Consider the following 113242-nt stretch of genomic DNA (forward strand, 5'->3'; position numbering starts at 1 on the left):
CCGGTGACAGAGCCCTTGGTGATTTCCAGCGTCGCACCATCGACAGCATGGAAACCGCCGAAGTGCTTGTGCACGTCTTCGACGACGATCATGTGTTCCCCCGGGGCCGCTTTGTGTTTTGCGGCCTTGTTGGTTGTTGCCTCATCCCCCGAAAAGAGGTGCGGCCTTTTGTCATTGAAACAGCCCGGACACAAGGCCCGGGCTGTTCTGTGTCATCTCATCGCAGGGCGATCAACGGAACTTGGCCGTGGTGATCTTGCCGCCTTCGATGGTGATCTGGCGGTAGTTGCCGGCGCTTTCGCCGGGTCCGATCAGCTCGACCGCGGTGGCGCCGACATAGTCGACCTCGCCGCCGTCCTTGATGATCTGCAGCGCCTTGGCCAGTTCGCCGGGATAGATCTTCTCGCCCGGTGCGTTGGCCACATGCATCACGTGATCCTTGTAATCGCCCGAGTCCTTGGAGTTGGCCGCCTGCATGGCCAGCATGATCAGGGCTGCCGCATCATAGGCTTCCGGGGTGAAGGGCGAGGTGGAATCGAACGCGCCGCCCACCATTTCCGAGAACTTGGCAACGCCCGGGCTGTCGGTGCCGGGGTGCTGGCCGCTCGAGCCTTCGATTTCGTCGCCGAAGTTCTCTTCGAGCTTGGCGCCGATCATGCCGTCGGGGAAGTGGAAGGTGTCGAACGCGCCCGAGTCGATGGCCGAGCGCACGATGCCCGAACCGCCCTGGTCGACGTAACCGGCAACCACCAGACGGTCGCCACCGGCAGCCGCCAGCGCGCCCACTTCGGCCGAATAGTCGGCCTTGCCGTCTTCATGTGCGGCCGAGATGGTCACGGTGCCGCCCGCCGCTTCGAATGCGGCCTGGAAGCTGTCGGCCAGACCCTTGCCATAGTCGTTGTTGGTATAGGTCAGCGCGACTTCCTTGATGCCTTCTTCCATCAGCACTTCGGTCATCACGACACCCTGACGGGCATCCGACGGGGCGGTGCGGAAGAACAGGCCGTTGTCGTCGGCGGTCGACAGTGCCGGCGAGGTGGCCGAGGGCGAGATCATCACGACGCCGTTCGGGACGGCGACGTTGGACAGGATCGCACCGGTCACGCCCGAACAGTCGGCGCCCATGATGCCGTCAACCTTGTCCGAGGTCACCAGACGCTCGGCGGCGGCGGTGGCGGCGGCGGCGTCAACGCAGGTCGAGTCCGCGCGGACCGAGGTCACGGTGGCCCCATCCAGCAGCAGGCCCGAGTCGGTGACTTCCTTCATCGCCAGCTCGGCGCCGTCGGCCATCGAGGGGGTCAGCGATTCGATCGGGCCGGTGAAGCCCAGAATCACGCCGATCTTCACCTCTTTGGCATGACCACCGGCAAAGGCCGCGCTTGCCATCAGGGCAGAGGCCGCAGTGGCCGTGAGAAGCTTTTTCATGTGTTACTCCCTTGTTGGAACGTAATCGTTCTGACGAAACCCTAGGCAAGCTGTCGCCAAAAGAAAAGTCCTAACGAAAAAGTGGTTTGGTGCCGTAAATCATGGATGTTCTGCTGGTCGTGGTCTTGAGTTGAGACTGGGTAGGCTGGAGGAAACGGGATGACATTCGCACGGATCAGCTGCGTGATTCTGACGGTGGCGGCGCTGCTGACCTCGGATCGGGCCGGGGCCGAGCTGTCATCGCGCGCCGGGCCGCTCAAGGTCGAAATGATGGCCGAGGGGCTTGATTCGCCCTGGGCGGTGGCGCCGCTGCCGGGGGCCGGGTTTCTTGTCACCGAGCGGGGTGGCGATCTGCTTTATGTAAACGGTGCTCAGCGGGTCCGGGTGTCGGGCACGCCCCGGGTAAGGGTCGCGGGGCAGGGCGGTTTGCTGGATGTCACCCTTGCCCGCGATTTCGCCAGCAGCCGGCGGCTTTACCTCACCTATGCGCAGCCGCAGCCGGGCGTTGGCGCCGGCACGGCGGTGGCGGTTGCGCGGCTGTCCGAGGACAAACGTCGCCTGACCGGGCTCAGCCGCATCTACGAGGTGCCGCCAGGCGGACAGGGTGGCCGCCATTTCGGCAGCCGCGTGGTCGAGGCAGCGGATGGCACACTCTTTGTCACGCTGGGCGACCGGGGCGCCGATGCCAGCGCGCAGGATCCGGGCAACCCGCAAGGCTCGGTGATCCGCATCCATCCGGATGGCCGCATCCCAAGCGACAATCCCTTTGTGGGGCAAAGCGGTATCCGGCCCGAGGTCTGGTCTCTGGGCCACCGCAATCCGCAGGGCGCGGGGCTGGATGCGCAGGGGCGGCTCTGGACCTCGGAACATGGCGCGCGCGGCGGTGATGAGGTGAACCTGATCCGGCCCGGTGCCAATTACGGCTGGCCGGTGATCTCATATGGCCGCCATTATTCGGGCGCCAGGATCGGCGAGGGCACCCACAAAGAAGGGATGGAACAGCCGAAGTTCCATTGGGATCCGTCGATCGCCCCCTCGGGCCTGCTGGTCTATTCCGGCACGCTCTGGCCCGCGTGGAAGGGCGACATATTTGTCGGTTCCCTGAAGTTCGACCATATCGTCCGCCTGACCGGCAGCCCTCTGCGCGAGGCCGAGCGGATCGAAGGCCCCGAAACCGAACGCCTGCGCGACATCGTCGAAGCACCGGACGGCGCGATCTGGTTCATCTCCGAGGGGCGGGGCGCGGTTTACAGGATCAGCCCTGCGTCCTGAGCTGAGTTTGATGAACACAAAGGGGGCGTGCGGGATCTGACCCTGCCCCCGATGTTTTCGATCCTGTCGACAGCAAGCGCCGACATCGATCTTGGGCAGGTTCCAGCGCCGCCTAGACCGACAATCGGGTGCTTTGCGCACCGCGCTCGCGATAGGGGGTGGTGTTGTAATGCGCCCGGTAGCATTTCGAGAAATGGCTGGGCGAGGCAAAGCCGCAGGCCAGCGCCACATTGATGACGCTCATATCGGTCTGCATCAGCAGGTTGCGCGCCTTTTGCAGCCTGAGTTCCATGTAATAGCGTTTCGGGCTGCGGCTCAGATAGCGGCGGAACAGCCGTTCCAGCTGGCGGGTGGACATGCCCACATCCTTGGCCAGCAGCGCGGGCGAGATCGGCTCTTCGATGTTGCGCTCCATCATCTGGATGACCTGGCTCAGCTTGGGGTGGCGCACGCCGATCCGGGTGGGGGTCGACAGGCGCTGGGTGTCCTGATCGGTGCGGATCGAGGAATAGATCAGCTGATCGGCGACCGCGTTGGCCAGCTCCTCGCCATGCGTGTTGGCGATCAGCTTCAGCATCAGGTCGATCGAGGCGGTGCCCCCCGCCGTGGTGATGCGCGCGCCGTCGATGACAAAGACCGATTTGGTCAGCGTCACCTCTTCGAATTCCTCGACGAAACTGTCCTGATTCTCCCAGTGGATCGTGGCTCGCTTGCCATCCAGCAGCCCGGCCTTGGCCAGCGTGTAGCCCGCGGTGCATAGCCCGCCGATGACCGGTCCGCGCCGCGCCTCGCGCCGCAGCCAGCCGACCACCTTCTTGGTGGTGGCCTTCTGCACGTCGATGCCGCCGCAGACCAGGACCACATCCTCGCGCCGCAGCTCTTCCAGATCGCCGTCAAGCTTGAACACGGTGCCATTGGAACAGGTGGCCGAAGCCCCGCCTTCACCCACGACCGACCATTCATACAATTGCTGGCCCGCCATGCGGTTGGCGATGCGCAATGCCTCGACCGCGCAGGCGAAACACAACATGGTGAACTGGTCGAGCAGGACGAAGACAAATCTCTGCGGCTTCTTCTGGCCGCTCTCCACTCTGACAACTTGGCGTTGCTCTTTCATGCGCGCGTTCCTTGGCTATTGTGACGCCGCGTCCGGGGCGTCTGCGCTGGGCTATCCGTCACATTGCTCAGAGCTTGTTTGCGACGTCAAGAGGCGCAAATCTGATATGGTCTCTGCCCGGGTCATTTTGTATAGAGGCCCCCTGTGAATACCATTGCGGAGATGAGAGCGATGAGCGAGTGGCAAAAATCGAACTGGCGCGCGAAACCGCGGGTTCAGATGCCCGACTATACCGATCAGGCCGAACTGGCCCGGGTCGAGGCGCAGCTTTCCCAGTTTCCTCCGCTTGTCTTTGCCGGCGAGGCGCGGCGGCTGAAACGGCATCTGGGTGCAGCCGGGCGCGGCGAGGCCTTTCTGCTGCAGGGCGGCGATTGCGCCGAGAGCTTTGACCAGTTCAGCGCGGATGGCATCCGCGACACGTTCAAGGTGATGCTGCAGATGGCGATGGTGCTGACCTTCGGCGCCAAGGTTCCGGTGATCAAGGTGGGCCGCATGGCCGGCCAGTTCGCCAAGCCGCGCAGCGCGCCGACCGAGGTCCTGGATGGCGTGGAGCTGCCCAGCTATCGCGGTGACATCATCAACGAGCTGGCCTTTACACCCGAAGCCCGGATGCCCAACCCGCAGAAGATGCTGCAGGCCTATACCCAGGCGGCGGCGACGCTGAACCTGTTGCGCGCCTTTTCGACCGGTGGTTTCGCCGACATGAACCGGGTGCATTCCTGGACGCTGGGCTTTACCGACGAACAGGACGTGCAGAAATACTCCGAGATCGCCGACCGCATTCAGGACACGATCGACTTCATGGGCGCGGCCGGGATCACTGCTGACACCACGCATCAGTTCTCGACCGTGGAATTCTACACCAGCCACGAGGGGCTGTTGCTGGAATATGAAGAGGCGCTGACGCGGCTTGATTCGACTTCGGGCAACTGGCTGGCGGGCTCAGGCCACATGATCTGGATCGGCGACCGTACCCGGCAGCCGGACGGCGCGCATGTGGAATACTGCCGCGGTGTGCTGAACCCGATCGGGTTGAAATGCGGCCCCACCACCACCGCCGAAGACCTCAAGGTGCTGATGGCCAAGCTGAACCCCGAGAACGAAGAGGGCCGGCTGACCCTGATCGCGCGCTTTGGCGCGGGCAAGGCGGGTGACCACCTGCCGCGCCTGATCAAGGCGGTGCGCGAGGAGGGTGCCAAGGTGACCTGGGTCTGCGACCCGATGCATGGCAACACCATCAAGTCGGCCTCGGGCTACAAGACCCGGCCCTTCGAATCGGTGCTGCGCGAGGTGCGCGACTTCTTTGCCGTGCACCAGGCCGAAGGCACCGTGCCCGGCGGCGTGCATTTCGAGATGACCGGCCAGGACGTGACCGAATGCACCGGCGGCGTACGCGCGGTGACCGACGAGGATCTGAGCGATCGCTATCACACCGCCTGCGATCCGCGGCTGAATGCCAGCCAGTCACTTGAACTGGCCTTCCTCGTGGCCGAGGAGCTGACCCGGCTGCGCGCCGATCAGCGCCGCCGCGCGGCGGGCTGATCCGCCCGCACAGGTCCGGATGGAAACGACAGGCAGCGGCCCGGGGCGAATGCTCCGGGCCGTTTGCCGTTCACTCCTCGGATGAGACCAGACGCAGCTGCGGCTTGCCCTTGACGAAGTCGGCTTGCGGTGCGGCAAAGCCTGCGGCTTGGGGCGCGGCAGAGGCCGCGTCGGGTTGCGCAACCTCGGGCAGGTCGCGCAACACCGATTCCGAGATCTCGAAGCGGCGCCCGCCGGTGCCCAGCGGCCCGTCCGAGATCATGATACCCAGCGCCCGGCTGACATCGCCGAAATCGCTTTGCAACGGCAGCAGGATCATCCGCGCCTCGACCCGGGGCGCGGTAAAGCGGCGCTCGGCGCGCAGCGACATTTCGCAGATCGCGGGGGTGTCGAACACATGCTCCAGCGTGGCGCCGATCTCGGAGCGGGCGGCGGCGGTGAAAAAGGCCGTCAACGGCATGCCGCGAACCTCCATCCCGGCCATCTCGCTCAGATGGCTGCCGGCCAGACGGAACCGGGCCACACCGGGCGCGATCCGTTCCAGTATAAAGGTGTATTCCAGGATGTTCTCCAACCCGCGAGGGTCGATATCCGAGCGCCGCGGCACCCCGTCACCCACCCGCAGGGCCGACCAATAGGCCTCGGCCTGACGCAGCGGCGACACCGTGCGCCCGCTGCGAAACCGGTCCATCGCGATCACATTCCCCGCGCCGTCCCCGCGATCTGCCCGGGACCTGCCACCAAAAAAAGTCTTCATCACCATTACCCTGTTGCTCGCCGTTCCCCTGCCTTGGCTCGCGCCTTGCAGGACAAGGACGGAGCTTAAGACAGGTTACCTAAACGTTAACCTGCCACGGGTTGACCCAATTTTGGAGCAATTCCTTAACGATTGGTTAACTGCGTAAAACTTGACGAAAATCCGGCCGGGTCTTGCCCAAGGGGCGGGCTTGGCATTAGGTGCGGGGGTATTTCCGGCGGGGTCCGCAACATAGGAGAGTGCAGCCATGATCAGATCCATGACCGGTTTTGCCTCGGCGCGCGGCGAGATGGCGCCATTCAGCTGGAGCTGGGAGCTGCGCAGCGTCAATGCCAAGGGGCTGGACCTGCGCCTGCGCGTGCCCGATTGGCTGGAAGGGTTGGAAACCGCGATCCGCGCCGATCTGGGCAAGGCGCTGGGTCGGGGCAGCGTCACGCTCAGCCTGCGGCTGTCCCGGGGCGAAGAGGGCGCGGCGCTGGCGCTGAACCCCGCCGCGCTGTCGGCGGTGCTGGACGCGCTGTCCGAGGTCGAGGATCAGGCGATGACGCGCGGCATGACGCTGGCGCCCTCGCGCGCGGCGGACCTTCTGGCGCTGCGCGGGGTGCTGGAGGCGGGTGGCGGCAGCGACGACCCGGCACCGCTGGTAAAGCGGCTGAAGGCCGAGCTGGGCCCGCTGATTGCCGCATTCCTGCAGATGCGCGAGACCGAGGGAGCCGCACTGGCCGAAATCCTGCAAGGCAACCTGATCCGTGTCGCGGATCTGACCGCGCAGGCGGCGGCGCTGGCTGAAGCGCGCAAACCGCTGGTGGCCGAGACGCTGCGCGCCAATCTGGCCCGAGTGCTGGACAATACGGACGGCGCCGATCCCGACCGGGTGGCGCAGGAATTGGCCATGCTTGCCGTCAAAGCCGACGTGACCGAGGAACTGGACCGCCTGCAGGCCCATATCAAGGCCGCCCGCGACCTGCTGGCCAAGGGCGGCGCGGTGGGGCGCAAGCTGGATTTCCTGATGCAGGAATTCAACCGGGAAGCGAACACTCTGTGTTCGAAGTCACAAAACGCTGATCTGACCGGGGTAGGGTTGGAGCTGAAAGCGGTGATCGACCAGATGCGCGAACAGGTCCAGAATGTGGAATAAAGACAGGAAGCAAGACAGATGACAGACCGCCGTGGCCTCTTGATCATTCTTTCCTCGCCCTCGGGCGCGGGGAAATCCACGCTCGCCCGCCGGTTGATGAGCTGGGATCCGGGTCTGAAATTCTCGGTCTCGGCCACCACCCGCGCCCCGCGGCCCGGCGAGGAACATGGCCGCGAATACTATTTTCTGAGCGAAGACCAGTTCAAGGGACAGGTGCGGCGCGGCGAGATGCTGGAACATGCCCATGTGTTCGGCAATTTCTATGGCTCGCCCGCAGGCCCCGTGCGCGACACGATCGAGGCCGGGCAGGACGTGCTGTTCGACGTCGACTGGCAGGGCGAGATCCAGATCCGCAACTCGGATCTGGGCAAGCACGCGCTGTCGATCTTCATCCTGCCGCCCTCGATCAAGGAGCTGCGCCGCAGGCTGGAAAGCCGGGGCCAGGACAGCGCCGAGGTGATCTCGCGCCGGATGCTCAAAAGTTGGGACGAGATCAGCCACTGGGGCTATTACGATTATGTCCTGATCAACGACGATCTGGACGCCACCGAGGAACGGCTGAAAACCATTGTCAGCGCCGAGCGGATGCGCCGCATCCAGCAGCCGGCGCTGCAAGAACATGTGCGCAAGCTGCAAAGTGAATTCGAGGACCTGTCATGACCATCTATGCCCTGGGCGAGCACCGCCCCGAAATCCATCCCGACACCTGGGTCGCCCCCGATGCCAACCTGATCGGCAAGGTGGTGCTGGAAGAGGGCGCCTCGGTCTGGTTCGGCTGCACCATCCGCGCCGATCACGAGGAGATCCGGATCGGGCAGGGCAGCAATGTGCAGGAAAACTGCGTCATGCATATCGACGCGGGCTATCCCCTGACCATCGGGGCGAATTGCACCATCGGCCACAAGGTCATGCTGCATGGCTGCACGATCGGGGAAAACTCGCTGATCGGCATGGGGGCGACGGTGCTGAACGGCGCCAGGATCGGCCGCAACTGCCTGATCGGGGCGGGGGCGCTGATCACCGAGAACAAGGAAATCCCCGACAATTCGCTGGTGATGGGGGTGCCGGGCAAGGTGGTGCGCCAGTTGGACGAGGCCGCCGTGGCCCGCATCGCCTGGAGCGCCAAGCACTATCAGGACAACATGCGCCGGTTCCGCGACAGCATGATCGCGGTGGGTTGATCGCCGGATTGCCGCCATGCCCGAGGATCTGAACCACGAATTCCTGGCCGCCATGCCGCTGGCGGCGCTGCTGGTCGATCAGGCCGAACGGATCATCGCCGCCAATACCGAGGCGCAGACGCTGCTGGGACAGCAGATCGTCGGGCGCCATTACGCCACCATCCTGCGCCAGCCGCAGGTGATCGAGGCGATCGAGCGGGCGCTGCGCGACAAGGGGTCCAGCCGCAGCCGCCATCTGGCCAATGACGGGGCGCAGGATACCACCTTCGAGGTGACCTGCCGCTATGTGAACGGGATCGGCGCGGTGGCGGGCGGCGCGGTGCTGGTCAGCTTTATCGACGTCACCCCGATGGAACAGGCCGGGCAGATGCGCCGCGATTTCGTCGCCAATGTCAGCCACGAGCTGCGCACGCCGCTGACCGCAATCATGGGGTTCATCGAAACCCTGCGCGGCCCAGCGCGCAACGATCCCGCCGCCCAGGACCGGTTTCTGGGCATCATGGAGCAGGAGGCCGGGCGGATGAACCGGCTGGTGGGGGACCTGCTGTCGCTCAACCGGGTCGAAAGCGAAGAGCGGGTCCGACCCCGAGGCGCGGTGGATCTGTCCGGTCAGATCGCCTCGACGCTCAATTCACTGCGCCCGCTTGCGGCCGAGGCCGGGGTCGAGCTTTACTTCACCGGTCCCGAGACCCCGGTCATTGTGCCCGGGGACGAGGACCAGATCCGCCAGGTCCTGACCAACCTGATCGAGAACGCGATCAAGTATGGCGGCAGCGGCGGCGAGGTGCGCGTCACCCTCAGCGAGGCTGAGCGTGACCCGGCGGTGCGCGGCCCCGCCGCCCGCATCCAGGTGTCGGACAAGGGGGCAGGCATCGACGCCGTGCATCTGCCGCGCCTGACCGAGCGATTCTATCGCGCCGACAACCACCGCTCGCGCCAGAAGGGCGGCACCGGGCTGGGGCTGGCCATCGTCAAGCATATCGTCACGCGCCATCGCGGCCGGATGCGGGTGGAAAGCACGCTGGGAAGCGGCACCACCTTTACCGTGATTCTGCCCAAGTAACGCCGATCCGGGGCCCGATCCGCGCAAGCGGGGCGGGCAATCGCCGGTGTCGCGCTGCTGTCATGCTGTCTTTACATGGCTGTCATGCAAACTTGCCGTCACAAATCGGGGCTTTGTCATATCCCTGTTACATAGCCGTCACAAAAGCCTCATGCACGACCCCTAGAAGTCGGCCCGAGATCATCATGGGGATGATCGCTAGATTACCGCTGTCAAGGAGACTGCAATGTCCTTTGTGAAACTGTCGGCTTCGGCCCTGGCAATTGCTGCTGTTTCGGCCACCGCTGCCGCCGCGCGCGATCAGGTCCAGGTGGCCGGGTCCTCGACCGTTCTGCCCTACGCCTCGATCGTCGCCGAAGCCTTTGGCGAAAACTTCGACTTCCCGACCCCCGTGGTGGAATCGGGCGGCTCGTCCGCCGGTCTCAAGCGCTTCTGCGAGGGTGTGGGCGAAAACACCATCGACGTCGCCAATGCCTCGCGCAAGATCAAGGACAAGGAAGTCGCCGTCTGTGCCGAAAACGGCGTGACCGACATCATCGAGGTCCGCATCGGTTATGACGGCATCGTGTTTGCCAGCGACATCGCCGGCAATACGTTCGAATTCACCCCGAGCGACTGGTTCCTGGCGCTGTCGGACAAGATCATGGTCGACGGCCAGCTGGTCGACAACCCCAACAGCACCTGGGCCGACGTGAACGCCGCCTTCCCGGCGCAGCCGATCCAGGCCTTCATCCCGGGCACAAAGCACGGCACTCGCGAAGTGTTCGAAGACAAGGTGATCCTGGCCGGCTGTGAAGCCACCGGCGCTTTCGAGGCGCTCAAGGCCGCCAATGGCGACGACAAGAAAGCCGCCGAGAAAGCCTGTATCGCCCTGCGCACCGACGGTGTGTCGGTCGATATCGACGGCGACTATACCGAGACCCTGGCCCGCATCGAAAGCAACAAGGACGGCATCGGCGTCTTTGGCCTGGCCTTCTACGAGAACAACACCGACAAGCTGCAGGTTGCGACCATGTCGGGCATCGTTCCCTCGACCGAGTCGATCGCAACCGGCGAATACCCGGTGTCGCGTCCGCTCTACTTCTACGTCAAGAAGGCGCATATCGGCGTGATCCCCGGCCTGAAGGAATATGCCGAGTTCTTCATCGCTGACGAGATCGCAGGCCCCGATGGCCCGCTGGCCGAATACGGCCTGGTGTCGGACCCGGAACTGGCCAAGACCCAGGAAGCCGTGGCAGACGAAAAGGTCATCGGCGGCAACTCGTAAGGGTCGCCCCCGATCGTGAACTCCGCCGGGGCGTCTGCGCGCGCCCCGGCTTTTGATCCTCAGATGACGGACGCTGTGTGATGCCGACCCTCTGGCTGGTGCTGTTCCTCCTCCTGCTTTCCACCTTTGGATTCTTTGCCGGCCGCGCGCGGGCGCTGAGTTCCGCCGGTGGCGACGCCCGCAAGCTGCATTCGCTGCCGGTCTATTACGGGCTGAACGTGGCCCTGACCGGGCTGGTCCCCGCGCTTGGCGTGCTGGCGGTCTGGCTTCTGGCGCAGCCGATGCTGATTGATAACCGGGTCTCGGGCCTGATCCCCGAAGACAGCATTCCCGCCGAACTGACCCGCGATCTGGTGATGTCGGATGTGCGCCGCGTGGCCGAGGGGCTGGACGTCGCCGTTGCCCAGGGCGCGCTGAGCGAGGCCGAGGTTGGCGCGCTGAAGGCGGGCAGTTCCGGCATCCGCGCCCGTCTGGGCGAGGTCGGGGTGGCGCTGGGATCGGACGTGCGCCCCGAGGTGCTGGCCGCCGCCCGAACCTATCGCGCGCTCAGCCACACCGGCACCCTGGTGATGGGCGCCGTGGTGGCGGGTCTGGCGCTGGCCGGGCTGGCCTGGTCCTATATGCGCACCCATCACGACTACCGCGCCCGCAATGTGGTCGAACGCGGGGTTCTGGCGCTGCTGATCCTCGCCGCCTCGCTGGCCATCCTGACCACCATCGGCATCGTGCTGTCGATGCTGTTCGAAACCGCGAATTTCTTTGGCCTGCACGACTGGCGCGACTTCTTCTTCGGCAGCACCTGGGCCCCCAACTTCCGGGGCGACAGCGAGCTGTCGATCCTGCCGCTGCTCTGGGGCACGCTGTTCATTTCGCTGATCGCGCTGCTGGTCTCGGTGCCGGTCGGCCTGTTCGCGGCGGTCTATCTGTCGGAATATGCCGGCAAGGCGACCCGCAGTTTCGCCAAGCCGCTGCTGGAAATCCTGGCCGGTATCCCGACCATCGTCTATGGCCTGTTCGCGCTGCTGACGGTGGGGCCGATGCTGGCCGATATCTTTGGCAATGGCGGCGCGCTGGGGGTCAACTGGATGGCGGGTGCCACCTCGGTTCTGACGGCGGGCGTGGTGATGGGCATCATGCTGATCCCCTTTGTCAGCTCGCTGAGCGACGACATCATCAACGCGGTGCCCCAATCCATGCGCGACGGCTCGCTGGGGCTGGGCGCGACCCGCTCGGAAACGGTGCGCAGCGTGGTGCTGCCCGCCGCGCTGCCGGGCATCGTGGGCGCCATCCTGCTGGCCGCGTCACGTGCCATCGGTGAGACCATGATCGTGGTGATGGGCGCGGGGGCGATTGCCAAATTCTCGCTCAACCCGCTGGAATCGATGACCACCATCACCACCCGTATCGTCAGCCAGCTGACCGGGGATACCGATTTCGCCAGCCCCGAAACGCTGGTGGCCTTTGCCCTGGGCCTCACCCTGTTTGTCCTGACGCTGGGGCTCAATGTCCTGGCGCTCTATATCGTGCGCAAATACCGGGAGCAGTACGAATGACCGACCTTACCCCCGACGCCGCCCCCGGCCGCCGCCATGCCGCGTCGCTGTTGACGCCGGATGCGCGCACCCGCCGCCGCAATCGCGCCGAGGCCCGGTTTCGCGCCTATGGCATGGGCGCCATCCTGATCGGCCTGATGATGCTGGCGGTGCTGGTCTTCACCATCGTCTCGCGCGGCACCGGCGCCTATACCCAGACCTTTGTGACGCTGGATGTGGAACTGCTGGAAAGCAAGCTCGACAAGAAGGGCACCCGTGATATCGAGGCGATCAAGAAAGTCTCGACCTTCGGCTATGCGCCGCTGATCAACGCGGCCTTTGAAACGGCCATGGACAAGGCCGGGATCGAGACCGCGCTGAAGCCCAAGGATCAGGCCGCCATCCTGTCCAAACGCGCCGCCGCCCAGCTGCGCGACTATGTCATCGCCGATCCCGAGCGGATCGGGCAGACCGTTAGCTTTCGCTTTCTGGCCAATTCGCGGGTCGATGGCTATCTGAAGGGCCGCGTCACCCGCGAGAGCATCGCCAATGACAAGTCGATCAGCACCGAACAGCTGGATTTCGTCGATCAGCTGATCGCGGCAGGCATGATCAGGAAGACCTTCAACCTCGATTTCATCCTCGGCTCTGACGCCTCGGATCAGCGGCCCGAGGCCGCCGGCATGGGCGTGTCCATGGTCGGCTCGCTGTTCATGATGCTGGTGGTGCTGGTGCTGGCGCTGCCCATCGGTGTGGCCGCCTCGATCTATCTCGAGGAATTTGCCCCCAAGAACTGGCTGACCGACGTGATCGAGGTGAACATCTCGAACCTGGCCGCCGTGCCTTCGATCGTGTTCGGTATCCTGGGTCTGGCGGTCTTCATCAACTACATGCACCTGCCGATGTCGGCGCCGCTGGTGGGCGGTCTGGTGCTGACGTTGATGACCCTGCCGACCATCATCATCTCGACCCGCGCCTCGCTGAAATCGGTGCCCCCCTCGATCCGCGATGCGGCGCTGGGGGTCGGGGCCTCGAAGATGCAGGCGGTGTTCCACCACGTGCTGCCGCTGGCCGCGCCCGGCATCCTGACCGGTACCATCATCGGCCTGGCGCAGGCGCTGGGGGAAACCGCGCCCTTGCTGCTGATCGGCATGGTGGGCTTCATCGCCTCGAACCCGCCCGACGGGATCGCCGCTGGCCTGCTGTCGCCGAACTCGGCCATGCCCGCCCAGATCTATGAATGGGCGAAACGGGCCGACCCGGCCTTTTATGAACGCGCCTGGGGGGGCATCATCATCCTCTTGGTGTTCCTCGTAACCATGAATACGCTGGCCGTGATCCTGCGCCGCCGCTTTGAACGCCGCTGGTAGAAGGAGGCAGACAATGAACGATATGTCCCGAGTGGAGAGAGCCGTGGAAAGCAAGCAAACCAAGATGGAGTGCCGGGACTGCCACGTCTATTACGGCGACACCCACGCCATCAAGAACGTGAATGTCGATATCGCGGACAAGACCGTGACCGCCTTTATCGGCCCCTCGGGCTGCGGCAAGTCCACCTTTCTGCGCTGTCTGAACCGGATGAACGACACCATCGCCGGCGCCCGCGTTCAGGGCTCGTTCCAGCTGGACGGCGAGGATATCTATGACAAGCGGGTCGATCCGGTGCAGCTGCGCGCCAAGGTCGGCATGGTGTTCCAGAAACCCAACCCGTTCCCCAAGTCGATCTATGACAACGTGGCCTATGGCCCGCGCATCCACGGGCTGGCCCGCAACCGGGCCGAGATGGACGAGATCGTCGAAAAGGCCCTGCGCCGCGGCGCCATCTGGGACGAGGTCAAGGACCGGCTGGACGCGCCGGGCACCGGACTGTCGGGCGGTCAGCAGCAGCGCCTGTGCATTGCCCGCGCCATCGCCACCGAACCCGAGGTGCTGCTGATGGACGAGCCCTGTTCGGCGCTCGACCCGATCGCCACCGCCCAGGTCGAGGAGTTGATCGACGAGCTGCGCCAGAACTATTCGGTGGTGATCGTCACCCACTCGATGCAGCAGGCGGCGCGGGTCAGTCAGAAAACGGCCTTCTTCCACCTGGGGCAACTGGTGGAATACGGCGAGACCGGCCAGATCTTTACCAATCCCGAAGATCCCCGGACCGAAAGCTATATCACCGGCCGCATCGGCTGAGGACAGGAGCAGGACACATGGCTCAACAACACATCACCTCGGTCTATGACCGGGAGCTGGAGGCGATCCAGGCCCATATCATGAAAATGGGCGGCCTGGTCGAAGCCGCGATCATGGCCGCGGCGCGGTCGCTGGAGACCCGCGACGCGGAACTGGCCAACGAGGTGCGTGCCGGCGACAAGGCGATCGACGCGCTCGAAGAGCTGATCAACCAGGAGACCGCGCGCCTGATCGCCCTGCGTGCGCCCACGGCGAGCGATCTGCGGCTGGTGCTGACGGTGCTGAAAATCGCCGGAAACCTGGAGCGGATCGGCGACTACGCCAAGAACATCGCCAAGCGGACCACGGTGCTGGTGGATCAGCCGCAGGTGGGCGACAGCGCCGCCGCGCTGCGCCGGATGGCGCGCGAGGTCGAGCTGATGCTGAAGGACGCGCTGGACGCCTATATCCAGCGCGACGCCGAGCTGGGCGCCGATGTGATCGAGCGCGACCATGAGGTGGATCAGATGTACAACGCGCTGTTCCGCCAGTTCCTGACCTTCATGGCCGAGGATCCGCGCAACATCACCCCCTGCATGCATCTGCATTTCATCGCCAAGAATGTCGAGCGCATGGGCGACCATGTCACCTCGATCGCCGAACAGGTCGTCTATCTCGTCACCGGCAACCGCCCCGACGAGATGCGCCCCAAGGGCGATGTGACCTCGACGACCGCATAAGGAGGCACGTGACAGATGTCAGCCGATCAACCCAGCGTTCTGGTGGTCGAGGATGAAATGGCGCAGCGCGAGGTGCTGGCCTATAATCTCGAGGCCGAAGGGTTTCGCGTGATCCGCGCCGAGAACGGCGAAGAGGCGATGCTGCTGGTCGACGAGGACACGCCCGATATCATCGTGCTGGACTGGATGATGCCGAACCTGAGTGGTATCGAGGTCTGCCGGCGGCTGAAGACCCGGCCCGAGACCCGCAGCATCCCTGTCATCATGCTGTCGGCGCGCAGCGAAGAGGTCGACAAGGTGCGCGGGCTGGAAACCGGCGCCGACGATTACGTGGTCAAACCCTATTCCGTGGTCGAGCTGATGGCGCGCGTGCGCAGCCAGCTGCGCCGGGTCCGTCCCTCGACTGTCGGCCTCAGGCTGGAATACGAGGATATCGTGCTAGATGCCGAGACCCACAAGGTCAGCCGCTCGGAAAAACCGCTGAAACTGGGCCCGACCGAGTTTCGGCTGCTGTCGACCTTCATGGAGAAACCGGGCCGGGTCTGGAGCCGCGAGCAGCTGCTGGACCGGGTCTGGGGGCGCGACATCTATGTCGATACCCGCACGGTCGACGTGCATATCGGGCGGCTGCGCAAGGCGCTGACCCAGCATGGCGGCGATGATCCGGTGCGCACCGTGCGCGGTGCGGGATACGCGCTGGGCTGAGACGGGCAGGGCGCGCTCTTAGCGCGGCAAGCCCTCCTCGGGCTCGGCCTGTGCCGCCAGCCAGTGGCGAAAGGCGCGCAGCGACGGGTCGTTGCCGCGCGCCCGTGGCCAGACCAGGTAATAGGCGCCGAGCGTTTCGACCGCATCGGGATAGGCGGCGACCAGGCGTCCGGTGGCCAGATCCTGTTCCACCACGTAATTGGGCAGCAAGGCCACCCCCAGCCCATGCAGCGCCGCCTGTCCGATGGTGGCGAACTGATCGTAAAGCGTGCCGGGCAGGGTCTCGGGGCAGGTGACTCCCATCTGCGCGAACCAGTCCTGCCAGGCGCGCGGGCGGGTCTGGATATGCAACAGCGGCAGGCGCAGCAGGTCGGCCGGGGATTTCGGCGCCCCATGCGGCAGCAGGCCCGGCGCGCAGACCGGCAGCACACGTTCCGCCCTGAGCAGAAGCCGGTCGGTTCCGGGCCAGTCCGGTTCACCAAAATGCAACGCCGCATCAAAGGGTTCGCTGGCAAAGTTGAATGGTCGCAACCGGGTGGTCATGTTGATGGTGATATCCGGGTGCAGGCGCGAGAATTCGGGAAGGCGCGGCATCAGCCAGCGCATCCCGAAGGTGGGCAGGATCGCCAGGTTGACGGTGCCCCCCGCCGGCGCCACCTGAAGCCGGAGCGAGGCCTGTGCGATCCGGTTCAACGCCTCGCGGATCTCGGTCACGTAATCCTGCGCCGCCGGTGTAAGCGACAGCCGCTTGCGGTCGCGCCGGATCAGCTCCACGCCCATCTGTCCTTCGAGCGTCTGCAACTGACGACTGACCGCGCTTTGCGTCAGTGCGAGTTCCTCGGCTACCGCCGAGGCAGAGCCGAGCCGGTCCAGCGCTTCGAGCGCACGTAGCGAAGACAGGGAGGGGAAGAACTTGCGTGAGGTCAGCATGTATGCGTTTTACTCATGAAAACCCGCAAAAGTCTCGCTGTATTTTTGCGGTTCGGGAAAGATATGGTCCCGTCAGACCGTATTTCAGGAGTTTTCCCGATGGATATCGCCGCCAAGCCCGCCCTGCGTGACAAGGACAAGCCCGATCTGGGCGGTTTCGACTGGGAGGATCCGTTCCGCCTGGCCGATCAGCTGAGCGAAGACGAACGCATGATTGCCGACGCCGCCCGCGCCTATGCGCAGGAAAAGCTGCAGCCTCGCGTCACGCAAGCCTTCCAGACCGAACATACCGACCCGGACATCTTTCGCGAGATGGGCGAGATGGGCCTGTTGGGCACCACCATCCCAGAACAATATGGCGGCATCGGCGCCGGCTATGTGACCTATGGTCTGGTGGCGCGCGAGGTCGAGCGGGTCGACAGCGGCTATCGCTCGATGATGTCGGTGCAAAGCTCGCTGGTGATGTACCCGATCTATGCCTATGGCAGCGAAGAGCAGCGGATGAAATACCTGCCGAAACTCGCCAGCGGCGAATGGATCGGCTGTTTCGGCCTGACCGAGCCCGATGCCGGGTCGGACCCGGCCAGCATGAAGACCCGCGCGGTCAAGACCGAGGGCGGGTATCGGCTCACCGGCACCAAGATGTGGATCTCGAACGCGCCGATCGCCGATGTCTTTGTCGTTTGGGCCAAGTCTGACGCGCATGATGGCAAGATCCGCGGCTTTGTGCTGGAAAAGGGCATGAAGGGGCTGAGCGCGCCGAAGATCGAGAACAAGATGTCGTTGCGCGCCTCGATCACCGGCGAGATCGTCATGGACGGTGTCGAGGTGGGCGAAGAGGCGCTGTTGCCGCATGTCTCGGGCCTGAAAGGCCCATTCGGCTGTCTGAACCGCGCCCGCTATGGCATCAGCTGGGGCGTTATGGGCGCTGCCGAGGCCTGCTGGCACGGCGCGCGGCAATACGGTCTGGACCGCAAACAGTTCAACCGCCCGCTGGCCCAGACCCAGCTGTTCCAGCTGAAACTGGCCAATATGCAGACGGAAATCGCTTTGGGCCTGCAAGCCAGCCTGCGCGTCGGCCGCCTGATGGACGAGGCCAAGGCCGCGCCCGAGATGATCTCGATCATCAAGCGCAACAACTGCGGCAAGGCGCTGGAAATCGCGCGCCACGCGCGCGACATGCACGGCGGCAACGGCATCAGCCTGGAGTTCCAGGTGATCCGCCACATGGTGAACCTGGAAACGGTGAACACCTACGAGGGCACCCATGACGTGCACGCCCTGATTCTGGGCCGGGCGCAGACCGGGTTGCAGGCGTTCTTCTGACCCTTTCTCGGATTTCGAAGTCAAAAGCGCGGGGCTTGGGCCTCGCGCTTTTTTCATCTGGCCCTCTTCACATTCTCCGCGATTCATTCATATAAGCAATCGCGAATATGTATATCTGGCACGGATCGGGCAGGGGACAGGGATGAACCAACAGTTGCGCGGGTTGGCGCGAACCTATCTGCCGATCCTCGACTGGGGCCGCAGCTATGGCCGGGGTGAGTTGAGCGGCGACCTGATTGCCGCCGTCATCGTCACCGTGATGCTGATCCCGCAATCGCTGGCCTATGCGCTGCTGGCGGGCCTGCCGGCCGAGGTGGGGCTATACGCCTCGATCCTGCCGCTGGTGGCCTATGCGCTGTTTGGCACCAGCCGGGCGCTGGCGGTGGGGCCGGTGGCGGTGATCTCGCTGATGACCGCCTCGGCACTGGCACCTTTGAACCTGTCGAGCGTGTCCGAATACGTCGCGGCGGCGGGGGTGCTGGCGCTGCTGTCGGGCGCGATGCTGCTGCTGATGGGTGCGCTCAGGCTGGGTGTTGTGGCCAATTTTCTCAGCCATCCGGTGATCGCGGGTTTCATTACCGCCTCGGGCCTGCTGATCGCGGCAAGCCAGTTGAAACATATCCTGGGCGTGCCGCTACATGGGCATACGCTGCCGGAAATCCTTCTCGATCTGGCGCGGCATCTGGGACAGATCAATCTGGCAACGCTGGTGACAGGGATTGTGGCGCTTGCATTTTTGTTCTGGGTTCGCAAGGGATTGGCGCAAGTTTTTCATGCCAGACTAGGCCTGACGAAACCGCTGGCTGCAACGCTGGCACGGGTCGGGCCGATCTTTGCGGTGATTGGTACCACACTGGCCGCCTGGGTGCTGAACCTGCCGTCACTGGGCGTGGCGGTGGTGGGCGAAGTCCCCACCGGCCTGCCGCCTTTGGGCCTGTCTGGCGTCGATTGGGGGCTGGTGCCCGCGCTGATCGGCCCGGCGGCGCTGCTCTCGATCATCGGGTATGTCGAAAGCGTTTCCGTCGCGCAAACCCTTGCCACCAAACGCAAACAGCGCATCGACCCCAATCAGGAACTGATCGCGCTGGGGGCCGCCAATATCTCGTCTTCGCTGTCGGGGGGGTATCCGGTCACCGGTGGGTTCGCGCGGTCTGTGGTGAATTTCGATGCCGGTGCTGAAACGCCCGCTGCCGGGGTCTTTACCGCCGTGGGTCTGCTGGTGGCGGCGCTGTTCCTGACGCCGCTTTTGTATTTCCTGCCCAAGGCGACGCTGGCGGCCACCATCATCGTTGCGGTGCTGTCGCTTGTCGATCTGTCGATCCTGTCGCGGGCCTGGCGCTATTCGCGCGCCGATTTCGCTGCGGTCTTTGCCACCATCGCGCTGACCTTGCTGGCCGGGGTCGAGGTCGGCGTCGCCAGCGGCGTGCTGATCTCGCTGCTGCTGTTCGTCTGGAAAACCTCACGCCCGCATGTGGCCGAGGTGGGGCAGGTGCCCGGCAGCCAGCATTTCCGCAACATCCTGCGCCACAAGGTAGAAACCGATCCTGGCGTGGTGACACTGCGTATCGACGAGAGCCTCTATTTCGCCAACGCGCGCCGGATGGAGGACCTGATCCTGAACCGGGTGCTGCGCGACCGTGACAGCCTGCGCCACGTGATCCTGATGTGCTCGGCGGTGAACGAGGTCGATTTCAGCGCATTGGAATCGCTCGAGGCGATCAACCGGCGGCTGGACGATCTGGGCGTCAAACTGCATCTGTCCGAGGTGAAGGGCCCGGTGATGGACCGGCTTGCCCGCAGTCATTTCCTGGAAGACCTGACGGGGCGTGTTTTCCTGTCGCAATACGACGCCTTTGCCGCGCTGCGCATGAATAGGGCGGATCGTATGTGATCCAGAGTATGATATCCGTGATTCTTATAATCGGTATTATGTATTATAAACGTACACCCTGATGCCGGAACGTCACGCAGATGGCGTGGATTGGCACCGCCCCGCGCTTGCGCTAGCGTTGAGGGAAATCTCGGGTAACCAAGCCCGCTCAAACAATGGCGATCTCTGAGAGTGGTCTCGTAACACACTGATCAGACGTCGCTTTGGCCAATGCGCAATATGGGAGACCGCCGTGGAACTGAAAGACAGGATCGTTGTCGTGACCGGTGCGGCCAGCGGCATCGGGCGCGGCCTGGCCGAACGCTTCGCCGCCGAGGGCGCGAAATGCGTTGTTTGTGCTGACCTGAACCTGCAAGGCGCCGAGGACGTCGCGCAAGCGGTTGGCGGTGTCGCCCTGCGCTGTGATGTAAGCCGCGAGGCTGATATCGCCGCCCTGATCGAGCATGTGGAAACCCAGATCGGTCCCATCGACCTGTTCTGTTCCAATGCCGGTATCCTGACCATTGGCGGTATCGAGACTCCGGATGCGGACTGGCAGCGTATCTGGGATATCAACGTGATGTCGCAGGTCTGGGCGGCGCGTCATGTGGTGCCGCGCATGATCGCGCGCGGTGGTGGCTATCTGCTCAACACGGCTTCGGCGGCGGGTCTGCTGAACCAGGTCGGCGCGGCACCCTATGGGGTCACCAAACACGCCTCGGTTGGTCTGGCCGAGTGGCTGGCGATGACCTATGGCGATGACGGGATCGGCGTGTCGGTGCTGTGTCCGCAGGCTGTCCGCTCGGAAATGACGCGCGGGCACGAAGAGTCGGTGGCGGCGCTAGACGGTCTGCTGGAACCCTCGGACGTGGCCGAAGCTTGCGTTCAGGCCATCCGCGATCGCCGTTTCCTGGTGTTGCCACATCCACAGGTTCTGGACTATATTCGAATGAAAACAGCGGATTACGACCGTTGGCTAGGTGGCATGCGCAAGCTGAACCGGCAATTCGGCGGCAAGCTCTAACCTTCGGATTTCAGGCGCCGCATCAGCCCTTCCTGCGCCACGCTGGCCACCAGCGTGCCATCCTCGGCATAGATCTTGCCCCGGTTGAAACTGCGCCCGGCGCCGGTCCAGGGACTGTCCATCGCGTAAAGATGCCAGTTCTCGAACCGGATCGGCGCGTGAAACCACATGGCATGGTCCAGACTGGCGCCGTTGACCTGACGGGTGTACCAGCTGAGCCCGTGCGGGCGCAGCCCCGACCCCAGCAACCCCATGTCCGAGGCATAGGCGAGCAGCAGATGCTGCATCGCCGGCCCTGCCCCGGCTGCCGCCCCCATGCGGAACCACAGGTAATGACGGTCGTCGGTCGGGATCGGCTCGAACATGTCGCGCGGCGCGACCTCGCGGATTTCGATGGGACGCGCGCGAGTGAACTCGGCGCGGTATCTCTGTGGGATACGGTCGATGAAACGCTCTTGCAGCGCCTGACGGGTTGGATGGGTTTCCGGGCCGGAAATCTCGGGCATCGGGTGCTGATGATCCCAGCCGTCATCGCCCGCATGGAACGAGGCCGACAGGTTCAGGATCTGGCGGCCATGTTGAATGGCCACCACCCGACGAGTGGTGAAAGACCCTCCATCCCGTGCCCTATCCACCTGATAGATAACGGGAATCGACGGGTCACCGGGGCGGATGAAATAGGCATGCAGCGAATGGCACAGCCGGTCTTCGACCGTGCGATAGGCCGCGGCCAGCGCTTGGGCAATGACCTGGCCGCCGTAGATGCGGGTGGGTGTTTCGCCCCCCGATCCGGTGCCACGAAACAGGTCCACCTCCAACCGCTCGATATCAAGCAGGTCGAGCAGCTGGCGTTCCGCATCGGTCATGTCGCATCCTCCGGCGTCAGCGTCGCCCGGCCGCGTAAGTCACGAAGAAATCGAAACTTTCCGGGTTCGCCATCGAGTCCCGGTTCACCACCTGCGCCGGGTCGCCCCCCAGTAGCAGTTTCTTGACCGGAACTTCCAGCTTCTTTCCCGACAGGGTGCGCGGCACCTCGGCAATCTGAACGATTTCGTTGGGGATAAAGCGCGGCGACAGTGTTTCGCGGATGGCCGTGTTGATGCGGGCGCGCAGAGCGTCATCCAGCACCTGCCCCGGCGCCGGTACCACGAAGAGTGGCATGAAACTGTCGCGGCCCAGGAATTCGAGATCGACCACCAGGCTGTCCAGCACCTCGGGCAGCGCCTCGACCGCGCGATAAATCTCGGACGAGCCGAGCCGCAGCCCCTTGCGGTTGATGGTGGCGTCCGAGCGGCCATAGATCACCGCGCCGCCCTCGGGCGTGATCTCGATCCAGTCGCCATGGCGCCAGATACCGGGATAGGTGTCGAAATAGCTTTCATGCAGGCGGCTGCCATCACGATCACCCCAGAACCCCAGAGGCATCGAAGGCAGCGGTTCGGTGCAAACCAGCTCTCCCACTTCTGCTGTGATTTCATTGCCTTCCGGGTCATAGCTGCGCACCGCGTTGCCCAGATAGCGGCATTGCATCTCACCCGCGCGCACCGGCAGCATCACGTTGCCGCCGACAAAGGCCCCGCACAGGTCGGTGCCGCCCGAGATCGGCGCCAGCCAGATATCCGGGTCGACCGCGTCATAGACCCAGTCATAGCCCTCGGCCGTCAAGGGCGATCCGGTGGTCCCCAGCGCCTTGAGCGCCGACAGGTCCAGCGCCTCGCGCGGACGGATCCCCGATTTCAGGCATTGGGTGACATAAGCCGCGCCGACGCCGAAACTGCTGACTCGCTCTTCGGCCACCACGCGCCAGACGGCCTGCATGTCGGGGTGGTTGGCGGCCCCGTCGAACAGGACCACGGTGGCACCCTGCCCCATGGCGACAAACTGGGCGTTCCACATGATCCAGCCCGACGAGGTGAGCCAGAGGAAGCGGTCGTCGCCGCCCAGATCCTGATGCAGCGCCTGTTTGGCGCCCTCCAGCAGGATGCCGCCATGACCGTGCACGATGGGTTTCGGATTGCCCGTGGTGCCCGAGGAATAGACGATCCACAGAGGGTGATCGAAGGGCAGATCGGCATATTCGGGTTGGGCCGCGCCTTGGGTCATCTCCTCCCAGGGGATCATGCTCGGCGGAACCTCGCCCATCACCGGCACCAGAACCGTCTGTGCGAGGCTGGGCAGCTGCGCGCGGATCTCCTCCAGCACCGGGCGCCGGTCAATGGTGCGCCCCGCGTGAACATAACCGTCCTGCGCGATCAATACCTTGGGCGCGATCTGGCGGAACCGGTCCAGGATCGCCACATGGCCCATATCCGGGGCGCACAGCGACCAGATCGCACCGATGCTTGCGGCAGCCAGAAACGCGACCACCGCGGTATCGGTATTGGGCAGGATCGCCACCACCCGGTCGCCCTGCCCCACACCCATGGCGCGCAGCTGCGCGGCCACATTGGCAACCTTTTGCGACAGTTGGGCCCAGCTGACCTCCTTGCGGCCGAACCCTTCGGAGCGCAGGATCAGCGCGGGTGCCTCGGGGCGGCTCTCGGCATGGCGCAGCATGTGGCGGGCGAAATTGGTGGTGACACCGGGAAACCAGACCGCACCGGGCATCCGCCGCTCGGCCAGCACCCGACCGTCGCCACCCTCAAACGGCAGGCCCGCGAAATCGCGGATCGCACTCCAGAACCCGTCCAGATCGGCCACGCTCCAGGCCCAGAGCGCATTGTAATCGTCGAATTCCAGCCCGCGCTCCTTTGCCAGCCAGCGCTGAAACGCCGCCATGCGGCTGTTTTCAGCACGCTCGTTGCTGGGGGTCCAGAGAATGGGCCGGGGGTCTGTCATCCGCATAATGCTCCATGGATCAGCGCCTTGAGTTCCGAGCGCGAAGGATAGGCGCTGGAGGGCGACAACTGGGTGAAGAAGACCACCGTCAGGTCATTGACGCGATCCAGCCAGAAAAAGGTCGAGGCCATGCCGCCCCAACTGAAATCGCCGATCGAGCCGGGGGTGCGGGCGCGGGCCGGGTCCAGCACCACGGCGCCGCCCAGGCCAAAGCCCATCCCGTCCATCGGCTGTTCGGCAAAGCTCTGCGGTCCCATCGAGGCGATATCGCCCGGCAGATGGTTGCGCATCATGAAATCGAGCGTCGCCGGGCCGATCAGGCGATGCCCGTCCACGGCGCCACCCCGGCGCAGCATCTCGGCAAAGCGGCGATAGTCGTCGATGCTGCTGACCAGCCCACCGCCGCCGGAATACATGCTGGCAGTCTCGAAAGGCGAGTTGCCCGCCTCGTCGAACAGGCGCAGCGTATCGCCACCGGAATGGGCATCGTTGAGCGCCATCGCATCCCCGGCCAGCGGTGTATAGAGCGAGGCGAACCGGTCGCCCGCGCCCTGGGGCACGCTGAACCCGGTCTCGGTCATGCCCAGCGGGGCGAAAATCTCGTCCTGAAAAAACTGCGCCAGCGTCCGGCCCGAGACCACCTCGACCACACGCCCCAGAATGTCGATAGAAACCGAGTACTCCCAACGACTTCCCGGTTGAAACGCAAGTGGCAGTGCCGCCACCTTGTCGGCCATGTCGGCCAGCGCGCCCTGACCCGGTTTGAACAGCAGATCCTGCTCCTCCATCGCGCGCGCCAGTACGCCCGGGTTGAACGGATAGCTCAGCCCGGCGGTATGGGTCAGCAACTGGTGCAGCGTTGGCGAGGGCGCCGGTTCGGTCTGGTCAATCGCGCTGGCCCCGGGCACCAGCGCCTGCATGTCCGAGAAGGACGGCAGAAAGGTCGACACCGGCGCGTCGAGGTGAAACAGCCCCCGTTCGGCCAGCATCATCACCGCAAGCGAGGTGACCGGCTTGGTCATTGAATAGATCCGCACCAGCGTGTCACGGGTAAAGGGCAACTGGTTCTCGATGCTGCGCTGACCGGCTGTGTGGAAAAACACCTCGTGCCCGCCCTGGCTTACCAACACCGAACTGCCCGCATATCGGCGCCGGTCGACATAGCTCTGCATCCAGCCCGCGATCCGGCCCAACCGGCCCGTGTCGAGTGTCCTGTAACCGGGGTCGGGCATCGCGCTATCCTCCTGCTGTCGCGGCTGGGCCGAGTGTCACCCGGCCCCCGCGCCAAGGAAAGTACGTAGGAATACGGACCCTTGTCGAGAGGGTGCGCCGCCCCCTCATGGCACCATGCCCAGGCTGCGCCCGGCCTCGATCAGCAGCGGGGCAAAAACACGCTCCAGCTCTTCTTGGGTGACGTGGAAACTGGGCCCGCCCAGGTTCAGCCCGTGCAGCCGGGCGCCGCCCAGCGACAGCACCGGCACCGCGATGCCGTTCACATCCGCCCGCCAATCGCCATATCCGGTGCAATAGCCGCGCACCGCGTATTCCTCGACGGCGCGCGCGATCTGGCTGCGCAGCTCTGCCTCGGGCACGCCCAGGTCGCGCATTCCGGCGGCGATAGCCGCCTCGCGCTCCTCCGCCTCCATCCCGACCAGGATCGCCCGCCCGATGGCCGAGCGAAACAGCGGCAGGCGCGAGCCGACATGCATGCTGAGCGAGACATTCTCGCGTGAGCGCGACACCGCGACATAGATCACCTCGGCGCGGTGTACCTCGCCCAGGGCGGCGGTGATATAGGGGTTGGCGCCGGTGCGCAGGCCGCGCAGCACCTCGGCCGCGCGGTCACAGATATCCAGGCCCGCCAGCACGCCCATACCCAGTTGCAGCACGCCCACGCCCAGACGATAGGCGCCGCTTTGGCGGTCCTGCACCAGATAGCCCAGCTGGCACAGCGTATAGGTCAGGCGCGAGACGGTGGGTTTGGGCAGACCGGTCCGTTCGGACAGGTCGGTATTGGTCAGCAAGACCTCGCCGGGGCGAAAGCTGCGCAGCACATCCAGCCCCCGCGCCAGCGCGGTGACAAAGTTGCGGTCCTTGCCCTCGGCCAACCCGTCGATATCGTCGCCCTGCCCGCTCACCCGCGCAGCGCCCTCAGCCCGTTTTGCGCGAATACGCCCACATACTGGCCCAGCATCCGGGCGCGTTCGGGGTTTGACGCATTGCCATCCAGCGCGCGTTTGTAGACGCCCTGGATGATCGCCGCCATGCGGAAGAAGGTGAAGGCAAGGTAAAAGCCGAACCGGTCGATCCCGCCGATGCCGCGCCGCGCGCAATAGGCGGCGATGAATTCGTCATCCGTGGGCAGGCCCAGCGCGGCACGATCGACCCCGGCCAGCCCGCGCCCCTCTCGGCCCGGCGGCATCTGCCATTGCATGATGACGGCGGCCAGATCGGCGTAAGGGTGGCCGATGGTCGATAGCTCCCAGTCGAGCACGCCCAGACAGCGGGTGCCGCCCTTTTCGAACATCATGTTGTCGATCCGATAATCGCCATGCACCAGCGTGCGCTGGCCGTCATCCTCGGGCATGTCCTGCCCCAGCGCCTCGATCAGCGCATCCATATCGGCGATAGTCCCGGTTTCCGAGGCCCGGTATTGCTTGGTCCAGCGCGAGATCTGGCGTTCGAAATAGTTGCCGGGCGGGCCATAGTCAGACAGGCCCACCGCGTCGATATCGACCGAATGCAACGCCGCAAGCACCCGGTTCATCTCGTCGATGACAGCGGTGCGGGTGGCATTTGTTTCGCCCTCCATCGTCGGTTCGGCGAAGTTGCGCCCGTCCAGATGCTCCATCACGTAAAAGGCCGAGCCGATCACCGCGTCATCCTCGCACAGCAGGTACATCCGAGGCACCGGCACGTCAGTATCCGCCAGCGCGCGTTGCACCCGGAACTCGCGATCCACCGCATGGGCGGATTTCAGCAGCACCCCGGGCGGCTTGCGCCGCAGCACATAATTGCGCGCAGGCGTTGCCAGCAGGAAGGTCGGGTTCGATTGGCCAACGTCGAACTTCCGCGCCTCCAGCGGCCCGGCATAGCCCGGCAGGTGGTCGCGCAGATAGGCATCGACGGCGCTCAGGTCGAGGCTTTGGGTCGTGTCGCTCATATCCTGTCCCTCAACTATAGCTCAGCATATCCGCATGGGCCGGTTGGGCAAAATGCGGGGTTGCGTTGAATTCATGCAAAAAGAAGGCGCGCGGGGTAAAGATGAACCGCGACATGGCGGTGTTCTTTACCTGCAGGTTCAGCGCGATCATCTGCTCGGGCGGCGCGCTCAGCGCGGCGGCGGTCAGTTGTCCGATGGCCCCGCCCGAGCTGATCACCAGCACCCGTTCGGCACCCTCGCGCGTGGCCGCCTGACGCGCGGCCTCGATCCGGGCGGTGAACTGGGCCCAGCTTTCGCGCGCGCCCGCGACTCCGCCGCCCTGCCATTCGCGCAAGACATCACGCAGGGTACGGAAATGCGTCTTGCGGTCATGCTGCACCAGATCGGGAATGGTGCCGCCGAATTTCACCCGCAACAGGTCGTGGAAATCGTATTCGTTCCAGCCCGCGTGCTCCTCGGGCACGTCCGTGAACCCCATGCCGCGCAGGGTTTCCTTCTGTCGCGCCAGCGTGCCGGTGACCAGACGGTCGGGCACCCAGCCCGTCTCGCGCAGCGCTGCCCCCACCAGTTCCGACTGGCGATGGCCCAACTCACTCAGCCGGTCATAGTTGTCCGATCCGAACGAGGCCTGCGCATGGCGGATGACGATCAGTTCCGCCATGGTTCAGCCGATGAATTCGGCAGCAAGCCGGGCGCCCGCCGCACGGTATTCGCGGTCGATCCGGTCCACCAGATCACCCACCGGTTCGATCTGATGCACGTCGCCCACGCCCTGACCCGAGCCCCAGATTTCTTTCCACGCCTTGGGCTTGGAGGACCCCTGGCTGAAATTCATCGAACTGGCATCGGCCGAGGGCAGGTTGTCGGGGTCCATCCCGGCGCGTTCCACCGATTTCTTCAGGTAATTGCCATGCACCCCGGTAAAAAGCGACGAATAGACGATATCCTCGGCAGTGCTGTCGACGATCATCTGCTTGTATTCGGGCTGTGCGTTGGCCTCATTCGTGGCGATGAAGGGCGAGCCCATATAGCCGAAATCGGCCCCCAGCGCCCGGGCGGCCAGCAGGCTTTCGCCACAGGCGATGGCGCCCGACAGGGCCAGCGGCCCGTCGAACCAAGACCGGATCTCGCGGATCAGGGCCAGTGGCGATTGCTGCCCGGCGTGCCCCCCGGCTCCGGCGGCCACCGCGATCAGCCCGTCGGCGCCCTTGTCGATCGCCTTCTTGGCGAATGTGTTGTTGATCACGTCATGCAGCACCACGCCGCCGCAGCTATGCGCGGCCTCGTTCACCTCGACCCGGGCACCCAGCGAGGTGATCCAGATCGGCACGTTCCAGCGCGCACAGATTTCCAGGTCCCGTTCCAGCCGCCCGTTCGAGCGGTGGACGATCTGGTTCACCGCAAAAGGCGCCGCCGGGGTGTCGGGGTTGTCCTGATTGTGGCGGTCCAGTTCCTCGGTGATGCGTTTCAGCCAGGCCTCCAATAGCGGCGGCTCGCCCTCACCCTCGCGCGCATTAAGCGCCGGGAACGACCCCACGATCCCCGCCTTGCATTGCGCAATCACCAGATCGGGCACCGAGATGATGAATAGCGGCGAGCCGATCAGCGGAATGCGCAGGCCGCGCAGGGCGGGCGGCAGGTGGCTTTCGTCGCGTGTCCAGGTCATGTCTTTCACTTTCTCATGCTCCCCAAGGCAGGTCGATGCCGCGCGCATCCGCCGCCTTGCGGGCAAATTTGCGGGTCTGGCTGAAGGCGTCGGTCAGCTCGCGCTTGCCCTCCTCATCCTGCACCTGCGCAAAACGGGCGGCGATTTCCTCGGGCGTGTTGGCATCGCCCTCCAGCAGGATGCCCTCGGTCTCGAATATAAGGGTCTGCGCGTAACAGCCCGCCCCGGCGCAGAGGATCACGCGCGAGGGTGCGTCCTCGCTCACCAGATAGAGCAGGCCCGGCGTGATCGTTTCGGGCGCCAGCAACGCCAGCGCCTGTTCGGGGATCAGGTCTTCGGTCATGCGGGTCGCGGCGGTGGGCGCCAGACAGTTGACGCGGATGTTGTCGCGCGCGCCCTCGATATGCAGCACGTTCATCAGACCCATCATCGCAGCCTTGGCCGCGCCATAGTTGGCCTGCCCGAAATTGCCGTAAAGCCCCGAGGCGGAGGAGGTGAAGACCACCCGCCCATAGCCCTGTTCGCGCATGATCGGCCAGCAGGCATGGGCGACATTGGCGCTGCCGATCAGATGCACGTCGATCACCTTGCGGAAGTCGGCCATGCTCATTTTCGCGAATGTCTTGTCGCGCAGGATGCCCGCGTTGTTGACCACGATATCGACGCGGCCCCATTGGGCCATCGTCTGGGCGACCATGTCGGCCACCTGCGCCTCGTCCGCCACATCGGCCCCGTGCGCTATCGCCTCGCCACCCATGGCGCGGATCTCCTCGACCACCGCCTGTGCGGCGTCGGAAGAGGCACCGGTGCCGTCGGTCGCCGCCCCCAGATCGTTGATCACCACCCTGGCACCGCGCGCGGCCAGACCCAGCGCATGGGCGCGGCCCAGGCCCGCGCCCGATCCGGTGACAATCGCCACCCGTCCGTCGAAACGAATGTCCATCCCCGCCCCCTTACAGTGCCTTTTCAAAGATGTTGCGGCCGGACATCACGTTGATGCCGCCCGAAACCGGGATCACCGCGCCGGTGACATAAGAGCCGCCGCGCCCGCAGAGGAACAGCATGCAACCGGCGATATCCTCGTCCCGGCCCACCCGGCGCAGCGGCACGTCGCTGCCGACCTTGGCGCGTTTTTCCTCGTCGGCGGTGGCAAATGCGGTCATCCGCGACACGAACGGCCCCGGCGCAAGCGCGTTGACGGTGACGGCATAGGGCGACAGTTCCTTGGCCATGATCTTGGTCAGGTGGATCACCGCCGCCTTGGAGGCCGCATAGCTATAGGCGCCGTCGCCCATCGGCACTTCGCCCATGACCGAGCCGACGTTGACCACGCGAGCAGGGTCATCGATGGTGCCGCTTTTCATCAGCATCGGTAACAGTTTCTGCGTCAGGTCAAAGACACCGGCCACGTTGACGGACATCACCTTTTCCCAGGCTTCATGCGGGAACTGGCCCAACGGCGCGCCCCAGGTAACACCGGAATTGTTCATCAAGATATCAAGGGTTTCGGTGCGGCTCTTTACCTCGGCGACCAGCGTGTCGATGCCCTCCTTGCTCCCCACGTCGCCCGCAAACCCCTCGGCCGTGCCGGGAGCACCCATCGCGTTGAGTTCGGCAGCGACCGCCTCGCAGGCCTCGCCCTTGCGCGAGGCGATCAACACGCGCGCACCTGCGCACACCAGCGCCTCGGCTGCCATGCGCCCGATGCCGGTGGCGCCGCCGGTGACCAGCGCGGTCTTTCCGTGCAGGGAAAACAATGTCTCAGGTGTCATGGTAAATCCTTAAAATCCGCGCGCTTGCGCGACGATGTTTGCGTGATATCCGTAATCGCCCAGCCATTCGGCCCCGACCCGGGCGCGTTTCATATAGAACCCCATGTCGAATGCGTCAGTCATGCCGATGCCGCCATGCATCTGCACGCCTTCCTGCACCGCACGCTGCGCGGTGTCGGTGGCGCGCGCCTTGGCAAGCGACACGGCCAGCGCGGCATTGTCGGGGTCCTCGTCCAGCATCCGGCCCGCGTTCAGGATGGCCGAGGCAGTCACCTCGCATTCGCACCACAGATGCGCGGCGCGGTGTTGCAGCGCCTGAAACGCGCCGATCGGAACCCCGAACTGCTTGCGTTCCTTGAGATATTCCACCGTCATCCCAAATGCCCCGGCGGCGAGTCCGGCCATCTCGGCGGCCAGCGCCGCCTGACCGGCGCGCAGCGCGGGCGCCAGTACGCTCATCGCGTCATCGACCTGGCCCAATACATCCTCACCCGTGGCGATCACATCGGAGAACGTGATCCTAGCAGCGTCGCGGCTGTCGATCATCGCCTGCGCCTCGCGGGTGATGCCGTCGCGCTCGGCGGGCAGATCGAACAGGGTCAGCCCCGCATCGGTCCGCGACAGCACCAGCAGCCGGTCCGCATTGGCGCCATCCACGACAAACCGCTTTTCGCCGTTCAGGCGGAACCCGTTGCCCTCGGCCTGCGCCTGCATCTGCGTCGCCTCGGGGGCGAACTTGGCGCCCTCGTCGATGGCGAGCGCATAGGTGAGCTCTCCGCTGGCAATACGCGCCAGCGCCTGGCCCGCGCGGGCATCGGACACCTGCCGCAGCGCGGTGGCCGCAATCACTGCCGTTGAGAGAAACGGCGAGGCGACCAGCGTCTTGCCCATTTCGCCCGCCAGCGCACAGGCGGCGGCATGGCCCATATCGCTGCCCCCCGCCTCTTCGGGCACCAGAACCCCGGCCCAGCCCATCGCGGCCATTTCCGACCAGAGCGCCCGGTCCTGCGTTTGCTCGCCGTCCCGCAGCCTACGCAGATGCGCCACCGGCGCTGCCTGATCCAGAAAGCCGCGCGCGGCATCGGCCAGCATGACCTCTTCTTCGCTTCGTACCAGTTTTGCCATCTGCCTTACCCCGGAAGCCCAAGAACACGTTTGGAAATGATCGAAAGCATCACCTCGGAGGTGCCGCCCTCGATCGAATTGGCCTTGGTCCTCAGCCAGTTGGGCGCGCGCCCGTCCTCCCAGATCAGTGCATCCGAGCCGCCCGCCGCCATCACCAGTTCCAGATTGCGCTTGTTCAGCTCGGTTCCCATGTATTTCAGCATGGCCGAGGCATCGCCCGCGCCTTGCCCGGCCTCGGCCTGATCCTTGTACCGCTCCAGTGTCAACGCCACGGCCAGCCCGTCGACCTCGGCGCGCATCGCATCGGCGCGCAGCACCGTGTCGGTGCTGCCGCTGTCGGCCAGCACCGCCCCCAGCGCCCGACCCGACCCCATGGAGCCGCCAGCGGCCGAGATCATCTCGCGCTCATGCGTCAGCAGGTATTTGGCCACGTCCCAGCCGCGATTGACCTCACCCACCACCTGTTCTCGCGGCACCTGCACATTGTCAAAGAAGGTCTCGCAAAACGGCGAGGCGCCCGAGATCAGCTTGATGGGCCGGGTGGTCACGCCCGGGCTGGTCATGTCGAGCAGGATGAAGGAGATGCCCTTGTGCTTGGGCGCCTCGCGGTCGGTGCGCAGCAGCGCAAAGATCCAGTCGGCCTGATCGGCGTATGAGGTCCAGATCTTCTGCCCGTTGACCAGCCAGTGATCGCCCCTGTCCTCGGCCCGGCTTTGCACATTTGCCAGGTCGGACCCTGCGCCCGGCTCGGAATAACCCTGACACCAGCGGATTTCCCCGCGCGCGATGGGCGGCAGGTAATGCAGCTTTTGCTCATGCGTGCCGAAATGCAAAAGAGCCGGTCCCAGCATCCAGATGCCGAAGCTTTGCAGCGGATAGCGCGCGTTCAGGCGGCGCATTTCCTGGTGGAACACCTTCTCCTGATCGCGGCTCAACCCGGCGCCGCCGTACTCGATGGGCCAGGTCGGCACCGTGTACCCCTTGCTGACGCAACGTTGCAGCCAGGTACGCTGGGCTTCTGACGTAAAGTTCCAGTTCTTGCCGCCCCAGCAGATGCTAGCCTCGTCATTGCGGCCATCGCGCATGTCTGCGGGGCAATTCGCCTCTAGCCAGGCACGCAGCTCGTCGCGGAAGGCGGCAATCGCCTTGTCCTCTTCGGCCATGTGTCCTCCCCATATACCGATATCCGTTTTGCAGAGCAGAATTGCATTTCGAAATCCGGTTGACAACCAAGGGGGCGGGCCAAAGACTTGACGTCAAATCGCGGTACGCAAGCGACCGCAACAGGGAGAAAGACCGATATGAAAGCCATGCTGAGCACCGCCGTGGGCGGCCCCGAAACGCTGGAACTGACCGAGATGGCAGACCCGGCGCCGGGCAAGGGAGAATTGTTGGTTCGGGTGCATGCGGCGGGGGTGAACTTTCCCGATACGCTGATGATCCGCGACCTCTACCAAATGAAGCCGCCCCGCCCCTTTGCCCCCGGCGGCGAGATCGCGGGAGAGGTTCTGGCGGTGGGCGAAGGTGTCAGCGGCTATACACCCGGCGACCGGGTGTTGGCACTGACGGGGTTTGGCGGCTTTGCCACCCATCTGACGGTCAAGGCCAACGTCGCGGTGAAAATCCCCGATGCCATGCCGTATGACGAGGCCGCCTGTTTCATCTTCACCTATGGCACCTCGCATCACGCGCTCAAGGATCGCGCGGCGCTGCAACCGGGCGAGACCCTGCTGATCCTGGGTGCCGCGGGTGGCGTTGGTGCCGCCGCGATCGAACTGGGCAAGGCCGCTGGCGCGCGGGTGATCGCCGCCGTCTCATCGCAGGAGAAGGCCGAATTCTGTCGTCAGATCGGTGCGGACGAGACGTTGGTTTACCCGCGCGAGCTGGACCGCGACGGACAAAAGGCGCTGTCGGGCGAGATCAAGAAACTGGCCGGGGGCGACGGGGTCGATGTGGTCTATGACGCGGTGGGCGGCGCCTATGCCGAACCCTGCCTGCGCGCGATGGCCTGGCAGGGGCGCTATCTGGTCGTCGGGTTCCCGGCGGGTATCCCCAGCATCCCGCTGAACCTGACCCTGCTCAAGGGCTGCCAGATCGTCGGCGTGTTTTGGGGGGCGTCGGTGTTCCGCGACCCCAAGGGCCATGCGGCAAACGTGGGCGACCTGTTCCGTCTGTACGCCGAGGGCCGGATCAAGCCGCAGATCTGTGCGCGCTTTCCGCTGGATCAGGCGGGCGCGGCGCTGGAGATGATGCAGGACCGCAAGGTGCTGGGCAAAGTGGTGATTACCCCCTGACCGGGTCTAGGACAGATGCGCCACGTCGTTGAACCCCCGCACCACCATCCGCTCGCCCTGGATCACCAGCCGGCTGATCGAGCCATTGGCCGCCCCGTGAAAGGCAAAGGGCTCGGCGCCGCTGGCCATGGCCATGGCAGCGCCGATGACGCCACCATGCACAAAGGCCGCGATCCGCTGATCGGGATGGCGCGCCGCGATGCGCAGCAACCCGGCCCGCACCCGTGCGTGCAATTGAGCGGTGGTTTCCGCACCCGGGATCTCGCCCCATTCCTGGCGCTCCCTGGCGCGCAGAAATGCCGGGTCGTCATTGGCGGCGCGGATGCGGTATTCGCCCCGGTCCCAGTCGCCCAGGAAGACCTCGCGCAGGTCCGGCTCTACCAATGGCGCCAACCCCAGATGCGCGGCCAGCGGCGCGGCGGTCTGATGGGTGCGCCGCAGCGTGGTGACATAGATCGCCGCCAGCGGCTCACCCTTCAACCGGGTGCCCACGGCATGGGCCTGCGCCTCGCCCTCGGGATGCAGCGCCGGGTCGCCCTGCCCGTCCACATGCGGAAAAGGCTCGCCCGGACGGGCGGGCTGGCTTTCGCCATGACGGATCAACAACAGATCGACCGCCCCAGCGGGCGGCGCATAGACGGTTTGACGGTATTCCCGGGTCATCGGATCCTCGCAGGCTGGGCTGCGCGCATCCTGTCCCGGATCGGGAAGAGGATGCAATGACCCAAAACGAGATAGACACCGGATCGGAACTGCTGATGTGTGGCCTTGCCGATGGCGTGGCCACCCTGACGCTGAACAATCCCGAACGGCGCAATGCGCTGTCGGGCGACCTGCCCCAGGCGCTGGGCCGGATGCTGGCCTTGCTGGACGACGACCCCCGCGCCCGCGTGCTGGTGCTGACCGGCGCAGGTGGTGCCTTTTGCGCGGGTGGCGACATCACCAGCATGGGCGCGGCGCTGGGGGATGGCGCGCAGCCCGACGCCGACGCGATGACCCGCCGCCTGCGGCAGGCGCAGGACGATATCGCACTGCGCCTCGCCCGGCTGAGCAAACCCAGCATCGCCGCCCTGCCCGGTGCCGCTGCCGGGGCGGGCATGTCGCTGGCTTTGGCCTGCGACCTCCGTGTCAGTGGGCACAGCGGCTATCTGCTGCCCGCCTTTGGCGGCATCGGCCTGTCGGGCGATTTCGGCGGCAGCTGGCTGCTGGCCCGCCTGATCGGCCCCGCCCGCGCCAAGGAGGTCTATTTCACCAACCGCCGCATCTGCGCGGACGAGGCGCTGGCGCTGGGTCTTGTCAACCGGGTGGTCGCGGATGCGGATGTGTTGGGCGAGGCGCAGGCGCTGGCCGCCCAGATCGCCGGCTTTGCCCCGATGGCGCTGCGCTACATGAAGGAAAACATCGACCGCGCCGGCGATGTGGACCTGCGCCAGGCGCTGGATATCGAGGCAGATCGCATGATCCGCACCCTGCTCAGCGACGATCACCGCGAAGGCGCCCGCGCCTTTGCCGAGAAACGCAGGCCGCGGTTCAGCGGCGCGTGACCCAGGATGGAAAGGACAGCCACCATGACCCCGCTTGAACAGGCCCTGCGCCAGGAACAGGCCAGCATCGGCCAAGAGATCCCCGCCTCGAACTGGATCACCGTCGATCAGGCGATGATCGACCGGTTTGCCGAGGTGACGATGGATGACCAGTGGATCCATGTGGACCCGGCCCGCGCCGCTGCCGAAACCCCCTTTGGCGGCTCCATCGCGCATGGGTTCCTGACCCTGTCGCTGAGCAGCCGCTTTGTCTACGACGTGCTGGCGCCACTGCCGGGCCAGGTGATGGGGATCAACTACGGCTTTGACAAGCTGCGCTTCCTGGCCCCGGTGCCCGCCGGCGCACGGCTGCGCGGCCATTTCCGCCTGATCGAGGCGCGCCAGCGCAGCGCCACCGAACTGCTGCGCAAATACGCGCTGACGGTCGAGATCGAAGGCAGCGGCACCCCGGCCCTGGCCGCCGAATGGCTGACCCTCAGCCTGTTCGAACAGGCGTTGCCCAAAGCCAACTGATCCAAGGAAAATTCCGCGCTGTCACTGGTTTGGGTGACTGCAAGGTGGACAGCCCGCCCTATTCCTGTCTAAGAGAATCCTGAATGGGGATTTAAAGTGATGACAAGTATTCTGGTCTTGCACGGCCCGAACCTCAATCTGCTGGGGACCCGGCAGCCCGAGGTCTATGGCACGACAACGCTGGAGATGGTCAACAGCGCCTGTATCGCGCATGGCCAGAGCCGGGGGCTGTCGGTCGCCTGCCTGCAATCCAATCACGAGGGTGCGCTGGTCGATGCGATCCATGCCGCCAAGGGTGTGCATCGCGGCATCGTGTTGAATGCCGGGGCCTATACCCATACCTCGATTGCGCTGCGCGACGCCATTTCCTCGGTCGAACTGCCGGTGGTCGAGGTGCATCTGTCCAACATCCATGCGCGCGAGGCGTTCCGCCATGTGTCGCACATAGCGCCGGTGGCGCTGGGCCAGATCTGCGGCTTTGGCGCCCAGGGCTATCTGCTGGCGCTCGATGCGCTTGCTGCGCATCTGTCGCCGGAGGGCGCGCGATGAGATTGCGCAACTATCTGGAAAAGCTCAGCTATGTACGCACGCTGGAAGAGCTCTGGGATGGGCATACCCGGCAGATGGCGGAATATGGCTTTGACCGGCTGCTTTATGGCTATACCAACTATCGAACCGCCACCTCGCTGGGCGATCCCGAGGATTTCGTGATCCTGACCAATCACGATCAATCCTATATCGACGGGTTCATGCAGGAGGGGCTCTATTTCCACGCCCCGATGCTGCATTGGGCGCTGGAGCACGAAGGTGCCGGCAGCTGGCGGATGATTTCCGATATGCTGGACAGCGAAACGCTGACCCCGCAAGAGCGGCGCGTCTATGCGTTCAATGCCGAACACGGGGTGACCGCCGGGTACACGGTCAGCTTCACCTCGGTTTCCGCCCGGACCAAGGGCGCGATTTCGCTGTGTGCGCGCAAGGGGATGAGCCAGGACGAGGTCGACGCCCTGTGGCGGACGCATGGGCAGGACATCCTGCTGATGAACAACGTGGCCCATCTCAAGATCATGACCCTGCCCTATGTGGCTCCCAACCGCTCGCTGACCCGGCGCCAGCGCGAGGCGCTGCAATGGGTGGGCGACGGCAAGACCACCCAGGACATCGCCATCCTGATGGGGCTGACAGCAGCCACGGTGGAAAAACACCTGCGTCTTGCACGCGAGGCACTGTCGGTGGAAACCACGGCCCAGGCGGTGCTGAAGGCCGCGCTGCACAATCAGATGTTCATCATGGAAGCCTAAGAACGCGCCTGCTTCAGCTCTCCCTGATAACCCTTTGATATTCAAGATTTAGAAGGTAAATCGCTCTGTCGCCGATGGGGCGCCACCTCTGTTTGTACAATGTCTGTTCCAAAAGTTGACCATAGGTAAGGAATCCCCGACTTTCGCGCCAGAGCCACTTCTTGCAATATGATCGTGTTCCGTGAGTGGTGGCTTTGGCCTGGGAACATCGGGAAAAGACCCTTGCAATATCAAGGCTCTCTGACCTGTTCGGCGCTGACTGCCTATTGATCGGTATCAGCGCCGGAGTACATGAGGGGCCCCTACCATCCCCATCGTCGGGGGCCCCTCTCTTCTTGCGGGCGAAACCGGGCTGATGCCGGTTTCGCCCTTTTCGCATGTCGACAGCGCAGCGGTTCCAATCGGCAAAAGAAAACCGGCCGCACGCATGACGTACGGCCGGTCGGAATGTCCGGCGCCGCATATCCCGGCGCCGATCAGAGTCATTTCAGGATCAGCCCTGTGCGGCCTTGGCGACCTCGGCGGCGAAATCCTCTTTCTCGACAACGATGCCTTCGCCGACTTCGAGACGGACAAATCCGGTGATCTCTGCGCCGGCCTCAGCAGCGGCGGCACCGACGGTCAGGTCGGGGTTGACCACGAACTGCTGGCTCAGCAGGGTCGATTCGGCGACGAATTTCTTCATCCGGCCTTCGATCATCTTCTCGATCACCGCTTCGGGCTTGCCGGATTCGCGGGCGATATCCATCTGCACCTGCTTTTCCTTCTCGACCACGACCGGGTCCATCTCGGCTTCGCTCAGCGCGGCGGGGTTCACGGCGGCGATATGCATCGCAACCTGCTTGCCCAGGGCCTCGTCGCCGCCCTTCATGGCGACCAGAACGCCGATCTTGCCCATGCCGGTGGTAGCGGCGTTGTGGACATAGGTCACAACGGTCTCACCCTCGAGCTTGGCCAGACGGCGCACCGACATGTTCTCGCCGATGGTGGCGATCTTGGCGGTCAGCGTATCGGCGACGCTCTTGCCACCCAGATCGGCGGCCAGCAGCGCGTCGACATCGTCAGCGGCCAGAGCGGCAGCGGCGATCTTGCCGACCATCTCCTGGAAATCGCTGTTCTTGGCGACGAAGTCGGTTTCCGAGTTCACCTCGACGGCGACACCCTTGCCGCCTTCGACGACAACGGCGACCAGACCTTCGGCGGCGGTGCGGCCCGATTTCTTGGCGGCTTTCGCCAGACCCTTGGTGCGCAGCCAGTCAACCGCGGCTTCCATGTCGCCATCGGTCTCGGTCAGGGCCTTCTTCGCGTCCATCATGCCTGCGCCGGTGCTGTCGCGCAGTTCCTTAACGAGTGCTGCAGTGATTGCCATCTTGGCTCTCCTCAATTCAAAACGGATTTGGGGCAGGTCATACCCTGCCCCATATGTCATTTGGATGACGGGGCCGATCAGGCCTCGGCGGCTGCCTCTTCGGCCAGCGCCTCTTCGGCGGGGGCCTCTTCCAGCTCGCCCAGGTCGACGCCTGCGGCGCCCAGCTGTGCCGTCATGCCGTCGAGTGCGGCGCGCGCGGCCAGATCGCAATACAGCGAGATGGCGCGGGCGGCGTCATCGTTGCCGGGGATGATGTAATCCACACCATCGGGCGAGCAGTTGGTATCGACCACGGCCACAACCGGGATGCCCAGCTTGTTGGCTTCGGCGATGGCCAGCGCTTCTTTCTTGACGTCGATGACGAACAGCAGGTCAGGCACGCCGCCCATTTCGCGGATGCCGCCCAGCGAAGCCTGCAGCTTGGCCTGGTCGCGTTCCATGCCCAGACGCTCTTTCTTGGTCAGGCCCTCGGCGCCGCCTTCCATCTTCTCGTCGATCATGCGCAGGCGCTGAATCGACTGCGACACGGTCTTCCAGTTGGTCAGGGTGCCGCCCAGCCAGCGGTGGTTCATGTAATACTGGGCCGATTTCTCGGCGGCTTCGGCGATCGGGCCCGAGGCCTGACGCTTGGTGCCCACGAACAGAACGCGGCCGCCCTTGGCGACGGTGTCGCGCACGGCTTTCAGCGCCTGGTCCAGCATCGGAACGGTCTGGGTCAGGTCCAGGATGTGGATGCCGTTGCGAGCGCCGTAGATGAACGGCGACATGCGCGGGTTCCAACGTTGGGTCTGGTGGCCGAAGTGAACGCCAGCTTCCAGCAGCTGACGCATGGAGAACTCGGGAAGAGCCATGCGGTATTTCCTTTTCCGGTTTGCGCCTTGGCGGGGGAGAAGAAGCGGATGCTCCAACCGGCGGTTCGGATGGGGATGTCTCCCCCAAACGGACCAAAACCCCGCCTGCGGGTTTTGAATGGCGCGCGTATACAGCGACCGGACCGGGGGCGCAAGGGGCATTGACCATATCAGGGGCCGCCCCGCCATACCTCATCTGGAAACATAGCGGATTTTGTGGTACTCATCCAGAGATTGCATCTTTTCCGGTCGCAGCTTTCAGCGGCCAGCCCTGTTTTGAAATGACTTTGTAGATATAGGTGAATTGGCATGCCAAACGACACTGTCGATGGGGGCGTACCCGCCCCGGAACCGGGAGGACCGGTTCCGGCAGGCCCGCCCGCAGTACAAGCGGCCCCGTCCGCGCCCGCCCCTGCTGCCGACAAACCCAAACCCGCCGGCTGGCGCGCGACCCTGTCCAACCTGTCCTCTCTGATCAAGGATTTCGGCATCGTTGCCGCCATTGTCGCAACCCCGATCGCCATCGTGGTGGTGTTGATCTGGGAAGGGGTGTTGCGCCCGCGCCTGACGTCCGAGATCATGACCGAACTCAGCCGCCCCGACGATGGCTATCGCGCCTGGCACCGCGACAATGTCATCGGGGCGCTGTCGGGCTATGACCAGATCACCGCGCGCAAATGGCTGGAGGCCGAAGGCGGCCCGGTGATCGAACGTCTGGCCCGTCCGCCCGAGGCCGAAGAGATCAAGGCGCTGTTTGCCGATCCCGAGTTCCGCAAGTTCTTTCAGCGACAGGTGCTGCTTTCGGTCAGCGATTTCCGCGACGATTACGTGGAATATCTCTACCGCGAATATGGCGAGACCAACATGCTCAAGGCCTGGCTGTCGCCGGTTACCGATCAGGTCGATGCGGTCTATACGCTCAACCTGTTCTATCAGAAGACCCCGGTCCAGGGGGATGACGGACGCCAGGCGGTGAACGAGGCCGGCGTGCCGCTATATGACACGACCTTCAAGATCTCGGATCAGTTCTATGCCACCGACGATCAGCTGTTTCATATCAATGTCCGCCCCGAGACCAAGGGCGGCTTCTATGACATCTTCCGCCAGGAAGCGGCGGTGCTGACCATTACCATCGGCAATTTTACCCAGAATATCAACGTGAACGGCTATCAGGACGATGTGACCTGTATCGTGCGCACCGCGTTGAACAACGCGCCCTCGGGCTTTGTCACGGTGCGCGCGAACATCAAGCGGTCCGGGCCGCTGGATCCGAACAACCCGGTGACGCTGGACGGACAAGTCCCTGACGGCGGCTTTGACATGAAGATCATCGTGACCGCGAAAAAGGGGAGGAAGACATGCTGATGCATCGCTTGCTTGCGCTCCTGCTCTCTCTCCTTGCCCTGCCCGCCCTTGCGCAGGAGGCGCGCTGGCAACCGCTGGCCGGGTTCGACAAGGTCTGGACCAAACAGGGCGCCACCTTTGACGGGCCGGAGACCGGGCGTTTCGAATACGATGCGCTGCGGTTTGGTCGCGAGGTGCCGCTCTATGAATACGAGTTCTTCGATATGGAGGACCTGTTCAACCGCGCCTACCGGAATCGGGCGGCCAAGGGCGTTCTGGTGGATGCCGCCACCGGCGGCGCCCGCATCCTGTCGCCCACCATGGCCGAGGCCTGGCTGGCGGTGCGCGACGACCCCGCTGTTGTGGCCGTGGTGCCGATGGGGTTTGCCCGGGTGGCGGGCGACACGCGGGTGGTGGGCTATCGCCGGATCAACGGGCGCGACATGCAATCGATGTTCTTTGCCCGCAATCTGGATGCGATCCTGTGCCTGAACGACATGGCCCGTCGCAACGCGGAAAGCTATGACGGGCAGGTGCCGTTCCTGTTCGGGCTGAACTTCAAAGGCCGCGCCACCTATTCCTATGTCGAGGGGCTGGACATGGTGAACCTGGCCGATGGGGCCAGCCCGCAACGGTTCCTCGAGACCTTCACCGCCTGTTCCGATCTGCTGCAACTGGGGCGCCGCGTGATCGAACCGCGCGATTACAGCCGATTGGGAGGACGGCAAGGGCGCATCGCCCTCGACCGCGCCGCCAGTGGGGAGATCAAGCCCACCGAACGGATCGTACTGCTTTATGACCGGTTCGGTCACATGAACTTTGTCCGCACCCGCCAGCCCACCGGCATATACGAGCTGGGTCGCCTGCTCAGCTCGGACGGGTTTTATGACAGCGAGCCCTGCGCATATCCCGAGAAGGCCGAGTATCGCGGCCGCTCTCTCAGTTGCGAGCTTTGGGCGGTGACCATTGCCGCCTTTGATGGCGCGGCAATCGCGGTGCGTCAGGGTGACAAGGCGATGTTCTGGGGCGATCCGGGCCGCTATGCGCCCGGCGTATTGGTGATCCGCCGCAAGACACCGCCAGCAAGGCCGCAGGTGACCACCGCGCCAAGCCCGGCCCGGGCAGCTCCCGCGCTGCCGCTGGCCCCGGCGCCGAAGCTGCAACAGCGGCTGTTGCCGGTGGATTGAGCAATCAGGGCGTCAGCCGCGCCAGGCTGTGCGCATGGCGCACCGCCTCTTCGCAATGGGCGGCCAGCGCCTTGCGGTTGTCGAAATCGCTCACCCGGGCCGGGGCGTGATAGATCAGTTCGACCCGTCCCTGCCGCCGCGCCGCCAGCGTCTTGAGCAGATGGGGGCCGAACTCCATGTCGCCCCACCAGCCATAGAACCGATCGGGCTGGCCCTTGGGGGCGTGAAACACCACCGAGACCGGCTGCACATACATGGTCGACCGAAGCTCGGGCGCGAAAAACGCCGCAAACAGCGTCGTCTTGAACGGCAGCACCCTGAGCCCGTCGGTCGAAGTGCCCTCGGGGAAGAACAAAAGTTTGTGCCCCACCCCCAGACGTTCCATGAAAATGCGGGTCTGTTCGCGGGCCTGTTTGGGATTGCGCTCGATGAACACGGTGCCGGTGGCGCGTGCCAGCCAGCCGATCCCGGGCCAGTTCGCCACCTCGGCCTTGGAGACGAAATAGACCCGCTTGCGCGCGTTGAGCGCGAAGATGTCCAGCCACGAGGTATGATTGGCCACCACCGCCCCATGCTCGCGCATCAGCTCGCCACTGCTCTCGAACCCGATGCCGAGAATGCGAAAGGCGTTTCGGCAGACGAACTGGGTGATATGCGGCGTGACGGGCCGGTGCAGGCCGCACAGCGGACGCTCGACCAGCCGCACCAGCAGCAGCACGATCAGCCCACCAAAGACGAGCAGCGCCAGCGGCACTCCGCGTGCCAGTACCAGCAGCCAGCCGATGGTGCCGATCTCGATCGGATCGGGATCGTCCTCACTGTCCCAGAGCGGAGCCATTGCTAGCCCCCGCCATAGATGCGCCGCTGACGCTCGTTCATCCGCGCGGTATCCAGGATCAGACAGACATCGGTGGTATTGAAGGCATGGTCGATATAGGCGCCATCGCCCACGAACCCGCCCAGCCGCAGATAGGCCTTGATCAGCGAGGGCACCTCGAGCATGGCGCGGCGCCGGTCCAGCGCCTCGGGCGTGATCCGGTTCATGTCGACATAATGGGCGGGCTGGGTGCGCACCCGCAGATCCTCGGGCGCGAGGTGGTTGTGATAGAGCATCGACAGCGGCTGAGCCAGCGCCTCGACATCGGTGCCGTGGAAACTGGCAACCCCGAACAGAACCTCGATCCCGTGCTGCTCGACATAGTCGGCCAGCCCGTTCCACAGGTGATACATGGCCATGCCACCGCGATAATCCGGATGCACGCAGGAGCGGCCAAGTTCCAGCAGCCGCCGGCCCGAGCGTTTCAGCACGCCAAGGTCATATTCATCCTCGGAATAGAACTGCCCCGCCGATTGCGCCTGTTCATCCCGCAACAGACGATAGACGCCCACCACCTGCCCGGACCGGTTGTTGATGCACAGCATATGGTCGAAAAATGGGTCGAACCGGTCCCGCTCCAGCCCGGCCTGATGATCGACCAGCGCCCCGCTGCCGCCCAGTTCGCGTACGAACACGTCATAGCGCAGGCGCTGGGCCGCGTGCAGTTCGGCCTCGGTCTCGGCAATCTTGACGGTGAAGGCGGGGCCGTGGTCAGGCATGGGTCTCCGGCGGGTCGATCGTGGTTGCGCGCAGATAGCGCGGCTTGCGCAGGGTTTGCAACACAAAGGCGCGGGCCTGCCCTGCTGTTAACCTTTCGGTAACGCAAATCACGGATCAAAGACCACAAGCAGGGCGATGCGTGTGCCGTCGATCACCACCTTGCCCTGATCGGGGAAATTCACGGTGATCTTGCCGGCGATGCTGGACTGGACCTGCCCTGTTCCCCAGTCGGGGTAATCGGGGTGGCGCACGAACATGCCCGGTGCAAGAATGGCATTGAGATCGGTCATATCCGGGCCCTGTCTGCTGGATGTGAGGTCTGATAACGGAGGTATCGCATGGCCCAAAGCGGCGTCAACCTGGCCAGCCTGATCGGCTCGCGCATCTGTCATGATCTGATCAGCCCGATCGGCGCCATTACCAACGGGCTTGAGCTGCTGGACATGACCGGTTCGGTCGAGGGGCCCGAGATGGAGCTGATTGCCGACAGCGTCGGCAATGCCGGGGCACGCATCCGCTTCTTTCGCATCGCCTATGGCGCGTCGAGCGATCAGATGCTGGGCCGCGCCGAACTGGTCGGCCTGCTCGACGATCTGAACCGCAGCGCCCGGGCCAAGGCCGACTGGGCACCGACTGAGCCGGTTACCCGCGCCGAGGTGCGGATGGCCTTTCTGGCACTGCAATGCTGCGAAACCGCCCTGCCCTTTGGCGGCAGCGTGCGGATGGACCAGCAGGGAGACCGCTGGATCGTCACCGCCGAGGCCGAGAAACTGTCGGTCGATCCCGCCCTGTGGGAGGGGTTGAGCAACCCCGCCGCCCTGAAACAGGTGACACCGGCGCAGGTTCAATTCGCCCTCCTGCCGGCGGTGGCCGAAGATGCCGGCCGGCGGGTCACGGTTGAAACCAGCGACCGCCAGCTGGTGATCCGGTTCTGATCAGGCCCGGGTCGTTCCGTTCCCGCGCACCAGGTATTTGAAACTGGTCAGCTGCGCCGCCCCCACCGGGCCGCGCGCATGCATCTTGCCGGTGGCGATGCCAATCTCGGCGCCCATGCCGAACTCGCCGCCATCGGCAAACTGGGTCGAAGCATTGTGCATCAGGATGGCGCTGTCGAGCCGCTCGAAAAAGCGCGCGGCAACCGCGTCATCTTCGGTGATCACGCAATCGGTGTGGTTCGAGCCATACTGCCGGATATGAGCGATGGCCGCATCCACGTCATCGACCACCTTGGCCGCGATGATCATATCGAGGTATTCCTTGCCCCAGTCCGCCTCGGTTGCGGCAAGCGAGCCGGGCAGCCCCTCGGCCCGCACCTCGACCCCGGCCTCGATCAGCGCGCGCACCAGATCAGCACCAAGATTGTCCGCTATATCCTTGTGAATCAACAGACATTCGGCTGCGCCACAAATTCCGGTGCGGCGCGTCTTGGCATTCATCACCACGCGCAGCGCCTTTTCAGGATCGGCGGCCTTGTCGATATAGATATGCACGATGCCTTCGAGATGGGCAAAGACCGGCACCCGCGCCTCGCGCTGTACCAGACCCACCAGCCCCTTGCCGCCGCGCGGCACGATCACGTCGACATAATCGGTCATGGTCAGCAGTTCGGACACCGCCGCCCGGTCGCGGGTCGGCACCAGCTGGATCGCATCCTCGGGCAGGCCTGCGGCGCGCAGCCCCGCGACCAGACAGGCATGGATCGCACCCGAGGAATGGAAGCTTTCGGACCCGCCGCGCAGGATCACCGCATTGCCCGATTTGAGGCACAGCGCCCCGGCATCCGCTGTCACGTTGGGGCGGCTTTCATAGATCACCCCAATCACCCCCAGCGGCGTGCGCACCCGCTGGATATGGATGCCCGAGGGCATGTCCCATTCCGCCAGAACCTCGCCCACCGGATCATCCTGGTCGGCCACGGTGCGCAAGCCGTCGACGATGCCCTGAATGCGCGCCTCGTCCAGCATCAGCCGGTCCATCATCGCCGGGCTCAGCCCCTTGTCACGGCCAAATTCCAGATCGCGCGCATTGGCGGCGATGATCTCACCCCGCCGGGCCCAGACCGCATCGGCGGCACCGATCAGCGCGGCACGCTTGGCCTCGGCGCTGGCAAAGGCCAATTGGGCCGCGGCGGCGCGGGCGCGTTTGCCCAATTCGGTCATGGTGGCGGAGATGTCGGCGATGTCTTTCATGTCGGGCCCCTGGGCTGCGGTCGGATCAATGGGTAGCGTCTGCGGGCCGACAGGTCAAAGCGCCATGTCGTCCCGGTGGATCAGCGCGGCGCGGCCTGGGTAGCCCAGCGTCGCCTCGATATCCGAAGACTGCCGCCCGCGAATGGCGCGCGCCTCGTCCCCGGTATAGCGGCACAGCCCCTGACCCAGGCGCCGCCCGTCAGGCCCGAGGATCGCCACCGGATCGCCGCGCCCGAAATCGCCGGTGACCGAGGCCACGCCCGCAGGCAGCAGGCTTTTGCCGCCCTCCAGCGCGCGCGCAGCACCCGCATCGACGGTGATGTCGCCGCGCGGCTTCATCGCCGCAATCCAGCGTTTGCGCGCCGCCTGCGGATCAAGCGTTGCGGTGAACCAGGTGCAGTTGGCACCGTTTTCCAGCGTTTTCAGCGGGTTCAGAGGCGACCCTTCGGTAATTGCCATGGCGCAGCCGCCGGCGGTGGCCATCTGTGCCGCCATCAGCTTGGTCTTCATGCCGCCCTTGGACAGGCCCGAGCCTGCATCCCCTGCCATCGCCACGATCTCGGGCGTGATCCGGTCGATCACGTCGAACCGGGTGGCGCCCGGATCGTCGCTGGGGTTGCCGGTATAGAACCCGTCCACATCCGACAGCAGAATCAGCTGATCGGCGCCCACGGTGACCGCGATCTGTGCAGCCAGCCGGTCATTGTCGCCATAGCGGATCTCGTCGGTGGCGACGGTGTCGTTCTCGTTGACGATGGGCACCGCCCCAAGGCCCAGCAGCGTTTCCAGCGTCGCGCGCGAATTCAGATAGCGGCGGCGATCCTCGCTATCCTCCAGCGTGACCAGAACCTGCGCGGTTGTGATCCTGTGCGGGGCCAGCGCCTCTTCATAGGCGCGGGCCAGACGGATCTGACCCACGGCGGCGGCGGCCTGCGACTGTTCCAGCGGCAGCGCCGTGCGCGGCAGGCCCAACACGCCCCGCCCCAACGCGATCGAGCCGGACGAGACCAGGATCACATCCAGGCCCAGCCCCTTGAGCCAGGCCACGTCGGCCGCCAGAGAATGCAGCCAGTCGGCGCGCAGGTCGCCCGTGTTGCGATCGACCAGCAGGGCCGAGCCGATCTTGACCACCAGCCGCCGGGCTGTCGTCAGGGTTGCCAAGGCTGCGACTCCTCCACAGGTTTTTCGCGCAGGCGGTTGGCGTCGATGCGGGCCCGCAGGGCGCGCAGCACCTCGGTCACCCCCTCGCGCGAGGCGCCCGACATCATCATCACCGGCCCGCCCGAGGCGGTCTCCAGTTCTTCGACCAGGAAGGCGCGTTCTTCGTCATCCAGCGTGTCGATCTTGTTCAGCACGGTCACGCGGGGTTTGCCCGCCAGATCGCCGCCATAAGCCTCAAGCTCGCCAATGATGGTGTGGTAATCCTCGACCAGATCGCCCGAGGTGCCATCGACCAGATGCAACAGCACCGCGCAGCGTTCCACATGGCCCAGGAAACGGTCGCCGATGCCCCGCCCCTCATGTGCGCCGGCAATCAGGCCGGGAATATCGGCGATCACAAATTCCACATTGTCGACGCCCACAACCCCCAGATTGGGATGCAGCGTGGTAAAGGGGTAATCGGCGATCTTGGGCCGCGCGTTGGACGTCGCGGCCAGAAAGGTCGACTTGCCCGCATTGGGCAGGCCCAGAAGGCCCACATCGGCGATCAGCTTCAGCCGCAGCCAGATGGTGCGATCCACCCCGGCCTGGCCCGGGTTGGCCCGGCGCGGCGCCTGGTTGGTGGCCGATTTGAAATGCAGGTTGCCAAAACCGCCATTACCGCCCTTGGCCAGCAGCACACGCTGGCCCACCTCGGTCAGGTCGGCCAGAACGGTTTCCTCGTCCTCGTCCAGGATCTCGGTGCCAACCGGCACCCGCAGCACGATATCCTCGCCATCCTTGCCCGAGCGCTGCTGCCCCTTGCCGGGCACCCCGTTCTGGGCAAAGAAATGCTGCTGATAGCGAAAGTCGATGAGCGTGTTCAGCCCATCCACCGCCTCGGCCCAGACCGAGCCGCCCTTGCCGCCATCGCCCCCGTCGGGGCCGCCATATTCGATGAATTTTTCGCGCCGGAAACTGACGCAGCCATTTCCGCCGGAACCCGAGCGGATATAGACCTTTGCAAGATCGAGAAATTTCATATGTGCTCCCTACTGCAAAGGCCCGGGCGGGCCAAGTCACAGTTTGCGGCTATAGGTCCAGGTGGGGACGGCGGCGTCGCGGGCCACCGAATAACTCTCGGCATCTCCAAGATACTGAAACCCGCAATGGGTCAAGACCCTGGCCGAGGCCGGATTGTCCTGAAACACGCTGGCGAACATGGTGGCGTTGCCCAGCGGGTTGGCATTCACCAGCGCCTCGACCGCCATCGAGGCGATGCCGGTATTCCAGAACACGGGCGCGACCCAATACCCGACCTCGGACTGGTTGCGATCCATCCGTTCCAGCGAAATCAGGCCCATCAGCTCGGGCCCGCCGTCGCGGGTGGCATCCATCGCCCAAACATCCTCGGTGCGCTCCTCGCTCATGGCGCGGGCGACAAAGCCCTCGGCCATGCCCGGCGGCAGCGGGTGCGGGATCGAGGTGGTCATGCGCGCCACCCGCTCGTCACGGGCGTAATGCTCGATCAGGCCCATATCCGACTTGCGCAGCGGGCGCAGGTCAAAGCGTTCGGTTTCAATGACCGGTTGGTTTATGATCGTATCAAACTTCATTTCTGTGCTCCTCCTCCGAACACACCAAAAATCACGGATGCAACGGTCAGCCCCGCCAGCATCCACATCAGGTATTTCTCGCCAGGCCGTCCTGCAACCACCGCAGCGATACGATCGCCTGCAAATGTCCAGAGCGGGTGGAAAACCGCCTGACAGGCCAACAGCCCCAGCGCCACGGTCAGCGTTGCCTGAAAAGCAGCGGTGCCCGGCGCAACGAAACCGGCGAAACCGGTGACGATCATCGCCCAGGCCTTGGGGTTGAGCGGATGCACCAGAAGGCCTGCCCCAAACCCCGGCGCCGCCCCGTCCCCGCCTCCACCGGGGGCAAGGCGCAGATTGGCAATCTTCCAGGCCAGCCAGCAAATATAGGCCACGCAAAGATATTTGAGCGCCTGAAACAGCAGCGGCACCCGGTCGGCCAGTTCCATCAGGCCAAACCCCACCGGCCAGATGACCAGCTGCTTGCCCAGGGCCACCCCGGCGACAAAGGGCAGCGCCGCGCGAAAGCCATAGCGCGCACCGGTGGCCAGCAGGGCCATGTTGGCCGGGCCCGGCGTGCCTACCTGTGCGGCGGCAAAGAGCAGAAAGCTGGTCGTGGCAACGGCCATTTGGGGGCGTCCGGTCAAACTTCGGTGAAAAACGAGAAAGGGGACCGGCAATCCTTGCCGGTCCCCCATGAATTTTTTCTAAACCTTCTGGGTTTCGGCTTACTCTGCGGCCTCCGCCACCGGCAGGACCGAAATGAAGGTGCGCTTTTTCAGTCCCTTGTGGAACTTCACGGCGCCGTCGACGGTTGCAAAGATCGTGTGATCCTTGCCCATGCCAACGCCTTCGCCCGGCCAGAACTTGGTGCCGCGCTGACGCACGAGGATGTTGCCGGCGCCAACAGCTTCGCCGCCGTATTTCTTGACGCCAAGACGGCGACCGATGGAGTCGCGGCCGTTACGGGAGGAACCGCCAGCTTTTTTATGTGCCATTCTTTCTCTCCTTAGCCTTGAGCCAGCTCTTTGGCCTGCTCAACCCATTCGGGTTTCACCTTGACCGCGTCGATAGCAGCAATCTGCTCGTCCGACAAGGCGGCCAGGGCGGCAAAGCTGCCAATGCCTGCTTCGACCAGTTTCTTGGCGGCGGCGGGGCCGACACCGGTGATCTTGGTCAGATCGTCCGAACCTGCGGCTGCGGGAGCTGCGGCTGCGGGTGCAGCAGCACCTGCGGCGGCCTGGCCGGTCGCGGCCTTGACACCGGTCTTGTCGGCGCCCGAGGTCAGGATCTCGGTGATCCGGACCAGGGTCAGCTTCTGACGGTGGCCCTTGGTGCGCTGCGAGCTGTGCTTACGACGGCGCTTGACGAAATGGATCAGCTTTTCGCCTTTGATCTGATCAATGACTTCGGCCTGAACGGCAGCGCCATCAACCAGCGGCGCGCCCACGACCGGTGCGTCACCGCCCAGCATCAGCACGTCGTTGAATTGAACTTTTTCACCTGCATCGGCAGCCAGCTTTTCAACGCGGAGCACATCGCCCGCCTGAACCTTGTACTGCTTGCCGCCAGTCTTGAGGACCGCAAACATGCGTCTTTCCTTCTTGTCACCGCGTTCTTCGGTCCCCGGTTGCCCGGGCGTTTCGGCCCCATCACGGATAGCCACCTGCGAACAGCGCGCCCTGTTCCGGGCGGATTAACGGCCCTTCCGTTTCCGGGCAGGCCAAACGATAACGAAACCCGGCGCGGAATCCGGGCCGGGATGCGGGCTTATCCATGCCGGGCCGCGCTTTGTCAACTGCAAAAGCAGGGGCAAGGGAGATCCTGTCCGAACACCTGCCCGAGTACGGCGCGCTCAGATATCCGATGCCTTGAGCGCAAAGCCGACCGCCCGGCCCAGGTCATAGGAGATCTCGCCATAAAGCCGGTCGAACCCGTCAAACAGCGCCGCATTCAGCGCCTGTCCGGCGGCGCTTTGGGAAAAGTCTATATTGGCCTGCATCTGCGCATCTTCCAGCGGCGCATAGGCGAAATAGAGAAAGCCCATGACCCAGCGCCGGGTTTCGGCCTCGGTCTCGTCGCGCGCCTCCAGCAGGCTGGCCAGCACCGCACCGTCATCGCGGTCCAGATCCTGCCCGTCGCTGAGGCCGCGATAGAACTGGAAATCGGCGCTGATGGCGCCCTTGACGTTCTGCCCGACCAGATCGTTGGCTGCCACATAGGCGGCCACCTGGCGCAGGCGGGTGTCATCCTCCCCTGCCCGTTCGGCCCGCTCCAGCGCCATTTCCTCGATCCCGTCATCGGCAAAGGCGCGCCGGGCCGAGTTTTCCAGCGTCAGGATGGCCTGGCCGGTTTCGGTGCGGAAAAACGCGGTCGCTGCCGCGGCCTGTTCGGTATCCAGATGATCGGCCAGCGCGCCGCTGAGTGCGGCCTGCATCCGGTCCGGCGCATAGATGCGGTCAACCTGCGCGGTGAAAAAGGCGCCGCCGCTGCCCCCAAGAAACTCGGCATCCAGCGTCGCGCCATAACCAAGCCCCTCGTCGCGCAGGATCGCAACCACCTCATCCAGCCGCATCGCGCGGGCCAGATCGTCGAAAGGCTGCTCGGCCGCAACCGGTGCGGCCAGCCACAGGCACAGAACCACCCCGCCGCGCCGCATCACAGATCCTGCACCGGCTGAAGGTCCGCCATGCGGACCGCAAGCACCTCGAACCGGTCGGCCATGATCGAATATTGCACCGCGTTCAGCAATTCATACACCTCCTGCATCAGCGGCTGTTCCAGCGCCTCGGTATAGGTATCCACCTCGTGGTCGGAAAAGGCCTGATAGGTATAGGCGGCCGAGGCCAGCGCCGACAGTTGCAGCGCATTGCGCATTTCGGTCTCGTTGCTGCGCAGAAGTTCGCGCAGGTCCTCGGTCTCCATCTGCAGCTCGATCACCCCGGCGGCACTGGCTGCCAGCAGGAACCGCAACTGAATCTCCTGCAAGGCCCGCAGCGCTGTGCCCGAGGAATCGATGGCCCGGTTCATCCGTTTCAGGCTTTCGATCCGGGTCGATCCATGCCGGACCAGCTCCGACACGATCGCCTCGCCCGCCTCTTCCTTCAGGTCGTCATCGGCCATATGCGCGGCATTTTCGGCCACCACCAGACGCTGGCCCAGATCCGAGGCATAAAACCCCACCGCATGATCAAGCGCCGTGTCGCTGAGCGTCTGCTCCAGAATATCCAGCGCCCGCCCCCGCATCACGCCGGTATCGAACACCTCGCGCGTCAGCGTGGTCCACTGGCTGCCAAAGCTCTCGGCCTCCAACCCCAGCATGCCGGGTGCCGAGGCCGAAGCCTGGGCAATCGAATCCAGCGCCACGTCGAATCCGGTGGTCACCAGAAACGCCTCGATCCGCGCCCGATCCGCCGCCCTGAGCGGCAGAGCCAGGGCGAGAACAAGGAACAGTGAGCCAAGAACAAGGGGCAAAGCGCCGCGAAACAGTCGTGTCATAGCCCAAGCCTAAGCCATTTGTCTGCCCGGGCAATGGAAATTCGGGGCAGCGCAAAAACTTGTCACTTTCCGCTTGCACCCCCGCGCGAACCTCACTAAATCCCCCCCTCACAGACCCCCGCGGAGAGGTGCCGGAGTGGTCGAACGGGGCGGTCTCGAAAACCGTTGTGGGTGCAAGCCCACCCAGGGTTCGAATCCCTGTCTCTCCGCCACTTGCAATCCCGCAGGATTGCCCCATTTGATACATTGAATGGTAAGGAAAATACCGGGGATCGGCACCCCGTTTTTTGGGCTATCGTTCAGGCGCTTAGTCGCCATTCCGAGCCTCCGTTTTCCTGAACAGAACGGCGGACCCCGTCATTGCGGGAGGTTCACGTTGCATCCTGTCCGCCTTCACCGGCTGACGCAAAGGACTCTAACAGAAACGGATACAACCGGTTCTATAATAGACCTTTGGCGTCAAAGGGTCACTTCATGGATTGGATGAGCAACGGGCAGCCCAGGGCAGGAGCGGGTTCTTGGAGGGTGCAGTATCCGCAGCCTATTCGGCTGCGAGTTGGGCCCTCCGTCGGGCACAGAAAGTTCAATGGGCGCGCCGCAGCCCCGTTCAAGTATCGCGCAAGGCCCGGTCGAAGAAACGCTTGATGGGGCGCACGACATAGTTGATCGCGGTCCTGCTTTCGGTGGCGATATAGGCCTCGACCGGCATTCCGGGTAACAGTTCACGCCCATTGAGCTTGGCCTCTTCGCCCGCGTTCAACGCCACCTTGACCTCGTAGTGATATTTCTTGGTCAGCGGGTCCAGCGTGACATCGGGCGATATCCGCGACACCGACCCGAGGATGATCGGCAGGTCGCGCGCGTTGAAGGCCCGGAACTTGATCGAGGCCTCCTGCCCGATGAAAACCTGGTCGATATCGGCCGCGGCGATGCGTACGCCGATCTGATAGGGATCGTCATCGGGCACGATCATCATCAGCGGCTTGGCGGCTGTGATCACCGAGCGCCGCCCCTGCACCTGGGATTCGTGAATCTTGCCGTTGACCGGGGCGCGGATCTCCAACTTTGACAAATCATCCAACAGGCTAAGGCGCATCTCCATGAAGCGGACCCGCAGCGGCCGCAACTTGCGCAGTTCTTCCTCGGCCTTTTCCTGAGCGTCCGGGATCACCACGAGGCGCTTGAGGTTCAGTTCGGAGATTTTGCCGCGCAATTCGGCTATCTTGGCCTCGTTCTGGCCGATTTCACCCCGGATGGTGACGTCATCCTTTTTCAGTTTGTAGAGTTCGGACATCGTGATCAGCTTGCGTTCCGCAAGCTGTTCGGCGTTCTCGATCTCCAGCGACAAGAGATCGATCTCGTCCAGCTTTGCCGCAAGCTGCGCCTCGACCCCCGCGATTTCGGCACGCACCTGGGTAATCTGTTCATCCAGCAGATGCATGCCCGAGGTGATCGCCTCGAAATGAGCGGTCAGCTGCTGTTGCTGTCGCTCGACCAGCAGCTTGACCTCGGGCTTTGTCTGGACCGCCTCGGCCAGCACCGGCGTCAGTTCCATCTGACGCCGGTTATCCATGATCGCCTGAAGCCGCGCGATATTCGCCAGCACCTCGAACAACTCGCCCTCGACCACGTTCAGATCGGAATGGAACTGACGGCTGTCGAGCTGTACCAGGATATCGCCTGCACGCACGCGGTCGCCATTGCGCACGTTGATCTCGCTGACGACCCCACCGATCGGATGTTGCACTGCCGTCATCGTGGTCGAAACCTCGATCGTTCCCGATCCGATCACGGCGCCCGAGATATTGGCGCGTGTTGACCAGACGGCAAGGCACCCCAGCAGAAAGATCAGCGAAAAAACCGTGACCGCAAACGGGCGGCCGGTGGTCCATGTTCTGCGCTTCGACTTCGGGTCGGCCATGGCTTAACGCGTTCCCGTCTTTCCCGGGTCCTGCGCGTTCACATTCCGCAGGACCGACACGTTCGGACGTTTCGACCGTTCCGCGTCCGGGCGCTCTGCCGCGCTTTCGGCGCCGTTTTCTTCAGTAACCCGGCGCTTGGAATTCGCCGCCTTGGGCATCAGGGTCAACTTGCCATCCTGCAACTGGAACCGCCGATCGACGTTGGACAGACCCGATGGATCGCGCGACGTCAGGATGATCGTGGTTCCACTCTTCTTGAACGCGTCGAACGTCGCCTTCAGTTTCTTCGGAATTCTGACCAGCATGTCGGAATCGAGCCCGTCGATCAGCAAGAGTTTGGGGTCGCCGTAAAAGGCCCGCGCCAGGCCAAGTTGATATCTCTCGAAACTCGACAGGCAGTTGCCGCGCGGGTCCAGCCTGGTCTTGTAGCCTTCGGGCAGCGAGCTGATCGCGGCATGCATCCGCGCCCGTCTGGCCGCAAGGCTCACCTTGTCCGGCGTTGCTTCCGGATCCAGGCCCGAGATGTTCTCCTCGATCGTGCCCGCGACGAAACCCGGGTTGTCCGGGGCATAGCCGAACAGGTTTCGGGCATCCGTGTCGGTCAGGCGCGAGCTGTGCCGCCCTTCGACCAGAACGGAACCGGACGAGGTCGACCACATCCCCAGGATGGTTTCCAGAAGCACCGTCTTGCCCTGGCTCGACAACCCGTTGATCTCGATGATCTCTCCGGCATCCGCAACCAGCGATACCGACCGCAGGATCAGATTGTTGGTAATCGGCGAGCGCACCGAGACATTGTCCAGAACCAATTGATGCAAGGCGCCGGGTTGCTCGGCATAGTCATCCTCAAGCTCCTCGGCGCGCGAGGCCAGGATCGAGTTCAGATGCCGCCAATGATCGCGCGCCAGGAACATCTGCGGGATCTGCGTAAAGAAGCGGTCCACCGGCCCCAGAATGCGCGTGACCATGAAGGTGGCCGCCACCATTACCCCGACCGTCAAAGCTCCGTTCAGCGTCAGATAGGCGCCGGTCGCCAGGACCGAGTAGCGCACCACCATGACGGTGACCTTGGACATGCTGTCGAACCAGCCCGTCCAATCCTTGAGCGCGATCGCTTCGTCGCGCGCGTCCTCGCGCGCCTGCTGCCAGCGCGGCCGGAACCCGACCCCCATGTCCTGACCCCGCACCGTCTCCCGGGAGGCGATCAGGATGTTGCGCAAATTGTTGACCGCGCCCGCGCTGTCTTTGGCGCGCTCCCGGCGCCCGCCGATGAACATCGCCTTTGCCAGAGCCAGCAGCCCAATCACGGCCACGCCGCCAAGACAGGCCCAGCCAAGAAGCGGATGCAGGAAAAACACCACAGTCAGGAACATCGGCGTCCAGATGAAATCGAACACCGCGATCAGCGAACCGGAGTGAAAGAACCCCCGCAAGCCGTCCACCTCGTCCAGCCCCACAGCCGGTTTCGACTTGTTGTGCTGAAACACATGGTTTCGCCCCGAGTTCCTGAGCAGCGTTTCTTCCATCTGCTCCTGAAACTGCGCCCCGAACCGCGCCAGCAATCGTTTGCGGGCATAATCCAGGGTGCCAAGGACCAGCAGGAGAACAATCAGCAGCGAAAACAGCGCGATCAATGTCTCCATCGACCTGGATGTCAGAACGCGGTCATAGACCAGGATCATGAAGAACGGGCCGCCCAACCGCAACAGGTTGACCGCGAAACTCAGAAGGAACGCCGCGCTGAGGATGAGTCCGCCCTTGCGGACAGCTCTCCGGGCCGACCCCCTGAGGGCTTTTGCCGAGTTCATTCGGACCCTCCTCTGTTTGCAACCCGGCGAACGTGACGGCCACAGGACCGGTCGGTCTGCCGAGATGCCCCCTGCTCTCTCCGTCAGCGTTACGGAGAGAAGATGACGACGCGCCTACGCGACAATGGGGATCAGGATTTCTTCACCTGATTCAGGTTGAAGCTGATAATGACCCGATTGCCCGCGTCGCCGGTTTCCTTTGTCTCGTTCGGATCCACCGCATGATAGAGCCAGGCCGGGAATATGATCATGCGCCCCGCGACCGGGGTATAGCGGACCTTTGTCCAGTTTTCACGCGACCGTTTCTTGTTCGGCTGAAACTTGGCCTGGTTCATCAGATGCACGGTGCGCGGTTCGATAAACTCGATGTTACCACAGTTTTCCGGGGCCTGAATATAGTACACGCCGCTCCACAGGCAGCCCGGATGCACATGCGCCCGGTTCACGCATCCCGGAGGGTTGATGATCGACCACATGGTGCCGATGCGAATTGTATGGCTATCCGCATAGCCCAAATCCTCCGACATTTTCGAAGTGGCCTGTCCGATCAGACCAACCAGTTCGGCATATTCCTTGGATTTGTACAAATCGTTGTGGCTATGCCACCCCCCAAGCGCCGGAATGTTGGAGCGGCTGATCCCCTTCTTGTCTCTTTCGCGCTCCGCATAGATCGACGCGAGAAGCTTCTTGTTCAGGTCTTCCGGCTCGGGCACATCGATCTGGAAAATCATCGTTGGAAAGTAGGAACGACGGACGAAGCCGAGGTCTTTTTGCGACATGGATGGTCTCTCTTGAGTGAATAATATTATCGAATGCCCGGATGGTTGCAAAATTCGCACTGCGTTGCAACGCCTAGGAAAAGATGTATTTCGGAATAAATTTTGACCGGGTGGAATTGCCGCGTTGCGGCGAGAGCTGACCCACATTGCCGTTACCGGGGCTTTTTTACCGGGGCAGCCCCCGTTTACCAAACCCATGTTGCGCGGGGCCGCGGCAAGATCGCTTGTCATGCCCCCCCGGTTGCGTCACCCTTTCTGCATGACACATCCTCTCCGCCCCGCCGCGCCCGACCACCCGGCCCGGCGCCGCGTGCACGCCGCGCTGCACAACCGGTTTCGCAATGCCGCCGCGGCGCTGTTCTGCCTCTGCGCCCTGCCGGCGGTGGCACAGCAGCGGCCGCCGCCTTTTGACAACACTGCCGGTACGGTGTTCGACATCATCCGCGCCGACGATCCTACGACCTTTGTCTGCCTCGACGAGCTTGGCCGCGCCGAACGGCAGATCTGGGACAAGCGCGTCGACGGGGAACCAGTTGTTCTCGCCTATCTTTTCCAATCTCAATATGCGGATGGCACGTCGATCGAGATCGCCATCAACCCCGAATTCGGATCGGACGAGATGGCCCGGGAACAGGCCGAACTCTACGCACCGGCGCTTGGACGCCTGCCCACGGCTCTGCGCGCCGGTATCAAGCGGTTCAGCGTTCATGAGGGGCGCCGCGGATATCACGCCGGCACCGGTGGTATCGTTGTTTACGCACAGACCACCGAGAACCGGCTAAGCTACGATCACCTCGAGGAATCTCTGTTCCACGAGGCGGTTCACGCCTCGTGGGATCGTGACCACCGGCTCGCGCCAGAGTGGATCGCCGCCCAACAATCGGACGGCATGTTCCTGACCCGGTACGGCCAGAAAAGCCCCGAACGCGAGGATCTGGCCGAAACCGCGCTCTTTGCCTTTGCCATCCTGCACCACCCGGACCGCTTTCCGCCGGTCGACACACAGGTGACGCGCCACGCCGTCCCCGCCCGAATCGCCTATGTCGCCGAGCTGCTGCCAGTCGACAGACCGCTGATCTGGCAGATCGGACCGCCCCAGGGTTGCGCGGCACAGAAGTGAGTTCAAAGCCCGCATCCACCATCGCAGGATGGCTACAGCTCAACGAACTGACCGCCGGTCAATGCGAAACCCTTTTGAAACTGGCACCGCGATCGCTTCCGGGCACGGGCCAAGATCGGCAGGTGCCATCGCCCGATGGCCCGGCTCTGTGGGCATTGGCTGCGGATTGCCTGTCCGAAACTCTGCCCGAACTTGCAAGTGATATCCTCCGGACCGCAAGCCAGACGCGTGTCGATTTCGCACCGGATCCACGGAACTATCCAAGACCCTTCACGCTTCACATGCCGGTCGACGGTCAGGTCTATGTTTCATGTCCCCTGGCCGGAACGCCATGGGATGCGTTGACGGTGGCGCATGAATTCGGCCACGCGCTACAGTTGAACTGCTGCTCGGGCGTACAGTTACCGCCGGTTCTGCGGGAAACCGCGGCCTTTGTTGCCGAGGCGGTTGTCGCGGGGGCCCTGGCCCTCCGCGACACTCCTTTGGCTGACCCGGTCTGCCGGGCCTATGCCCGTCGCACGCTCACCGATCTCGGCCCTATCGCAAAGCGGTTGCGCGCCGCGCTCGCCTGTCCCGACACCCCCTACGACGATTGCTGGAATTATCCGCCGGCCCGCCAGATCGCACAGGCTTTGACGCAAGGTGACAGGCCTTTGCGCACCGGGATCGCAGCGTCCGTTTTCAGGGGAGACGCGCAATTGGGCGCACTCGTTTCGCTGCTATGCAGCGATGCCGAATGACCCTGAGAGGCATGCCTGCGGCGCCGTCTGCGGGCGCGTTTCACACTGCATCCGCCCGAAAGCTTCCCGGTGTTAGACGTTGACAGATGCCTGATTCGAGTCAAACATGACTCTCGAAAACGCAGTTATCGGGCCGTGGCGCCACCTGGCATCACTTTGGCCCAAATGAGCCCCCGCGGGATTGTGCGGGTCGGATCGTATTGCAGCAATGCGCTTTTGACGCACTCTTTCCGAACTGCTTCTCTGTTCCGTGGATCTCAAGAACCCATTCATTCGCGGCCATGCGTGACATGGCCGTGGCTTCAATCTTTGACCCATTTTCACCGGAGACTCCGTCATGACCGCCATTATCGCAACCGCTTCCCTGAACATCGCAGACCTGACCATCGACCTGGCCGAACTGATCGACGAGGCGCTGACCCTGACCGGTCCGGACGCCGCCATCAGCTTTGCGCCCGACTATTACGATGGCGACGAGGGCAATGAAGGCGACGAGACCAACGAAGGCGACGAGGGCGACGAGGACGACGAAGGCAACGAGCACGACGAAGGCAACGAAGGCAACGAAGGCAACGAAGATAACGAAGGCAACGAAGGCGACGAACAGAACGAAGCCGACGGCGGCGACGAAGGCGACGAAGGTAACGAAGGCAACGAGGGCAACGAAGGCAACGAGGACAACGAAGGCAACGAAGGCGACGAGGGTAACGAAGGCGACGAAGCCGACGAGGGCGACGAAGACAACGAGGGCAACGAGAACGACGAAGGCAACGAGGCCGACGAAGGCGACGAAGGCAACGAAGGCGAGGAAGGCAACGAGGACAACGAAGGTAACGAAGGCGACGAAGGCGACGAAGGCGACGAAGGCAACGAAGGCGACGAGGACGGCGGCGACGAAGGCGACGAAGGCGACGAGGGGAACGAAGGCAACGAGGGCAACGAGGGCAACGAGGGTAACGAAGGCAACGAGGACAACGAAGGTAACGAAGGCGACGAAGCCAACGAGGGTGACGAGGGCGACGAAGGCGACGAGGGTAACGAGGGCGACGAAGGTAACGAGGACGACGAAGGCAACGAAGGCGACGAGGGTAACGAGAACGACAACGACGAAGGCGACGAAGGCGACGAGCAAGACGAAAACGACGAAAACGACGAAGGTGACGAGGCCGACGAAGGCAACGAAGGCGACGAAGACGACGAAGGCAACGAGGACAACGAAGGCAACGAAGGCGACGAGTCCGGCGACGAAGGTGATGAGGGCGACGAAGCTGACGAAGGCAACGAAGGCGACGAAGACAACGAAGGCAACGAAGGCGACGAAGGCAACGAAGGCGACGAAGGCAACGAAGACGGCGGCGACGAAGGCGACGAAGACAACGAAGGCAACGAAAGCGACGAGGACGACGAAGGCGACGAAGGCGACGCCAGCGATCCCTATGACAATGAGGGCGACGAGGGCAACGAGGACGACGAAGGCGACGAGGACGACGAGAGCAATGAGGGCAACGAAGGCCCCCAGACCGACGATGAGGATGACGAAGGCAACGAAGGCGATGAAGGCAACGAAGAAATAGAAGGCCAGGAAGACGACGAGGACGACGAAGGCGACGAAGGCGACGAGGATAACGAGTGGGACGAGGATAACGAGGACGACGAAGGCGACGAAGCCGACGAAAACGACGAGGACGACGAAGGCAACGAAGGCGACGAAGCCGACGAGGACGACGAAGACAACGAAGACGACGAAGGCAACGAAGGCGACGAAGCCGACGAAAACGACGAAGACAACGAATTCGACGAAGGCGACGAAGGTGACGAGGGCAACGAGGGCAACGAGGGCGACGAAGACGACGAATTCGACGAGGGCGACGAAGGCGACGAAGGCGACGAGGGCGACGAAGGTAACGAGGGCGACGAGGGCCAGATCGACGGCGACGAAGACGACGAAGGCGACGAAGATGACGAAGCCGACGAAGGTGATGAAGGCGACGAAAGCGACGAAGGCAACGAAGGCGACGAAACCAATCTGAACGACGAAAACGACGAGGGTGACGAGGGTAACGAAGGCGACGAGGACGACGAGTTCGACGAAAACGACGAATTCGACGAGGGTAACGAAGGCAACGAAGGCGACGAAGACGACGAATTCGACGAAGGCGACGAGGACGACGAAGGCGACGAGTCCGACGAAAGCGACGAGCACGACGAAAACGACGAAGGCGACGAAGGCGACGAGTACGACGAAGGCGACGAAGGCGACGAGGCCGAAACCGGCACCGGCGATGACGGTGACGAGGGCAATGAAGGTGACGAAGCCGATATCGACAATCGTGGCGACGAAGGCGACGAAAACGACGAAGGTGACGAAGCCGACGAAGGCGACGAAGCCGACGAGCACGACGAAGGTGACGAAGGCAACGAAGGTGACGAAGCCGACGAAGGCGACGAGGACGACGAAGCCGACGAAGATGACGAAGGCGACGAAGACAACGAAGGTGACGAAGCTGACGAAGACGACGAAAACGACGAGCACGACGAATATGATGAAGGCGACGAATCTGACGAGGACAACGAGGACGACGAAGACAACGAAGGCAATGAAGGCAATGAGAACGACGAGCTCGACGAAGGTGACGAAGGCAACGAGGGCGATGAAAACGACGAAGGCAACGAATTCGATGAAGGCGGCATAGACGACGAGGGTGACGAAGGCGACGAAGACGACGAGGGCGACGAAAACGACGAGGACGACGAAAACAACGAAGGCGACGAAGACGACGAAAACGACGAATACGACGAAGGTGACGAAGCCGACGAAGGCGACGAAAACGACGAAGACGACGAAAACAACGAAGGCGACGAAAACAACGAGGATAACGAAAACGACGAAAACGACGAGTTCGACGAAGAAAACGAAGGCAGCGAAGGCGACGAAGACGACGAAGCCGACGAAGGCGACGAAGACGACGAAGGCGACGAAGCCGACGAGTATGACGAAGGCGACGAAGGCGACGAAGACGACGAAGGCGACGAAAACGACGAGGACGACGAAGGTAACGAAGAAAACGAGGTCCACGACGACAACGACGGCGACGAAGGCGACGAAGGCGACGAAGGCAACGAAGGAGACGAAGGAGACGAAGGCAACGAAGGCAACGAGGGCGACAGCCAGGCCGATGCCAACGAAGGAGATGAGGGAGACGAAGACAACGAAGGCAACGAAGGTGACGAAGGCGACGAAGACGACGAAGGCAATGAAAACGACGAAGGCGACGAAGGCGACGAAGGCGACGAGCCTATCTAAGCCGGCCATTGCCAAACCGTCCGCAGGGGTCTCCTGCGGACGGGACCACCCTCACTCCCGGGCGATGCACTGCATCGCCCTCTCTTTTTTGGGCACTTGCAAACGATCCGCCTGCTTGCGGCATCCGGGAAACAGCGCTCAGTGCTATGAGATCGGTTTGTCTGGCCCTCGGCTTGCCGCGGCGCGCAGCGGGCAAATCAGATCGACCCGCCACCAGGACGCGCCGCAGAACCGGTCCGGTTCAGTCAGCGACGAGAGAGAAGGCCCTGGAGGCAGTCGCGCCGCATTTCTCCGACGCCCTTGATCGGCGTCTCACCCCGAGAGGCGGTTCGGCGGCCCCGCTGGAAACCAGGGCACAGGCCGAGAGCGTTTCGTGAAGACTGTGACAGGGGACTCCGTTTCCGACAGCAAAACCGCCGGGAGCGCTTGCCGGTTCAAACCGGTTCGCGCGCGCCGTGGCCCCGCTGCCGCGTCGCGGGGCCACGGCGCAGGCTCTTGGCGAAACGGGTGTCCGGTCAGGAGCTAGTCAGCTCTTGCCGCGGTGACGATGAACTCTACCCGGTAGTCGGGCGTTGCCAGCCTTGCCTCTCCGCAGGCGCGCGCGGGCGCATGCCCTGCGGGAACCCAGCTATCCCAGACCGCGTTCATCTCGGCGAAATCCGCCATGTCCGCCAGCCAGATGGTGGTTTGCAGGATCCGGGTGCGATCACTCCCCGCCTCGGACAAGAGCGCGTCGATCTGGTTCAGGCAGTCCTGTGTCTGCTGCGCGACGCTGGCGCCGGCAGTACCAACCTGCCCCGCCAGATAGACCGTATCGCCATGAATGACGATCTGGCTCATGCGGGTGCCGGTATGGTGGCGGGTGATATCGGTCATGGAGTCCTCGTTTGGTCAGGTGAAAAATCTTGCCGGGCAGAGCGCGGCGACAGTGTCAGTATCCAGCACGACCCGCTCTCCTGCAACAAGCGCAGCCGCCAGCCGGGACAGACCGGGCGCGGTCTGGATGCCGTACCCCCCCTGCCCGGCCAGCCAGAACAGCCCTTCGGCCCGCGGGTCGAACCCGACCACCGGGCTGCGATCCGGGGCAAAGGTGCGCAACCCCGCCCAGGTTCTCTCCACACGGGTCACCTGATGGGTCACGGCCTGTTCATAGCGGTGCAGACCTTCGGCCAGCACCATGTCTTCGGCCCAGGCGTCGTGGGGTTCAACCGGGTCTTCGTCGGCCGGGCTGACCATCAGCTTGCCGGCTTCGGGTTTGGCGTACCATTGCTCGGCCGCGCTGGCGAACAGGGGCCAGGTGCGAATATCGTGCCCGGCCGGTGCAGGCAGCAGCGCGGCACTGCGGCGCATCGGTTGCAGCCCAAGCGGCGCCAGCCCCGCAAGGCCAGCGACCCCGTCCGCCCAGGCGCCGGCCGCATTCACCACCAGAGGCGCCTGATAGTCGGTATCGCCTGCGCGAACCGTCCAGACACCCGCCTTGCGGCGCATCCCCTCTACCCGCGCCCCAGTCACGGTTTGCCCCCCTCGGGCGCGAAGCAGGCGGCCATATCCCGCAAGCATGCGATCGACGTCTATGTCCTGGGCGTCCCATTCGATGATCGCCCCGGCAATCAGCTCGCGGCACAGGATCGGCACCAGTTCCACCGCCTGATCCGGTGTCAGCGCCTCCAGCCCGGTGGCGCCAGCCGAATACGCGTCAAGCGCGTCCAACTCGTCTTCGGTGGCAATCAGCATCTCACCGCGGGGCGAAAGCAGGCTGTCCGTGCCGATGCCATCTGGCGCTGCCAGAAACGGGGCCGAGGCGGCATTCAAAGCACGCAGGGTGGCGTTGCCGTAGTTGCGGATAAAGATCGCGGCGGACCGGCCCGTGGCATGATATCCCGGCACTGTCTCGGCCTCGAGCACGCACACGGACATATGCGCGGCCAGTTCCGCCGCCGCACTGATCCCGGCGATGCCGCCGCCGATGACAAGAACATCCGAAGTCTTCACAGCGCCTCCTGGAAGCCGGTCAGCACCCGGGTCAGAGTGTCACCCAGACTGTCACAGAGATAGCCCCCCTCCTGCACGAACAGCACCGGCACCCGGGTTCCCGCCAGGGCCGCCCCGATCCGGGCAAACCCGTCCTGGGTGATCGCCAGCCCCTGAAACGGATCATCGATCGAGGCATCGAGGCCAAGCGCCACCACCAGCACCCGGCTGCCAAAGCTGGCAACCTGCCGCAACGCGACGCTCAAGGTATCGAGATAGTCATCATCCCCGGTGCCCCGTGCCAACGGCAGGTTCAGGTTATACCCAAGCCCCCGGCCCGCGCCCCGTTCCTGCGCATGGCCCCAGAAGAACGGATAAAAGCGCGCCGGATCGGCATGGATCGACACCGTCAGCACGTCGTCGCGCTCATAAAAGATGCCTTGCGTGCCGTTGCCGTGATGCACGTCGATATCGAGGATGGCCGGGCGCAGACCCGCGGCGCGAAGCCGCTCGGCCGCAATGGCCGAATTGTTCAGAAAGCAGAACCCCCCGGCCAGATCGCCAAAGGCGTGATGGCCCGGTGGCCGCGACAGGACATAGGCGGACCGCTCTCCCTGGATGATCAGGTCGGCACCGGTGATGGCCGACTGGGCCGACCAATATGCCGCCTCCCAGGTGCCTTCGGCGATGGGGCAAGCGGTATCGGCCTGATGATATCCCGCCTGCCCGACAGCGGATTTCGGGTATCCGTCGGTGCGCGCGCCCGGATGGATATTGGGGATCACCTCGGCCCCGGCGCCGGGAATCCGGCGCCAGCGGGCATGGATGGTCTGCAGAAACGTCAGGTATTCGGGCGAATGCAGCGCCGCGATTGGGCCCAGCCCCGCATCGCCGGGCGCCGCGAACACACAACCGGCCGCCTCGGCCCCGGCCCTGAGCACCTCGATGCGGCGAGGCTGCTCGGGATTGGGCAGGACGGCACCATTGGCCATGAAATGCTGCGGGTCGTGTCGCCATTGCCGCGTGTCGAAGACCGCTTTCATTCTTCACCTCTCAGGGCCGCACAGCCGGCCTCGTCCAGTATCAGGTTGCTCTGGCCCCCGGCCGAGACGAACCCCAGATGATCGTAAAAGCGCCGCGCCCGGGCGCTGGTGTCATAAACGCACAGCTTCAGGAAACGCGCGCCCCAAAGCTGGCGCCCATCCGCAAGCGCCGCCGCCAGCAGGCGGGTCCCGATCCGCTGGCCGCGCAGCTGCGGCGCGCTCCACAGGTCCGACACATAAAGCCCCGCGCCTCCCTGTGTCGTCGAGAACAGCGGCGAATACAGCGCAACGCCCTGAATTTCGCCCGCCTGCTCGGCGAGCACCGCGCGAAAGGCGGGCATCGCGCCCCATCCGGCCTGTTCGAGATCCACCGGGCGCGCCCGGTGGCGGTCGCCCAGATCGTCGGACAGACGTTGCAGCGCCCGGTTCAGCGCGGCGGCATCCGCCTGTTGTGCGATGCGAAGGACCAAATCCATCAGAATGCCGTCCTGTCCGCGCCCTTGAGCCCCAGCATCGCGCGCGCCTCACCGGGGCTGGCCACCTCGCGACCCAGATCCTCGACGATGCGGCGGATTTTGCGCACCTGTTCGGCATTCGAACGGGCCAGCACCCCGCGCGAGATCATCAGACTGTCCTCAAGCCCGACGCGCACATGCCCCCCCATCGCTGCCGCCATGGTGACCAGCGGGATCTGATGGCGTCCGGCGGCCAGAACCGAGAACAGGTAATCCTGTCCAAACAGCTTGTCAGCGACTGTCTTCATATGCATCAGGTTCTCGGGGTCGGGACCGATCCCGCCCAGCACGCCGAACACGAACTGGATGAACAGCGGCCCCTGCACCAGTCCGCGATCCACGAAATGGCGCAGCATGTAGAGATGACCCACATCATAAACTTCGAACTCGAACCTTGCGCCGCGCTTGGTGCCCATTTCGCCCAGGATCAGCGCCATGTCGCGCGGCGTGTTCTTGAACACCAGATCGTCGGAACCGCGCAGGAAGGGCTCTTCCCAATCGTGTTTCCAGTCGCTGATCCGATCCGCCGCCGGGTAGAGCGCGAAGTTCATCGTGCCCATGTTCAGGCTGCACATCTCGGGCGCCGCCTGTTTGGGCGCGGCCAGCCGCTGATCCAGCGTCATCACCGCGCTGCCCCCGGTCGACAGGTTCAGCACCGCCTCACAGGATTGTTTGATACGCGGCAGAAAGCCCATGAAATGCCCGATCTCGGCCGAGGGCCGGCCGGTTTCAGGATCGCGCGCGTGCAGATGCAGGATCGCCGCCCCGGCATCCGCCGCATCAACGGCCTGTTGAGTGATCTCGTCCGCCGTGACCGGCAGATAGGGCGACATCGACGGGGTGTGGATCGAGCCGGTGATGGCGCAGGTGATCAGGATGCGGGACATATCAGCCAGCCGTCCCGGCGATCTCATCGGCGAACTGCGACAGCGCCGCGTCCAGCCCCTCGATGATCTCGTCCAGATGGTCGTCGGTGACGATCAGGGGCGGGCAGACCAGGATGTGATCGCCCTCGATCCCGTCGCGGGTGCGGCGGGAATAGACGATCAATCCCTTGTCATAGGCGATATCGACCAGCCGTTGATAGGCGTTCAGCCCCTTGGGCAGCGGCGCCTTGCTGTCGCGGTCGCTCATCAGTTCAAAGGCGGTCAACAGCCCCATGCCGCGCACATCGCCGATGACCTCGTGTTTCTGCATCAGCCCGCGCAGTCGCGCCAGCAGGCGCTCTCCCATCCGGTCGGCGTTGGCACACAGGGCCTGACCTTCGATTTCCTCGACCACGGCAAGGCCGGCGGCACAGGCCAGCGGGTTGCCGGCATAGGTATAGCCATGGGCGAAGCCGCCCGCGTCCAGCACCGGTTCGACCAGACGCGCGTCAGCGATCATGGCGCCCAGCGGCACATAGCCCGCGCCCAGCCCCTTGGACATCACGATAATATCGGGGCGCGCGTTCCAATGATCAGAGCCAAGGAACCGCCCGGTGCGCCCGGCCCCGGTCATCACCTCGTCGGCGATCATCAGGATGCCGTACCGGTCGCAGATCTCGCGGATGCGCTCCATGTAACCTGCCGGTGGCACCAGCGCCCCGGTCGAGGCCCCGCCGACCGGCTCGACGATAAAGGCGGCGACGGTTTCGGGCCCTTCGGCCTCGATCGCGCTGGCCAGCATGTTGGCATAATGGTGCCCGCTCGCCGGGTCCCGCGGATCGCGCCCGTCCAGATAGGCGCGCGGCGCCGGGATCTTGGGCATCTGCCGCAGCATCGGTTCGAACGGCGCGCTCAGCGGCGTGTATCCGGTCACCGCCAGCGCGCCCAACGTGCTGCCGTGATACGAGGGCTGGCGCGAGATCACCTTCCAGCGGCTGCCCTGCCCGGTGGCGTTCATGTATTGCCGGGCCAGCTTCAGCGCGCTTTCCACCGCCTCGGATCCGCCCGAGACAAAGAACACCTTGTCCAGCCCCCCGGGCGCCAGAGCGGCCAGTTTCGAGGCCAGCTTTTCCGAGGCCTCGGTCTCGAAATGAAGCCGGTAGCCAAAGGTCGATTTCTCCATCTGACGCTGCATCGCGGCCAGCACATTGGGATTGGAATGGCCGATATTGCAGACCATCGCGCCCGAGGATCCATCGAGATAGCGCTTGCCGTCCTTGTCCCACATATAGACGCCCCGGGCCTGATCCAGCACCGGTTTTCGGCCGCGCCCCTGATAGAAAAGATGCGACATTTCAAACTCCTTGCAGGGCCGCGCAATCCTGTGGGCGGAATCCGACGGTGACAGTGCTGCCCTCGGCAAAGGGACGTTCGTCGATCATGTTGATGGCCTGAAGCTGGGTCTGGGCGACGCGCACGAAATAGCGCACGGTCTGACCCTGATAGTCGACGGTCTCGACCGTGGCCGGGGCAGTAACAAGGGCCGATGTGTCGGCGCTGGTATCATAAAGGGTAAGCTTCTCGGCCCGCAGCACCAGTTTTGCGGCCCCCTGGCTGACGCCTGCCGCCTTGGTCGATGCAACCGGGACCCTGCCGAACAGGGGAACCTCCAGCATGGCGCCCTGCCCGTCCACGCGGATGCAATCGGCGGTCAGGATGTTGGAGGCGCCCAGGAAATTGGCCACGAATTCGCTGGCGGGCGTATTGTAGACCTCGGACGGGGTGCCGACCTGCTCGACACGGCCCGCGCTCATCACCACGATCTTGTCGGACATGGCCAGCGCCTCGGATTGGTCGTGTGTCACAAAAACCGTGGTCACCCCGATCTGATGCTGGATGCGCTTCAGCTCGACCCGCATATCCTCGCGCAGGTTGGCATCGAGCGCCGAGAGCGGTTCGTCAAGCAGCAGCACATCGGGTTCGATCACGATGGCGCGCGCCAATGCGATCCGCTGTTGCTGGCCGCCCGACAGTTCCTTGGGATAGCGGTTGCCGACATCGGGCAGTTGCACCAGATCGAGCGCCGCCTGCACCTTGCCGGCGATCGCGGCCCTTGGGCCATCCCGGTACTTCAACCCAAAGGCCACATTTTCGGCCACGGTCTTGTGCGGGAACAGCGCATAGTTCTGAAACACGATCCCCAGGTTGCGCCTGTGGATCGGCACATCGTTGACGCGCCGCCCGCCGATCAGGATTTCCCCCTCGGTCGGGTCCAGCAACCCCGCGATCATGCGCAGGTTCGTGGTCTTGCCACAGCCGGAGGGGCCCAGCAGCGTGACAAACGCGCCTTCGGGAATGTCGAGATTGGTGGGATGCACCGCCGTGAATTCGCCAAAACGCTTCACGATATTGCTGAGGGTGACGGAACTCACGGGAACGCTCTCCGGTTCTGGGGGTTGCTCCCCGGGCCGATCCCGGGGAGCGGGTCGCTCTCAATACCCTTTCTGCACGCGGCCAAAGGTCTTGGACCATTCGGCCTCGTGCCCGTTCCAGTAGTCGGGATCGGCAAAGGTCAGACCGGACAGGGTGCCGGTCGGATCGAATGCCGGCAGTGTCGGGATCTTGTCGCCCAGATCGACCTTGGTCGGGTCCAGCGCGGTGGGATAGTTCTGCCCCTCGGCCACCGCGATCGAGGTTTCCGGCGCCAGCATGAAGTTCAAGAGTTCTTCACAGGCCTCCATCGGCGAGCCCTTGATCACGAACAGGCATTCCTGCCAGCCGAACCCGTTGGGCGGATCCATATAGCCGATATCGTGGCCCTGTTCCTGCAGGGCATAGATGCGGCCCGACCAGCCTTCGGTCACATAGATCTCTTCCTCGGCCAGCAGGCTCATCAACTCGGCCCCCGAGGTCCAGTATTTCAACGCCAGATCGCGATGGGCGCGCACCGCGTCCCATGCGGCCTCTTCGTCGGTGACGCCGTTCGGATCCTGTCCGGTCTGCAACGCGGCGTACCACATGCGGGTGCGCCAGTCGCTCCAGCCGCCGATCTTGCCCTTGAGGCTGTCGTCGATCAGGATTTTCGCGCCCATCTCCTGCATCTGGTCGTCGCTGATATGCTTGCGGTTATAGGCCAGACCGGTGGTGCCGTAGTCATAGGGCACGCAGGACAGCTTGCCCCCGGTCACGCCGCGGAACACGTCGACCAGTTTGGGGATCACCAGCCCGAGATTGGGAATATTGGCCTCGTTCAGCTCCGAGGTCAGCCCCAGCCCGTGATACCGCGCGTAATCGAATACGCCGGACAGGTGGGCGATATTGTACTCGCCCGGCTGGCTGGCCTTGACCCGGCTCAGATACTCGTCGCCGCCGCCAAAGGTGCCGTCGACCACCTGGATACCGGTCTTGGCGGTATAAGGATCAAAGGCGAATTTGCGGAACGCCTCGGAGACCACGCCGCCCCAGCCATCAAAGCGCACCTGGTCGGCGGCGGCATGGGCATAGCGGGCAAAGGGCGACTGCACCCCATAGGCCAGACCGGCGGCACCGAGCAGCCCCAGAAAGCCGCGCCGGTCGATATCGCCGTTCATATAGCGCTCGCGCAGGCGCTCATACCGGGTGGTGTTGTCCATTTTCTTGGTCATGTCTCACTCCATGTCGGGATCGGGTTGATGGATTGCGGTTCTCATGTGCCCCTTTTTCGGGCCAGTTGCCGCGCGATGGCCGCCCCCAGCAGGGGCAGGCCAACGGTCATGACAATCATCACGGTGCCAAGCGCGTTGATCTCGGGCGAGATCGAGTTGCGCAGCATCGCAAAAATCTGGGTGGGTACGGTCTCGACACCGCCGGGCTTCCAGAACAGGGTTCCGGTGATGTCGTCGAAACTGATGGTAAAGGCGAACAGGCCCCCGGCCAGAACCGCCGGCATCATCAGCGGCAAGGTGATCTGAAAGAAGGTCTGGATGGGAGTCGCGCCCAGGCTCATCGCCGCTTCTTCGATGTCTCGCTTGATGCTGACCAGCCGCGCCTGCACCACCAGGATCACAAACGGCAGGGTAAAGATGACATGGCCGAACAGCAGCAGGCCAAAACTCTTGTTCACGCCCAGAAAGTTCAGGAACAACAGCAGCGCCACCGCCAGCACCACCTCGGGCACCAGGATCGGCGCGATCAGCAGCGTCGAGATCAGATTGGCTCCGGGAACCTTGTAGCGCACCAGCGCCAGGCTCGCCAGAACGCCCAGCGTGGTCGAGATCAGCGCCGTCATCAGCCCCAGCACCAGCGAGGTGCGAAAGGCGCGCAGGATCGCCTCGTTGTTCCACAACTCCAGAAACCAGCGCAGCGAGAACCCCGTCATCGGGAAACTGCCGAATTGCGAGGCGTTGAAGCTGAGCAGAACCACAACCGCCACCGGCAGGAACATGAAGATATAGACGCCGATCGACCAGGCGCGGATCAGGTGCCAGCCCATCAGCCCAACCCCTTCATCAGTTGGGCCATGCCCAGATAACGGTTGTAGATCATCACCAGCGCCCCCAGCACCGCCAGAAGCATCAGGCTGAGAGCGGAGCCGAGCGGCCAGTTGAGCTGGGTGATGATCGCCTCGAACACCAGGTTGGCAAACATCGCATCGCGCGGCCCGCCGAGCACCAGCGGCGTGATATAGGTGCCCGCCCCCAGCACGAAACACAGCAGCCCGCCCGCCGCCAGACCGGGCAGCGACAGCGGCAGGGTCACCTGCAGAAACGATTGCCATTTGGTGGCGCCCAGCGAGTTGGCCGCCGCTTCGAGATTGGTGTCGATCCCGTCCAGGCTGACATAGATGTTGAGGACCATGAACGGCAGCAGGAAATGCACCAGCCCCAGGATCACAGTCGTCTCGTTATACAGCATCTGGATCGGCTCGGAGATCACCCCCAGCGAAATCAGCACCGAGTTGAACGCGCCTGACACGCCCAGGATATTGATCCAGCTCATCGTGCGGATGATGTAGCTGATCCAAAAGGGCAGCATCAGAAGAAGCAAAAGGATCGCCTTGTTACCCTTTGATCTAGCGATGAAATAGGCGGCCGGATATCCCATCAGCGCGCAAACGGCCGTGGTGATTGCCGCAATGCGCAGGGTGCTGAACAGGATGTCCCGATAAAACCGGTCGCTCAGCGCCTCGGCCCAGTTGTCCAGGTAGAACCCGACCTGATCCGCCCCGGTCGCTGTGCGCAGCCAGAAGCTGTAGACGACAATGAAACTCAGCGGCACGAACAGCAGCAGCATGATCGCCGTCAGCGCCGGTGAAAGCAGGATCCAGGGCTGACGGGCCTCGCGGGTTTCGATCGACATGGGATTGCCTCGGGTGAACACTTGCCGGCACTGTGCAAAGCCACCTATCATAGTTCAAATAGATAATTGGAATTCTGACTATAGGTATGATCTATGTCCGACCCGTCTCACCGCTACCATCCCGACCGCATCGCCCGCGAACTTGACTGGAACCTGCTGCGCACCTTCGTGGTGCTGGCCGAGAGCCATTCGGTCACCGATGCGGCCAACCGGTTGGGCCTGCGTCAGCCTTCGGTCTCGGCCGCCCTCAAAAAGCTCGAAGACCGGATCGGCCGCAAACTGCTGGACCGCTCACCGGGACATTTCGCGCTGACCGATGCGGGACGGCTGCTGTATCGCGAGGCGGTCGAGATAAACGGCTCGGTGCTGCGCCTGTCGACCCTGATGCGCGAATTGACCGACGAGGTGCAGGGCAATGTCCGCATCACCGTGGCCAGCCACGTCGTCAGCCCGCTGCTGGACAACGCGCTGGCGCGCTTTCATGCCAAACACCCCAAGGCGACCCTGTCGATCGAGGTCTTCTCCAGCGCCGACGCGATCGCCGAAGTCACCGCCAAGCGGGCCTCGTTCGCGGTGTGCCTGGTCAAGGATCACAACCCCAAACTGGAATACAGACGGCTGTTCCGCGAGTTTTTCGGCCTGTTCTGCGGCCCCCCGCATCCATTGTTCGGCAAACCCGATCTGAGCCTGCGGGATCTGGCGGGGCACAGTTCGGTCAGTTTCGAGACGGATCGGTTGCAGGATGTACTCAAGCCGGTCACCGTCATGCGGGCCCAGGCCGAACTGGGTCAGAAGATCACCGGTATCTCAAGCCACCTGGAAGAGGTGCGCCGGATGATCGTCGCCGGGCTGGGTATCGGCCCGCTGCCCCTGCATGTGGCGGCCCGCGACGTGCGCGACGGGCTGTTGTGGCAGGTCCCACCCTACGAGGGCCTGCCCGCAATCGACGTTCATGTTGTCTGGAATCAGGCGGCGGTCAAGAACCGGGCCGAAGACCTGCTGTTGCAGGAAATTCTAAACGCCATCGACACCACACCGATGGAGGAGCGCACCTATAGATGACCGCACCGCTTGCGCCAGAGAGTGAAGACTAGAGCAGCATTTACAAAGGCGTATACTGCATTGATTTATTGTTTCTTTCGCACCCAATAGGGTCTCAACCTCTAACCCGTTCTTGGCGGGGTTAGTTCAAACACTGGCTGCTTTCGACTTCTTTGGAGTTGTGAGGGCGTCGGTATGAGCAATCGTTTTCAACCTCACTTGCCGATCCCCCGGTCTGAGCGTCGGGTGCAGGACGAAACGACTTGTCATCGCGCTAACCACACGCTCACCCTTCTAAACCGCAAGCGCAGTCTTGACGTTACCTTCAGGCGAACGGTTCTTCCGTTTCCACATCTCTGATCGCCGACGAAACCGAGACAATTGGCCTCACATCGTCGCTCACGTCAGTCGCCATGTATCAGCGCACGCGGCCCCATCGGTGCGGAACCAACCGATCCACCAGTGACGATCCGCTCAAGTCATTGGAATTATGAGATTGTTCTGAGAGGAATGGTGCCGCTGAAGGGACTCGAACCCCCGACCCCATCATTACGAATGACGTGCTCTACCAGCTGAGCTACAGCGGCATTCCTCATTTGTTGCGGCCCAACCATGGCCGAACTCGAAACAACTTGCCGACCCAAGCTGGCGGCATCCGGTCCAGGAACACGGGCGCTCTTGGTCGGGTATGAATGATCTTCCCAACCTGTCGAACCGCATGCCCAGATCGACCGCTCGTTTAACGGCTCCCTTCGATCCCTTCAAGCAGAATCAGATCGGATTCTTTCGGCGCCGCCCTCGATACGTCCCGGATTTTCCACCACCTAGAGGCTTTCCAAAGAGCGGCTCTGGGGAAAGGCTCCATTTCGACGGAGGCCCTGGGCGAGTTCATTCCGCCTGGGCACACCAGGCCCGCCCCCTCAGGTACGTTACTGTACATAGTTTCACCGAAAACACCCAGGCTGCGTGCAAAAACAGCAACCTTGCCGTCAGAGGTAGGGCTGACTTAGTTCATCAAAGTTTGCAGAAGATGGCGCACCCGACAGGATTCGAACCTGTGACCTCTGCCTTCGGAGGGCAGCGCTCTATCCAGCTGAGCTACGGGTGCCTGTGATCCGGGCTATAAGGTATCGGCGCGAGGTCCGCAATCGGCAATCTGCGGATTTTTCTTGCCTTCCTAACAGCCGCTTCGCCAAATGCAGGCCATGGCCCGTCCCCCGTCCTTGCTGCTGCTGATCCTGCTCCAGGTTATCGTTTCTGCCGCCTCGCTGGTGGTCGAGATCGTGGCCGGTCGCATGCTGGCGCCCTATGTGGGCATGTCTCTTTATACTTGGACCTCGGTCATCGCGGTGGTGCTGGCGGGGTTCTCGCTGGGCCATTGGGTCGGCGGCCTGCTGGCCGAGCGTCCGGCGGAACGCGCTCTGCGTCTGACCGGCTGGACACTGGTAGCCGCCGCGCTCACCACGGCGGCGGCGGCGCTGCTGTTGCGCAGCCTTTCGGGGCCAGTTCTGGAGCTGGTGGAACACCCGGTCTGGGGCATCGCGGTGCTGACGCTGGCCGTGTTCTTTCTCCCCTCCTGCTTTGCCGGGGTGCCCGCGCCGGTGCTTGCCGCGCTGTCGGTACAGGGCGGCCAGGGGGCCGGGCGTGCCCTGGGGGCGATGTTTGCCGCCGGGGCCATCGGCGCGATTGCTGGCACCCTGTTGGCGGGGTTCGTGTTCATCTCCTGGCTTGGCTCATCGCTCACACTGATGACGGTCACGGCGGTGTATGCGCTCTCGGCGCTGCTGTGTTTCCGCCTTGCTGGTGGGCGTTGGCTGGCGCCCCTGCTGGCGCTGGGGCTGATTCTGACGCTGGCCGTGGCGGCACTCGCCGCGCCCGATCCCTGCACCCGCGAAAGCCGCTATTACTGCATCCGCGTGATCGAGCTGGGCCCGCAAGAGGCGCCCGAGCGGCTGATGGTGATCGACCATCTGGGCCACGGGATCAGCGCCCGAGATGCGCCGCTGACCATGTATACCGACCATGCCGCCATGCTGGACGCGCTGGCCCGCATCAGGGCGCCGCGCCCCGATTTCTCGGCCTTCTTCATCGGGGGCGGCTCGTATTCCATCCCGCGCGCTTTTGCCCTGCGCGGCACCGGCCCGCGCGTGGTGGCCGAGATCGACCCCGAGGTGACCCGAATCGCCGCCGAGCAATTCTGGTTCGATCCCGCTAGTGCCGAGATCCTGCACGAAGACGCCCGCCGCGCGCTGCTGACCCGGCCCGAGCGGCGCTATGATGTGATTCTGGGCGATGCCTTTACCGATGTGGCGGTGCCCGCCCATCTGGTGACGCACGAGTTTTTCGACCTGGTGCGCGACCGGCTGACCCCCGAGGGCAGCTATCTGATGAACGTGATCGATTATCGCGACCGGTTGCAGGCACTGGCCGCGCTGGTGCACACACTGCGCGCCGTCTTTCCCATGGTCGAGGTCTGGACCAGCACCACCCCGCCGCCACCGGGCGAGCGTGCGGTCTTTGTGCTGGTCGCGGGCAACAGTCCGACGTCGCATTCCCGCTTTGTCACCCGCGCGCCCAACCCCACCGAATATGGCGCGCTCGATCCGGATTGGGTGGCCCGACTGGCGGCAACGGGCACCCTGCTGAGCGATGATTTCGCGCCGATCGACCGCCTGATCGGTCGACCCGACTAAGCCGCTTCATTCCGCCGCAAATACTCCGGGGCGAGGTGACAAAATTCGACGAATTTTGTCATCGGGGGGCTGCGCCCCCCGACGCCCTTGCCGATCAGCAATCAGGCAAACAGCTCATGGGCCAGTTCCAGCGCCTCGATCAGCGTATCCACCTCGGCGCGGGTATTGTAGAGACCAAAGCTTGCCCGGCAGGTCGCCGTCACGCCTAGGTGATCCATCAGCGGCCCTGCGCAATGGTGGCCTGCGCGCACCGCGACACCCTTCTTGTCGAGGATGGTCGAGATGTCATGGGCATGGGCCGCGCCCTGAAGGGTAAAGGAAAAGATCGCGGCCTTGCCCGGCGCATGGCCCTGCACGTTCAGCCAGTTCAGCCCGGCAAAACGGCTGGCCGCATAGTCGCGCAGACCGGCCTCGTGGGCGGCAATATTCTCCATCCCCAGCGCCATCATGTAGTCCAGCGCAACACCCATGCCGATGGTCTGTACGATGCCGGGCGTGCCGGCCTCGAACTTCATCGGCGGGTCGTTGTAGATCACCGTGTCCTTGGTGACCTCCTTGATCATGTCGCCACCGCCCATGAACGGACGCATCTCGGCCAGCCGCTCGGCCCGGGCATAGATCGCGCCTGAGCCGGAAGGACCGTAGAGCTTGTGCCCGGTGATGGCATAGAAATCGCAGCCCAGATCCTGCACATCGACCGGCATATGCACCGCGCCCTGAGAGCCATCGACCAGTACCGGCACGCCCTTGGCCCGGGCGCCCGCACAGATGGATTTCACATCGACAACGGTGCCCAAGACGTTGGAACAATGGGTGATCGCCACCAGTTTCGTCCGGGGACCGATCGCGTCCAGCACCGCCTGCGGATCCAGCGATCCGTCGGGTTCCGGATCAACCCACTTCAGCACCACGCCCTGGCGTTCGCGCAGGAAATGCCAGGGCACGATATTGGCGTGATGTTCCATGGTCGACAGCACGATCTCGTCACCTGCCTGCATTTGCGGCATGGCCCAGCCATAGGCGACCATGTTGATCCCCTCGGTGGTGCCCGAGTTCAACACGATCTCGTCCTCGGAACCCGCGTTCAGGAACCGCGCCACGATGCCGCGCACCGCCTCGTATTTCTCGGTCGCGAGATTGGACAGGAAATGCAAGCCGCGATGCACATTGGCATATTCCTCGGCATAGCCGCGGGTCACCGCGTCGATCACCGCCTGCGGTTTCTGGGCCGAGGCGCCATTGTCGAGATAGGTCAGCGGCTTGCCGTTCACCTGACGGGACAGAATCGGAAACTCGGCGCGGATGCGGTCGACGTCATACATAGGGGGTCGCTCCGGGGATTGGCCCTCCGACGAGGGACAACAGGACAAGCACGCCAAGGGCAATGGCCAGGACCGACAGGATCAGCACCCCCGCCGCGCGCATGAGGGAATTCAGGCGATGGGCCTGGTCGATGAAATGCAGGGTGACGTACAGCGCCACCAGATTGGCAGCCAGCGCCAGCAGTGCCGACAACAACGGGACGGTCAGTGCCAACAGCAGGGTGGCGGCCTGCACCACCACCAGCACCAGCTGAATCCAGACCATCACCGCCATCAGGTCCCAGAACGAGCCCTGCCCGCCCAGCAACCGGCCGATCCGGTGGATCGCCGCGATGGTCAGGATCAGCCCGCCCCCCATCAGCGCGCCATAGCCGACCACCGATTGCGGGATGCCGGGCATCGCCACGGACCCAAAGGCCATGTTGGACAGCCCGTGCAGCAGGCTGGTCAGCGCGACCGACAGGGCCAGTGCCAGCCACAGCGCCTCGCGCCCGGGGTTGCGGGTCAGGATCAGCCGCGCCGCGCTGGCGGGATCGGTCACGGTGAGGGCGGCCAGCGACCGCAGCTCGGCAGATGTCATGGGGCGGGCCTCTGTGCTTCTCTGAGATTGGTTAGCCAGAACCAGGCGAAGACCGCAACCCATATCAACCCAACTGCGCTCAGCGCCGGGCCGGGGCCGATGAACCCCGCCACCAACCCGTTGAGCAAGACCAGCGGGGTCGAGGCCAAAAGCGACCAGAACAGTGCCAGCCGCGCGCCATAGGCACTGCCCTGCCCGCCCAGCATGCGCGCGACCCAATGAGACAGCAGCGCGATGGCATAGAAAAGCAGCGGAAGCAGGAACACACTGCCCAGCAGCGCACCCCCCATCAGCATGTTCAGATCGGCCTGTTCCAGATGCGCCCGCCGTGCCAGCGCCGGCAGTTGCGCAACAAAGGCGATGACACAGAACGCCATCACAAAGGCCAGCGCGCGATCCTCGCGCTGGCCCATGTCCAGCAGGTGACGCATCACCCGCGCCGGCCCGCGATAGCTGGCCGCGATATCGCTGGTGACCGGCATCAGGCCCGCCGTGCCAGCCAGCCTTCGAGCCGCGAGACGATATCGGCGACCAGCGCCTCGTCCTCGATCTCTTCGACCGCCTCGGCCAGAAAGGCGAGCGTCAGCAGATCGGTGGCCGCCTTCTCGGGCACCCCGCGCGAGCGCAGGTAGAACAGCGCGGTGTCGTCGATGGCGCCGCTGGTCGAACCATGCGAACAGGCGACGTCATCGGCATAGATCTCCAGCTCGGGCTTGGCCAGGAACTGGCTGTCATCGTCCAAAAGCAACGATTGGCTGATTTGATAGCCGTCGGTCTTCTGGGCGCCGGGCTGAACCAGGATCTTGCCCTGGAACACGCCCGTGGCGCCGTTGCGCAGCACTTTCTTAAACACCTGACGGCTTTCGCAGTTCACCGCGTCGTGGGTCACGAACACGGTGTCGTCATGGAGGAAATCGCCATCGCCTACACAGGCGCCCGCCACATGGGCCACGCCTTCGTCCCCGGTCAGCTCGACCACCTGCTCGTTGCGGGTCAGCACGCCGTTCACGGTCAGGGTAAAGGACTTGTAGACCGAGGCCGCGCCGAGCCGGGTGAACATATGCGTCACCGCGCGGCGTTCATGGTCGCGCCCTTGGGCGCGCACGTGATGCAGGGTGCCGCCATCGGCGATGTCGATCTCCATGCATTTGTTGAACCGCGAGGCGGCGGGGCCGTTTTCCAGGATCGTCACCTCGGCACCGCTTTCCACCCGGATCACGTGATGCAGCAACGCGTCCGAGCTTTCCGAGGCGTGCTTGTAGATCAGGCTGATCGGTTTCGACGGTTTGCCGGTCACATGAATGGCGATGCCATCAGCGGCAAAGGCGGTGTTCAGCGCCGCCAGCGGACGCGGCACCGGGGTCTGGCCGCGTGCTTCAAGAACACCGTACAAGTCCTTGGCCCAATGGATATCTTTGCAGCAGATATCCTCGATCCGTTCGATCCGCACGCCGTCCAGTTCCAGCGCATCCGACGCCTCGGCATCGAAAACCCCGTCGACAAAGACGATCTTGAGCCGGTCGATGGCGTCAAACATCATCGGCTCGTCGGTATGGAAGGTCGCGGCGCGCGGCGCCTCGGGCGAGATCAGGCTGTCGGGACGTGTGTATTTCCAATACTCGTCGCGCCGCCCGGGCACGCCCATCTCGCGCAGCCGGGCCAGTGCCGCCTCGCGCGCGGACTGGGTGCAGCCGGCGGTGGGCAGCGTCAGCGTCGCCAGCAGCGCCTCGGTCGCGGTCTGTTTCTGTGCAGGCACACCCATCAGTTCACCTCGGCCAGGATATCGGCGTAACCGTTGTTCTCGACCTCCAGCGCCAGCTCGGGGCCGCCGGATTTCACGATGCGGCCATCGGCCATGATATGCACCACATCGGGTTTGATATGGTCCAGCAGGCGTTGGTAATGGGTGATCACGAGGAAGCCGCGCCCGGCATCGCGCAGCGCGTTCACGCCCTCGGCCACCAGTTTCATCGCATCCACGTCAAGGCCCGAGTCGGTCTCGTCCAGGATGCACATCTTGGGTTCCAGCATGGCCATCTGCAGGATCTCGTTGCGCTTTTTCTCACCACCCGAAAAGCCCACGTTAACCGGACGTTTCAGCATATCGGCGTCGATCTTCAGCGCCTTGGCCTTGGCGCGGACTTCCTTCAGGAAGTCGGCAGCGCTCAGCTCCTCTTCGCCGCGCGCCTTGCGCTGGGCGTTCACCGCGGTGCGCAGAAAGGTCATGTTGCCCACGCCGGGGATCTCGACCGGGTATTGAAAGGCCAGGAACAGGCCCGCGGCGGCGCGCTCTTCGGGCTCCATTTCCAGCAGATCGGCGCCCGACAGGGTGGCGCCGCCCTCGGTCACCTCGTACCCATCGCGGCCCGACAGAACATAGCTGAGCGTCGATTTGCCCGACCCGTTCGGCCCCATGATCGCATGCACCTTGCCCGCCTCGACGGTCAGATCCACACCTTTGAGGATTTGCTTGTCCTCTTCTTCAAGTTTCACGTGCAGGTTTTTGATCTCAAGCATGATTTCCTCGTCTCATTTCGGTTCCGCCACAGCGGCGGAGGCAGGGGTTTGGGCGCGCATATGCGCCGGGAATGCGGTCAGCAGATCGGACCGGGCGCGGGCGATACCCTCGGCCCAGTCCAGCCTGTCGTCGTCCTTGAGGCCGCGCAGATGCGCGGGCACCTCGGCCAGCGTCAGCGGCATGTCCAGCGGACGGCCCACCGAGGCGGCATAGTCGTAATATTTCAGATGCTGCTGCCCGCCCGGCATCAGCCAGGTCGAGGGCACGCCGCAGGCATCGGCCACGATCAGCCCGTGCAGGCTGGCCGAGATCACATGCCGGCACGACGCGATCTCGCGGCAGGTCGCAAGCGCGTCGCCTGCCACGTCGATCAGCTTCAGCGCCGGTTCGCTGGCCAGAAGCGCCGCCAGCGCCGGATCCTCCAGCATCGAGTGATGCGGTACCAGCGCGATCCGGTCGTTGCGCGCGGGCAGATCGCCCAGCAGATCGCTCACCAGCAGGCCGGGATCGCCAAAACCCCGCATCCTGAGGCCCAGCAGATCGGCGCTCAGCGGTCCGCGCAGCAGCGCCACATCCACATTGTCCAGAAACCCGGTCGAGCCCACCGGATGCAGCAGCCCCGCGCCCCAGATCACCGGGCGGCGCCCGTCAGGTGCGGGTTCGCCATAGTTGCGACGCATCACCTGGATCAGCGAGCCGATGGCCAGCATCTCGCAGCCTTTGGGCCCGGCATGGCGCACCGCGCGGCCAGACACATGCGCCACCACCAGTGCCGACAGGGCGTCGCCGAAATTCGGCACGCCCTTCCACCAATACAGGCGGATCGGATCTGTGGGCAGCGCGCGCATCCTAACTCCCCTTCAGCATCCAGGTAGGCAGCGTATCGACGAACTGCCCGGGCACCTCGGGCGCCGCCAGACCGCGCCGCACCAGCTCGTCCAGACAGAACACGGTCAGGTCGAAACTGGCAAACACGCAAGCCGAGGCCACCGCCAGCTGGCGCAGCTGCTCATCTCTCCAGTCCTCGACCGTTTCGGGGTCGCGGATATAGATTGCGTCGCCATCCATCATCTGGTTGCGGAACGCCTTGCCGGCCAGCCGTGCCCGCTGTGAGTTCATGATCTGCATCGACTTGGTGAACTGGAAGGTATGGAACCGGAACCCCTGGTCGTGCAGCTCCACATCCAGCGGGCCAAACAGCGGCTCGTCCTCGTAGATGCGGTAGAACCGGACCTCGGGGATGACACAGACCGCCTCGGAGAGCTTGTCGCGCCCGGTGCGGATCACGTCCAGCTCGCCGCCCTGAATGTCGATCTTCAACAGATCCGGGCGCGGCAGCGCGCCCTCGTCCAGATCGTCCAGCGCCACCAGCTCCATCTCGATCGGTTCGATCCCCTCGCGATGCCAGCCGGGCTTGCCCAGAAAGGTCACCGACCGTTTGCGGATCGGATAAAGCGAGCCAAGCCCGCTTTGCGGATGCGGATGGAACCGACCCGGCCCGGTTGGCCCGACCGCCTGTTGCAGGTAATGGGTACCCGGGCGCGGATCGGCCATCAGCGCATCATACGAGGCCTGATCGGGTTCGAATCCCCAGACCTCGCACCCGCCCAGCCGCAGCAGCCCGTCATAATCGGGCACGTTGATCGGGTTTGCGCCCACATCGGCGATACGCAAGGGGCGCGCGGGCGCAATCGCGGCCGCGAGAAACCCGTGACGGTTGGCCAGCATCTGGGCTGCCCGGCTTGGCTGGTTGGTCTGTTCGCTTCCGTCGGCGCTCATCGCTTGTATTCCCCGTTCAATCCAGCACCACGGCGGTGCCCGAGGCCGAGACCATCAGCATCGACTGGCCCACCACCTCGTAATCCAGGTCCACGCCGACAACCGCATTGGCCCCCAGCGCAACGGCGCGGCCCTCAAGCTCGGACAGCGCGGTCTCGCGGGCGTCCTGCAACTTGCTTTCATAGGCGCCCGAGCGGCCACCGACGATATCGGTGATCGAGGCAAAGACGTCGCGCACCACATTGGCGCCCATGATCGCCTCGCCCACCACGATCCCCTTATAGGCGGTGATACGGCGGCCTTCGACATTCGGGGTGGTGGTCACGATCATGGGTCGGGTCCTCGTTGCGGTGTCAGGTCAGGGGCTGGTCATGGTGCGGATCAGTTGCATCAGCGATCCGGGCGGGATCGGCTGCGGCTCGACCTGAAAGGCGGCCAGACGCCCGATCATCAGCGGCGCGCCCAGAAATTCCTCGACCTGATGTTGCCAGCGCCGCTGGCTGTAATCGTCAAACAGCAGCGTCACGGGCCGGGTAATCGAAAAGGCGGTGGCCAGCGCACAGCCGACCCGGAACCGCCCGTCTACCAGCACCACATCGGGATGACGGAACCCCTCGGTCCGCCAGACCGCCAGCGGATAGTCGGGATAGCTGCGCCATTTGGCGTCCGAAACCGGATGCCCCCAATCGCCGGTCGGGCCGATATCGGTCCAGACGATATTGACCTCGGTCCCCTCGGCGGGCGGGTTGGCGGCCAGCCAGGCCTTCATCATACGGGCCCAGGCGCGGTCGCTTTCGACCGAGGTGACATGTTTGCCGGGCAGTTCGGCAGCGACCACGGTCGAGCCGCCCGACCCGTATTCCAGGATCACCTCGGCCTCTTCATAGGCCATGCGCAGCGCCTCTGCCTCTGCCGGGGGCATGGTCAGCTCTGGCCGCATCTGATCGCCGCTCTGGTCGTCCACTGGCCTGATCCCTGCCGCAACGGTCCCTGTCGGGGGCCTTAGCCCACCGAGCCTTCGAGGCTGATCGCCACCAGCTGCTGCGCCTCCATGGCAAATTCCATCGGCAGCGCCTGCAGCACGTCCTTGCAGAACCCGTTCACCACCAGAGCGACGGCCTCTTCCTCGTCCATCCCGCGCGAGCGGCAATAGAACAGCTGATCCTCGTCCACCTTGGACGTGGTCGCCTCGTGCTCGCAGCGCGACGAGTTGTTCTTGACCTCGATATAGGGCACCGTGTGCGCCCCGCATTTATCGCCGATCAGCAGGCTGTCGCACTGGGTATAGTTGCGGCTGTTCTTGGCCTTGGGATGCATCGAGACAAGGCCGCGATAGGTGTTCTGCGCGCGGCCCGCGCTGATCCCTTTCGAGACGATGCGCGACTTGGTGTTCTTGCCCAGATGGATCATCTTGGTGCCGGTATCGGCCTGCTGCATGTTGTTGGCGATGGCGATGGAATAGAACTCGCCCTGGCTGTCATCGCCGCGCAGGATGCAGGAGGGGTATTTCCAGGTCACGGCGCTGCCGGTTTCCACCTGGGTCCACATCACCTTTGACCGGTCACCCCGGCAATCGGCGCGCTTGGTGACGAAGTTGTAGATGCCGCCCTTGCCGTTCTCGTCGCCCGGATACCAGTTCTGGACGGTCGAGTATTTCACCTCGGCGTCTTCCTCGATGATGATCTCGACCACGGCGGCATGCAGCTGCGCCACATCGCGTTTCGGCGCGGTACAACCCTCCAGATAGCTGACATAGCTGCCCTTGTCGGCAATGATCAGGGTGCGCTCGAACTGGCCGGTGTTTTCCGCGTTGATGCGGAAATAGGTGCTCAGCTCCATCGGGCAGCGCACGCCGGGCGGCACATAGACAAACGAGCCGTCCGAAAACACGGCAGAGTTCAGCGTGGCATAGAAATTATCGCTGACCGGTACCACCGAGCCCAGGTATTTCTTGACCAGTTCGGGATGCTCGCGGATCGCCTCGGAGATCGAACAGAAGATCACGCCGGCCTTTTTCAGCTCGGCCTGAAAGGTGGTGCCCACGGACACCGAATCAAACACCGCGTCCACTGCGACCTTGCGCCCCTCGGCGGGGGCGTTTTCGGCGCCTTCGACACCGGCCAGGATCATCTGTTCCTTCAGCGGGATGCCCAGCTTTTCATAGGTGGCCAGCAGCTTGGGGTCGACATCGTCCAGCGACTTGGGCTTTTCGCTCATGCTCTTGGGGCGGGCATAGTAATACTGATCCTGAAAGTCGATTTCAGGATAGCTCACCATCGCCCATTTCGGCTCGCTCATGCCGGTCCAGCGCTCGAAGGCGGCCAGCCGCCATTCGGTCATCCATTCGGGCTCTTCGTTCTTGTCCGAAATCAGGCGCACGATATCGGGGTTCACGCCCTTGGGGGCGTATTCCATCTCGATCTCGGTTTCCCAGCCGTATTTATAGGTGCCCGCCTCGCGGACGGCATCCACCGTCTCCTGATCGACGCCTTCTTTTACCTGGGTCTGGTCCAATGCGGCCATAAGAGCCCTCCTTCGCGCTGAGCGCGCTGTTTGTTCTGTGTCACGCGGCGCGCGCGCGGTGTTTCTTTTCTTTCTGCAACCACGCCTCGGCAAAGCGCAGCACATCCGTTTCGCTCGTTTCGGGCCCCAGCGAGACGCGGATCGCGCTTGCCGCCGTGGCCTCGTCAAACCCCATTGCTTGCAGCACCGCGCTGGCACGGACCTTGCCGCTGGAGCAGGCGCTGCCGGCGCTGATGGCAAAACCGGCCAGGTCCATCTGCATCACCTGCGTCTCGCCCTTCCAACCCGGTGGGGCCAGGCAAAGGGTGTTGGGCAGGCGGGGTCGACCTTTCCCGACAAAAATAGTAGATTTTGCACCGGCCTCAAGAGCCTTTTCTAGAATATTTCTAAGTTTCTCCACCCGCTCCCAGACGCCATCGGCCAGATCGCGCGCGGCGGCTTCGGCTGCAGCGCCGAAACCGGCGATGCCGATCACGTTCTCGGTGCCCGAACGGCGGCCCATTTCCTGCCCGCCGCCCTTGATCTGCGCCGCCAGATCGGTGCCGCGTCGTATCACCAGCGCGCCAATGCCCTTGGGGCCACCCAGCTTATGCGCCGAAATCAGCGCCATCTCGGCCCCGAGCCAATTGAAGGCGACCGGTATCTTGCCAAAGGCCTGGGTTGCATCGCTCACCGCCAGCCCCTGTGGCAGGTCCTGGATGATACCGGTCTCGGAATTGGCCAATTGCAAGGTCGATTGCGCGGGGTCGGTCACCGTAACCGCCCCCTCGGAGGAAACGGACAAATCCTCTTTTACCCAAGCTCTTACCGCGTCATGTTCAAGTGCGCACCCATGCAGGTCCCGGCCCTTGAGTGCCAGCGCGGCGGCCTCGGTCGCGCCCGAGGTAAAGATGACATCCGCTCCATCGGCGCCAAAGGCGGCGGCGACCTGCGCGCGCGCCTTCTCGACCACCGCCTTGGCCGCCCGCCCCTCGGCATGGACCGAAGAGGGGTTGCCGCAGACATCCATCGCCGCGATCATCGCCGCACGCGCCTGCGCGCGCAGCGGTGTGGTGGCATTGTGATCGAGGTAAACACGCATCAGAGAGTCATCATTTCTTGACGGATGGGACCAGATAGACGGGCCCGGCAAAAATGGCAATCACGGGGCCCGGCAGCCCTCAGTCGTCGACGATCGAGAACAGGTTGGGCACCGCCGGGCACGGCGCAAGATCGTTCTTCACCACATCCGAAAGCCGGGTCTGGTGCAGGAACACATATACATGCGCGCTCAGCCCCTCCCACAGCCGGTTGGTCAGTGATTGCGCGCGACTGCCCGAGGAGGCGCCCGAGGCGCCCGCCCCCTTGTGCATGGCATTCACGGTCTCATCCACGGCGGCGAGGATCTCGACCACCCGGATGTCCGAGGCAGGTCGCGCCAGACGATAGCCACCCCCGGGCCCCCGAACCGAAGCCACCAGATCGGCCCGCCGCAGCTTGACGAACAACTGTTCCAGATAAGGCAGCGAGATATCCTGACGCTCGGAAATGTCGCCCAGCGTGACCAGTTTGTCCGCCGGTTGCAGCGCGATATCGGTCAGCGCCACCATCGCATAGCGCCCCTTTGTCGACAGCTTCACGTCTTTGCCCTCCCCAACCGCGCCCAGACGCGCGAAATCATTGACCTTATCGCCCTCAGTGCGTATCTCCCACTGACAGCGTTGCCGGCAAGCGGCACGTGACTTAGAACCATTCTAAGATGCCCGAGGGAATTCGTCAAGTTTAGCCCGGCATCTTCAGACCGCGAGACAGGACGAAAGCACATATGCCCGAGGTGATTTTTCCCGGACCCGAAGGCCGCCTGGAAGGCCGCTACCACCCGCAAAAGGAAAAAGACGCACCCATTGCCATCGTGCTGCACCCGCATCCGCAATTCGGCGGCACCATGAACAACAAGGTCGTCTATAACCTGCATTACGCCTTTTACAATCTGGGATTCACCGTGCTGCGGTTCAATTTCCGTGGGGTCGGGCGCAGCCAGGGCGAATATGATCAGGGCATCGGCGAGCTGAGTGACGCGGCCTCGGCGCTGGATTACCTCCAGTCGATGAACAACAACTCGAAACATTGCTGGGTCGCGGGCTTCTCCTTTGGCGCGTGGATCGGTATGCAGCTGCTGATGCGCCGCCCCGAGATCACCGGATTCATCAGCGTGGCCCCGCCGGCCAACATGTATGATTTCTCGTTCCTGGCGCCCTGCCCGTCTTCGGGCCTGATCATCAACGGCACCTCGGACCGGGTGGCGCCGCCCGCCGATACCCGCTCGCTGGTCAACAAGCTGCATGAACAAAAAGGCATCACCATCACCCATACCGAGGTCGAGGGCGCCGATCACTTCTTCCAGAACCAGCACATGGACACGATGATCACCAGCGTGACCGATTACGTCAAACGCCGCCTCACGGAGACCTCGCGCTGATGTCAGGCACGATCGAGACGCTGGCCGCCAAACTGGCAGAAGACACGCTCGACGCGATGGACCAGACCGGCAACGAGCGGCTTTACATGGAGATCGGCTCGCAACTGGCCGCCTCCTCGCAGTCGCTGGAAGAGGCGTTTCTGACCGAGGTGCGCGTGCGACTGGCCGAACGCGGCGCCCGCCAGGTGCTGGCGCGCCGCCTGGCCGAGTTGAAGGGCAAGGCGAAGGACAGTGAATGAGCGCGCGGCTTGACGCCCAGATCGCCTTTCTGAAACAGGCCGACAGGCTGAAATCGGTCGAGCGGGCCAATGTGCTGCTCGACCTGTCGCGCCCCGAGAATTCCGCCGAACACAGCTGGCATCTGGCGCTTTGGGCGCTGGTGCTGTCGCCCTTTGCAGCGCCGGATGTGGATGTGGACCGCGCCATCCGCATGCTGTTGCTGCACGATCTGGTCGAAATCGAGACCGGCGATCACCCGATCCACGAGGTGACCGACTGGCAGGCGGTGGAACGGGCCGAACGGGCGGCGGCGCGCAAGCTGTTTGGTCTGTTGCCCCCCGATCAGGCGGCGGATTTCCATACGCTCTGGACCGAGTTCGACGCCGATGAAACCGCCGATGCCCGCTATGCCAAGATGCTGGACCGCTGCCAGCCGATGTTTCAGGTACTTTGCGCTGATACGCCCCGGCCTGACCATGTCGAGGTGGTGCGCGAGAATCTGAGCAGCGGGCGCGCGGCCTATCTGGCCGAGGCTTTCCCCGAGGCGCACGCGCATGCGCGTGCGCTGCTTGAGAGGCACCCGCCCGTGACGGGCGGTTTTGGCGACCGGCTGGAGTTTCTGGCCGAAGCAGACCGGTTGAAAACCGTGTTGCGCGCCTCGCGCCTGATGGATGACAGCCGGTTCGAAAACTCGGCCGAACACAGCTGGCACATCATGCTTTATGCCTGGGTTCTGGGGGAATATGCCGCCGCGCCGGTCGATATCGACCGGGTGCTGCGGATGCTGCTGCTGCATGACCTGGTCGAAATCGACGCCGGCGACAACCCGATCCACGGCAATGTGGACCACGCCGCGCAAGAGGCGCTGGAGGCCGCCGCCGCTGAACGCCTGTTCGGCCTGCTGCCCCCTGATCAGGGGGCCGGGCTGCGCGCGATCTGGCAGGAATTCGAGACCGCGCAAAGCGCCGATGCGCTGTTCGGCAAGGCGGTGGACCGGGTGCAGACGCCAATCGCCAATCTGGAAAACGGCGGCGGCTCCTGGGTGACCTATGATGTCAGCCTGCAACAGCTTGTAGCGCGGGTCGGCACCCCGGTCAGCCGGGGCGCCCCGGGCCTATGGGACTGGCTGTTTCCGCAGCTGAGCGATTGCTTTACCCGTCTGGGCCTGCGGCTCTGAGCGGATCAGACACCGCGAGCGGGCTGGGGCTGCTCCAGTTCAGCGGCAGGAACGGGCATATCGGCGGGCGGTGTAAACCCGAGACCGACCCCGACAACAAGCAATGCGGCAATGACGATAGCTTTCGCAAATGGTGTAAGCATGATGAACCTGAACAAAATAGGCGTGGTTGAATAGGATCAGGCTAACCCGCCCGTCCCCCTCGCGCTAGTCAGGTTTTCATCACCCTAGGCCGCCCGGCCAAGATCCGCCGGTGCAAAGTCACGCTCTGCCGCGCCCTCGGCTCCGATGGTCAGCATCCGGCCCGGGCGCAGCTCGGTCCAATCCCCTTCGTCGGTCTCCAGCGGCTCGGACACGACCGCCCAGCCCTGGCGCGCATGGCTGTAGCGATAATAGACCGAGGGCGCGATATGGTCCGATGAATAACGCGCGGCGTAAAGGGTCTGCCCGTCGCTGAAGGCCGCCGAAAGGCGCATATGCGGCGTGGTGCCATGGGCCCGGCTCAACCCTTCGAGGCGCGCGATTGCGCGGGCCAGCGCGCCATGGGGGTCGTGTTCCAGCCCCTCGCTCAGCGCCAGCAGGAACAGAACCTCGGAATCGGTGCTGCCCTTGCGATAGGTGTAGAATTCGTCGGCGATGGCCATGTCCGCCTGTTTGCGGAACGCCTCGAACCCGCCGACCTGGCCGTTATGCATGAAACACCAGCGCCGCGCCGCGAAGGGATGGCAGTTGTTGCGGCTGATACACGACCCGGTCGAGGCCCGCACATGGCTGAGAAACAGGCCCGAGCGCACGTGATGGGCCACCGCCCGCAGGTTGGGGTCGGACCAGGCCGGATAGACATCGCGGTACAACCCAGGTTCGGGTCGGGCATCATACCAGGCCACGCCGAACCCGTCGCCATTGGTGGCGGTCTTGCATTCCTCGGCATGGGCACTTTGGGCGATCAGCGAGTGCCCCGGGCGGGAAATGACATCTTCGAGAAAGATCGGGGTTCCGTGATAGGCGGCCCAACGGCACATGGTTCGCTCTCCAGCTGGGGCGAGTGCTCCCGCGCCCCACGGGTCGGGGCAGCGGCCCCGTCTGATCGCTCTCATTATCGTGAGCGCGCCTTTCCGTCGAGTGAATCACCGAACAGGTACCTGTGCGAATTTTCGCCTTTTGCGGCCCCCTGTCCCGAATCCGGAATTTGCGCTAGGCCGGGACGGACACCCGGTTTCGACCGATTCACCTGCCCGGAGACCGGCCATGCCCCTGCACTATATCTATCTGATCCTTGCCGTCGCGGCCGAGACCGTGGGCACCACCGCGCTGCAGGCCAGCCAGCAATTCACCCGGCTGGTGCCCTCGCTGATCGTGGTGGGCGGCTATGGCATTGCCTTCTTCCTGCTGTCGCTGACCCTGCGCCACATGCCGGTGGGCATCGTCTATGCGATCTGGTCGGGCCTGGGTATCGTGTTCATCGCCTTCATCGGCCTTGTCGTCTTTGGCCAACGGCTGGATCTGCCCGCCATTCTGGGCATCGCGATGATCCTTGCCGGCATCCTGGTGATCCACCTGTTTTCCGGCGCCTCGCCCCACTGACCCCGGCTGACGCCGCGCCGCGGCGTATATCGGCACAAAAGGTGCATTTCCTCTGGCCTTTGGCCGGATCTCGGGCTATGCGCCGGGCCAACTCCCTTAAAAAGGCGGACCTCATGGACCTGCGCAACATTGCGATCATCGCTCACGTGGACCACGGCAAGACGACGCTGGTGGATGAACTGCTGAAACAATCCGGCGCCTTTCGTGAAAACCAGGCCGTCGCCGAACGTGCCATGGACAGCAACGATCTGGAACGCGAGCGGGGGATCACCATCCTGGCCAAGGCGACCTCGGTCGAGTGGCGCGGCACCCGTGTCAATATCGTCGACACCCCCGGCCACGCCGATTTCGGCGGCGAGGTCGAGCGCATCCTGAGCATGGTCGATGGCGTCGTGCTGCTGGTCGATGCCGCCGAGGGTCCGATGCCCCAGACCAAATTCGTGACCTCCAAGGCGCTGGCCCTGGGCCTGCGCCCCATCGTAGTACTGAACAAGGTCGACAAGCCCGATGCGGAACCCGACCGGGCGCTGGACGAATGTTTCGACCTGTTCGCCAATCTGGGCGCCAATGACGAACAGCTCGATTTCCCGCATCTCTACGCTTCGGGGCGTTCGGGCTGGGCTGATACCGATCTGGACGGGCCGCGCAAGGATCTGACGGCGCTGTTTGAACTGGTGGTGCGCCATGTGCCCGCCCCGGCACAGATCGCGCGCAAGGACGAGCCGTTCCGGATGCTGGCCACCACGCTGGGCAGCGACCCGTTCATCGGCCGCATCCTGACCGGCCGGGTGGAAAGCGGCACGCTCAAGGCGGGCGAGACGCTCAAGGCGCTCAGCCGCGACGGCACCCAGATCGAAAGCTTCCGCGCCTCGAAGATCCTCGCCTTCCGGGGTCTCGGCCAGCAGCCCATCGACGTGGCCGAAGCGGGCGATATCGTCACCATCGCCGGCATGAGCAAGGCAACCGTGGCCGACAGCCTGGTCAATCCGCAGGTGAGCGAGGCCCTGCCCGCCCAGCCGATCGACCCGCCGACCATCAGCGTTACCTTCGGCATCAACGACAGCCCGCTGGCGGGCCGCGACGGCAAGAAGGTGCAGAGCCGGGTGATCCGCGACCGCCTGATGAAAGAGGCGGAATCAAACGTGGCGATCCGCGTTACCGACACGCCCGGCGGCGAGGCCTTCGAGGTCGCGGGCCGGGGCGAATTGCAGATGGGCGTGCTGATCGAGAACATGCGCCGCGAAGGGTTCGAGCTCAGCATCTCGCGCCCGCAGGTCCTGTTCCGCGAAGAAGACGGCCAGCGTCTGGAACCGGTCGAGGAAGTCACCATCGACGTGGATGACGAATATACCGGCGCGGTGATCGAAAAGGTGACCGGCCCCCGCCGTGGCGAGCTGGTCGAGATGAAACCGGCCGGCGCCGGCAAGACGCGGATCATTGCCCATGTCCCCTCGCGCGGGCTGATCGGCTATCACGGCGAGTTCCTGACCGATACCCGCGGCACCGGCGTGCTGAACCGGGTGTTCCATGGCTGGACCCCGCACAAGGGCGCCATCCCGGGCCGGCGCGCAGGCGTGCTGATCTCGATGGAAAACGGCCAGTCGGTCGCCTATGCGCTGTGGAACCTCGAAGAGCGCGGCCGCATGTTCATCGGCCCGCAGACCGATGTCTACGAGGGCATGATCATCGGCGAACACAGCCGCGACAACGACCTGGAAGTGAACCCGCTCAAGGGCAAGAAACTGACCAACGTGCGCGCCTCGGGCACCGATGACGCGGTGCGTCTGACCCCGCATATCCAGTTCAGCCTGGAAGAGGCGATCGCCTATATCGACGATGACGAACTGGTCGAAGTGACCCCGAACACGATCCGCCTGCGTAAACGCTATCTCGACCCGCACGAGCGCAAGCGCATGGCCCGGGCGGCCAGCTGAGACACGAAAAAGGGCGCCCTACAGGCGCCCTTTTTTTGGACCAGGCCCGAGATTATTCGACGAATAATCTCGAACGCCGAAAATTCGAAGAATTTTCTTATTCGCTGGTTTCGACCACCATCAACTCACGTTCCGAGGCGCCGCGCGCATGATCCAGCGCCGCCTGGTATTCGGGCGAATTGTAGCATTCCACCGCCGCCTCGACGCTGGGAAAGCGCGCCACAACATTGCGCGGGCGCTCCTTGCCTTCGAGCTGCACGAAGCGACCGCCCCGCGCGATGAAGGTGCCGCCATGTTTGGCGATGGCGGGACCGGCCAGCTCGGCATATTTGCCGTAAGCCTCGGCATCGGTCACCGTCACATGTGCAATCCAGAGTGCGCCCATCGTCTTATCCTCCCAGTACCTGTTCAGCGGCCTTGATCGCCGCATCCGCCTTGCCCGCGTCCTGACCGCCGCCCTGCGCCATGTCTGGCCGGCCGCCGCCGCCCTTGCCGCCAAGCGCCGCAACCGCTGCCTTGACCAGATCCACTGCAGAAACACGGGCCGTCAGATCCTCAGTCACACCAGCCGCAACAGCGGCCTTGCCCCCAGCATCTGCAATCAGCAGCACCGCGCCCGAGCCCATGCGGCTTTTGTGTTCGTCAATGAGCGCGGGCAGGTCCTTGCCCGACACACCCGACAGCACCTGTGCAAGGAAAGGCACGCCACCCACCTCATGCGTCTCGGCGCCGCCACCCTGCCCGGCCCCGCCGGCCATGGCCAGATCGCGGCGCAGCTGCGCCACCTCGTTCTGCAAGGCCTTGCGCTCGTCCATCAGCGCGCGCACCCGCTCGGCCACCTCGGCCGGTTGCGCCTTGAGCATCGCGGTCACCTGCGACAGGCGTGCACCCTCCTGCGACAGGTGGTCGAACGCGGCCTGCCCGGTCAGCGCCTCGATCCGGCGCACACCCGCGCTCGAGGCACTGTCGCCCAGAAGCACGAACATGCCGATATCGCCGGTCTGCGCCACATGGGTGCCGCCGCACAGCTCGATCGACCAGGTCTTGCCATCGGCACCCTTGCCGGTCTCGGCCCGGCCCATGGACACCACGCGCACCTCGTCGCCGTATTTCTCACCAAACAGCGCCTGCGCCCCGATGGCGCGGGCATCGTCGGGCGTCATGATCCGGGTCTCGACGCGCGAGTTCTGTCGGATGAACCGGTTCACCTCGGCCCCGACCTGCGCCAGTTCCGCCTCGGTCAGTGCCTTGGCATGGCTAAAATCGAACCGCAGCCGGTCCGCGGCGTTGAGCGAGCCGCGCTGGGCCACATGATCGCCCAGGGCCTCGCGCAGCGCCTCGTGCAACAGGTGCGTGGCCGAGTGGTTGGCCCGGATCGCGCTGCGGCGGGCATGATCCACCTCCAGCTCGACCGCGTCGCCTTTGGCCAGCGCGCCGCGCTCCATCGTCACCTTATGGGCATAGACCTTGCCATCGGCGAACTTGCGGCTGTCCTCGACCAGCGCCACGTGATCGCGGTTTTCCAGTCGGCGGATCACGCCGGTATCGCCGACCTGGCCACCGGATTCGCCATAGAACGGCGTCTGGTTGGTCACCACCCAGCCGCTGCCGCCCTCGGCAATCCTGTCGCTGAGCGCACCATCGACCACCAGTGCCAGCGCCTGACCCTCGGCCTTTTCGGTGTCATAACCCAGGAAATCGGTTGCACCCGCGACATCCAGCACATCGAACCAGATGGCGTTATCCGTCGACTCGCCCGAGCCCGCCCAGGCAGCGCGCGCCTTGGCCTTCTGCTCGGCCATGGCCGCATCGAACCCGTCGGTATCGACCTTGCGGCCCTTCTCGCGCAGCGCATCCTGCGTCAGGTCCAGCGGAAAACCGTATGTGTCATACAGCTTGAACGCCGCTTCGCCCGGCAGCGGAGCCTCTTCGGGCAGCGCGGTCAGCTCGTCATCCAGCAGCTTCAGACCACGATCCAGCGTCTGCTTGAACCGGGTTTCCTCCAGCAACAGCGTTTCCTCGATCAACGCCTGCGCCCGGCCCAACTCGGGATAGGCCGCGCCCATCTGGCCGACCAGCGTGCGCACCAGCCGGTGCATCACCGGGTCCTTGGCACCCAGAAGATGCGCATGCCGCATTGCCCGCCGCATGATCCGGCGCAGCACATAGCCACGCCCGTCATTGCTGGGCATCACGCCATCCGCGATCAGGAACGAAGTCGAGCGCAGGTGATCGGCGATCACCCGGTGATGCACGTTCTGATCGCCATAGGGATCGACGCTGGTGGCATCGGCCGAGGCCTCGATCAGCGCCTTGAACAGGTCGGTGTCATAATTGTCATGGCTGCCCTGAAGCAGCGCGCCGATCCGCTCCAGCCCCATGCCGGTGTCAATCGACTGCATGTCGAGATCGACCATCGAGCCGTCCTCGAACTTCTCGTTCTGCATGAAGACGATGTTCCAGATCTCGATGAACCGGTCGCCATCCTCTTCTGGGCTGCCCGGAGGGCCGCCCCAGATATGGTCGCCATGGTCATAGAAAATCTCTGTGCAGGGGCCGCAGGGGCCGGTGGGGCCCATCTGCCAGAAATTGTCCGAAGTAGCGATGCGGATGATCCGGCTCTCGGGCACGCCCACCTTCTTCCAGATCTCAAAGGCCTCGTCATCGGTGTGATAGACGGTGGTATAAAGCCGGTCCTTGGGGATGTCGAAATCGCGGGTGATCAGCTCCCAGGCAAAGGGGATCGCCTCGGATTTGAAATAGTCGCCGAACGAGAAATTGCCCAGCATCTCGAAAAACGTGTGATGGCGCGCGGTATAGCCCACATTGTCGAGGTCATTGTGCTTGCCGCCTGCGCGCACGCATTTCTGGGCCGTGGTGGCGCGCACGTAATCGCGCTTGTCCACCCCGGTGAAGCAGTTCTTGAACTGTACCATGCCCGAGTTGGTGAACATCAGCGTCGGGTCGTTGCGCGGCACCAGCGGGCTGGACGGGACGATCGTGTGCCCCTGTTTCGCGAAATAGTTCAGAAAGGTCGATCGGATATCGTTCAGGCTGGGCATTCTGGCTCTCTCGGCGCGAATTCGACAAGGTCTGAGCCGGTTTAGCCGCAGCTTGGGCGATAGTCCACTCCTCGCAGCCGCAGCGCAGAAAAATGGGGCGCCCTGGATGGGACGCCCCTGTTGTCAACTCACCGTGCCTCTCACCGTGCCGCCGGGGCGCTCACGCTTCGAGGATGTCCTCGCCATCGTCGCTCATGTCGAATTCCAACCCGTGCGCGGCGCGGATCTTGTCTTCGATCGCCAGCGCGATGGACTGGTTTTCCCTCAGGAAGGTCTTGGCGTTTTCGCGGCCCTGGCCGATGCGCTCGTCCCCATAAGAGAACCAGCTGCCGGATTTATCGACCACACCGGCCTTGACGCCCAGGTCCAGCAGTTCGCCGGTCTTGGAGATGCCTTCGCCATACATGATGTCGAATTCCACCTGCTTGAAGGGCGGTGCCACCTTGTTCTTGACCACCTTGACGCGGGTGGCGTTGCCCACCACCTCATCGCGGTCCTTGATGGCGCCGATGCGACGGATATCCAGACGCACCGAACTGTAGAATTTCAATGCGTTGCCGCCGGTGGTGGTTTCCGGGCTGCCGAACATCACGCCGATCTTCATGCGGATCTGGTTGATGAAGATCACCATGCATTTCGAGCGGCTGATCGAGCCGGTCAGCTTGCGCATGGCCTGGCTCATCAGGCGGGCATGCACGCCGACGCTGGAATCGCCCATGTCGCCTTCAAGCTCGGATTTCGGGGTCAGCGCGGCGACCGAATCGACCACCACCATGTTGACCGCGCCCGAGCGCACCAGCGTGTCGGTGATCTCCAGCGCCTGTTCTCCGGTATCGGGCTGGCTGATCAGAAGCTCGTCCAGATCGACGCCCAGCTTGCGCGCATATTGCGGGTCAAGCGCATGTTCGGCATCGACAAAGGCACAGACGCCACCGCGTTTTTGCTGCTCGGCGATGCAATGCAGGGTCAGCGTGGTCTTGCCCGAGCTTTCCGGCCCATAGATCTCGACGATCCGGCCCATCGGCAAGCCACCGATCCCCAACGCGATGTCCAGCCCCAGCGAACCGGTCGAGCTTGCCTCGATCTCCTGAATGGCGTTCTCGCCGCCCAGCCTCATGATCGACCCCTTGCCGAACTGTCGTTCGATCTGGGCCAGGGCGCTGTCCAGCGCCTTCTGCTTGTCCGCGCTCTGTTTGCTGCTCATTGTCAGAAGATCCGCCATAATCCTGTCCCCTTCCTTTTGTCACAGGCCGTCTCGGGCCGCAATCGGGTCTTTGTTCACCTCTTGTTCCTTATGGGATCAAAAAGAGAACATTTCAAACAAAATCTTTCTTATTCACTCTTTTCCAATTGTGTTAAGGAGTGGTTTACGCCGTGCAGGTTTTATGGTGCCGACAAAAGGAGCAGAGGGTAGATGCTTGTTTTCTTTAAGGAAAGACTGGTTCTTCTCTCTGTGCCAAAGACCGGAACCACCGCCTATCAGACCGCGCTGCGCGCCCGCGCTGACATTGTCGTGTCCGATCCGCCCGAGCTGAAACACGCGCCGATCTATCGCTATGACCGGTTCTTCCGGCCGATCTTCGAAAAGATGTTCGGGGTCGAAATGGAGATCATGGCGGTGGTGCGCGAGCCGGTGGATTGGCTGGGCAGCTGGTACCGTTATCGCCGGCGCCCCTTCATGCAGGGCAAACCCAACGCCACCCACGGCCTCAGCTTCGATGACTTCGTCACCGCCTATATGCAGGGCAAGCGCCCCGGCTTTGCCAATGTGGGCAGTCAGGCGCGGTTTCTGACGCCGCGCCCCAATGGCTGCACCGTCAGCCACCTGTTCAAATACGAGAACCAGCCGGGTATCCGTGCCTTTCTGCAGGACCGCTTGCAGACCGAGATCGCACCGCCGCGGGAAAACGTCTCGCCCGATCTGCCGCTGGACCTGTCCCCCGAAATCGCCGAGCGGCTGCGCCGCAAATGCGCCGAGGAATTCGATCTGCACGCAAGCGCTACCTGAGCAGGATCAGTGCAATTGCTGATGCACCGTTTCGGTCAGCTGCGTCAGCGAAAAGGGTTTGGGCAGGAACACGGAATTGGGCAGCGCGCTGTCGGTCTCGCCAAAAGCGCCCTCGGAATAACCCGAGACAAAGACGACGCGCACATCGGGCCGTTCCTGCAACGCCTTGCGGACCCAGGTTGGCCCGTCCAGCCCGGGCATCACCACATCGGTGACAAAGACATCGACGGAAAGTTCGGGATCCTCGAGCAGGCGCAGCGCCTCTTCGGCCGAATCCGCCTCGATCACCGTGTAACCGCGCAGCCGCAGCGCGCGCGAGGCGAATGCCCGCACCGGCGCCTCGTCCTCGACCAGCAGCACGACACCGGCCCCATGGGTGGCCACGGGTTTGGCGGCACGCGCCGGCACCGGCCGCTCCTCGCCCGCAGCGGCCTGATAGGCCGGCAGGTAGAGGGTGAATTCCGATCCCTTGCCCAGAACGCTGTCGACAAAGATAAAACCACCGGTCTGCTTGACGATGCCATAGACGGTCGAAAGACCCAGCCCGGTGCCCTCGCCAGTGCGCTTGGTGGTATAGAAAGGTTCGAAGATTTTCTGCAACTTGTCCGGTTCGATCCCGGTCCCCTCGTCGCGGACCTTGACGGTGACATATTCGCCGATCGGCAGGGTCGCACGGTCGCGCTCCAGGGGCTCGTCCAGCGTCATCACCTCGGTCTCGATGCGAATCTCGCCGCCCTGAGGCATCGCGTCGCGCGCGTTGACAACCAGGTTCATCAGCACCTGTTCCAGCTGCCGCTTGTCGGCGCGCACCGATTTCAGCACCGGATCATGGCTGAGTGTCAGGGTCACCTTTTCACCCACCAGCCGGTTCAGCAGGTGGATCAGGTCGGCCAGGGTGTCGCGCAGATCCAGAACCTCGGGGCGCAGGGTCTGTTTGCGCGAGAAAGCCAGCAACTGGCTGACCAGAGCAGCCGCGCGATTGGCATTCTGGTTGATCTGCACCAGGTCGCCATAATCGGGATCGCCCTGATCGTGGCGCAGCAGCAACAGGTCGCAATGGCCCGAGATCGCCGTCAGCAGGTTGTTGAAATCATGTGCGACACCGCCCGCAAGCTGGCCCACCGCCTGCATTTTCTGGCTTTGCACGAATTGCGCCTCGAGCGTCTTAAGTTCGGTGGCGTCGTTCAGCACTGCGATCAGGCCGCTCTGACCCGCCTCGTTGATCGGGCTCAGCGTGACCTGCACGAACATTTCGCTGTCACGCCCACTAAGGCGCAGGAATTCCGACCGGGGGGCACCGGCCTCTTCCGCGGTCTGGCGAAGCCAGTCGGGGATCGGACGGCCAAGGCCCAGCATCAACTGATCCAGCGTGGTATCGGGTTCGATCGGGCCGCCCAGCAGATCCTGGGCCAGCCGGTTCACCTCCAGCACTTTGCCCGTGGCCGTCAGGCGCATCATCGCCACCGGCAGGGTGGCGAAATCGGGCGCCTTGCCTGGCCCCATCTCGCCCTTGACCGGGATCAGGAACAGTTCCTGCCGGCCCGGGCTGTTGGAAATTTCGACCACGATCGCGGGCGCGCTTCCCTCGCCCGTGCTGACATGATTGATCTCGCCGGCCCTGTAGGGCAGTTGCAGAAACAGCCGATCCAGCGATTTTATCCGCGAGCCGATAAATCCGCGCGCCGCTTCGTTCATGAACAGCACAGCGCCCGAACGCCCGATGGTCAGCATCGGCAGTGGCAGGCTGTCGGCGCGGCTGCTGGCGGCGGTGCGATCGGTGATATCCTCGACCCGCCACAGGAACCCGACCTCGCCCAGCACATGCACCGACAGGCGGATATGGCCGCGCCGGGTCACCACATCCTCGCGCGCGTTGCCTTCGATCCGGGCCCGGCATTGCAGCCGGTAGAGCACCGCCGAGGGATTGCCGAAGATCGACCGCAGCGTAGCGGCCAGCGTCTCGTCACTGGTGCCCGAGAACCGGATCGAGGCGGCGGCATTGCGGGCCTGTATCGCGCCCTCTTCATCGGTGACAAAGCTGGGGGTGGCGTCCTTTTCGATGAACCCCGCCAGCAGGCGGCGCATCTGGGTTTCCACCCCAATCGCGCTGCGGCCCTGAAAAAGCAGCCAGCCGGTGACCAGAACCGAGGATCCGCCTGCCGCGATCAGCGCCTTCTGTACGAAACCGGGCAGATCCCACAAGGCCGCCGCGGCAAAGGCCGCCAGGGCCAGCAGCAACATCGCCACCACCCGCGCACGGGTGCTGCGCCGCGTGGTCGGCACAGATGGGATCGAGGCGGTGAATTCGGTCACATTCCGGCTCCGGCATTTGAGTCGTCGGGACTTTGTCGCCCATCAAGGGTTAAGTCCGCTTTAACGCGACCTCTCTGCCCGTGACATCAACTATCCTTATAGTTGTTAAAACTCGGAATGTGTTCTCGTCAAGAGTGCAAGGAAGAAACCGTCCGTGCCTGACAGCACATCCCAGCGGTGGCAATCGTCCAGTTTCCAGCCGCCCGTGTCCAGAAACGCCTGCACTGCACCGTCATTCTCCTCGCTCAGCATCGAACAGGTGGCATAGGCCAGCACCCCACCCGGCGCGGTCAGCGCCGCGGCGCAGTGCAGGATCTCGCGCTGCACCGCCAGCAGGGCCGCGAATTTCTCTTCGCTCAGCTCCCATTTGCCAGCGGGCGCCCGGCGCCACGAACCGCTGCCGGAACAGGGCGCATCGGCCAGCACCAGATCGAAAGGCGCCATGCGTGCCGCCTCGGCGGTGTCCAGCAGGCGCACCTGCGCCCCCGCCCGGGCCGCGCGCGCGGGCAGGTCGCGCATGCGTTGCGGGGCGGCGTCATGGGCAAACACCTCGATCCCCGGAACCGCCGCCAGCGCCAATGTCTTGCCCCCGCCGCCGGCGCAATAGTCAAGCACCCGCATGCCCGGCGCCAGCGGCAGGGCGGCCACGATGGCCTGGCTGGCGGCGTCCTGCAACTCGACCAAACCATCCAGATAGGCGGCCGAACGGGCGATGCCGCGGGCGCCCTCGGTCACCTCTAGCGCGGTATCACAGGCGGGATGCGGTTGCGCGACGATCCCCTCGCCCGCCAATGCGGCGATGGCGCTGGCACGGTCGGTGCGGGCGGTATTGACGCGCAGATGTACCGGCGCGCGGCTCTGCATCACCTGCCCGGCGGCCTCGGCGCGCGCGCCAAGGCTGGCTTCGAACCGGGGCCAGAGCCAATCGGGAATATCTGCCGCCTCGGCGCCGGGCGCGGGGTCGCGCCCGCCCGCCTGCTCCTCGGGTGTCAGCGGCGCGGGCGCATGGCCGATCCCGGTGAACAGATCCGCGACCGCCAGCCCCTGTGCCCTGCACAGGCCCAGGATCAGGCCGCGCCCGGTCTCGGCCCCGCCGCGCGCCGCAAAGGAGCGACGGGCGCGCAGCGCGTCGAACACGTGGTCGCGCAGCGCCGCACGATCCTTGGACCCGGCAAACCGCGAGCGCCGTGCCCAGCCGGTCAGCGCCTGTTCGGCGGGCTTTCCGGCCAGGATCTCGTCCAGCACCTCGATCGCAGACTGAAGCCGGGCGGCGGGGGTCATCTCTCAGATATCCAGTTTCGCAAACCCGTCACCGGCGCGGCGCAACCGGGCGAATTTTGCTCCGATCAGGTGGCTGCCCGACCAGACGAGGTTGCGCCCGGCAATCTCGTCCAGTGCCGCGCGGCGGCTGGCAAGGGCCAGGGCCGGGTCCACGTCGAATTGGGTGGCATGCCGGGGATCGGGCAATTGCAGCGCCTCGGAATGCAGGATGTCACCGGCGAGCACCAGATCCTGCCCGATTCTCAGGCCGAAATGGCCTGGCGTATGCCCCGGCAGCGCCCAGACCCGGACATCGGCGCCCAGATCGTCATCCCCGCGCACCAGGCTCAGACGGTCGGCGCAGGTGTTGAGTACCTGAGCACCGGGAGCCTCGGTGCCGCGCCAATGCGCGACCTCGTCGGGATGCAGCAGGATCTCGGCATCGTCAAACAGCGCCGCCGCCTGCCCCAGCAGCCCGCCGCAATGATCGGCATGAAGATGGGTCAGGATCACCCGGCTGATATCGCCCGGCGCGAGGCCGACCTGGGCCAGACGCGCGGGCAATTGCCCGCCCTCGGGCCCGCAAATGCTGCCGCAACCGGTATCGACCAGCCAGATGCGGCCATCGTCATGGCGCATCAAATAGGCGTTGAACTCGGTCACTGCCGCGCTGAGGCCCGCCGCACCCAGCAACTCGGCCTGCCGGGCGGGGGCGACATTGGCAAACACATCCGTGCCAAAGGTCATGCCGCCATCGACCAGACAGTCGACCCGCCAAGGACCGCTCTGAAAGCTGTCCACCTGAGCCATCACCCGACCCGGTAGTTGGGGCTTTCGCGAGTGATCTGCACGTCGTGGACATGGCTTTCCTTGAGCCCCGCGCCGGTGATCTTCACGAACTGGCAGTTCTGGCGCATCTCACCCACGGTGGCGCAGCCGGTATAGCCCATCGCGGCGCGCAGCCCGCCCACCAGCTGGTGGATCACCGCGCTGGCCGAACCCTTGTAGGGCACCTGCCCCTCGATCCCTTCGGGCACCAGCTTGTCGCTGGCCGCGTCCTTCTGGAAATAGCGGTCGGCCGAGCCGCGCGCCATCGCCCCAAGGCTGCCCATGCCACGATAGCTTTTGAAGCTACGGCCTTGATACAGAATGACTTCTCCCGGGCTTTCATCGGTGCCCGCAATCATCGAACCGACCATGGCGCAGGACGCGCCCGCCGCGATCGCCTTGGCGAAATCGCCCGAGAACTTGATGCCGCCATCGGCGATCACCGGCACGTCGCCCGCCGCCTGGGCGCAATCCATGATCGCGGTCAGCTGCGGCACGCCGACACCGGCCACCATCCGCGTGGTACAGATCGAGCCCGGCCCGATACCGACCTTGATCGCATCGGCACCGGCGTCGATCAGCGCCTTGGTCGCCTCGGCGGTGGCCACGTTGCCCGCGATCACCTGCACCATGTTGGACTGTTGCTTGATCCGGCGCACCGCGTCGATCACACCTGCGGAATGGCCATGCGCGGTGTCGACCACCACGATGTCGACGCCCGCGTCGATCAGCGCCTCGGAGCGGGCAAAACCGCTGTCGCCGACCGAGCTGGCCGCCGCCACCCGCAGACGTCCCAGATGGTCCTTGCAGGCGGTCGGGTTCAACACCGCCTGTTCGGTGTCCTTCAGCGTCAGCAGGCCGGTCAGCCGCCCCTGCCCGTCATGCACCAGCAGTTTCTCGATCCGGCGCGCACGCATCAGGCTTTTCGCCTCGTCCAGATCGGCGGGTTCGGCCAGCATCGCCAGGTCGTTTGTAGTCATCACCGCGCTGACCGGCATGTCATCGCTGGTGGCAAAGCGCATGTCGCGGTTGGTGACGATGCCGACGATATGGCCGCGCGTGTCGGTGACCGGAAAACCGGTGAAATTATAGCGTTCGACCAGGGCCTTGGCATCGGCGATGGTCTGATCCGGGCGCAGGGTGACGGGGTTGTAGACGATGCCGCTTTCGAACCGTTTGACCCGGCGCACTTCGCGCGCCTGCTCATCCACGCTCAGGTTCTTGTGGATCACGCCCATGCCGCCGGCCTGGGCCATGGCGATGGCCATGCGCGCCTCGGTCACCGTGTCCATGGCCGAGCTCAAGAGCGGTATGTTCAGCTTGATCTCGCGCGTCACGCGGGTTCTTGTGTCGGCGGTCGACGGCAGCACCGACGAGGCCGCCGGAACCAGTAGAACATCGTCAAAGGTGAGAGCCTCACGAATCTGCATTTGCGGTCCCCATGCATAATCCCGTTTGGCGGTGACCCTATGGCACAGTTATCCACCGGGTAAAAGGGCCTGAGCGCAGAAAACGGACGCGCCCGACCCTGATCTGTGTCAAGGCAGCGTCACGCAGGCCCGCTATCCCTGCCCTGTACCCTGCCCCTTGCGCGAATGGAGAAAGGAAACGCCCATGCCCGGCCCTCTTAGCGGAACCCTTGTCCTGGACCTGACCCATGTCCTGGCGGGACCATTTGCCAGCATGACTCTGGCCGATCTGGGCGCCCGTGTGATCAAGGTCGAGCGCCCCGGACAGGGCGATGACACCCGCGCCTTCCCCCCGTTCAAGGGCGGCAAAAGTGCCTATTTCGCCACCATCAACCATGGCAAGGAAAGCATCGCGCTGGACCTCAAGGCGCCCGAGGACCGGGCCATTTTCGAGAGGCTGCTGGCGCGGGCCGATATCCTGCTGGAAAACTACCGCCCCGGCGTGATGGAGCGTCTGGGCTATGGCTGGGAGGCGCTGCATGCCCGCTTTCCCAAGCTGATCTATGGCGCCGTCTCGGGCTTTGGCCATACCGGCCCCGAGGCGCAGCGCCCCGCTTATGACATGGTGGTACAGGCGCGCGGCGGGGTGATGTCGATCACCGGCGAGCGCGACCGCGAGCCGGTGCGCGTCGGCGCCTCGATCGGCGATATCGTGGCGGGCATGTATCTGGTGCAGGGGGTGATGGCCGCCCTGTTGCAGGTGGAACGCGGCGGCACCGGGCAAAAGGTCGATGTGGCGATGCTCGACAGTCAGCTGGCGCTGTTGGAACATGCCATCGCCATCACCAGCGTCACCGGCGAGCCGCCGCGCCCCTCGGGCGCGCGGCACCCCTCGATCACCCCGTTCGAAACCTTTCACGCCGAGGACGGGCTGTTCGTCATCGCCGCCGGCAATGACGGCCTGTTCGCCCGGCTCTGCGACGCATTGGAGCTGCCGCTGGCGGAGGATCCGCGCTTTGCCACCAACCCGGCCCGCTGCCAGAACGCGCGGCTTTTGAAACGGCTGATCGAGGCGGTGACCCTCGACCGGCCCAAGGCGCATTGGATCGAGACACTGACCCGCGCGGGCGTGCCTACCGGCCCGATCCAGAACGTGGCCGAGGTGTTGCAGGACCCGCAGATCCGCGCCCGCAACATGGTGGTCGACGTGCTGGGCCCCGATGGCGCACCGGCCTATACCGCCGCCGGCAACCCGATCAAGATGTCCGATCTGCCCGATCCCACGACGCGTGCCCCGGCCCCGGATCTGGATGCGGACCGCGCGGCGATTCTGGACTGGCTCGACGAGGGCGCGGCCGACTGAACCCACATTCAGGCCACATCTTTTTGTCGCAAATGCCGCCACCGGACAGGAAAATGCCGCCCGTCGCCTTTCCGTCCGGCCAAAAACTCATATTGTCGCGCACAATCGGTACTCCGGAAGGCAACAAGTCATGAGCAGCGATCCCCTCGTCCTTTTCACCCCCTCGGGCAAACGGGGGCATTTCCCCGTCGGCACGCCGATCCTGACCGCTGCGCGGCAGCTGGGGGTCGATCTCGATTCGGTCTGCGGCGGGCGCGGCATCTGCTCGAAATGCCAGATCACCCCGTCTTACGGTGAATTCCCCAAACATGGCGTCACCGTGCGCGACGGCGCGCTCAGCGAATGGAACGCGGTCGAGCAGCGTTACAAGGACAAGCGCGGGCTGATCGACGGGCGCCGGTTGGGCTGTCAGGCGACCGTTCAGGGCGATGTGGTGATCGACGTGCCACCCGAAAGCCAGGTTCACCGCCAGGTGGTGCGCAAGCGGGCCGAGGCGCGCAAGATCACCATGAACCCCTCGACCCGGCTGTTCTATGTCGAGGTCGAAGAGCCCGACATGCACAAGCCCACCGGCGACATGGAACGGCTGATCGCAGCACTCGCCGAGCAGTGGGAGCTGACCGGCGTGCAGACCGACCTGCACATCCTGCACCAGTTGCAGCCGGCGCTGCGCAAGGGCGGCTGGAAGGTGACCGTGGCGGTGCATCTGGGCGATGCCAGCCACCCGCCCAAGATCATGCATATCTGGCCCGGCTATTACGATGGCACCGTCTATGGGCTGGCGGTCGATCTCGGATCGACCACCATCGCCGCGCATCTGTGCGACCTGCACAGCGGCGAGGTCGTGGCCTCGTCGGGCATCATGAACCCGCAGATCCGCTTTGGCGAGGATCTGATGAGCCGGGTCAGCTATTCGATGATGAACAAGGGCGGCGATCTGGAGATGACGCGCGCGGTGCGCGAGGGGATGAACGCCCTGTTCACCCAGATCGCCACCGAGGCCGGGATCGACAAGGCGTTGATCGTGGATGCGGTGTTTGTCTGCAACCCGGTCATGCATCACCTGTTCCTGGGGATCGACCCGTTCGAACTGGGTCAGGCGCCGTTTGCGCTGGCCACGTCGGACTCGCTGTCGCTGCGGGCCTGGGAGCTGGAGCTGAACATCCACCCCGCCGCGCGCGTCTATATCCTGCCCTGTATCGCGGGCCATGTGGGCGCCGATGCCGCCGCCGTGGCGCTGTCCGAGGCGCCGGATAAATCCGAGGATCTGGTGCTGGTGGTCGATGTGGGCACCAATGCCGAGATCCTGCTGGGCAACAAGAACAAGGTGCTGGCCTGCTCCTCGCCCACCGGCCCCGCCTTTGAGGGGGCGCAGATCTCCAGCGGCCAACGCGCCGCGCCCGGCGCCATCGAGCGGGTCGAGATCGACCCGGTCACCAAGGAACCCCGCTTCCGCGTGATCGGCTCGGAAATCTGGTCCGATCAGGAGGGGTTCGGCGAGGCGATCGCCACCACCGGCATCACCGGCATCTGCGGTTCGGGCATCATCGAGGTGGTGGCCGAGATGCGCATGGCGGGCATTCTGGACGCCTCGGGCCTGATCGGATCGGCCGAGCAGACCGGCAGCCCCCGCTGCATCCAGGACGGGCGCACCAATGCCTATCTGCTGTGGGACGGCTCCGCCGATGGCGGCCCGACGATCACCGTCACCAACCCCGATGTGCGTGCCATCCAGATGGCCAAGGCGGCGCTCTATTCCGGGGCGCGGCTGCTGATGGACAAGCTCAACGTCGACAAGGTGGACCGGGTGGTGCTGGCAGGGGCGTTCGGCGCCCATATTTCGGCCAAACATGCGATGGTGCTGGGCATGATCCCCGATTGCCCGCTGGACAAGGTCACCAGCGCCGGCAACGCGGCGGGCACCGGCGCGCGGATCGCACTGCTCAACACCGACGCCAGAACCGAGATCGAGGCCACCGTACGCGCCATCGAAAAGGTGGAAACCGCGGTCGAACGCCGGTTCCAGGAGCATTTCGTGAATGCCTCGGCGATCCCGAACTCGGTGGAACCCTTCCCCGAACTGGCCAAGGTCCTGACCCTGCCCGACGTGTCCTTCAACACCGGGGGCGGTGATGACGGGTCTGGCCGACGCCGCCGCCGCAGGGCATGATGCCCCCGCAAGGGAGGCATCATGACAGAGACGAACCACGACCAGGCCGAGTATTGGGGCAAATCCGCCTCGGGCATGAAATGGCTGACCTTCGAAGAGCAGATCGCCGCCTCTTTCGCGCCGGTGGTCGATCTTCTGCTGGAACGTGCCGCGCTGAAACCCGGCCAGCGCGTGCTCGATATCGGCTGCGGCCTGGGCGACGTCACCCTGGCGGCCGCTCAGGCGGTGGGTCCGGGCGGCCATGTGTTGGGGGTCGATATCTCGGCGCCCTTCCTTGAGCGCGCCGGGCTCCGGGCTAGCGGCATGGGAAACGTTGGTTTTGCCCTCGCCGACGCCCAGAGCGAGCCCTTTGCGCCGGCAGAGCGCGACGCGGTGCTCTCACGTTTCGGCATGATGTTCTTTTCCGACACCGTGGCCGCATTCGCCAACATCGCCCGGGCGCTGAAGCCCGGCGGTCGCATGACATTTGCCGCCTGGGGGCCGCTGGCCGGAAACCCCTGGTTCTACCTTCCCCACCGCGCGGCCACGGACCGGCTGGGCCAGATGCCCAAGGTCGACCGCAACGCGCCCGGGCCGCTGGCGTTTCACGATATCGACCGGGTCACCGGCCTGATGGCGGAGGCGGGTCTGGCCGATATCGAGGCGCAGGCCGTCGACCTGAACCTGACCCCACCCGGCGGGCTGGAGGGGGCCGCGGCGCTCTGCACCCGATTGGGACCGGCCGCGCGGGTACTGGCGCATTTCAACGGGTCCGAGGCGGACGAAGCCGCGATCCGCGACGCGGTCAGCGCGGCGCTGGAACCTTATGTCGAGGGCGGCGAGGTTCTCATGCCCGCCACCATCAACCTGTTCCAGGCCCGGCGCGCGGGAACCGCTTGACGCCGCTTTGACACTTGCGTATTCGGTCCACGTGAGCGCGGGTATGGTGTAGTGGTAGCGCGCCGGCTTCCCAAGCCTGAAGTGCGGGTTCGATTCCCGCTACCCGCTCCAACTTTCCATCTGAAATTCCACCATTAACCAATTCCGGTTCTCGAATTCAACTTGCCTTCGATTTATCTTTGCACCCATAAGGTGTAACGAAAATAAAAAACGGAATAGAAAATGAAGAGTATCAAGTTTTCGGCTATCCTGGCCATTTCCGGTCTTGTTGCGGGCTGCGCTCAACAGCCGAACCAAGTGGCCGCAAGTTATGTCAGCCCCAGCACCTATGATGGCAGATCATGCGCAAATCTGCTCCAGGAGCGGAACGAAATCGTCGGGCGTGTGAACCAGCTCACCAGTGAACAGAAAGAGGCCGCGACAACCGATGCGGTTCTGACCGGTGTGGCCCTGGTTGTATTCTGGCCGGCCGCAATCGGGTTGGCCGCGACCAAGGACAATGCAACAGCCCTTTCCGCGGCCAAGGGAAACTACGACGCCATTACGGCGAAGATGACGCAAAAAGGTTGCGCCCTGCCGCCCGAACCGGTTGCGCCCTCCCCCGTAGCAACGGAAGAGAAAAAGAAACGTTCCTGGGAGTGATCTTTCGCGCGCGGGCCTGTCAGCCCGCGCGACCACTCCGCTCCATCGCCAACCGTTCAGAGCGTGGCTGTTTTCCGTCTCGGAAAACAGGCCGGAAAACATGTGTTTTCCGGCCCGGAAATCCCTGATTTCCGGTTCCGCCAGGCTCACCCGGTCAGAACATCCCTGAACTGTTCGCGAAGGGTCCGTTTCAGCACCTTGCCGGTGGCATTCAGCGGCAGCGCCTCGACAAACACGACCCGGTCAGGCACCTGCCATTTCGCGATCTTGCCGTCAAAGAACGCCAGCAACTCCGCCTCGTCAGGCGTCTCGCCCTCGGCCTTGACCGCCACCAAAAGCGGGCGTTCATCCCATTTCGGATGCGGCACCCCGATCACCGCGGCGGTGGCCAGTTTCGGATGCGCAACCGCGATATTCTCCAGCTCGACCGAGCTGATCCATTCGCCGCCCGACTTGATGATATCCTTGGACCGGTCCCGGATCGTCATATAGCCGTCGCGGTCCAGCGTCGCCACATCGCCGGTGGCGAACCAGCCATCCGACAGGATCGGCTGGTCCTGCAACTGGAAATAGCTGTCCAGCACCCAATGGCCGCGCACCATAAGGTCGCCCTGGGTCTGACCGTCATTGGGCAACGTGTTGCCATCGTCATCGACGATCTTCAGCTCCACCCCATAGGGCGGGCGGCCCTGGTTCTCGCGCAGCTTGTGCTGCGCCTCGATCGGCAGGGCGCCGTGCTTGGCCAGCGGCTGGTTGGTGGTGCCCAGCGGGCTCATCTCGGACATGCCCCAGGCATGGACGGTATCGACACCATAGCGGTCGCGGAACTCGGCGATCATCGAGGGCGGACAGGCCGCGCCGCCGATCACCGTGCGCGTCAGGCTTTCCAGCGTGCTGCCCTTGGCGCGGGCGGTGGCCAACAGCCCCTGCCAGATGGTCGGCACCCCCAGCGCGATGGTGACCCGATAGCGGTCGATCAGACCAACCAGCGCCTCGCCATGCAGATCGGGCCCCGGCAGCACCATGCACGATCCAGACATCGCACAGGCATAGGGCGTGCCCCAGGCGTTGACATGGAACATCGGCACCACCGGCATCACCACATCGCGCGCCGAAAAACCGATGCAATCGCGGGTGTTCGAGCCGAAACTGTGCAGCACGGTGGAACGGTGCGAATAAAGTACGCCCTTGGGATTGCCCGTGGTCCCCGAGGTATAGCACAGGCTCGAAGCCGTGCGCTCGTCAAGATCGGGCCAGTCAAAACCCGCATCCCCGGTGGCGACAAACTCGTCGTAGAATTCCAGCCCCTCGATGCGCGCTGCCGCCGCCTCGTCGCGCGGCCCCATCAGAACCAGCCGTTCAACGGTGGTCAGATGCGGGCGAATCCCCTCGACCAGCGGCAGGAAAGTGGCATCGAAGAACAGGATGCGATCCTCGGCATGGTTGAGGATATAGACCAGCTGTTCGGGGAACAGGCGCGGGTTGATCGTGTGCAGAACAAAGCCGGCGCCCGACACCCCGTAATAGATCTCCAGATGCCGCCGGTTGTTCCAGGCCAGCGTGGCAACACGCGATTGCGGCGCCAGCCCTGCATCGGTCAGGACCGAGCCCAGGCGGCGGGCATTGTCGGCGATCCCCGCCCAGTTGGTCTCCTCGACCCCGCCTTCGGTGCTGACCGACCAGATCTGCGCCTCGCCGTGATAGCGCGCGGCGTGATCTATCAGCGACGAGATCAGCAGCGGCTGATACATCATCTGTCCAAGCATTCCTGGGTTCCTTCCCTGTTCCTGCAGCGCGGCCCGCATCCGGGTGCAAGGCCACATCTTTCCTCTCCGGTGCCGCATCAAAGCGGACCCGCCCAATCCCGGACCCTGCCAAGCAGAGAACCATGTGACAATAACTTTATCTCGGTTTGCCGGGGCCGGAACCCTACGTCAGATCGGTGTCCCGATGCGCCAGCACATAATCGACCAGTGCCGCGGTCGAGCCATCCTTGGCCGCGGCGCTTTCTGTCCCGTCCACGACGGGCCCGAGCGAGGTCGCCAGCTCCTTGCCCAGTTCCACCCCCCATTGATCGAACGAGTTGATGCCCAGGATCACCCCTTCGACGAATACCCGGTGTTCATAAAGCGCGATGATCCGGCCAAGCATGGCAGGCGTCAGCCGCGGATAGATCAGCGTGGTCGAAGGGCGGTTGCCCGCAAACACCCGGTGGCGGGCCTGACGTTCCAGCTCGTCCCCCGCGACCCCCCTGGCGGCGGCGATGGCGCGGGCCTCGTCCAGCGGACGCCCGCGCATCAGCGCCTCGGACTGGGCCAGGCAATTGGCGATCAACAGGCGATGGTGATGGGCCAGGTCCGGCTCGTGCCCCCGCGCGGCCACCATGAATTCGCACGGAACGACCTGCTTGCCCTGATGGATCAGCTGATAGAAGGCATGCTGACCATTGGTGCCCGGCTCGCCCCAGACGATGGGACCGGCAGCCTGATCCAGCGCGGTGCCGTCCATCGCCACCGATTTGCCGTTCGATTCCATTTCAAGCTGCTGGAGATAGGCTGGCAAGCGCGCAAGCCGCTGGTCATAGGGCAGCACCGCACGGCTGGGATGGCCACATATCTGGTGGTGCCAGATCCCCGTCAGCGCCAGCATCACCGGCAGGTTCTTCTCCCAGGGTGCGCTCTGGAAATGGCGGTCCATCTCCTGAGCGCCGCGCAGGAAGGCATCGAAATCGTCAGGGCCGATGGCGATCATCAGGCTCAGCCCGATCGGCCCCCACAGGGAATAACGCCCGCCGACCCAGTCGGCGAAGCCAAAGACCCGATCGCCCGGAATGCCAAAAGCGGCGGTCCTGTCGGTCGCGGTCGAAACCGCGGCGAACTGCCGTTCCGGGTCGCCGCCACCGCGCTGCATCCAGTCGCGCGCGGTGCGGGCATTGGTCATCGTCTCGATGGTGGTAAACGTCTTGGAGGCCACGATCACCAAGGTACGCGCCGGATCGAGCCCGCGCAGCGTGTCGGCGATATGGGCGCCATCCACATTGGACACGAAATGGCAGCGCGGCCCGTCGTGATAGGGCGCCAGCGCCAGCACCGCCATCGCCGGCCCAAGATCGGATCCACCGATGCCGATGTTGACCACATCGGTGATTGCGCCCCCGGCCCCCGGCAACGCGCCGCTGCGCAGCGCCTCGGCAAACCGGCGCATCCGCGCGAGCGTCAGGCGCACATCCGCCATCACCTCGGCCCCGTCGACATGCACCGGCCCGCCATCCAGATTGCGCAGCGCCGTGTGCAGCACGGCGCGGCCCTCGGTCTCGTTGATCGGCGCGCCCGCAAACATCGCTTCGCGTTTGTCTGCCAACTGTGCGCGGTCGCACAGCGCAATCAGACCGGCGCGGATCGCGTCGTCGATCTGGGTCTTGGAGTAATCCAGCCGCATCTCGCCCAGATCGGCACTGAACCGCTCCGCCCGCCGGAGATCGGCGGCAAAGAGATCGAGAATGCGGCGCCCGGAGGTCCTGGTATGAAGCGCGTGCAAATCCTGAAACATGATTGGAACCTATTCTGCCCAATGCACCGTGATGCCGTCCAGAACCGCCGCGATCGGCGCCTCTTCGGGATGCATCGACATGGCCCGTTCCAGCGCCTTTCGCTTGGCGGCACCATAGATGATGAGGTGTTTCGACAAGGCCCCGTTCAACACCGGCGCGGTCAGGGTGATCCGGTTTTCGGGCTGGGTTTCGGGGCGGGCTACGGCCAGCGCCGGGGCATCGGCATCCAGCGCCGCCGCAAGCCCCGGCATGCCGGCAAACAGCGAGGCGGTGTGCATGTCCTCGCCCATGCCCAGCACCAGCACGGACAAGGGCAGCGCCGGGGTCAGCAGGGCCTCGACCTCGGCCAGGCAGTCCTCGGGCTCGGCGCCGGGCAGGTAGAGCGGCAGATAGCGGGCGCTGGCGGCGCGGTTGACCAGCAACCGTTCGGCGATCAGGCGGGCATTGGCGCGTGAATGGTCCTGGGGCACGCAGCGCTCGTCGGTGGGCAGCACCATCACCCGATGCCAATCCAGATCGGCGGCGCAGAGCACGTCGAAGACAGGCCCGGGCGTGGTGCCGCCAGCCACCGCCAGCGTGGCGCTGTCATGGGTGAAAAGCGTCGCCTCCAACTCTCCGGCCAGGTGGTTGGCGAGGTCGATGGCGAGCATGTCTCGGTCGGGATAGTCTTGTATGTTCATGGGTTTATCCCTTGCCAGCGGCGACCATCACGTCTCATCAGCAGTTCGGCGTCGCCCGGGCCGGTACTGCCGCAGTCATAGGGTTTGGGCACATCGCCCCGCGCCTGCCAGCCGGCGATGATCGGGTCAGTCCAGGCCCAGGCAGCCTCGACCTCGTCGCCGCGCATGAACAGGGTCTGGTTGCCCCGGATCACATCCATGATCAGACGTTCATAGGCGTCGGGCGGGCTCTGGTTTTCGGGCCCCAGCGCCTTGGCGAAACTCATGTCCAAGGGCACATCGACCAGGCGCATCCCGCCCGGCCCCGGCTCCTTGATCGTCACCTTGAGCGTGATGCCCTCGTTGGGTTGCAGCCGGATCGACAGCACATTGGCATGCCGCCCCGCCTCCTCGCCAAAGATCGAATGCGGCGCGTCCTTGAACATCACGTTGATGACCGAAGAGCGCGCCACCAGCCGCTTGCCGGTCCGCAGGTAGAAGGGCGTGCCCGCCCACCGCCAGTTGCTGATATGGGCGCGCAGGGCGATATAGCTTTCGGTGATCGAGCGCGGATCGCCTACCTCGTCGCGATAGCCCTGCCCGACGCCGCCCACCGGCACCGCGTATTGGCCGCGCACGATATGGTGCGGCTTGACCGCATCCAGCGCCCGGATCACCTTGAGCTTCTCGTCACGCACCGCGTCGGGGTCGAACTTGGCCGGAGGCTCCATCGCGATCAGGCACAGAAGCTGCATCAGATGGTTCTGCATCATGTCGCGCATGGCGCCGGCGCGGTCGTAATAATCGGCCCGCCCGCCGACCCCGACCGCCTCGGCCACGGTGATCTGGATATGATCGACATACTGGCTGTTCCAGAGCGGTTCGAACAGCATGTTGCCGAACCGCACGGCCATCAGGTTCTGTACCGTTTCCTTGCCCAGGTAATGGTCGATCCGATAGATCTGACGCTCATGAAATTGCGCGGCCAGCGTGGCGTTCAGCGCCCGGGCGCTGGCCAGATCGTGACCAAAGGGTTTTTCGACCACGATCCGCGTATCGTCGCTGACCAGCCCGTGCTGGCGCAGCCGTTCGGCCAGGGCACCGAACAGACCGGGGCCGACCGAGAAATAAAAGGCACGCACCCCCTGCCCCAACATGCTGGCCAGCTGCTCCCATCCCTCGGGTTGGGTCGCATCCAGCGCCACGTAATCGAGCTGTTTCAGAAAGCGGTCAAGCGCGCCGGGCACTTGCGCCAGATCGGGCAACAGCTCGCGCAGGCTTTGGGCGATCAGGGCGTGATAGGCCTCGACCCCCATGTCCTGACGCGCGACGCCGATGATACGACCGCCCTCGGGCACCTGCCCCGCGACCGAGCGCCGGAACAGCGCCGGCAGAATCTTGCTGCGCGCAAGATCGCCGGTGCCGCCAAAGACGACCAGATCGAAAGGCTCTACCGGGATGATGCGCGATACCATGGCCGTTCCTTAACGTCTCGCTCGGGTTCTGTCCACTGTTAGCGCAAACATTTTTGACCTCTCGTGGCATCACATCCCTGTCAAACCACCTGATCCCGCTTTCTTTTCCCGCCCGCTTGCGGATAGATCAAGCGGATAAGCAGGCACAGGCAGGATTGATGAAGGATCACGCGCAACATACCGCCAATATCGGCAAATTTCAGGACAGTTTCGTGACAGCCGACGGCCAGGCCCGCGCCAGCGTCCCGCTCAGCCGTCCCGAGACGCTGTGGTTCAATACCGGCACGCTGTGCAATATCGAATGCGCCAATTGCTATATCCTGTCGAGCCCGAAGAACGATGCGCTGGTCTATCTG

Annotated in this window: 108 protein-coding genes and 4 tRNA genes (2 of these 112 running past the window's edge); 41 read left to right on the forward strand and 71 right to left on the reverse strand. The window is 64.2% G+C overall.

The genetic code is table 11. The features are described 5' to 3' along the window. Together SPO_RS09840 and SPO_RS09845 are read right to left on the reverse strand one after the other, a co-directional pair. Positions 1-92, reverse strand: the beginning of a protein-coding gene (locus tag SPO_RS09840; RefSeq protein WP_044029208.1) for an ABC transporter ATP-binding protein. Its footprint begins 697 nt before the window's first position; only the first 92 of its 789 coding nucleotides appear in the window; its start codon is at positions 90-92; the stop codon falls past the left edge of the window. A gap of 139 nt (positions 93-231) precedes the next feature. After that, entirely contained in the window at positions 232-1425 is a 1194-nt protein-coding gene (locus SPO_RS09845) for an ABC transporter substrate-binding protein (RefSeq protein ID WP_011047670.1), read from the reverse strand. A gap of 159 nt (positions 1426-1584) precedes the next feature. On the opposite strand from SPO_RS09845, the gene SPO_RS09850 reads away from it, so the two are divergent. Beyond that, positions 1585-2697: a PQQ-dependent sugar dehydrogenase gene (locus SPO_RS09850; protein ID WP_011047671.1), complete on the forward strand. Its 1113-nt coding sequence runs from the start codon at positions 1585-1587 to the stop codon at positions 2695-2697. A gap of 112 nt (positions 2698-2809) precedes the next feature. Here SPO_RS09850 and SPO_RS09855 read toward each other — a convergent pair whose 3' ends face one another. Beyond that, complete coding sequence (locus tag SPO_RS09855) at positions 2810-3814, reverse strand: GlxA family transcriptional regulator (RefSeq protein WP_044028230.1); 1005 nt, start codon at positions 3812-3814, stop codon at positions 2810-2812. Between the two features lie 171 nt (positions 3815-3985). Here SPO_RS09855 and SPO_RS09860 point away from each other — a divergent pair, with 171 nt between their 5' ends. After that, positions 3986-5356 carry a class II 3-deoxy-7-phosphoheptulonate synthase gene (locus tag SPO_RS09860; RefSeq protein WP_044028232.1) on the forward strand — a complete coding sequence of 457 codons (1371 nt, stop codon included), beginning with the start codon at positions 3986-3988 and terminating at the stop codon, positions 5354-5356. A gap of 70 nt (positions 5357-5426) precedes the next feature. On the opposite strand, the gene SPO_RS09865 is transcribed toward SPO_RS09860, so the two are convergent. Then, positions 5427-6113: a PAS domain-containing protein gene (locus tag SPO_RS09865; RefSeq protein ID WP_044029210.1), complete on the reverse strand. Its 687-nt coding sequence runs from the start codon at positions 6111-6113 to the stop codon at positions 5427-5429. Between the two features lie 247 nt (positions 6114-6360). Here SPO_RS09865 and SPO_RS09870 point away from each other — a divergent pair, with 247 nt between their 5' ends. The 10 genes from SPO_RS09870 to phoB all read left to right on the forward strand — a co-directional run bounded on the left by SPO_RS09870 (position 6361) and on the right by phoB (position 15899). Then, a complete protein-coding gene (locus tag SPO_RS09870) occupies positions 6361-7251 on the forward strand; it encodes a YicC/YloC family endoribonuclease (protein ID WP_011047675.1) in 891 nt (296 codons plus the stop codon). Between the two features lie 18 nt (positions 7252-7269). Beyond that, positions 7270-7911 (forward strand): guanylate kinase, encoded by a 642-nt coding sequence (gene gmk / locus SPO_RS09875; RefSeq protein WP_011047676.1) that lies wholly within the window; start codon positions 7270-7272, stop codon positions 7909-7911. Further along, the gene (locus tag SPO_RS09880; protein WP_011047677.1) at positions 7908-8432 is read left to right on the forward strand and encodes a gamma carbonic anhydrase family protein; all 525 of its coding nucleotides are present in this window, start codon (positions 7908-7910) and stop codon (positions 8430-8432) included. Before gmk ends, SPO_RS09880 begins: the two co-directional genes overlap by 4 nt. Positions 8433-8448: 16 nt before the next feature. Then, the gene (locus SPO_RS09885) at positions 8449-9495 is read left to right on the forward strand and encodes a sensor histidine kinase (protein ID WP_011047678.1); all 1047 of its coding nucleotides are present in this window, start codon (positions 8449-8451) and stop codon (positions 9493-9495) included. Between the two features lie 226 nt (positions 9496-9721). Then, positions 9722-10762 carry a substrate-binding domain-containing protein gene (locus tag SPO_RS09890; protein ID WP_011047679.1) on the forward strand — a complete coding sequence of 347 codons (1041 nt, stop codon included), beginning with the start codon at positions 9722-9724 and terminating at the stop codon, positions 10760-10762. Between the two features lie 80 nt (positions 10763-10842). Continuing rightward, complete coding sequence (gene pstC / locus SPO_RS09895; RefSeq protein ID WP_044028234.1) at positions 10843-12315, forward strand: phosphate ABC transporter permease subunit PstC; 1473 nt, start codon at positions 10843-10845, stop codon at positions 12313-12315. Next, a complete protein-coding gene (gene pstA, locus SPO_RS09900) occupies positions 12312-13664 on the forward strand; it encodes a phosphate ABC transporter permease PstA (protein ID WP_011047681.1) in 1353 nt (450 codons plus the stop codon). Before pstC ends, pstA begins: the two co-directional genes overlap by 4 nt. 13 nt (positions 13665-13677) lie before the next feature. Next, positions 13678-14475 (forward strand): phosphate ABC transporter ATP-binding protein PstB, encoded by a 798-nt coding sequence (gene pstB, locus SPO_RS09905; RefSeq protein ID WP_044028237.1) that lies wholly within the window; start codon positions 13678-13680, stop codon positions 14473-14475. A 17-nt stretch (positions 14476-14492) separates the two neighbouring features. Next, a complete protein-coding gene (phoU, locus tag SPO_RS09910; RefSeq protein ID WP_011047683.1) occupies positions 14493-15194 on the forward strand; it encodes a phosphate signaling complex protein PhoU in 702 nt (233 codons plus the stop codon). 15 nt (positions 15195-15209) lie between these two features. Continuing rightward, positions 15210-15899 carry a phosphate regulon transcriptional regulator PhoB gene (gene phoB / locus SPO_RS09915; RefSeq protein ID WP_011047684.1) on the forward strand — a complete coding sequence of 230 codons (690 nt, stop codon included), beginning with the start codon at positions 15210-15212 and terminating at the stop codon, positions 15897-15899. A gap of 18 nt (positions 15900-15917) precedes the next feature. Here the strand turns inward: phoB and SPO_RS09920 are convergent, their stop codons facing one another. Continuing rightward, positions 15918-16829 (reverse strand): LysR substrate-binding domain-containing protein, encoded by a 912-nt coding sequence (locus SPO_RS09920; RefSeq protein WP_011047685.1) that lies wholly within the window; start codon positions 16827-16829, stop codon positions 15918-15920. A 99-nt stretch (positions 16830-16928) separates the two neighbouring features. On the opposite strand from SPO_RS09920, the gene SPO_RS09925 reads away from it, so the two are divergent. From SPO_RS09925 to SPO_RS09935, 3 genes are all read left to right on the forward strand, one after another. After that, the gene (locus tag SPO_RS09925) at positions 16929-18155 is read left to right on the forward strand and encodes an acyl-CoA dehydrogenase (RefSeq protein ID WP_030003211.1); all 1227 of its coding nucleotides are present in this window, start codon (positions 16929-16931) and stop codon (positions 18153-18155) included. Positions 18156-18297: 142 nt separating this feature from the next. Further along, positions 18298-20046, forward strand: coding sequence for a SulP family inorganic anion transporter (locus SPO_RS09930; RefSeq protein WP_011047687.1), 1749 nt, complete (start codon positions 18298-18300; stop codon positions 20044-20046). 232 nt (positions 20047-20278) lie between these two features. Beyond that, entirely contained in the window at positions 20279-21049 is a 771-nt protein-coding gene (locus SPO_RS09935; RefSeq protein ID WP_011047688.1) for an SDR family oxidoreductase, read from the forward strand. Here SPO_RS09935 and SPO_RS09940 read toward each other — a convergent pair. The 11 genes from SPO_RS09940 to SPO_RS09990 form a co-directional block, all read right to left on the reverse strand. Continuing rightward, positions 21046-21915: an acyl-CoA thioesterase gene (locus SPO_RS09940; RefSeq protein ID WP_011047689.1), complete on the reverse strand. Its 870-nt coding sequence runs from the start codon at positions 21913-21915 to the stop codon at positions 21046-21048. The two genes, SPO_RS09935 and SPO_RS09940, sit on opposite strands and share 4 nt — an antisense overlap. 16 nt (positions 21916-21931) lie before the next feature. Continuing rightward, positions 21932-23893, reverse strand: a complete 1962-nt coding sequence (locus tag SPO_RS09945) for an acetoacetate--CoA ligase (protein ID WP_011047690.1) — start codon at positions 23891-23893, stop codon at positions 21932-21934. Further along, complete coding sequence (locus SPO_RS09950) at positions 23884-25119, reverse strand: serine hydrolase domain-containing protein (RefSeq protein WP_011047691.1); 1236 nt, start codon at positions 25117-25119, stop codon at positions 23884-23886. Before SPO_RS09950 ends, SPO_RS09945 begins: the two co-directional genes overlap by 10 nt. Positions 25120-25224: 105 nt before the next feature. Beyond that, the gene (locus SPO_RS09955; protein WP_230981734.1) at positions 25225-26025 is read right to left on the reverse strand and encodes an IclR family transcriptional regulator; all 801 of its coding nucleotides are present in this window, start codon (positions 26023-26025) and stop codon (positions 25225-25227) included. Then, positions 26022-27050: a phosphotransferase gene (locus SPO_RS09960; RefSeq protein ID WP_011047693.1), complete on the reverse strand. Its 1029-nt coding sequence runs from the start codon at positions 27048-27050 to the stop codon at positions 26022-26024. Before SPO_RS09960 ends, SPO_RS09955 begins: the two co-directional genes overlap by 4 nt. Positions 27051-27060: 10 nt before the next feature. Further along, entirely contained in the window at positions 27061-27711 is a 651-nt protein-coding gene (locus SPO_RS09965; RefSeq protein WP_011047694.1) for a histidine phosphatase family protein, read from the reverse strand. Positions 27712-27714: 3 nt separating this feature from the next. Then, the gene (locus SPO_RS09970; protein WP_011047695.1) at positions 27715-28716 is read right to left on the reverse strand and encodes an NAD(P)H-dependent flavin oxidoreductase; all 1002 of its coding nucleotides are present in this window, start codon (positions 28714-28716) and stop codon (positions 27715-27717) included. A gap of 13 nt (positions 28717-28729) precedes the next feature. Beyond that, a complete protein-coding gene (locus tag SPO_RS09975; protein ID WP_011047696.1) occupies positions 28730-29659 on the reverse strand; it encodes an SDR family NAD(P)-dependent oxidoreductase in 930 nt (309 codons plus the stop codon). A gap of 10 nt (positions 29660-29669) precedes the next feature. Then, the gene (locus SPO_RS09980; RefSeq protein WP_011047697.1) at positions 29670-30488 is read right to left on the reverse strand and encodes an SDR family oxidoreductase; all 819 of its coding nucleotides are present in this window, start codon (positions 30486-30488) and stop codon (positions 29670-29672) included. Between the two features lie 9 nt (positions 30489-30497). After that, entirely contained in the window at positions 30498-31613 is a 1116-nt protein-coding gene (locus SPO_RS09985; protein WP_011047698.1) for an acyl-CoA dehydrogenase family protein, read from the reverse strand. 5 nt (positions 31614-31618) lie between these two features. Further along, entirely contained in the window at positions 31619-32776 is a 1158-nt protein-coding gene (locus SPO_RS09990; protein ID WP_011047699.1) for an acyl-CoA dehydrogenase family protein, read from the reverse strand. Positions 32777-32914: 138 nt separating this feature from the next. Between SPO_RS09990 and SPO_RS09995 the strand changes: the two genes are divergently transcribed. Next, positions 32915-33907 carry an NADPH:quinone oxidoreductase family protein gene (locus tag SPO_RS09995; protein ID WP_011047700.1) on the forward strand — a complete coding sequence of 331 codons (993 nt, stop codon included), beginning with the start codon at positions 32915-32917 and terminating at the stop codon, positions 33905-33907. 6 nt (positions 33908-33913) lie between these two features. Here SPO_RS09995 and SPO_RS10000 read toward each other — a convergent pair whose 3' ends face one another. Continuing rightward, positions 33914-34570: a histidine phosphatase family protein gene (locus tag SPO_RS10000; RefSeq protein WP_011047701.1), complete on the reverse strand. Its 657-nt coding sequence runs from the start codon at positions 34568-34570 to the stop codon at positions 33914-33916. 56 nt (positions 34571-34626) lie between these two features. Here SPO_RS10000 and SPO_RS10005 point away from each other — a divergent pair, with 56 nt between their 5' ends. From SPO_RS10005 to SPO_RS10020, 4 genes are all read left to right on the forward strand, one after another. After that, complete coding sequence (locus tag SPO_RS10005; RefSeq protein WP_011047702.1) at positions 34627-35451, forward strand: enoyl-CoA hydratase; 825 nt, start codon at positions 34627-34629, stop codon at positions 35449-35451. Between the two features lie 24 nt (positions 35452-35475). After that, complete coding sequence (locus SPO_RS10010) at positions 35476-35964, forward strand: MaoC family dehydratase (protein WP_030003212.1); 489 nt, start codon at positions 35476-35478, stop codon at positions 35962-35964. A 99-nt stretch (positions 35965-36063) separates the two neighbouring features. Then, the gene (gene aroQ, locus SPO_RS10015; RefSeq protein WP_030003213.1) at positions 36064-36513 is read left to right on the forward strand and encodes a type II 3-dehydroquinate dehydratase; all 450 of its coding nucleotides are present in this window, start codon (positions 36064-36066) and stop codon (positions 36511-36513) included. Beyond that, a complete protein-coding gene (locus SPO_RS10020; RefSeq protein ID WP_044028241.1) occupies positions 36510-37265 on the forward strand; it encodes a LuxR family transcriptional regulator in 756 nt (251 codons plus the stop codon). The genes aroQ and SPO_RS10020 overlap by 4 nt, the downstream gene beginning before the upstream one ends. A 493-nt stretch (positions 37266-37758) precedes the next feature. Here SPO_RS10020 and tsf read toward each other — a convergent pair whose 3' ends face one another. Then, positions 37759-38634, reverse strand: a complete 876-nt coding sequence (gene tsf, locus SPO_RS10025) for a translation elongation factor Ts (RefSeq protein ID WP_011047706.1) — start codon at positions 38632-38634, stop codon at positions 37759-37761. 77 nt (positions 38635-38711) lie between these two features. Continuing rightward, positions 38712-39485 (reverse strand): 30S ribosomal protein S2, encoded by a 774-nt coding sequence (gene rpsB / locus SPO_RS10030; RefSeq protein WP_011047707.1) that lies wholly within the window; start codon positions 39483-39485, stop codon positions 38712-38714. A 309-nt stretch (positions 39486-39794) separates the two neighbouring features. Between rpsB and SPO_RS10035 the strand changes: the two genes are divergently transcribed. Beyond that, entirely contained in the window at positions 39795-40850 is a 1056-nt protein-coding gene (locus SPO_RS10035; protein WP_011047708.1) for a hypothetical protein, read from the forward strand. Further along, positions 40844-42016 (forward strand): hypothetical protein, encoded by a 1173-nt coding sequence (locus SPO_RS10040; protein WP_011047709.1) that lies wholly within the window; start codon positions 40844-40846, stop codon positions 42014-42016. Before SPO_RS10035 ends, SPO_RS10040 begins: the two co-directional genes overlap by 7 nt. A 4-nt stretch (positions 42017-42020) precedes the next feature. Here the strand turns inward: SPO_RS10040 and SPO_RS10045 are convergent, their stop codons facing one another. The 3 genes from SPO_RS10045 to SPO_RS10055 form a co-directional block, all read right to left on the reverse strand. Further along, positions 42021-42854: a lysophospholipid acyltransferase family protein gene (locus tag SPO_RS10045; protein ID WP_011047710.1), complete on the reverse strand. Its 834-nt coding sequence runs from the start codon at positions 42852-42854 to the stop codon at positions 42021-42023. 2 nt (positions 42855-42856) lie between these two features. After that, a complete protein-coding gene (locus tag SPO_RS10050) occupies positions 42857-43612 on the reverse strand; it encodes a GNAT family N-acetyltransferase (RefSeq protein WP_011047711.1) in 756 nt (251 codons plus the stop codon). Between the two features lie 108 nt (positions 43613-43720). Then, positions 43721-43903: a DUF3553 domain-containing protein gene (locus SPO_RS10055; RefSeq protein ID WP_044028244.1), complete on the reverse strand. Its 183-nt coding sequence runs from the start codon at positions 43901-43903 to the stop codon at positions 43721-43723. A 48-nt stretch (positions 43904-43951) separates the two neighbouring features. On the opposite strand from SPO_RS10055, the gene SPO_RS10060 reads away from it, so the two are divergent. After that, positions 43952-44548: a histidine phosphotransferase family protein gene (locus SPO_RS10060; protein WP_011047714.1), complete on the forward strand. Its 597-nt coding sequence runs from the start codon at positions 43952-43954 to the stop codon at positions 44546-44548. On the opposite strand, the gene SPO_RS10065 is transcribed toward SPO_RS10060, so the two are convergent. The 10 genes from SPO_RS10065 to SPO_RS10105 all read right to left on the reverse strand — a co-directional run bounded on the left by SPO_RS10065 (position 44549) and on the right by SPO_RS10105 (position 52035). Next, positions 44549-45802: a glutamate-5-semialdehyde dehydrogenase gene (locus tag SPO_RS10065; RefSeq protein ID WP_011047715.1), complete on the reverse strand. Its 1254-nt coding sequence runs from the start codon at positions 45800-45802 to the stop codon at positions 44549-44551. A 54-nt stretch (positions 45803-45856) separates the two neighbouring features. Further along, entirely contained in the window at positions 45857-46963 is a 1107-nt protein-coding gene (proB, locus tag SPO_RS10070) for a glutamate 5-kinase (RefSeq protein ID WP_011047716.1), read from the reverse strand. Then, a complete protein-coding gene (obgE, locus tag SPO_RS10075) occupies positions 46951-47985 on the reverse strand; it encodes a GTPase ObgE (protein WP_011047717.1) in 1035 nt (344 codons plus the stop codon). Before obgE ends, proB begins: the two co-directional genes overlap by 13 nt. 36 nt (positions 47986-48021) lie before the next feature. Continuing rightward, positions 48022-48558 (reverse strand): GNAT family N-acetyltransferase, encoded by a 537-nt coding sequence (locus SPO_RS10080; RefSeq protein ID WP_011047718.1) that lies wholly within the window; start codon positions 48556-48558, stop codon positions 48022-48024. Then, entirely contained in the window at positions 48555-49166 is a 612-nt protein-coding gene (locus SPO_RS10085) for a LysE family translocator (protein ID WP_044028246.1), read from the reverse strand. Before SPO_RS10085 ends, SPO_RS10080 begins: the two co-directional genes overlap by 4 nt. Positions 49167-49265: 99 nt before the next feature. After that, positions 49266-49535, reverse strand: a complete 270-nt coding sequence (gene rpmA / locus SPO_RS10090; protein WP_011047720.1) for a 50S ribosomal protein L27 — start codon at positions 49533-49535, stop codon at positions 49266-49268. An 11-nt stretch (positions 49536-49546) separates the two neighbouring features. Further along, positions 49547-50128 carry a 50S ribosomal protein L21 gene (locus SPO_RS10095; protein WP_011047721.1) on the reverse strand — a complete coding sequence of 194 codons (582 nt, stop codon included), beginning with the start codon at positions 50126-50128 and terminating at the stop codon, positions 49547-49549. Positions 50129-50189: 61 nt separating this feature from the next. Then, entirely contained in the window at positions 50190-50315 is a 126-nt protein-coding gene (locus SPO_RS23430) for a hypothetical protein (RefSeq protein ID WP_269138913.1), read from the reverse strand. A 77-nt stretch (positions 50316-50392) separates the two neighbouring features. After that, positions 50393-51196, reverse strand: a complete 804-nt coding sequence (locus SPO_RS10100; protein WP_044028249.1) for a DUF2059 domain-containing protein — start codon at positions 51194-51196, stop codon at positions 50393-50395. Further along, positions 51196-52035: a DUF2059 domain-containing protein gene (locus SPO_RS10105; RefSeq protein ID WP_011047723.1), complete on the reverse strand. Its 840-nt coding sequence runs from the start codon at positions 52033-52035 to the stop codon at positions 51196-51198. Before SPO_RS10105 ends, SPO_RS10100 begins: the two co-directional genes overlap by 1 nt. A gap of 122 nt (positions 52036-52157) precedes the next feature. Here SPO_RS10105 and SPO_RS10110 point away from each other — a divergent pair. Next, positions 52158-52247, forward strand: a tRNA-Ser gene (locus SPO_RS10110). Between the two features lie 395 nt (positions 52248-52642). On the opposite strand, the gene SPO_RS10115 is transcribed toward SPO_RS10110, so the two are convergent. From SPO_RS10115 to SPO_RS10125, 3 genes are all read right to left on the reverse strand, one after another. Continuing rightward, complete coding sequence (locus SPO_RS10115; RefSeq protein ID WP_011047724.1) at positions 52643-53956, reverse strand: HlyD family type I secretion periplasmic adaptor subunit; 1314 nt, start codon at positions 53954-53956, stop codon at positions 52643-52645. 3 nt (positions 53957-53959) lie between these two features. Continuing rightward, positions 53960-55765: a type I secretion system permease/ATPase gene (locus SPO_RS10120; RefSeq protein WP_011047725.1), complete on the reverse strand. Its 1806-nt coding sequence runs from the start codon at positions 55763-55765 to the stop codon at positions 53960-53962. 131 nt (positions 55766-55896) lie between these two features. Then, positions 55897-56544: a 2OG-Fe(II) oxygenase family protein gene (locus tag SPO_RS10125; protein ID WP_044028254.1), complete on the reverse strand. Its 648-nt coding sequence runs from the start codon at positions 56542-56544 to the stop codon at positions 55897-55899. Positions 56545-56803: 259 nt separating this feature from the next. Here SPO_RS10125 and SPO_RS10130 point away from each other — a divergent pair, with 259 nt between their 5' ends. The 3 genes from SPO_RS10130 to SPO_RS23090 all read left to right on the forward strand — a co-directional run bounded on the left by SPO_RS10130 (position 56804) and on the right by SPO_RS23090 (position 61708). After that, complete coding sequence (locus SPO_RS10130) at positions 56804-57664, forward strand: hypothetical protein (protein ID WP_044028256.1); 861 nt, start codon at positions 56804-56806, stop codon at positions 57662-57664. Next, a complete protein-coding gene (locus SPO_RS22880; protein WP_144083992.1) occupies positions 57646-58404 on the forward strand; it encodes a hypothetical protein in 759 nt (252 codons plus the stop codon). The genes SPO_RS10130 and SPO_RS22880 overlap by 19 nt, the downstream gene beginning before the upstream one ends. Positions 58405-58741: 337 nt before the next feature. Continuing rightward, a complete protein-coding gene (locus tag SPO_RS23090) occupies positions 58742-61708 on the forward strand; it encodes a hypothetical protein (RefSeq protein ID WP_030003214.1) in 2967 nt (988 codons plus the stop codon). Between the two features lie 522 nt (positions 61709-62230). On the opposite strand, the gene SPO_RS10150 is transcribed toward SPO_RS23090, so the two are convergent. Genes SPO_RS10150 through SPO_RS10195 form a run of 10 tightly spaced genes read right to left on the reverse strand, consistent with a single transcriptional unit; the run spans position 62231 to position 71440 of the window. After that, entirely contained in the window at positions 62231-62584 is a 354-nt protein-coding gene (locus tag SPO_RS10150) for a RidA family protein (RefSeq protein ID WP_011047730.1), read from the reverse strand. Positions 62585-62599: 15 nt separating this feature from the next. Next, positions 62600-63700 carry an NAD(P)/FAD-dependent oxidoreductase gene (locus tag SPO_RS10155; protein ID WP_011047731.1) on the reverse strand — a complete coding sequence of 367 codons (1101 nt, stop codon included), beginning with the start codon at positions 63698-63700 and terminating at the stop codon, positions 62600-62602. Continuing rightward, positions 63697-64722 carry a histone deacetylase family protein gene (locus tag SPO_RS10160; RefSeq protein ID WP_011047732.1) on the reverse strand — a complete coding sequence of 342 codons (1026 nt, stop codon included), beginning with the start codon at positions 64720-64722 and terminating at the stop codon, positions 63697-63699. Before SPO_RS10160 ends, SPO_RS10155 begins: the two co-directional genes overlap by 4 nt. Then, positions 64719-65198, reverse strand: coding sequence for a GNAT family N-acetyltransferase (locus tag SPO_RS10165; RefSeq protein WP_011047733.1), 480 nt, complete (start codon positions 65196-65198; stop codon positions 64719-64721). The genes SPO_RS10160 and SPO_RS10165 overlap by 4 nt, the downstream gene beginning before the upstream one ends. Continuing rightward, a complete protein-coding gene (locus SPO_RS10170; protein WP_011047734.1) occupies positions 65198-66124 on the reverse strand; it encodes a 3-keto-5-aminohexanoate cleavage protein in 927 nt (308 codons plus the stop codon). The genes SPO_RS10165 and SPO_RS10170 overlap by 1 nt, the downstream gene beginning before the upstream one ends. 1 nt (position 66125) lies before the next feature. Continuing rightward, positions 66126-67457 (reverse strand): aspartate aminotransferase family protein, encoded by a 1332-nt coding sequence (locus SPO_RS10175; RefSeq protein WP_011047735.1) that lies wholly within the window; start codon positions 67455-67457, stop codon positions 66126-66128. A 1-nt stretch (position 67458) separates the two neighbouring features. Next, a complete protein-coding gene (locus SPO_RS10180) occupies positions 67459-68535 on the reverse strand; it encodes an ABC transporter ATP-binding protein (protein ID WP_011047736.1) in 1077 nt (358 codons plus the stop codon). 60 nt (positions 68536-68595) lie between these two features. Next, on the reverse strand, positions 68596-69735 hold the full coding sequence (locus SPO_RS10185) for an extracellular solute-binding protein (RefSeq protein ID WP_044029214.1): 1140 nt from the start codon (positions 69733-69735) through the stop codon (positions 68596-68598). 53 nt (positions 69736-69788) lie between these two features. Further along, complete coding sequence (locus SPO_RS10190; RefSeq protein WP_011047738.1) at positions 69789-70574, reverse strand: ABC transporter permease; 786 nt, start codon at positions 70572-70574, stop codon at positions 69789-69791. After that, on the reverse strand, positions 70574-71440 hold the full coding sequence (locus tag SPO_RS10195; RefSeq protein WP_044028259.1) for an ABC transporter permease: 867 nt from the start codon (positions 71438-71440) through the stop codon (positions 70574-70576). Before SPO_RS10195 ends, SPO_RS10190 begins: the two co-directional genes overlap by 1 nt. A gap of 93 nt (positions 71441-71533) precedes the next feature. Here SPO_RS10195 and SPO_RS10200 point away from each other — a divergent pair, with 93 nt between their 5' ends. Further along, entirely contained in the window at positions 71534-72502 is a 969-nt protein-coding gene (locus SPO_RS10200; protein ID WP_011047740.1) for a LysR family transcriptional regulator, read from the forward strand. A gap of 490 nt (positions 72503-72992) precedes the next feature. On the opposite strand, the gene SPO_RS10205 is transcribed toward SPO_RS10200, so the two are convergent. Both SPO_RS10205 and SPO_RS10210 read right to left on the reverse strand, forming a co-directional pair. After that, positions 72993-73068 (reverse strand) — tRNA-Thr (locus tag SPO_RS10205). Positions 73069-73512: 444 nt separating this feature from the next. After that, positions 73513-73589 (reverse strand) — tRNA-Arg (locus tag SPO_RS10210). 97 nt (positions 73590-73686) lie between these two features. Between SPO_RS10210 and SPO_RS10215 the strand changes: the two genes are divergently transcribed. Continuing rightward, positions 73687-75174: a fused MFS/spermidine synthase gene (locus SPO_RS10215; RefSeq protein ID WP_044029215.1), complete on the forward strand. Its 1488-nt coding sequence runs from the start codon at positions 73687-73689 to the stop codon at positions 75172-75174. Between the two features lie 101 nt (positions 75175-75275). Here SPO_RS10215 and SPO_RS10220 read toward each other — a convergent pair whose 3' ends face one another. From SPO_RS10220 to SPO_RS10275, 12 genes are all read right to left on the reverse strand, one after another. Then, a complete protein-coding gene (locus SPO_RS10220; RefSeq protein ID WP_011047742.1) occupies positions 75276-76496 on the reverse strand; it encodes a cysteine desulfurase in 1221 nt (406 codons plus the stop codon). Then, positions 76489-77076 (reverse strand): Yip1 family protein, encoded by a 588-nt coding sequence (locus tag SPO_RS10225; RefSeq protein WP_011047743.1) that lies wholly within the window; start codon positions 77074-77076, stop codon positions 76489-76491. Before SPO_RS10225 ends, SPO_RS10220 begins: the two co-directional genes overlap by 8 nt. Continuing rightward, entirely contained in the window at positions 77073-77558 is a 486-nt protein-coding gene (locus tag SPO_RS10230; RefSeq protein ID WP_011047744.1) for a YIP1 family protein, read from the reverse strand. The genes SPO_RS10225 and SPO_RS10230 overlap by 4 nt, the downstream gene beginning before the upstream one ends. After that, positions 77558-78838, reverse strand: coding sequence for a SufB/SufD family protein (locus SPO_RS10235; protein ID WP_011047745.1), 1281 nt, complete (start codon positions 78836-78838; stop codon positions 77558-77560). The genes SPO_RS10230 and SPO_RS10235 overlap by 1 nt, the downstream gene beginning before the upstream one ends. After that, positions 78838-79593 carry a Fe-S cluster assembly ATPase SufC gene (sufC, locus tag SPO_RS10240; protein ID WP_011047746.1) on the reverse strand — a complete coding sequence of 252 codons (756 nt, stop codon included), beginning with the start codon at positions 79591-79593 and terminating at the stop codon, positions 78838-78840. The genes SPO_RS10235 and sufC overlap by 1 nt, the downstream gene beginning before the upstream one ends. Positions 79594-79605: 12 nt before the next feature. Beyond that, positions 79606-80442, reverse strand: coding sequence for a polysaccharide pyruvyl transferase family protein (locus SPO_RS10245; RefSeq protein WP_011047747.1), 837 nt, complete (start codon positions 80440-80442; stop codon positions 79606-79608). Between the two features lies 1 nt (position 80443). Then, positions 80444-81373 carry an FkbM family methyltransferase gene (locus SPO_RS10250; RefSeq protein ID WP_011047748.1) on the reverse strand — a complete coding sequence of 310 codons (930 nt, stop codon included), beginning with the start codon at positions 81371-81373 and terminating at the stop codon, positions 80444-80446. 16 nt (positions 81374-81389) lie between these two features. Then, positions 81390-81704 (reverse strand): heavy metal-binding domain-containing protein, encoded by a 315-nt coding sequence (locus SPO_RS10255; RefSeq protein WP_011047749.1) that lies wholly within the window; start codon positions 81702-81704, stop codon positions 81390-81392. 27 nt (positions 81705-81731) lie between these two features. After that, positions 81732-82337, reverse strand: a complete 606-nt coding sequence (locus tag SPO_RS10260) for a class I SAM-dependent methyltransferase (protein ID WP_011047750.1) — start codon at positions 82335-82337, stop codon at positions 81732-81734. Between the two features lie 38 nt (positions 82338-82375). Continuing rightward, positions 82376-83896 carry a Fe-S cluster assembly protein SufB gene (gene sufB, locus SPO_RS10265; RefSeq protein ID WP_011047751.1) on the reverse strand — a complete coding sequence of 507 codons (1521 nt, stop codon included), beginning with the start codon at positions 83894-83896 and terminating at the stop codon, positions 82376-82378. Between the two features lie 40 nt (positions 83897-83936). Continuing rightward, the gene (locus tag SPO_RS10270) at positions 83937-84980 is read right to left on the reverse strand and encodes a cysteine desulfurase family protein (protein ID WP_044029217.1); all 1044 of its coding nucleotides are present in this window, start codon (positions 84978-84980) and stop codon (positions 83937-83939) included. Positions 84981-85056: 76 nt separating this feature from the next. Then, entirely contained in the window at positions 85057-85515 is a 459-nt protein-coding gene (locus tag SPO_RS10275) for an Rrf2 family transcriptional regulator (protein WP_011047752.1), read from the reverse strand. A 185-nt stretch (positions 85516-85700) separates the two neighbouring features. Here SPO_RS10275 and SPO_RS10280 point away from each other — a divergent pair, with 185 nt between their 5' ends. From SPO_RS10280 to SPO_RS10290, 3 genes are read left to right on the forward strand one after another with little or no spacing between them, the layout of a single operon-like run. Continuing rightward, entirely contained in the window at positions 85701-86354 is a 654-nt protein-coding gene (locus SPO_RS10280; RefSeq protein ID WP_011047753.1) for an alpha/beta hydrolase, read from the forward strand. Beyond that, positions 86354-86593, forward strand: coding sequence for a hypothetical protein (locus tag SPO_RS10285; protein WP_011047754.1), 240 nt, complete (start codon positions 86354-86356; stop codon positions 86591-86593). The genes SPO_RS10280 and SPO_RS10285 overlap by 1 nt, the downstream gene beginning before the upstream one ends. Beyond that, positions 86590-87750, forward strand: coding sequence for an HD domain-containing protein (locus SPO_RS10290; RefSeq protein WP_011047755.1), 1161 nt, complete (start codon positions 86590-86592; stop codon positions 87748-87750). Before SPO_RS10285 ends, SPO_RS10290 begins: the two co-directional genes overlap by 4 nt. Before the next feature lie 227 nt (positions 87751-87977). On the opposite strand, the gene SPO_RS10295 is transcribed toward SPO_RS10290, so the two are convergent. Further along, positions 87978-88772 carry a class II glutamine amidotransferase gene (locus SPO_RS10295; RefSeq protein WP_011047756.1) on the reverse strand — a complete coding sequence of 265 codons (795 nt, stop codon included), beginning with the start codon at positions 88770-88772 and terminating at the stop codon, positions 87978-87980. 226 nt (positions 88773-88998) lie between these two features. Here SPO_RS10295 and SPO_RS10300 point away from each other — a divergent pair, with 226 nt between their 5' ends. Further along, positions 88999-89334 (forward strand): DMT family transporter, encoded by a 336-nt coding sequence (locus SPO_RS10300; RefSeq protein WP_011047757.1) that lies wholly within the window; start codon positions 88999-89001, stop codon positions 89332-89334. Positions 89335-89447: 113 nt separating this feature from the next. Next, positions 89448-91268, forward strand: a complete 1821-nt coding sequence (typA, locus tag SPO_RS10305) for a translational GTPase TypA (protein ID WP_011047758.1) — start codon at positions 89448-89450, stop codon at positions 91266-91268. Positions 91269-91365: 97 nt separating this feature from the next. On the opposite strand, the gene SPO_RS10310 is transcribed toward typA, so the two are convergent. The 3 genes from SPO_RS10310 to recA form a co-directional block, all read right to left on the reverse strand. Further along, positions 91366-91653: a DUF1330 domain-containing protein gene (locus SPO_RS10310; RefSeq protein WP_011047759.1), complete on the reverse strand. Its 288-nt coding sequence runs from the start codon at positions 91651-91653 to the stop codon at positions 91366-91368. Between the two features lie 4 nt (positions 91654-91657). Beyond that, positions 91658-94330 carry an alanine--tRNA ligase gene (alaS, locus tag SPO_RS10315; RefSeq protein WP_011047760.1) on the reverse strand — a complete coding sequence of 891 codons (2673 nt, stop codon included), beginning with the start codon at positions 94328-94330 and terminating at the stop codon, positions 91658-91660. A 160-nt stretch (positions 94331-94490) separates the two neighbouring features. Continuing rightward, positions 94491-95552, reverse strand: a complete 1062-nt coding sequence (gene recA / locus SPO_RS10320) for a recombinase RecA (protein ID WP_044028263.1) — start codon at positions 95550-95552, stop codon at positions 94491-94493. A gap of 192 nt (positions 95553-95744) precedes the next feature. Here recA and SPO_RS10325 point away from each other — a divergent pair, with 192 nt between their 5' ends. Then, positions 95745-96338, forward strand: coding sequence for a hypothetical protein (locus SPO_RS10325; RefSeq protein ID WP_011047762.1), 594 nt, complete (start codon positions 95745-95747; stop codon positions 96336-96338). A 6-nt stretch (positions 96339-96344) separates the two neighbouring features. Here SPO_RS10325 and SPO_RS10330 read toward each other — a convergent pair whose 3' ends face one another. From SPO_RS10330 to guaB, 4 genes are all read right to left on the reverse strand, one after another. Further along, positions 96345-98579, reverse strand: coding sequence for a hybrid sensor histidine kinase/response regulator (locus SPO_RS10330; protein ID WP_084791055.1), 2235 nt, complete (start codon positions 98577-98579; stop codon positions 96345-96347). A 177-nt stretch (positions 98580-98756) separates the two neighbouring features. Further along, a complete protein-coding gene (locus SPO_RS10335) occupies positions 98757-99932 on the reverse strand; it encodes an RsmB/NOP family class I SAM-dependent RNA methyltransferase (protein WP_011047764.1) in 1176 nt (391 codons plus the stop codon). Positions 99933-99935: 3 nt separating this feature from the next. Next, the gene (locus SPO_RS10340) at positions 99936-100721 is read right to left on the reverse strand and encodes an MBL fold metallo-hydrolase (RefSeq protein WP_011047765.1); all 786 of its coding nucleotides are present in this window, start codon (positions 100719-100721) and stop codon (positions 99936-99938) included. Beyond that, positions 100721-102169 carry an IMP dehydrogenase gene (guaB, locus tag SPO_RS10345; RefSeq protein WP_011047766.1) on the reverse strand — a complete coding sequence of 483 codons (1449 nt, stop codon included), beginning with the start codon at positions 102167-102169 and terminating at the stop codon, positions 100721-100723. Before guaB ends, SPO_RS10340 begins: the two co-directional genes overlap by 1 nt. Before the next feature lie 184 nt (positions 102170-102353). Between guaB and SPO_RS10350 the strand changes: the two genes are divergently transcribed. The 5 genes from SPO_RS10350 to SPO_RS10370 all read left to right on the forward strand — a co-directional run bounded on the left by SPO_RS10350 (position 102354) and on the right by SPO_RS10370 (position 107202). After that, positions 102354-103511: a CaiB/BaiF CoA transferase family protein gene (locus SPO_RS10350; protein ID WP_011047767.1), complete on the forward strand. Its 1158-nt coding sequence runs from the start codon at positions 102354-102356 to the stop codon at positions 103509-103511. 130 nt (positions 103512-103641) lie between these two features. Further along, positions 103642-105681, forward strand: coding sequence for an ASKHA domain-containing protein (locus tag SPO_RS10355; RefSeq protein ID WP_011047768.1), 2040 nt, complete (start codon positions 103642-103644; stop codon positions 105679-105681). Between the two features lie 21 nt (positions 105682-105702). After that, complete coding sequence (locus tag SPO_RS10360) at positions 105703-106560, forward strand: class I SAM-dependent methyltransferase (RefSeq protein WP_011047769.1); 858 nt, start codon at positions 105703-105705, stop codon at positions 106558-106560. Positions 106561-106597: 37 nt separating this feature from the next. Then, a tRNA-Gly gene (locus SPO_RS10365) sits at positions 106598-106671 on the forward strand. Positions 106672-106782: 111 nt separating this feature from the next. Then, a complete protein-coding gene (locus SPO_RS10370) occupies positions 106783-107202 on the forward strand; it encodes a hypothetical protein (RefSeq protein ID WP_011047770.1) in 420 nt (139 codons plus the stop codon). Positions 107203-107348: 146 nt separating this feature from the next. Here the strand turns inward: SPO_RS10370 and dmdB are convergent, their stop codons facing one another. From dmdB to zwf, 4 genes are all read right to left on the reverse strand, one after another. Beyond that, a complete protein-coding gene (gene dmdB / locus SPO_RS10375; RefSeq protein WP_011047771.1) occupies positions 107349-108968 on the reverse strand; it encodes a 3-methylmercaptopropionyl-CoA ligase in 1620 nt (539 codons plus the stop codon). A gap of 163 nt (positions 108969-109131) precedes the next feature. Further along, positions 109132-110751 (reverse strand): glucose-6-phosphate isomerase, encoded by a 1620-nt coding sequence (gene pgi / locus SPO_RS10380; protein WP_011047772.1) that lies wholly within the window; start codon positions 110749-110751, stop codon positions 109132-109134. Between the two features lie 9 nt (positions 110752-110760). Continuing rightward, positions 110761-111432: a 6-phosphogluconolactonase gene (gene pgl, locus SPO_RS10385; RefSeq protein ID WP_011047773.1), complete on the reverse strand. Its 672-nt coding sequence runs from the start codon at positions 111430-111432 to the stop codon at positions 110761-110763. Then, complete coding sequence (gene zwf / locus SPO_RS10390; RefSeq protein WP_011047774.1) at positions 111429-112886, reverse strand: glucose-6-phosphate dehydrogenase; 1458 nt, start codon at positions 112884-112886, stop codon at positions 111429-111431. The genes pgl and zwf overlap by 4 nt, the downstream gene beginning before the upstream one ends. 158 nt (positions 112887-113044) lie before the next feature. On the opposite strand from zwf, the gene SPO_RS10395 reads away from it, so the two are divergent. Beyond that, a protein-coding gene (locus SPO_RS10395; protein WP_044028267.1) for a radical SAM protein crosses the window boundary here: on the forward strand, positions 113045-113242 show its beginning. Its footprint extends 756 nt past the window's final position; only the first 198 of its 954 coding nucleotides appear in the window; its start codon is at positions 113045-113047; its stop codon lies off the right edge, out of view.

This window comes from Ruegeria pomeroyi DSS-3 (assembly GCF_000011965.2).
Classification (GTDB): domain Bacteria; phylum Pseudomonadota; class Alphaproteobacteria; order Rhodobacterales; family Rhodobacteraceae; genus Ruegeria_B; species Ruegeria_B pomeroyi.

Excerpts from the sequence above, each read along its gene's own strand:
- SPO_RS09845 (WP_011047670.1), bottom strand. The coding sequence starts at position 1,425 with ATGAAAAAGCTTCTCACGGCCACTGCGGCCTCTGCCCTGATGGCAAGC.
- SPO_RS09850 (WP_011047671.1), top strand. The coding sequence starts at position 1,585 with ATGACATTCGCACGGATCAGCTGCGTGATTCTGACGGTGGCGGCGCTG.
- SPO_RS09855 (WP_044028230.1), bottom strand. The coding sequence starts at position 3,814 with ATGAAAGAGCAACGCCAAGTTGTCAGAGTGGAGAGCGGCCAGAAGAAG.
- SPO_RS09860 (WP_044028232.1), top strand. The coding sequence starts at position 3,986 with ATGAGCGAGTGGCAAAAATCGAACTGGCGCGCGAAACCGCGGGTTCAG.
- SPO_RS09865 (WP_044029210.1), bottom strand. The coding sequence starts at position 6,113 with ATGAAGACTTTTTTTGGTGGCAGGTCCCGGGCAGATCGCGGGGACGGC.
- SPO_RS09870 (WP_011047675.1), top strand. The coding sequence starts at position 6,361 with ATGATCAGATCCATGACCGGTTTTGCCTCGGCGCGCGGCGAGATGGCG.
- gmk (WP_011047676.1), top strand. The coding sequence starts at position 7,270 with ATGACAGACCGCCGTGGCCTCTTGATCATTCTTTCCTCGCCCTCGGGC.
- SPO_RS09880 (WP_011047677.1), top strand. The coding sequence starts at position 7,908 with ATGACCATCTATGCCCTGGGCGAGCACCGCCCCGAAATCCATCCCGAC.
- SPO_RS09885 (WP_011047678.1), top strand. The coding sequence starts at position 8,449 with ATGCCCGAGGATCTGAACCACGAATTCCTGGCCGCCATGCCGCTGGCG.
- SPO_RS09890 (WP_011047679.1), top strand. The coding sequence starts at position 9,722 with ATGTCCTTTGTGAAACTGTCGGCTTCGGCCCTGGCAATTGCTGCTGTT.
- pstC (WP_044028234.1), top strand. The coding sequence starts at position 10,843 with ATGCCGACCCTCTGGCTGGTGCTGTTCCTCCTCCTGCTTTCCACCTTT.
- pstA (WP_011047681.1), top strand. The coding sequence starts at position 12,312 with ATGACCGACCTTACCCCCGACGCCGCCCCCGGCCGCCGCCATGCCGCG.
- pstB (WP_044028237.1), top strand. The coding sequence starts at position 13,678 with ATGAACGATATGTCCCGAGTGGAGAGAGCCGTGGAAAGCAAGCAAACC.
- phoU (WP_011047683.1), top strand. The coding sequence starts at position 14,493 with ATGGCTCAACAACACATCACCTCGGTCTATGACCGGGAGCTGGAGGCG.
- phoB (WP_011047684.1), top strand. The coding sequence starts at position 15,210 with ATGTCAGCCGATCAACCCAGCGTTCTGGTGGTCGAGGATGAAATGGCG.
- SPO_RS09920 (WP_011047685.1), bottom strand. The coding sequence starts at position 16,829 with ATGCTGACCTCACGCAAGTTCTTCCCCTCCCTGTCTTCGCTACGTGCG.
- SPO_RS09925 (WP_030003211.1), top strand. The coding sequence starts at position 16,929 with ATGGATATCGCCGCCAAGCCCGCCCTGCGTGACAAGGACAAGCCCGAT.
- SPO_RS09930 (WP_011047687.1), top strand. The coding sequence starts at position 18,298 with ATGAACCAACAGTTGCGCGGGTTGGCGCGAACCTATCTGCCGATCCTC.
- SPO_RS09940 (WP_011047689.1), bottom strand. The coding sequence starts at position 21,915 with ATGACCGATGCGGAACGCCAGCTGCTCGACCTGCTTGATATCGAGCGG.
- SPO_RS09945 (WP_011047690.1), bottom strand. The coding sequence starts at position 23,893 with ATGCGGATGACAGACCCCCGGCCCATTCTCTGGACCCCCAGCAACGAG.
- SPO_RS09950 (WP_011047691.1), bottom strand. The coding sequence starts at position 25,119 with ATGCCCGACCCCGGTTACAGGACACTCGACACGGGCCGGTTGGGCCGG.
- SPO_RS09960 (WP_011047693.1), bottom strand. The coding sequence starts at position 27,050 with ATGAGCGACACGACCCAAAGCCTCGACCTGAGCGCCGTCGATGCCTAT.
- SPO_RS09965 (WP_011047694.1), bottom strand. The coding sequence starts at position 27,711 with ATGGCGGAACTGATCGTCATCCGCCATGCGCAGGCCTCGTTCGGATCG.
- SPO_RS09970 (WP_011047695.1), bottom strand. The coding sequence starts at position 28,716 with ATGACCTGGACACGCGACGAAAGCCACCTGCCGCCCGCCCTGCGCGGC.
- SPO_RS09975 (WP_011047696.1), bottom strand. The coding sequence starts at position 29,659 with ATGGACATTCGTTTCGACGGACGGGTGGCGATTGTCACCGGATCGGGC.
- SPO_RS09980 (WP_011047697.1), bottom strand. The coding sequence starts at position 30,488 with ATGACACCTGAGACATTGTTTTCCCTGCACGGAAAGACCGCGCTGGTC.
- SPO_RS09985 (WP_011047698.1), bottom strand. The coding sequence starts at position 31,613 with ATGGCAAAACTGGTACGAAGCGAAGAAGAGGTCATGCTGGCCGATGCC.
- SPO_RS09990 (WP_011047699.1), bottom strand. The coding sequence starts at position 32,776 with ATGGCCGAAGAGGACAAGGCGATTGCCGCCTTCCGCGACGAGCTGCGT.
- SPO_RS09995 (WP_011047700.1), top strand. The coding sequence starts at position 32,915 with ATGAAAGCCATGCTGAGCACCGCCGTGGGCGGCCCCGAAACGCTGGAA.
- SPO_RS10000 (WP_011047701.1), bottom strand. The coding sequence starts at position 34,570 with ATGACCCGGGAATACCGTCAAACCGTCTATGCGCCGCCCGCTGGGGCG.
- SPO_RS10005 (WP_011047702.1), top strand. The coding sequence starts at position 34,627 with ATGACCCAAAACGAGATAGACACCGGATCGGAACTGCTGATGTGTGGC.
- SPO_RS10010 (WP_030003212.1), top strand. The coding sequence starts at position 35,476 with ATGACCCCGCTTGAACAGGCCCTGCGCCAGGAACAGGCCAGCATCGGC.
- aroQ (WP_030003213.1), top strand. The coding sequence starts at position 36,064 with ATGACAAGTATTCTGGTCTTGCACGGCCCGAACCTCAATCTGCTGGGG.
- SPO_RS10020 (WP_044028241.1), top strand. The coding sequence starts at position 36,510 with ATGAGATTGCGCAACTATCTGGAAAAGCTCAGCTATGTACGCACGCTG.
- tsf (WP_011047706.1), bottom strand. The coding sequence starts at position 38,634 with ATGGCAATCACTGCAGCACTCGTTAAGGAACTGCGCGACAGCACCGGC.
- rpsB (WP_011047707.1), bottom strand. The coding sequence starts at position 39,485 with ATGGCTCTTCCCGAGTTCTCCATGCGTCAGCTGCTGGAAGCTGGCGTT.
- SPO_RS10035 (WP_011047708.1), top strand. The coding sequence starts at position 39,795 with ATGCCAAACGACACTGTCGATGGGGGCGTACCCGCCCCGGAACCGGGA.
- SPO_RS10040 (WP_011047709.1), top strand. The coding sequence starts at position 40,844 with ATGCTGATGCATCGCTTGCTTGCGCTCCTGCTCTCTCTCCTTGCCCTG.
- SPO_RS10045 (WP_011047710.1), bottom strand. The coding sequence starts at position 42,854 with ATGGCTCCGCTCTGGGACAGTGAGGACGATCCCGATCCGATCGAGATC.
- SPO_RS10050 (WP_011047711.1), bottom strand. The coding sequence starts at position 43,612 with ATGCCTGACCACGGCCCCGCCTTCACCGTCAAGATTGCCGAGACCGAG.
- SPO_RS10055 (WP_044028244.1), bottom strand. The coding sequence starts at position 43,903 with ATGACCGATCTCAATGCCATTCTTGCACCGGGCATGTTCGTGCGCCAC.
- SPO_RS10060 (WP_011047714.1), top strand. The coding sequence starts at position 43,952 with ATGGCCCAAAGCGGCGTCAACCTGGCCAGCCTGATCGGCTCGCGCATC.
- SPO_RS10065 (WP_011047715.1), bottom strand. The coding sequence starts at position 45,802 with ATGAAAGACATCGCCGACATCTCCGCCACCATGACCGAATTGGGCAAA.
- obgE (WP_011047717.1), bottom strand. The coding sequence starts at position 47,985 with ATGAAATTTCTCGATCTTGCAAAGGTCTATATCCGCTCGGGTTCCGGC.
- SPO_RS10080 (WP_011047718.1), bottom strand. The coding sequence starts at position 48,558 with ATGAAGTTTGATACGATCATAAACCAACCGGTCATTGAAACCGAACGC.
- SPO_RS10085 (WP_044028246.1), bottom strand. The coding sequence starts at position 49,166 with ATGGCCGTTGCCACGACCAGCTTTCTGCTCTTTGCCGCCGCACAGGTA.
- rpmA (WP_011047720.1), bottom strand. The coding sequence starts at position 49,535 with ATGGCACATAAAAAAGCTGGCGGTTCCTCCCGTAACGGCCGCGACTCC.
- SPO_RS10095 (WP_011047721.1), bottom strand. The coding sequence starts at position 50,128 with ATGTTTGCGGTCCTCAAGACTGGCGGCAAGCAGTACAAGGTTCAGGCG.
- SPO_RS23430 (WP_269138913.1), bottom strand. The coding sequence starts at position 50,315 with ATGGATAAGCCCGCATCCCGGCCCGGATTCCGCGCCGGGTTTCGTTAT.
- SPO_RS10100 (WP_044028249.1), bottom strand. The coding sequence starts at position 51,196 with ATGCGGCGCGGCGGGGTGGTTCTGTGCCTGTGGCTGGCCGCACCGGTT.
- SPO_RS10105 (WP_011047723.1), bottom strand. The coding sequence starts at position 52,035 with ATGACACGACTGTTTCGCGGCGCTTTGCCCCTTGTTCTTGGCTCACTG.
- SPO_RS10115 (WP_011047724.1), bottom strand. The coding sequence starts at position 53,956 with ATGGCCGACCCGAAGTCGAAGCGCAGAACATGGACCACCGGCCGCCCG.
- SPO_RS10120 (WP_011047725.1), bottom strand. The coding sequence starts at position 55,765 with ATGAACTCGGCAAAAGCCCTCAGGGGGTCGGCCCGGAGAGCTGTCCGC.
- SPO_RS10125 (WP_044028254.1), bottom strand. The coding sequence starts at position 56,544 with ATGTCGCAAAAAGACCTCGGCTTCGTCCGTCGTTCCTACTTTCCAACG.
- SPO_RS10130 (WP_044028256.1), top strand. The coding sequence starts at position 56,804 with ATGACACATCCTCTCCGCCCCGCCGCGCCCGACCACCCGGCCCGGCGC.
- SPO_RS23090 (WP_030003214.1), top strand. The coding sequence starts at position 58,742 with ATGACCGCCATTATCGCAACCGCTTCCCTGAACATCGCAGACCTGACC.
- SPO_RS10150 (WP_011047730.1), bottom strand. The coding sequence starts at position 62,584 with ATGACCGATATCACCCGCCACCATACCGGCACCCGCATGAGCCAGATC.
- SPO_RS10160 (WP_011047732.1), bottom strand. The coding sequence starts at position 64,722 with ATGAAAGCGGTCTTCGACACGCGGCAATGGCGACACGACCCGCAGCAT.
- SPO_RS10165 (WP_011047733.1), bottom strand. The coding sequence starts at position 65,198 with ATGGATTTGGTCCTTCGCATCGCACAACAGGCGGATGCCGCCGCGCTG.
- SPO_RS10170 (WP_011047734.1), bottom strand. The coding sequence starts at position 66,124 with ATGTCCCGCATCCTGATCACCTGCGCCATCACCGGCTCGATCCACACC.
- SPO_RS10175 (WP_011047735.1), bottom strand. The coding sequence starts at position 67,457 with ATGTCGCATCTTTTCTATCAGGGGCGCGGCCGAAAACCGGTGCTGGAT.
- SPO_RS10185 (WP_044029214.1), bottom strand. The coding sequence starts at position 69,735 with ATGGACAACACCACCCGGTATGAGCGCCTGCGCGAGCGCTATATGAAC.
- SPO_RS10190 (WP_011047738.1), bottom strand. The coding sequence starts at position 70,574 with ATGGGCTGGCACCTGATCCGCGCCTGGTCGATCGGCGTCTATATCTTC.
- SPO_RS10195 (WP_044028259.1), bottom strand. The coding sequence starts at position 71,440 with ATGTCGATCGAAACCCGCGAGGCCCGTCAGCCCTGGATCCTGCTTTCA.
- SPO_RS10200 (WP_011047740.1), top strand. The coding sequence starts at position 71,534 with ATGTCCGACCCGTCTCACCGCTACCATCCCGACCGCATCGCCCGCGAA.
- SPO_RS10215 (WP_044029215.1), top strand. The coding sequence starts at position 73,687 with ATGGCCCGTCCCCCGTCCTTGCTGCTGCTGATCCTGCTCCAGGTTATC.
- SPO_RS10220 (WP_011047742.1), bottom strand. The coding sequence starts at position 76,496 with ATGTATGACGTCGACCGCATCCGCGCCGAGTTTCCGATTCTGTCCCGT.
- SPO_RS10225 (WP_011047743.1), bottom strand. The coding sequence starts at position 77,076 with ATGACATCTGCCGAGCTGCGGTCGCTGGCCGCCCTCACCGTGACCGAT.
- SPO_RS10230 (WP_011047744.1), bottom strand. The coding sequence starts at position 77,558 with ATGCCGGTCACCAGCGATATCGCGGCCAGCTATCGCGGGCCGGCGCGG.
- SPO_RS10235 (WP_011047745.1), bottom strand. The coding sequence starts at position 78,838 with ATGGGTGTGCCTGCACAGAAACAGACCGCGACCGAGGCGCTGCTGGCG.
- sufC (WP_011047746.1), bottom strand. The coding sequence starts at position 79,593 with ATGCTTGAGATCAAAAACCTGCACGTGAAACTTGAAGAAGAGGACAAG.
- SPO_RS10245 (WP_011047747.1), bottom strand. The coding sequence starts at position 80,442 with ATGCGCGCGCTGCCCACAGATCCGATCCGCCTGTATTGGTGGAAGGGC.
- SPO_RS10250 (WP_011047748.1), bottom strand. The coding sequence starts at position 81,373 with ATGAGCGCCGACGGAAGCGAACAGACCAACCAGCCAAGCCGGGCAGCC.
- SPO_RS10255 (WP_011047749.1), bottom strand. The coding sequence starts at position 81,704 with ATGATCGTGACCACCACCCCGAATGTCGAAGGCCGCCGTATCACCGCC.
- sufB (WP_011047751.1), bottom strand. The coding sequence starts at position 83,896 with ATGGCCGCATTGGACCAGACCCAGGTAAAAGAAGGCGTCGATCAGGAG.
- SPO_RS10280 (WP_011047753.1), top strand. The coding sequence starts at position 85,701 with ATGCCCGAGGTGATTTTTCCCGGACCCGAAGGCCGCCTGGAAGGCCGC.
- SPO_RS10285 (WP_011047754.1), top strand. The coding sequence starts at position 86,354 with ATGTCAGGCACGATCGAGACGCTGGCCGCCAAACTGGCAGAAGACACG.
- SPO_RS10290 (WP_011047755.1), top strand. The coding sequence starts at position 86,590 with ATGAGCGCGCGGCTTGACGCCCAGATCGCCTTTCTGAAACAGGCCGAC.
- SPO_RS10295 (WP_011047756.1), bottom strand. The coding sequence starts at position 88,772 with ATGTGCCGTTGGGCCGCCTATCACGGAACCCCGATCTTTCTCGAAGAT.
- SPO_RS10300 (WP_011047757.1), top strand. The coding sequence starts at position 88,999 with ATGCCCCTGCACTATATCTATCTGATCCTTGCCGTCGCGGCCGAGACC.
- typA (WP_011047758.1), top strand. The coding sequence starts at position 89,448 with ATGGACCTGCGCAACATTGCGATCATCGCTCACGTGGACCACGGCAAG.
- SPO_RS10310 (WP_011047759.1), bottom strand. The coding sequence starts at position 91,653 with ATGGGCGCACTCTGGATTGCACATGTGACGGTGACCGATGCCGAGGCT.
- alaS (WP_011047760.1), bottom strand. The coding sequence starts at position 94,330 with ATGCCCAGCCTGAACGATATCCGATCGACCTTTCTGAACTATTTCGCG.
- recA (WP_044028263.1), bottom strand. The coding sequence starts at position 95,552 with ATGGCGGATCTTCTGACAATGAGCAGCAAACAGAGCGCGGACAAGCAG.
- SPO_RS10325 (WP_011047762.1), top strand. The coding sequence starts at position 95,745 with ATGCTTGTTTTCTTTAAGGAAAGACTGGTTCTTCTCTCTGTGCCAAAG.
- SPO_RS10330 (WP_084791055.1), bottom strand. The coding sequence starts at position 98,579 with ATGTTGCTGCTGGCCCTGGCGGCCTTTGCCGCGGCGGCCTTGTGGGAT.
- SPO_RS10335 (WP_011047764.1), bottom strand. The coding sequence starts at position 99,932 with ATGACCCCCGCCGCCCGGCTTCAGTCTGCGATCGAGGTGCTGGACGAG.
- SPO_RS10340 (WP_011047765.1), bottom strand. The coding sequence starts at position 100,721 with ATGGCTCAGGTGGACAGCTTTCAGAGCGGTCCTTGGCGGGTCGACTGT.
- guaB (WP_011047766.1), bottom strand. The coding sequence starts at position 102,169 with ATGCAGATTCGTGAGGCTCTCACCTTTGACGATGTTCTACTGGTTCCG.
- SPO_RS10350 (WP_011047767.1), top strand. The coding sequence starts at position 102,354 with ATGCCCGGCCCTCTTAGCGGAACCCTTGTCCTGGACCTGACCCATGTC.
- SPO_RS10355 (WP_011047768.1), top strand. The coding sequence starts at position 103,642 with ATGAGCAGCGATCCCCTCGTCCTTTTCACCCCCTCGGGCAAACGGGGG.
- SPO_RS10360 (WP_011047769.1), top strand. The coding sequence starts at position 105,703 with ATGACAGAGACGAACCACGACCAGGCCGAGTATTGGGGCAAATCCGCC.
- SPO_RS10370 (WP_011047770.1), top strand. The coding sequence starts at position 106,783 with ATGAAGAGTATCAAGTTTTCGGCTATCCTGGCCATTTCCGGTCTTGTT.
- dmdB (WP_011047771.1), bottom strand. The coding sequence starts at position 108,968 with ATGCTTGGACAGATGATGTATCAGCCGCTGCTGATCTCGTCGCTGATA.
- pgi (WP_011047772.1), bottom strand. The coding sequence starts at position 110,751 with ATGTTTCAGGATTTGCACGCGCTTCATACCAGGACCTCCGGGCGCCGC.
- pgl (WP_011047773.1), bottom strand. The coding sequence starts at position 111,432 with ATGAACATACAAGACTATCCCGACCGAGACATGCTCGCCATCGACCTC.
- zwf (WP_011047774.1), bottom strand. The coding sequence starts at position 112,886 with ATGGTATCGCGCATCATCCCGGTAGAGCCTTTCGATCTGGTCGTCTTT.